Origin of the sequence: Stenotrophomonas sp. ATs4, from assembly GCF_051861585.1 — a bacterium.
GTDB classification, from domain to species: Bacteria; Pseudomonadota; Gammaproteobacteria; order Xanthomonadales; family Xanthomonadaceae; genus Stenotrophomonas; species Stenotrophomonas maltophilia_AS.
In genome coordinates this window covers 393,438-507,882 of the sequence record NZ_JBLYPK010000001.1, presented here as the reverse complement: position 1 = coordinate 507,882, position 114,445 = coordinate 393,438, and the positions used below count along the sequence as shown (strand labels likewise).

Annotated in this window: 99 protein-coding genes, 1 other RNA gene, 1 pseudogene and 2 riboswitches (1 of these 103 running past the window's edge); of the genes and pseudogenes, 68 read left to right on the top strand and 33 right to left on the bottom strand. The window is 66.6% G+C overall.

Going from position 1 to position 114,445, the window contains the following annotated elements; translation table 11 throughout:
* The 14 genes from gspE to pncB all read left to right on the top strand — a co-directional run.
* Positions 1–937, top strand: the 3' portion of a protein-coding gene (gene gspE / locus ABR323_RS02490; protein WP_135272255.1) for a type II secretion system ATPase GspE. The gene continues 785 nt to the left of window position 1, outside the view; only the last 937 of its 1,722 coding nucleotides appear in the window; the start codon falls outside the window, past its left edge; the stop codon is at positions 935–937.
* Positions 938–961: 24 nt separating this feature from the next.
* On the top strand, positions 962–2,182 hold the full coding sequence (gene xpsF, locus ABR323_RS02485; RefSeq protein WP_004142828.1) for a type II secretion system protein XpsF: 1,221 nt from the start codon (positions 962–964) through the stop codon (positions 2,180–2,182).
* Positions 2,183–2,228: 46 nt separating this feature from the next.
* The gene (gene gspG, locus ABR323_RS02480; RefSeq protein ID WP_004142831.1) at positions 2,229–2,672 is read left to right on the top strand and encodes a type II secretion system major pseudopilin GspG; all 444 of its coding nucleotides are present in this window, start codon (positions 2,229–2,231) and stop codon (positions 2,670–2,672) included.
* A gap of 6 nt (positions 2,673–2,678) precedes the next feature.
* Positions 2,679–3,173: a type II secretion system protein XpsH gene (gene xpsH / locus ABR323_RS02475; protein WP_439448067.1), complete on the top strand. Its 495-nt coding sequence runs from the start codon at positions 2,679–2,681 to the stop codon at positions 3,171–3,173.
* On the top strand, positions 3,170–3,589 hold the full coding sequence (gene xpsI / locus ABR323_RS02470) for a type II secretion system protein XpsI (protein ID WP_135272258.1): 420 nt from the start codon (positions 3,170–3,172) through the stop codon (positions 3,587–3,589). Before xpsH ends, xpsI begins: the two co-directional genes overlap by 4 nt.
* Complete coding sequence (locus tag ABR323_RS02465; RefSeq protein ID WP_135272259.1) at positions 3,586–4,218, top strand: type II secretion system protein J; 633 nt, start codon at positions 3,586–3,588, stop codon at positions 4,216–4,218. The genes xpsI and ABR323_RS02465 overlap by 4 nt, the downstream gene beginning before the upstream one ends.
* A complete protein-coding gene (locus ABR323_RS02460) occupies positions 4,215–5,078 on the top strand; it encodes a general secretion pathway protein GspK (protein WP_439448066.1) in 864 nt (287 codons plus the stop codon). Before ABR323_RS02465 ends, ABR323_RS02460 begins: the two co-directional genes overlap by 4 nt.
* Positions 5,075–6,220 carry a PilN domain-containing protein gene (locus ABR323_RS02455; RefSeq protein WP_439448065.1) on the top strand — a complete coding sequence of 382 codons (1,146 nt, stop codon included), beginning with the start codon at positions 5,075–5,077 and terminating at the stop codon, positions 6,218–6,220. The genes ABR323_RS02460 and ABR323_RS02455 overlap by 4 nt, the downstream gene beginning before the upstream one ends.
* A complete protein-coding gene (gene gspM / locus ABR323_RS02450) occupies positions 6,195–6,920 on the top strand; it encodes a type II secretion system protein GspM (protein ID WP_439448064.1) in 726 nt (241 codons plus the stop codon). Before ABR323_RS02455 ends, gspM begins: the two co-directional genes overlap by 26 nt.
* Positions 6,910–7,704, top strand: coding sequence for a hypothetical protein (locus ABR323_RS02445; RefSeq protein ID WP_439448063.1), 795 nt, complete (start codon positions 6,910–6,912; stop codon positions 7,702–7,704). The genes gspM and ABR323_RS02445 overlap by 11 nt, the downstream gene beginning before the upstream one ends.
* Positions 7,705–7,713: 9 nt before the next feature.
* Entirely contained in the window at positions 7,714–9,921 is a 2,208-nt protein-coding gene (gene gspD, locus ABR323_RS02440; RefSeq protein WP_439448062.1) for a type II secretion system secretin GspD, read from the top strand.
* A gap of 675 nt (positions 9,922–10,596) precedes the next feature.
* On the top strand, positions 10,597–11,451 hold the full coding sequence (locus tag ABR323_RS02435) for a glycosyltransferase family 2 protein (RefSeq protein ID WP_439448061.1): 855 nt from the start codon (positions 10,597–10,599) through the stop codon (positions 11,449–11,451).
* A complete protein-coding gene (locus tag ABR323_RS02430; protein WP_135272267.1) occupies positions 11,448–12,287 on the top strand; it encodes a glycosyltransferase family 2 protein in 840 nt (279 codons plus the stop codon). Before ABR323_RS02435 ends, ABR323_RS02430 begins: the two co-directional genes overlap by 4 nt.
* 109 nt (positions 12,288–12,396) lie before the next feature.
* Entirely contained in the window at positions 12,397–13,578 is a 1,182-nt protein-coding gene (gene pncB / locus ABR323_RS02425) for a nicotinate phosphoribosyltransferase (protein WP_135272268.1), read from the top strand.
* 16 nt (positions 13,579–13,594) lie between these two features.
* Here pncB and ABR323_RS02420 read toward each other — a convergent pair whose 3' ends face one another.
* Entirely contained in the window at positions 13,595–13,960 is a 366-nt protein-coding gene (locus ABR323_RS02420; RefSeq protein WP_135272269.1) for a hypothetical protein, read from the bottom strand.
* Positions 13,961–14,419: 459 nt separating this feature from the next.
* On the opposite strand from ABR323_RS02420, the gene ABR323_RS02415 reads away from it, so the two are divergent.
* From ABR323_RS02415 to ABR323_RS02380, 8 genes are all read left to right on the top strand, one after another.
* Positions 14,420–14,959 (top strand): fimbrial protein, encoded by a 540-nt coding sequence (locus tag ABR323_RS02415; RefSeq protein ID WP_004143031.1) that lies wholly within the window; start codon positions 14,420–14,422, stop codon positions 14,957–14,959.
* Positions 14,960–15,044: 85 nt separating this feature from the next.
* On the top strand, positions 15,045–15,773 hold the full coding sequence (locus ABR323_RS02410) for a fimbrial biogenesis chaperone (protein WP_135272270.1): 729 nt from the start codon (positions 15,045–15,047) through the stop codon (positions 15,771–15,773).
* A 92-nt stretch (positions 15,774–15,865) separates the two neighbouring features.
* Positions 15,866–18,430, top strand: coding sequence for a fimbria/pilus outer membrane usher protein (locus ABR323_RS02405; RefSeq protein ID WP_439448171.1), 2,565 nt, complete (start codon positions 15,866–15,868; stop codon positions 18,428–18,430).
* Positions 18,421–19,458, top strand: a complete 1,038-nt coding sequence (locus ABR323_RS02400) for a fimbrial protein (protein ID WP_135272271.1) — start codon at positions 18,421–18,423, stop codon at positions 19,456–19,458. The genes ABR323_RS02405 and ABR323_RS02400 overlap by 10 nt, the downstream gene beginning before the upstream one ends.
* A gap of 267 nt (positions 19,459–19,725) precedes the next feature.
* Complete coding sequence (gene wecB, locus ABR323_RS02395; protein WP_439448060.1) at positions 19,726–20,910, top strand: non-hydrolyzing UDP-N-acetylglucosamine 2-epimerase; 1,185 nt, start codon at positions 19,726–19,728, stop codon at positions 20,908–20,910.
* Positions 20,907–23,108: a hypothetical protein gene (locus ABR323_RS02390; RefSeq protein ID WP_439448059.1), complete on the top strand. Its 2,202-nt coding sequence runs from the start codon at positions 20,907–20,909 to the stop codon at positions 23,106–23,108. Before wecB ends, ABR323_RS02390 begins: the two co-directional genes overlap by 4 nt.
* Positions 23,109–23,114: 6 nt before the next feature.
* Entirely contained in the window at positions 23,115–25,262 is a 2,148-nt protein-coding gene (locus tag ABR323_RS02385) for a glycosyl transferase family protein (protein WP_439448058.1), read from the top strand.
* Complete coding sequence (locus ABR323_RS02380) at positions 25,259–28,093, top strand: NfrA family protein (protein WP_439448057.1); 2,835 nt, start codon at positions 25,259–25,261, stop codon at positions 28,091–28,093. The genes ABR323_RS02385 and ABR323_RS02380 overlap by 4 nt, the downstream gene beginning before the upstream one ends.
* Here ABR323_RS02380 and ABR323_RS02375 read toward each other — a convergent pair.
* The 3 genes from ABR323_RS02375 to ettA form a co-directional block, all read right to left on the bottom strand.
* Positions 28,087–29,052, bottom strand: a complete 966-nt coding sequence (locus tag ABR323_RS02375) for a DUF4434 domain-containing protein (RefSeq protein WP_439448056.1) — start codon at positions 29,050–29,052, stop codon at positions 28,087–28,089. The two genes, ABR323_RS02380 and ABR323_RS02375, sit on opposite strands and share 7 nt — an antisense overlap.
* A gap of 152 nt (positions 29,053–29,204) precedes the next feature.
* Positions 29,205–30,521 carry an NCS2 family permease gene (locus ABR323_RS02370; RefSeq protein ID WP_439448055.1) on the bottom strand — a complete coding sequence of 439 codons (1,317 nt, stop codon included), beginning with the start codon at positions 30,519–30,521 and terminating at the stop codon, positions 29,205–29,207.
* A gap of 83 nt (positions 30,522–30,604) precedes the next feature.
* Positions 30,605–32,269: an energy-dependent translational throttle protein EttA gene (gene ettA / locus ABR323_RS02365; protein WP_135272279.1), complete on the bottom strand. Its 1,665-nt coding sequence runs from the start codon at positions 32,267–32,269 to the stop codon at positions 30,605–30,607.
* A gap of 252 nt (positions 32,270–32,521) precedes the next feature.
* Between ettA and ABR323_RS02360 the strand changes: the two genes are divergently transcribed.
* The 6 genes from ABR323_RS02360 to ribD all read left to right on the top strand — a co-directional run bounded on the left by ABR323_RS02360 (position 32,522) and on the right by ribD (position 37,296).
* Positions 32,522–32,995, top strand: coding sequence for an RcnB family protein (locus ABR323_RS02360; RefSeq protein WP_135272280.1), 474 nt, complete (start codon positions 32,522–32,524; stop codon positions 32,993–32,995).
* A gap of 183 nt (positions 32,996–33,178) precedes the next feature.
* Positions 33,179–34,432: a serine hydroxymethyltransferase gene (gene glyA, locus ABR323_RS02355; protein ID WP_439448054.1), complete on the top strand. Its 1,254-nt coding sequence runs from the start codon at positions 33,179–33,181 to the stop codon at positions 34,430–34,432.
* A gap of 66 nt (positions 34,433–34,498) precedes the next feature.
* Positions 34,499–34,918 carry a hypothetical protein gene (locus ABR323_RS02350; RefSeq protein ID WP_439448053.1) on the top strand — a complete coding sequence of 140 codons (420 nt, stop codon included), beginning with the start codon at positions 34,499–34,501 and terminating at the stop codon, positions 34,916–34,918.
* Between the two features lie 27 nt (positions 34,919–34,945).
* Positions 34,946–35,395 carry a hypothetical protein gene (locus ABR323_RS02345; RefSeq protein ID WP_439448052.1) on the top strand — a complete coding sequence of 150 codons (450 nt, stop codon included), beginning with the start codon at positions 34,946–34,948 and terminating at the stop codon, positions 35,393–35,395.
* Between the two features lie 149 nt (positions 35,396–35,544).
* Entirely contained in the window at positions 35,545–36,066 is a 522-nt protein-coding gene (gene nrdR / locus ABR323_RS02340; RefSeq protein ID WP_135272284.1) for a transcriptional regulator NrdR, read from the top strand.
* 144 nt (positions 36,067–36,210) lie between these two features.
* The gene (gene ribD / locus ABR323_RS02335; protein ID WP_439448051.1) at positions 36,211–37,296 is read left to right on the top strand and encodes a bifunctional diaminohydroxyphosphoribosylaminopyrimidine deaminase/5-amino-6-(5-phosphoribosylamino)uracil reductase RibD; all 1,086 of its coding nucleotides are present in this window, start codon (positions 36,211–36,213) and stop codon (positions 37,294–37,296) included.
* 21 nt (positions 37,297–37,317) lie between these two features.
* Here the strand turns inward: ribD and ABR323_RS02330 are convergent, their stop codons facing one another.
* From ABR323_RS02330 to ABR323_RS02305, 6 genes are all read right to left on the bottom strand, one after another.
* A complete protein-coding gene (locus ABR323_RS02330; protein WP_439448050.1) occupies positions 37,318–37,713 on the bottom strand; it encodes a hypothetical protein in 396 nt (131 codons plus the stop codon).
* A 191-nt stretch (positions 37,714–37,904) separates the two neighbouring features.
* Positions 37,905–38,594 (bottom strand): hypothetical protein, encoded by a 690-nt coding sequence (locus ABR323_RS02325; RefSeq protein WP_439448049.1) that lies wholly within the window; start codon positions 38,592–38,594, stop codon positions 37,905–37,907.
* A 290-nt stretch (positions 38,595–38,884) separates the two neighbouring features.
* Positions 38,885–40,141, bottom strand: coding sequence for a hypothetical protein (locus ABR323_RS02320; RefSeq protein WP_439448048.1), 1,257 nt, complete (start codon positions 40,139–40,141; stop codon positions 38,885–38,887).
* The gene (locus tag ABR323_RS02315; RefSeq protein WP_439448047.1) at positions 40,141–41,004 is read right to left on the bottom strand and encodes a hypothetical protein; all 864 of its coding nucleotides are present in this window, start codon (positions 41,002–41,004) and stop codon (positions 40,141–40,143) included. The genes ABR323_RS02320 and ABR323_RS02315 overlap by 1 nt, the downstream gene beginning before the upstream one ends.
* A 155-nt stretch (positions 41,005–41,159) precedes the next feature.
* Complete coding sequence (locus tag ABR323_RS02310) at positions 41,160–42,122, bottom strand: hypothetical protein (protein WP_439448046.1); 963 nt, start codon at positions 42,120–42,122, stop codon at positions 41,160–41,162.
* A gap of 12 nt (positions 42,123–42,134) precedes the next feature.
* The gene (locus ABR323_RS02305; protein WP_439448045.1) at positions 42,135–42,770 is read right to left on the bottom strand and encodes a hypothetical protein; all 636 of its coding nucleotides are present in this window, start codon (positions 42,768–42,770) and stop codon (positions 42,135–42,137) included.
* 103 nt (positions 42,771–42,873) lie between these two features.
* On the opposite strand from ABR323_RS02305, the gene ABR323_RS02300 reads away from it, so the two are divergent.
* Complete coding sequence (locus ABR323_RS02300) at positions 42,874–44,070, top strand: hypothetical protein (protein ID WP_439448044.1); 1,197 nt, start codon at positions 42,874–42,876, stop codon at positions 44,068–44,070.
* 48 nt (positions 44,071–44,118) lie between these two features.
* Here the strand turns inward: ABR323_RS02300 and ABR323_RS02295 are convergent, their stop codons facing one another.
* Positions 44,119–45,003 (bottom strand): hypothetical protein, encoded by an 885-nt coding sequence (locus tag ABR323_RS02295; RefSeq protein WP_439448043.1) that lies wholly within the window; start codon positions 45,001–45,003, stop codon positions 44,119–44,121.
* 149 nt (positions 45,004–45,152) lie between these two features.
* The gene (locus tag ABR323_RS02290; RefSeq protein WP_439448042.1) at positions 45,153–45,773 is read right to left on the bottom strand and encodes a hypothetical protein; all 621 of its coding nucleotides are present in this window, start codon (positions 45,771–45,773) and stop codon (positions 45,153–45,155) included.
* Between the two features lie 187 nt (positions 45,774–45,960).
* Positions 45,961–46,106: riboswitch (FMN riboswitch) on the top strand.
* A gap of 74 nt (positions 46,107–46,180) precedes the next feature.
* Here ABR323_RS02290 and ABR323_RS02285 point away from each other — a divergent pair.
* The 5 genes from ABR323_RS02285 to thiL all read left to right on the top strand — a co-directional run bounded on the left by ABR323_RS02285 (position 46,181) and on the right by thiL (position 50,130).
* Positions 46,181–46,807, top strand: coding sequence for a riboflavin synthase (locus ABR323_RS02285; protein ID WP_439448041.1), 627 nt, complete (start codon positions 46,181–46,183; stop codon positions 46,805–46,807).
* The gene (gene ribB, locus ABR323_RS02280) at positions 46,804–47,904 is read left to right on the top strand and encodes a 3,4-dihydroxy-2-butanone-4-phosphate synthase (protein ID WP_439448040.1); all 1,101 of its coding nucleotides are present in this window, start codon (positions 46,804–46,806) and stop codon (positions 47,902–47,904) included. Before ABR323_RS02285 ends, ribB begins: the two co-directional genes overlap by 4 nt.
* Before the next feature lie 199 nt (positions 47,905–48,103).
* Positions 48,104–48,571, top strand: a complete 468-nt coding sequence (ribH, locus tag ABR323_RS02275; RefSeq protein WP_439448039.1) for a 6,7-dimethyl-8-ribityllumazine synthase — start codon at positions 48,104–48,106, stop codon at positions 48,569–48,571.
* The gene (nusB, locus tag ABR323_RS02270; RefSeq protein ID WP_135272297.1) at positions 48,568–49,047 is read left to right on the top strand and encodes a transcription antitermination factor NusB; all 480 of its coding nucleotides are present in this window, start codon (positions 48,568–48,570) and stop codon (positions 49,045–49,047) included. Before ribH ends, nusB begins: the two co-directional genes overlap by 4 nt.
* Positions 49,048–49,167: 120 nt before the next feature.
* Positions 49,168–50,130, top strand: a complete 963-nt coding sequence (thiL, locus tag ABR323_RS02265; RefSeq protein ID WP_439448038.1) for a thiamine-phosphate kinase — start codon at positions 49,168–49,170, stop codon at positions 50,128–50,130.
* Positions 50,131–50,166: 36 nt separating this feature from the next.
* Here the strand turns inward: thiL and ABR323_RS02260 are convergent, their stop codons facing one another.
* The 3 genes from ABR323_RS02260 to ABR323_RS02250 all read right to left on the bottom strand — a co-directional run bounded on the left by ABR323_RS02260 (position 50,167) and on the right by ABR323_RS02250 (position 52,011).
* Entirely contained in the window at positions 50,167–50,538 is a 372-nt protein-coding gene (locus ABR323_RS02260; RefSeq protein ID WP_439448037.1) for a DUF805 domain-containing protein, read from the bottom strand.
* A gap of 175 nt (positions 50,539–50,713) precedes the next feature.
* The gene (locus tag ABR323_RS02255; protein WP_439448036.1) at positions 50,714–51,436 is read right to left on the bottom strand and encodes a fimbrial biogenesis chaperone; all 723 of its coding nucleotides are present in this window, start codon (positions 51,434–51,436) and stop codon (positions 50,714–50,716) included.
* Positions 51,437–51,495: 59 nt separating this feature from the next.
* Positions 51,496–52,011: a fimbrial protein gene (locus ABR323_RS02250; protein ID WP_439448035.1), complete on the bottom strand. Its 516-nt coding sequence runs from the start codon at positions 52,009–52,011 to the stop codon at positions 51,496–51,498.
* A gap of 268 nt (positions 52,012–52,279) precedes the next feature.
* Between ABR323_RS02250 and ABR323_RS02245 the strand changes: the two genes are divergently transcribed.
* The 3 genes from ABR323_RS02245 (at position 52,280) to ABR323_RS02235 (ending at position 56,440) form a co-directional block, all read left to right on the top strand.
* Positions 52,280–53,269 (top strand): fimbrial protein, encoded by a 990-nt coding sequence (locus tag ABR323_RS02245; protein WP_439448034.1) that lies wholly within the window; start codon positions 52,280–52,282, stop codon positions 53,267–53,269.
* A gap of 63 nt (positions 53,270–53,332) precedes the next feature.
* Complete coding sequence (locus ABR323_RS02240; protein WP_439448033.1) at positions 53,333–55,885, top strand: fimbria/pilus outer membrane usher protein; 2,553 nt, start codon at positions 53,333–53,335, stop codon at positions 55,883–55,885.
* Positions 55,886–55,936: 51 nt separating this feature from the next.
* Positions 55,937–56,440, top strand: coding sequence for a fimbrial protein (locus ABR323_RS02235; protein WP_439448032.1), 504 nt, complete (start codon positions 55,937–55,939; stop codon positions 56,438–56,440).
* Positions 56,441–56,533: 93 nt separating this feature from the next.
* Here the strand turns inward: ABR323_RS02235 and ABR323_RS02230 are convergent, their stop codons facing one another.
* Positions 56,534–56,809 (bottom strand): hypothetical protein, encoded by a 276-nt coding sequence (locus tag ABR323_RS02230; protein ID WP_439448031.1) that lies wholly within the window; start codon positions 56,807–56,809, stop codon positions 56,534–56,536.
* 349 nt (positions 56,810–57,158) lie between these two features.
* Here ABR323_RS02230 and ABR323_RS02225 point away from each other — a divergent pair, with 349 nt between their 5' ends.
* Complete coding sequence (locus ABR323_RS02225) at positions 57,159–59,180, top strand: acyltransferase family protein (protein WP_439448030.1); 2,022 nt, start codon at positions 57,159–57,161, stop codon at positions 59,178–59,180.
* Between the two features lie 23 nt (positions 59,181–59,203).
* Here the strand turns inward: ABR323_RS02225 and ABR323_RS02220 are convergent, their stop codons facing one another.
* From ABR323_RS02220 to ABR323_RS02210, 3 genes are all read right to left on the bottom strand, one after another.
* Complete coding sequence (locus ABR323_RS02220) at positions 59,204–60,589, bottom strand: FAD-binding oxidoreductase (protein ID WP_439448029.1); 1,386 nt, start codon at positions 60,587–60,589, stop codon at positions 59,204–59,206.
* A gap of 187 nt (positions 60,590–60,776) precedes the next feature.
* Positions 60,777–61,145: a YraN family protein gene (locus ABR323_RS02215; RefSeq protein ID WP_024957270.1), complete on the bottom strand. Its 369-nt coding sequence runs from the start codon at positions 61,143–61,145 to the stop codon at positions 60,777–60,779.
* Complete coding sequence (locus ABR323_RS02210) at positions 61,135–62,856, bottom strand: penicillin-binding protein activator (protein ID WP_439448028.1); 1,722 nt, start codon at positions 62,854–62,856, stop codon at positions 61,135–61,137. Before ABR323_RS02210 ends, ABR323_RS02215 begins: the two co-directional genes overlap by 11 nt.
* A gap of 81 nt (positions 62,857–62,937) precedes the next feature.
* Here ABR323_RS02210 and rsmI point away from each other — a divergent pair, with 81 nt between their 5' ends.
* Both rsmI and rnpB read left to right on the top strand, forming a co-directional pair.
* Positions 62,938–63,756, top strand: coding sequence for a 16S rRNA (cytidine(1402)-2'-O)-methyltransferase (rsmI, locus tag ABR323_RS02205; protein WP_439448027.1), 819 nt, complete (start codon positions 62,938–62,940; stop codon positions 63,754–63,756).
* A 238-nt stretch (positions 63,757–63,994) separates the two neighbouring features.
* An RNA gene (gene rnpB / locus ABR323_RS02200) (RNase P RNA component class A) lies at positions 63,995–64,346 on the top strand.
* An 85-nt stretch (positions 64,347–64,431) separates the two neighbouring features.
* Here the strand turns inward: rnpB and ABR323_RS02195 are convergent.
* Complete coding sequence (locus ABR323_RS02195) at positions 64,432–64,911, bottom strand: DM13 domain-containing protein (protein WP_439448026.1); 480 nt, start codon at positions 64,909–64,911, stop codon at positions 64,432–64,434.
* A gap of 371 nt (positions 64,912–65,282) precedes the next feature.
* On the bottom strand, positions 65,283–66,071 hold the full coding sequence (locus tag ABR323_RS02190; protein WP_439448025.1) for an NRDE family protein: 789 nt from the start codon (positions 66,069–66,071) through the stop codon (positions 65,283–65,285).
* A 323-nt stretch (positions 66,072–66,394) separates the two neighbouring features.
* Between ABR323_RS02190 and mraZ the strand changes: the two genes are divergently transcribed.
* The 15 genes and pseudogenes from mraZ to lpxC all read left to right on the top strand — a co-directional run bounded on the left by mraZ (position 66,395) and on the right by lpxC (position 83,221).
* The gene (mraZ, locus tag ABR323_RS02185; RefSeq protein ID WP_004143635.1) at positions 66,395–66,841 is read left to right on the top strand and encodes a division/cell wall cluster transcriptional repressor MraZ; all 447 of its coding nucleotides are present in this window, start codon (positions 66,395–66,397) and stop codon (positions 66,839–66,841) included.
* Between the two features lie 14 nt (positions 66,842–66,855).
* A complete protein-coding gene (gene rsmH, locus ABR323_RS02180) occupies positions 66,856–67,824 on the top strand; it encodes a 16S rRNA (cytosine(1402)-N(4))-methyltransferase RsmH (protein ID WP_046982696.1) in 969 nt (322 codons plus the stop codon).
* Positions 67,821–68,084 carry a cell division protein FtsL gene (ftsL, locus tag ABR323_RS02175; RefSeq protein ID WP_005412242.1) on the top strand — a complete coding sequence of 88 codons (264 nt, stop codon included), beginning with the start codon at positions 67,821–67,823 and terminating at the stop codon, positions 68,082–68,084. The genes rsmH and ftsL overlap by 4 nt, the downstream gene beginning before the upstream one ends.
* Positions 68,081–69,925, top strand: a complete 1,845-nt coding sequence (locus tag ABR323_RS02170) for a peptidoglycan D,D-transpeptidase FtsI family protein (RefSeq protein WP_439448024.1) — start codon at positions 68,081–68,083, stop codon at positions 69,923–69,925. The genes ftsL and ABR323_RS02170 overlap by 4 nt, the downstream gene beginning before the upstream one ends.
* On the top strand, positions 69,922–71,430 hold the full coding sequence (locus ABR323_RS02165; protein WP_439448023.1) for a UDP-N-acetylmuramoyl-L-alanyl-D-glutamate--2,6-diaminopimelate ligase: 1,509 nt from the start codon (positions 69,922–69,924) through the stop codon (positions 71,428–71,430). The genes ABR323_RS02170 and ABR323_RS02165 overlap by 4 nt, the downstream gene beginning before the upstream one ends.
* Positions 71,427–72,821 (top strand): UDP-N-acetylmuramoyl-tripeptide--D-alanyl-D-alanine ligase, encoded by a 1,395-nt coding sequence (locus ABR323_RS02160; protein WP_439448022.1) that lies wholly within the window; start codon positions 71,427–71,429, stop codon positions 72,819–72,821. The genes ABR323_RS02165 and ABR323_RS02160 overlap by 4 nt, the downstream gene beginning before the upstream one ends.
* On the top strand, positions 72,811–73,896 hold the full coding sequence (mraY, locus tag ABR323_RS02155; protein WP_004143659.1) for a phospho-N-acetylmuramoyl-pentapeptide-transferase: 1,086 nt from the start codon (positions 72,811–72,813) through the stop codon (positions 73,894–73,896). The genes ABR323_RS02160 and mraY overlap by 11 nt, the downstream gene beginning before the upstream one ends.
* Before the next feature lies 1 nt (position 73,897).
* Positions 73,898–75,220: a putative lipid II flippase FtsW gene (gene ftsW / locus ABR323_RS02150; RefSeq protein ID WP_135272314.1), complete on the top strand. Its 1,323-nt coding sequence runs from the start codon at positions 73,898–73,900 to the stop codon at positions 75,218–75,220.
* Positions 75,217–76,305 (top strand): undecaprenyldiphospho-muramoylpentapeptide beta-N-acetylglucosaminyltransferase, encoded by a 1,089-nt coding sequence (murG, locus tag ABR323_RS02145; protein WP_439448021.1) that lies wholly within the window; start codon positions 75,217–75,219, stop codon positions 76,303–76,305. Before ftsW ends, murG begins: the two co-directional genes overlap by 4 nt.
* Positions 76,306–76,345: 40 nt before the next feature.
* The gene (murC, locus tag ABR323_RS02140) at positions 76,346–77,782 is read left to right on the top strand and encodes a UDP-N-acetylmuramate--L-alanine ligase (RefSeq protein WP_135272316.1); all 1,437 of its coding nucleotides are present in this window, start codon (positions 76,346–76,348) and stop codon (positions 77,780–77,782) included.
* Positions 77,779–78,741 carry a D-alanine--D-alanine ligase gene (locus ABR323_RS02135; protein ID WP_439448020.1) on the top strand — a complete coding sequence of 321 codons (963 nt, stop codon included), beginning with the start codon at positions 77,779–77,781 and terminating at the stop codon, positions 78,739–78,741. The genes murC and ABR323_RS02135 overlap by 4 nt, the downstream gene beginning before the upstream one ends.
* Positions 78,738–79,415 (top strand): annotated as a pseudogene (locus ABR323_RS02130) (cell division protein FtsQ/DivIB); the annotation flags it as partial. The gene ABR323_RS02135 and the pseudogene ABR323_RS02130, both read left to right, overlap by 4 nt.
* Before the next feature lie 68 nt (positions 79,416–79,483).
* On the top strand, positions 79,484–80,719 hold the full coding sequence (gene ftsA, locus ABR323_RS02125) for a cell division protein FtsA (protein ID WP_005408083.1): 1,236 nt from the start codon (positions 79,484–79,486) through the stop codon (positions 80,717–80,719).
* Between the two features lie 161 nt (positions 80,720–80,880).
* On the top strand, positions 80,881–82,116 hold the full coding sequence (gene ftsZ / locus ABR323_RS02120; RefSeq protein WP_439448019.1) for a cell division protein FtsZ: 1,236 nt from the start codon (positions 80,881–80,883) through the stop codon (positions 82,114–82,116).
* Between the two features lie 193 nt (positions 82,117–82,309).
* Positions 82,310–83,221 carry a UDP-3-O-acyl-N-acetylglucosamine deacetylase gene (gene lpxC, locus ABR323_RS02115; protein ID WP_135272320.1) on the top strand — a complete coding sequence of 304 codons (912 nt, stop codon included), beginning with the start codon at positions 82,310–82,312 and terminating at the stop codon, positions 83,219–83,221.
* Positions 83,222–83,503: 282 nt separating this feature from the next.
* Here lpxC and ABR323_RS02110 read toward each other — a convergent pair whose 3' ends face one another.
* Positions 83,504–83,953, bottom strand: a complete 450-nt coding sequence (locus tag ABR323_RS02110; RefSeq protein ID WP_439448018.1) for a DciA family protein — start codon at positions 83,951–83,953, stop codon at positions 83,504–83,506.
* Between the two features lie 12 nt (positions 83,954–83,965).
* Here ABR323_RS02110 and ABR323_RS02105 point away from each other — a divergent pair, with 12 nt between their 5' ends.
* From ABR323_RS02105 to ABR323_RS02095, 3 genes are all read left to right on the top strand, one after another.
* Entirely contained in the window at positions 83,966–84,922 is a 957-nt protein-coding gene (locus ABR323_RS02105) for a M23 family metallopeptidase (protein WP_012510051.1), read from the top strand.
* Positions 84,923–85,149: 227 nt separating this feature from the next.
* Entirely contained in the window at positions 85,150–87,882 is a 2,733-nt protein-coding gene (gene secA / locus ABR323_RS02100) for a preprotein translocase subunit SecA (RefSeq protein WP_135272322.1), read from the top strand.
* Between the two features lie 100 nt (positions 87,883–87,982).
* Positions 87,983–88,939 (top strand): Nudix family hydrolase, encoded by a 957-nt coding sequence (locus ABR323_RS02095; RefSeq protein ID WP_135272323.1) that lies wholly within the window; start codon positions 87,983–87,985, stop codon positions 88,937–88,939.
* Between the two features lie 87 nt (positions 88,940–89,026).
* Here the strand turns inward: ABR323_RS02095 and ABR323_RS02090 are convergent, their stop codons facing one another.
* Entirely contained in the window at positions 89,027–89,611 is a 585-nt protein-coding gene (locus ABR323_RS02090) for a DUF4124 domain-containing protein (RefSeq protein WP_439448017.1), read from the bottom strand.
* Positions 89,612–89,651: 40 nt separating this feature from the next.
* Positions 89,652–90,479, bottom strand: a complete 828-nt coding sequence (gene metF / locus ABR323_RS02085) for a methylenetetrahydrofolate reductase [NAD(P)H] (RefSeq protein ID WP_439448016.1) — start codon at positions 90,477–90,479, stop codon at positions 89,652–89,654.
* Between the two features lie 202 nt (positions 90,480–90,681).
* On the opposite strand from metF, the gene ABR323_RS02080 reads away from it, so the two are divergent.
* Genes ABR323_RS02080 through ABR323_RS02070 form a run of 3 tightly spaced genes read left to right on the top strand, consistent with a single transcriptional unit; the run spans position 90,682 to position 93,412 of the window.
* Positions 90,682–91,614: an alpha/beta fold hydrolase gene (locus ABR323_RS02080; protein ID WP_439448015.1), complete on the top strand. Its 933-nt coding sequence runs from the start codon at positions 90,682–90,684 to the stop codon at positions 91,612–91,614.
* A 26-nt stretch (positions 91,615–91,640) separates the two neighbouring features.
* Positions 91,641–92,684, top strand: coding sequence for a sensor histidine kinase (locus ABR323_RS02075; protein WP_439448014.1), 1,044 nt, complete (start codon positions 91,641–91,643; stop codon positions 92,682–92,684).
* The gene (locus ABR323_RS02070) at positions 92,681–93,412 is read left to right on the top strand and encodes a LytR/AlgR family response regulator transcription factor (protein ID WP_135272328.1); all 732 of its coding nucleotides are present in this window, start codon (positions 92,681–92,683) and stop codon (positions 93,410–93,412) included. Before ABR323_RS02075 ends, ABR323_RS02070 begins: the two co-directional genes overlap by 4 nt.
* A 6-nt stretch (positions 93,413–93,418) precedes the next feature.
* Here ABR323_RS02070 and ABR323_RS02065 read toward each other — a convergent pair whose 3' ends face one another.
* Genes ABR323_RS02065 through ABR323_RS02050 form a run of 4 tightly spaced genes read right to left on the bottom strand, consistent with a single transcriptional unit; the run spans position 93,419 to position 98,008 of the window.
* Positions 93,419–94,900, bottom strand: a complete 1,482-nt coding sequence (locus ABR323_RS02065; RefSeq protein WP_439448013.1) for an amidohydrolase family protein — start codon at positions 94,898–94,900, stop codon at positions 93,419–93,421.
* The gene (locus ABR323_RS02060; protein WP_439448012.1) at positions 94,897–96,189 is read right to left on the bottom strand and encodes a sensor histidine kinase; all 1,293 of its coding nucleotides are present in this window, start codon (positions 96,187–96,189) and stop codon (positions 94,897–94,899) included. Before ABR323_RS02060 ends, ABR323_RS02065 begins: the two co-directional genes overlap by 4 nt.
* Complete coding sequence (locus tag ABR323_RS02055) at positions 96,186–96,875, bottom strand: response regulator transcription factor (protein WP_135272331.1); 690 nt, start codon at positions 96,873–96,875, stop codon at positions 96,186–96,188. Before ABR323_RS02055 ends, ABR323_RS02060 begins: the two co-directional genes overlap by 4 nt.
* 2 nt (positions 96,876–96,877) lie before the next feature.
* Positions 96,878–98,008: a DJ-1/PfpI family protein gene (locus ABR323_RS02050; protein WP_439448011.1), complete on the bottom strand. Its 1,131-nt coding sequence runs from the start codon at positions 98,006–98,008 to the stop codon at positions 96,878–96,880.
* Between the two features lie 105 nt (positions 98,009–98,113).
* Between ABR323_RS02050 and ABR323_RS02045 the strand changes: the two genes are divergently transcribed.
* A complete protein-coding gene (locus ABR323_RS02045) occupies positions 98,114–98,671 on the top strand; it encodes a DUF3228 family protein (protein ID WP_439448010.1) in 558 nt (185 codons plus the stop codon).
* Positions 98,672–98,771: 100 nt separating this feature from the next.
* Positions 98,772–99,392, top strand: coding sequence for an energy transducer TonB (locus tag ABR323_RS02040; protein WP_439448009.1), 621 nt, complete (start codon positions 98,772–98,774; stop codon positions 99,390–99,392).
* 137 nt (positions 99,393–99,529) lie between these two features.
* Here the strand turns inward: ABR323_RS02040 and ABR323_RS02035 are convergent, their stop codons facing one another.
* From ABR323_RS02035 to ahcY, 3 genes are all read right to left on the bottom strand, one after another.
* Positions 99,530–100,015, bottom strand: a complete 486-nt coding sequence (locus ABR323_RS02035; RefSeq protein ID WP_439448008.1) for a hypothetical protein — start codon at positions 100,013–100,015, stop codon at positions 99,530–99,532.
* The gene (ybaK, locus tag ABR323_RS02030) at positions 100,015–100,488 is read right to left on the bottom strand and encodes a Cys-tRNA(Pro) deacylase (protein WP_439448007.1); all 474 of its coding nucleotides are present in this window, start codon (positions 100,486–100,488) and stop codon (positions 100,015–100,017) included. The genes ABR323_RS02035 and ybaK overlap by 1 nt, the downstream gene beginning before the upstream one ends.
* A gap of 347 nt (positions 100,489–100,835) precedes the next feature.
* Positions 100,836–102,281, bottom strand: a complete 1,446-nt coding sequence (gene ahcY / locus ABR323_RS02025) for an adenosylhomocysteinase (protein WP_439448006.1) — start codon at positions 102,279–102,281, stop codon at positions 100,836–100,838.
* A 36-nt stretch (positions 102,282–102,317) separates the two neighbouring features.
* Positions 102,318–102,399, bottom strand: a riboswitch (S-adenosyl-L-homocysteine riboswitch).
* A 120-nt stretch (positions 102,400–102,519) separates the two neighbouring features.
* Between ahcY and ABR323_RS02020 the strand changes: the two genes are divergently transcribed.
* On the top strand, positions 102,520–105,036 hold the full coding sequence (locus ABR323_RS02020) for a S9 family peptidase (protein ID WP_439448005.1): 2,517 nt from the start codon (positions 102,520–102,522) through the stop codon (positions 105,034–105,036).
* A 172-nt stretch (positions 105,037–105,208) separates the two neighbouring features.
* Positions 105,209–107,920: a phosphoenolpyruvate carboxylase gene (ppc, locus tag ABR323_RS02015; RefSeq protein WP_439448170.1), complete on the top strand. Its 2,712-nt coding sequence runs from the start codon at positions 105,209–105,211 to the stop codon at positions 107,918–107,920.
* 119 nt (positions 107,921–108,039) lie between these two features.
* Here the strand turns inward: ppc and ABR323_RS02010 are convergent, their stop codons facing one another.
* Together ABR323_RS02010 and metK are read right to left on the bottom strand one after the other, a co-directional pair.
* Entirely contained in the window at positions 108,040–108,546 is a 507-nt protein-coding gene (locus ABR323_RS02010; RefSeq protein ID WP_439448004.1) for an acyl-CoA thioesterase, read from the bottom strand.
* A 138-nt stretch (positions 108,547–108,684) separates the two neighbouring features.
* On the bottom strand, positions 108,685–109,896 hold the full coding sequence (metK, locus tag ABR323_RS02005; protein ID WP_012510070.1) for a methionine adenosyltransferase: 1,212 nt from the start codon (positions 109,894–109,896) through the stop codon (positions 108,685–108,687).
* A 332-nt stretch (positions 109,897–110,228) separates the two neighbouring features.
* Between metK and ABR323_RS02000 the strand changes: the two genes are divergently transcribed.
* The 3 genes from ABR323_RS02000 (at position 110,229) to ABR323_RS01990 (ending at position 113,912) form a co-directional block, all read left to right on the top strand.
* Positions 110,229–111,944, top strand: a complete 1,716-nt coding sequence (locus tag ABR323_RS02000; RefSeq protein WP_439448003.1) for a lysophospholipid acyltransferase family protein — start codon at positions 110,229–110,231, stop codon at positions 111,942–111,944.
* Positions 111,941–112,741 (top strand): UDP-2,3-diacylglucosamine diphosphatase, encoded by an 801-nt coding sequence (locus tag ABR323_RS01995; protein ID WP_439448002.1) that lies wholly within the window; start codon positions 111,941–111,943, stop codon positions 112,739–112,741. Before ABR323_RS02000 ends, ABR323_RS01995 begins: the two co-directional genes overlap by 4 nt.
* A 124-nt stretch (positions 112,742–112,865) precedes the next feature.
* Positions 112,866–113,912, top strand: a complete 1,047-nt coding sequence (locus ABR323_RS01990) for a metal-dependent hydrolase (RefSeq protein ID WP_439448001.1) — start codon at positions 112,866–112,868, stop codon at positions 113,910–113,912.
* Positions 113,913–114,445 lie beyond the last annotated feature (533 nt).

Sequence of the window (114,445 nt, the reverse complement as noted above, 5' to 3'; positions counted from 1 at the left end):
TGGCCGCATCATGTTGCGCGTGCAGGGCAAGGAACTGGACCTGCGTGTCAGCACCGTGCCGACCGCGCACGGCGAAAGCGTGGTGATGCGATTGCTGGACCGCGAAACCGTGGTGTTCGATTTCCACCGGCTCGGCTTCACCGATGCGTTCCTGCCGCAGTTCCGCAAGGTGCTGGAGCAGCCGCACGGCATCCTGCTGGTGACCGGCCCGACCGGCTCGGGCAAGACCACCACGCTGTATACCGCGCTGAGCCAGCTCAACACGGCCGACGTCAAGATCATCACGGTCGAAGATCCGGTGGAATACCAGATCGAAGGCATCAACCAGATCCAGGCCAAGCCGCAGATCGGCCTCGACTTCGCCAACGCCCTGCGCAGCATCGTGCGCCAGGACCCGGACATCATCATGATCGGCGAAATGCGCGATCTGGAAACCGCGCGCATCGCGATCCAGTCGGCGCTGACCGGCCACCTGGTGCTGTCCACCCTGCATACCAACAATGCGGCCGGCGGCATCACCCGCCTGCTCGACATGGGCGTGGAAGACTACCTGCTCACCTCCACCATCAACGGCATCCTCGCCCAGCGCCTGGTGCGCCGCCTGGAACCGACCCACGCCGAGCGCTACGAAGCCTCGCCGGAAGAGATCGAACGCTTCGAGCTGCGCCGCCTGCAGCCGCAGGGAACGATCCACCTGTACCGCCCGAAGCCCTCGGCGCTGGCACCGACCGGGTACCTGGGGCGCACCACCATCATGGAATTCCTGGTGATGAACGATGCGCTGCGGCGTGCCGTGATGCGCCGTGATGGCATGGGCGAGATCGAGCGCATCGCCCGCGAGGCCGGCATGCGCACCATGTACGAGGATGGCCTGTGCAAGGCGCTGAGCGGGCAGACGACCCTCGAGGAAGTGCTGCGCGTGACCGAGGAAAGCTGATGCGCGCGGGACGCAGGGGCTGACATGCCGAACTACCGCTACAAGGCGCTCAACACGCACGGCGAGATCTTCGACGGGCAGATGGAAGCGGCCAGCGAGGCCGAGCTGGTCGCGCGGCTGCAGGACCAGGGTCACCTGCCGATGGAGACGCAGCTGGCTGACGGCGGCGCGATCGGCGGCAGCACCTGGCGCAACCTGTTCCGCCAGCGCCCGCTGCAGGGCGCGGCACTGCTGCAGTTCACCCAGCAGCTGGCGACCCTGCTCGGTGCCGGCCAGCCGCTGGACCGCGCGCTGTCGATCCTGCTCGGCCTGCCGGAAGACGAACGCTCGCGCCGCGCGATCACCGATATCCGCGACGTGGTGCGCGGTGGCGCACCACTGTCCACCGCACTGGAGCGCCAGCATGGGTTGTTCTCGCGCCTGTACGTGAACATGGTGCGCGCCGGCGAGGCCGGTGGCAGCCTGCACGACACGCTGCAGCGCCTGGCCGACTACCTTGAACGCAGCCGTGCGCTGCAGGGCAAGGTGATCAACGCGCTGGTCTATCCGGCCATCCTGCTGGTGGTGGTGGGCGGTGCACTGTTGTTCCTGCTCGGCTATGTGGTGCCGCAGTTCGCGCAGATGTACGAGAGCCTGGACGTGGCGCTGCCGTGGTTCACCAACGCGGTGCTGCAGCTGGGCCTGTTCGTGCGTGACTGGTGGGTGCTGTTGCTGGTGGTGCCCGCGGTGCTGGCATTGTTCTTCGAACGCAAGGCCCGGCAACCGGTGTTCCGGCTGGCGCTGGATGGCTGGCTGCTGCAGCGGCGCGGCATCGGCCGCCTGCTGGGCGAATTGGAAACCGCACGGCTGGCGCGCACGCTGGGTACGCTGCTGCGCAATGGCGTGCCACTGCTGGGCGCGCTGGGCATCGCCCGCAACGTACTGGGCAACCGTGCGTTGGCTGCCGACGTCGAGGCCGCCGCCGACGAAGTAAAGAACGGCACCGGCCTGTCGTTGGCACTGTCGCGCGGCAAGCGATTCCCGCGCCTGGCCCTGCAGATGATCCAGGTCGGCGAGGAGTCCGGCGCACTCGATACCATGCTGCTGAAGGCGGCCGATACCTTCGAACAGGACAGCGCGCGCCGCATCGACCGCCTTCTCGCTGCGATGGTGCCGGCGATCACCCTGGTGCTGGCCTCGGTGGTCGGTGCAGTCATCGTTGCCGTGCTGGTGCCGCTGTACGACCTGACCAATGCCATCGGTTGACGATGGATCCCGCAACCCCGAAACCCCGTTACTGAAAGGACCGACCATGATTGCTTCCCGTCGACCGATCCGCCTTTCCTTCACCGCCGCGCGCAACCAGTCGGGCATGAGCCTGCTGGAAATCATCATCGTCATCGTGCTGATCGGTGCGGTGCTGACCCTGGTCGCCAGCCGCGTGCTGGGCGGTGCAGATCGCGGCAAGGCCAACATCGCCAAGGCGCAGGTGCAGACCGTTGCGTCCAAGGTCGACAACTACCAGATCGATACCGGCAAGCTGCCCGGCTCGCTCAACGATCTGGTGACCGCACCGGCGGGCGTCGGTGGCTGGCTGGGCCCGTATGCCAAGCCGGCTGACCTGAACGACCCGTGGGGCCACGCGCTGGAATACCGTGCGCCGGGTGAGGGCCAGCCCTACGAGCTGATCAGCCTCGGCAAGGATGGCAAGGCCGGCGGCAGCAGCGTCGACGCCGACATCCGTTACCAGCCGTAATCCTGCATGACGCATTTCCTGCCGCGCCGGCTGCCTCGCCCGCGCCTGCACGGCAGGCGCGCAGCAGGCTTGTCGCTGCTGGAGATGCTGCTGGTGATCGCGCTGATCGCAGCGATCGGCCTGATCACCGCTGCCGGCCTGTCACGTGGTTTTGCCGGCATACAATTGCGCAGCGCTGGCAAGGACATTGCCAACCAGCTGCGCGTGGTGCGGGCGCAGGCGATCGCCCGCGGCGAGCCGCAGCGCTTCGTGATCGAACCGGCGCGACGCCGCTGGGAAGGTGCCAATCAACGCCAGGGTGATGTGCCCGCGCAGCTGCAGGTGCAGTTCGAAGGCGCCGCGCAGCTGGCCACCGCACCGGGGCAGGGCGTGATCGAGTTCCATCCCGATGGGGGTTCCAGCGGTGGCCGCATCCGCCTGCAGCGCGACGGTGCCGAGTGGCGCATCGATGTTGGCTGGTTGACCGGCGAAGTGCGCTCAGGCCCATGGCGGGCGCAATGAAGCGGCGTGCGCGTGGCTTCACCCTGCTGGAAGTGATCATCGCCTTCGCCCTGCTCGGGTTGGCGCTGACGCTGTTGCTGGGCAGCCTCTCCGGTGGGGCGAAACAGGTACGTGAGGCCGGGCTGCGCACGCGTGCGGTGCTGCATGCGCAGTCGCTGCTGGCCGAGGCCGGTGTCGCCGCGCCCCTGCAGGTCGGCCACCAGCAGGGCGACTGGGAGCAGGGCCGCTACCACTGGGAACTGCAGGTGCAGCCGTGGGTGGAGCCACGTGCCGGTAGCGTGGTCCAGTCACAGTCGCCGGGCGCGCCCTGGCTGGCCGAGCTGCAGCTGCAGGTGCGCTGGGGCGACAGCGAGCGTGAACAACTGCGCTGGCGCAGCCTGCGCCTGTTGCCGCCGGATCTGGAGAGCGCGCGATGAAGCGGCGCGCTGCGGGTTTCACCCTGATCGAGGTGATGCTGGCCACGGTGCTGCTGGCCGCTGGCCTGGCACTGGCATTTGCCAGCGTGCGTTCGGCGATGGCGGTCAGCCAGCGCGGCGAGCAGATCGCCGCCGAGAGCGAGCGCATGCGCGCGGTGCAGGCGCTGCTGCGGCGGCAGCTGGCCGGCGCGCTGCGCACGCCGCTGGAAGTGCCCGATCCGACCCGTGAGCCGATCTTCTTCCAGGGCGAGGAGCAGCGCATGCTGTTCGCCGCCGATCTGCCTGGCTATCTCGGCCGCGGCGGACCCTACCTGCATGCGTTGCAGGTGGACGGTCGCACGGGTCAGCAGCGCCTGCTGCTGGACCTGGTGCTGCTGCAGGAGGGCGAGCGCATCGCCGAGACGCCACCGCGTCCACCGGAAGTGCTGGTGGACGGCCTGAAGTCGGTGCAGCTGCGTTATCGAGGCATCGACGCCAGCACCGGCCAGGTGACCGAGTGGCTGCCGCGTTGGGACGATACCCGGCGCCTGCCGATGCTGGTGGAAGTACAGATCGTGCCGGCCAAGGGCGCGCCCTGGCCGGTATTGGTGGTGGCGCCGCGTGCCGGTGGCAGCGGAGGTGCGCGATGAGGCGGCAGGACGGTGCCGCGCTGGTGCTGGTGTTGTGGCTGATCGCGTTGATGACTGCGCTGGTCGGCGTCTTTGCACTGAGCGCGCGGGTCGAGCACCTTCAGCAGCGGGTGCTCGATGACGACGCGCGCGGCCAGGAACGTGCACGGGCGGGCCTGGAATATGCCTTGATGCGCCTGTCCGCCGATCCGCAGCGGGCGCCATGGCGGGCCGATGGCCGTATCTATCGCTGGACGTTCGATGACGCCAGCATCGAAATCAAAGTGCTGGACGAGAACGGCAAGATCAACCTGAATCTGGCCGACGTGGCCCTGCTGACGGGCTTTCTCAAGGCGTTGGGTGAAGAGGAAGGGGTCGCGCGGCAGCTGGCCGGTGCCATCGTCGACTGGCGCGACGAGGACAGTCTGCTGCAGCCTGGTGGCGGCGCTGAAGCACCCGACTATGCCGCAGCCGGGTTGCCGTATGGCCCGCGCAACAAGCGTTTCGAGACCCTGGGCGAACTGCAGCGGGTGCTTGGCCTGCCGGGACCGTTGTACCAGAAGATGCTGCCGCACCTGACCCTGTACAGCCGCCAGGCACGCCCGGATCCCCAGTTCGCCAGTGCGCCGGTGCTGACCGCGTTGGGGCTGGATGCCGACACCGTGCTGGCCCAGCGCGCACAGCAGGAGCGTGATGCCGATACCGCTGCGGGTGCGACAACGCTTGCCAGCAGCAGTGGCACCTATAGTATCGAGTCCCGTGTCATCGACGGCAGTGGACGCCGGTCGGTGTTGCAGGCAGTGGTACGCAATGGCTCGGGCGGGGTTCCCGGGCGGTCCTACACAGTGCTTCGCTGGGAGCAGGGAATGACAGCAAGATGACGGCTTGGCAGGACAGTGTGCGGCAGGTTCAGGGTCGGATCGGCCCGGGCGCTGGCCGCTTCCTGCGCTGGTGGCGGCAATCGCTGCTGGCGTGGGTGCCGGCACGTTGGCAGTGGGCGCTGGGTTGGGCGCAGGCGCGCCTGCTGCTGCAGCGCCAGGGTGACCACCTGCAGGTCTGGCGAGAGGCCGGTGAGCGCCGCGAAGCGGTAGCAACCTTGCCGTGGCCGCTGTCGCCGGCCGAACTGGACCGCGTGCTGGAGCCGCGCCTGCGCAGCCTGCCGCGGGTATGGCTGTTGCCGGCCAGTGAAGTGCTGCGCCGCCATCTTCGCCTGCCGGCTGCGGCCGGCGACCGCCTGCGCGCGGTGGTTGGTTTCGAGATCGACCGGCAGACACCGTTTGAATCCAGCCAGGTCAGCTATGACGTGCGCGAACTGGGCAGCGCCGCTGAAGGCCAGTTGCAGGTTGAACTGATCGCCTGGCCGCTGCGCCAGCTCGAGGCCTGGCGTGGCAGCGTCGGCGAATGGGCCGATACGTTGGCCGCCGTCGATGCGATCGATGTGCAGGGCGATCCGCTGCACGTGAATCTGCTGCCGCCTGCGCAGCGCCAGCTGCGACCGGACCCGATGCGGCGCTGGAACCTGCTGTTGGCCCTGGCGGCACTGGTGATGCTGGTGCTGGCCGCCCTGCAGCTGCTGGACAACCGGCGTGCCGCCGCCGATGAACTGCGTGCCCAGGTTGAGCGCAGCGCGCGCAGTGCACGCGGCGTGGCCAGTGAGCGTGCACAGCTGCAGTCGCTGATCGACGGTGCCGCGTTCCTGGAAAAGCAACGCAGCCAACGTGCAGGCACGGTGGAAATCTGGAATGAACTGACCCGGCGCCTGCCGGAGGGCACCTACCTGGAAAAGCTGGCCATCGAGAACAACAACCTGCAGTTGATCGGGCTCAGCCGCGAGGCCTCGCAGCTGGTGCAGCTACTGCAGGATGCACCGCAATGGCGCAAGGTCAATCTGACCGGCGTGCTGCAGGCCGATGGTGCGGCCAGTGGCCGTGACCGCTTCACAATGACTGCCGAACTGCAGCCGTTGGCGGCCGTGGCTCCGACCCGGGAGGCGGCCGATGCCGATGCCAAGCGCACGCCGTGATCGCTGGCTGGCACTGGCACTGCTGCTGGCAGTGCTGGGCATGGCCTACCTGTTGCTGGTGCATCCCTGGTTCACCCAGCCGCTACGCGAAATCGATGCCGACGTGGCGGCCCTGCGCGAGCGCGAGCAGCGTGTGCAGGTGCAGCTGCAGCAGCAACCGCAGATCGAACAGCGGCTGCGTGCCACCCGTGAAGCCCTGCAGCAACGGCCGGGCTTCCTGCGTGAAGCCACCGCCGAAGCAGCGGCGGCCGCGCTTGGCGCGAAGCTGCAGGATGCCGTGGCGATGGCCAGTCCGGGCAACCGCAGCTGCACCATCAGCAACCGCACCCCGCTGACCGACAACCGCCGCGACGCCGAGTTCGTCCGCGTCGCCATGCAGGTACGGCTGCGTTGCGGTGTGGCCGAACTGGCCACGGTGCTGCACAGCCTGGAAACCGGCAGCCCGCGTCTGTTCGTCGACAACCTCAACCTGATCGCACAGCGTTTCCAGCAATCGCCGAACGAATCCGGGCTTGGCCTGGACGTGTCGTTCGAACTGGCCGGCTACCTGCTGCCCGGTGCTGCGGCCGATGGCGCTGCACCGGCACCTGCCGCCGAACCGGCCGTTACGCCGCAACCGCCCTCGGTCGTACCTGCACCCGCACCCGCCTCCGTACCGGCCGCGCCGGTAGAGGGTCAGGAGGTGGCCGATGAAACTTGAGCAGATCAGTCTGCGTACCGGCTTCCTGCTGGCATTGGCAGGCTGGGCGGCAGCGGTCTGGCTGGCTACCGGCTTCGGTCTGGGCAGCCAGTTGCCGGGCGGCGATGGCGGTGCCGACGCAGCGCCAACGCTGCCGGGCCTGCCGCCGCTGGCTGCCGAACGCATGGCCAGTGCTGAAAGCTACAGCGCGATCGGCGAGCGTCCGTTGTTCGCCGAGGACCGCAAGCCGAAGCCCTACCTGCTCGGTGGCAGCGAACCTGCCGCCAGCGCTGCATTGCGCTTGACCGGCGTGCTGCTGACCGGCGATTTCGGCATGGCCACCTTCACCACCGAACAGAACCGCTCACTGCGCCTGCGCCTCAATGGCGAAGCCGTGGATGGATGGCAGCTGGTGGCACTGCAGCCGCGCCAGGCCACCGTGATCGGTCCCGGTGGCAACCAGGTGCTGGAACTGGCGGTATTCAACGGGCAGGGCGGCGAGCCGCCGACCGTGCTGCGCGGCGCCAATGGAGCGCCGCCGGCAGGTGCGATCGTCGTGCCGCCTCCGGCAGGGGCTCCGCCGCCGCCACCGCCGGCCGCCGCAGCAACAGCACAGCAGGCGCCAGGTGGCGCTGCCGCCACCGTGGCTGCACCGGCTGCCGCCACGCCTCCCGCCAACACCAACGGCCCCAGCGAAGCGCAGATGCAGGCCATCCGCGAACGCATCCAGGCCCGCCGCCGCCAGCTGCAGCAACAGCAGCAGCAACAACCGTCGCCGCCCCCGGGCGATGGCACCAACCGATAGAGTGAATGCATGAACCTGCGTTTCCTTCCCTGGTCCTTTGCCCTCGCGCTGCTGGTTGGCTGCAGCACGGTGTCCGCGCCGCACGTGCAACGCAAAGGCAACCTGTCGTCCACGACCGATGCCGGCCAAGCGACGGAAGTGGCTGCCGATGCCGCCCGTGACGCTCAAGGCGCGCCTCAGGCGGTGATCCGCCGCGGCACCGGCACCATGATCAACCGCGAAGCAGCGCGTGCGCCGGCGCCGGCACTGCACAGCGCCAGCACCGGCGAGGCGACCTTCAACTTCGAGGGCGAATCGGTGCATGCGGTGGTCAAGGCCATCCTCGGCGACATGCTCGGGCAGAACTACGTGATCGCACCGGGCGTGCAGGGCACGGTCACTCTGGCCACGCCGAAGCCGGTATCGCCGGCGCAGGCACTGAATCTGCTGGAAATGGTGCTGGGCTGGAACAACGCACGCATGGTGTACAGCGGTGGTCGCTACAACATCGTCGCTGCCGACCAGGCATTGGCGGGTACGGTCGCACCGAGCACGGCCCCGGCCGCCAGTGCGCGTGGCTTCGAAGTGCGGGTGATCCCGCTGCAGTTCATCTCCGCCACCGAGATGAAGAAGGTGCTGGAGCCGTATGCGCGGCCCAATGCCATCGTCAACGTCGACAGCGGCCGCAATGTGATCACCCTGGGTGGCACCCGCGCGGAGCTGGAAAACTACATGCGCACCGTCGAGATCTTCGACGTCGACTGGCTGTCGGGCATGTCGGTGGGCGTGTTCCCGATCCAGTCGGGCAAGGCCGAGCAGGTCGCGGCCGATCTGGAGAAGGTGTTCGGCGAGGAGAGCAAGACCCCCAGCGCCGGCATGTTCCGCTTCCTGCCGCTGGAGAACGCCAACGCGGTGCTGGTGATTACCCCGCAGGTGCGTTACCTGGACCAGATCCAGCAATGGCTGGACCGCATCGACACTGCGGGTGGCAGCGCCCGGTTGTTCTCCCACGAGCTGCGCTACATCAAGGCACGCGACCTCGCCGAGCGACTCAGCGAAGCCTTCGCCAGCAGCGGCAACCGCGGTGGCTCCAGCCCCGGCTCATTGGCGCCGGGTGCGATCCCGTCGCAGCTGGGCAGCGATGGCGACCGCGGCATGGACGGCAACAACAGCAGCAGTTTTGGTTCGACCCCGGGCAGCAGCTCAAGCGGCAGTGGCAGCGGTGGTGGCGGCATGAACCTGCCGCAGCGCCAGTCGGGCAACGTCAGCGTCAGCCTCGAAGTGGAGGGCGACCGCGTCGGCGTGTCGGCGGTGGAGGAGACCAACACCCTGCTGGTGCGCTCGACCCCGCAGGCGTGGCGTTCGATCCGCGAAGTGATCGAGAAGCTGGACGTGATGCCGCTGCAGGTGCACATCGAAGCGCAGGTGGCCGAAGTCTCGCTCACCGGCGACCTGAAGTACGGCGTGAACTGGTTCTTCGACAATGCGGTGCTGGGGCAGAAGCTGACCAGCGCCCTGGGGGGAGCGACCCTGCCGGCCGCCGCTGGCGGTTCCTGGAGCAGCTTCGCTGGTGCCGTGACCGGTAGCGAAGGCCTTGGCTGGGCGTTCACCGGCCACAACGGTGCGGCAGTGGTGAGCGCGCTGGACAAGGTCACCGATGTTCGCCTGCTGCAGACCCCTTCGGTATTCGTGCGCAACAACGCCGAGGCCACCCTCAACGTGGGCGACAAGGTGCCGATCAACACCACCACGGTGAACACCGGCATTGGCACCAGCAGCTACAGCTCGGTGCAGTACATCGACACCGGCGTGATCCTGAAGGTGCGCCCGCGCGTGACCCGCGACGGCACGGTGTTCCTCGACATCGTGCAGGAAGTGAGCAGCGCCTCGGATGTGCCCGAGAACTGCAACCCGACCGAGCGCAACTGCAACCCGCGCATCTCCACCAAGAAGCTGTCGACTGAAGCGGCGGTTCAGAGCGGCGATACCATCATGCTGGCGGGCCTGATCACCGACTCGGCCACCGACGGCAGCAGCGGCATTCCAGGCCTGAGCCGGATTCCGGTGGTCGGTGCGCTGTTCGGGCAGAAGAGCCGCAACAGCCGTCGTTCGGAGGTGATCGTGCTGTTGACGCCGAGCATCGTGCGCAACAGCCAGGAAGCACGCAATCTGACCGACGAGTACAGCCAGCGTTTCCGCGCGATGGAACCGCTGAACCAGCCGCGCGCAAAGAAGTAAGGGGTTTTCGGCCGGGCTGCGCCCGGCACCCGCAGAGGCCAGAGCTGGAGCAACAGCAACAGCAACAGCAACAGCAACAGCGGGTTTACTGAGGGGGGGCGGGGCGGTGTGGGTTGGCAGGACACGCCGTAAACCCGTCCTTGGGGGCTCGATGGCGCCATCCATGGCGCCAACGGTCCTGCCAACCCACACCGCCCCACCTCTGACAGATTCCTGCGGCTGTTGGTAGGTGTCGACCTTGGTCGACACGGTAGATCCACGCCATGCGTGGATGAATCTCCATCGAAATCGAATATTTCGACAATGGAACGAAGAGCATCCACGCATGGCGTGGATCTACTGCAGGTCGCGAGAAACTGTCGAAGGCGGGGTGGGTCCGGTTGCGGGGGTGTCCGCGGCATGGATGCCGCGGCCAAGCCCCCATGGGTGAGGGCGCTTTGCTTGCGAAGCACTGCTTCGCAAGCGCCCGAACGCACAGCCGCCAGCGGCCGGGCCGGCCTGGGGGTTTACGGCGTCCCCCGCAACCGGACCCACCCCGCCATCCCCAGAAATCCAGCTTCTGCTTCGGCTGTTGCCGTTGCCGGCCAGCGGCCGGCACTACCGCGGGTGCCGGGTGCAACCCGGCCGATACCCTCCCAGTGCTAGGCTGTTGCCACCGACAACCACGGAGGCGGGATGGGGGCGATCGTGTTGTTGCCGCTGTGCGTGGACGATGCCGCGCTCGACCGCTGCCTGGCCGCGCTGGACGCCGGCACCGCGCCGGGAACCGCGGTCTGGCTGGCCGACGATGCGCAGACCGGCCCGCGCGCGCAGGCGGTGGTGGAACACTGGTTGGCGCATACGCCGTTGCAGGCCGAGTACACCCGGCGCGCGCGGCCATTGGGCGAGGTGGCCCATCTGGATGAGATGTTGCGTGCCTGCGAGGGCCTGGACGTGGCCGTGCTCGCGCCGGACAGCGTGCCCGCACCCGGCTGGTTGCAGCAGCTGCAGGCCGCCTTCGCCCGCGATGCCGCCATCGCCACCGCAACCCCATGGTGCAATGCCGGCGAAACTGCCGCGTGGCCGCGGCTGGGCGAGATCAATCCCGAGCCCGAGGATCCTGCGCTGCTGGCGCAGACCTGTGCCAGCCTGCCAACGTTGCATCCGGAACTGCCGTCAGCGGTGACCCACGCGGTGCTGGTGCGCGGCAACGCGCGCCGTCGTGCCGGCGGTCTCGACGTGGACAGCTACGCCGGCTGGAATGCGGCGCTGGTCGACCTGAGCCTGCGCATGGCCGGCCTCGGTTGGCGCAACGTGCTGTGCGAGACCGCCTTCGTCAGCCGGGCAGGGGAGGCGATCAGCCGTGATGGCGATCTCGAGGCCCTGGCCGCGCGCTGGCCGGCCTGGGTGCCGCGGCTGGCCGACTTCCTGATGCACGATCCGCTGCACGGGCTGCGCGCCGATCTGCAGCAGCGCATGCGGCAGGCGATAATGCCGGCCGAGCAGGGTGACCTGTTCGTCCCGTCATCTGCGCCGGAGCCTCCCGCTTGAATGTTGCCATTGCCGCCATCGTCGTCACGTACCAGAGCGGCAGCACCATCGATGCCTGTCTCTCGCGGCTGCGCCAAGCGCAGGACGTGGCCGAGATCCGGGTGATCGACAATGGCTCGGTGGATGGCACGTTGGAAATCGTGCAGCGGCATGCCAGTCATGACCCACGCGTACGCTTCATCGGCAACCCGGACAATCCCGGCTTCGCCGCCGCCAACAACCAGGGCGTGGCCGACTCGCACAGCCCATGGCTGGCCTTCATCAACCCGGACCTGATGGTCGAGCCAGAAACATTGGCCGCACTGCGCAGCCGCGCGGAAATACTGGGCGATTGCCTGCTGGGTGTCGAACAGGTGGATGAGCAGGGACATGCCGATGAGGCGGTGCGCCGCCGCGACCCGGATTTCCTGTTGATGCTGCGCTCGCCCGGCACGGGCGCGAAGCTGGCCGTTCCACGAGACCCGCAGCAGGCCTTGCAGCGGGTACCCGTGCTGTCCGGTGCCCTGCTGATGATGCAGCGCGCGCTGTTCGACCGTATCGGCGGCTGGGACGCCGGGTATCGCCTGCACGCCGAAGACCTGGACCTGTGCAGGCGCGCCCGCGAGGCCGGCGCGGTAGTCGCCATTGCCAACGATCTGCAGGTCACCCACGTGCGCGGCGTCTCAAGCCGCTCACGGCCGTTCTTCGTTGAATGGCACAAGCACAAGGGGCTGTGGCGCTACTTCCAGAAGTTCGAGGCGAACCAGCGTTCGCTGCCGGTGCGGGTAGCCGTGTGGGGCGCGATCTGGGCGCATGCTCTGATGCTGGTGCCGAGGTTGCTGCGCAGATCCTTGTAGCGCTGAAAGGGCATCCACGCATGGCGTGGATCTACTCCTGTTGTTGCCCGTAGAGCCGAGCGTGGCCGCAGGCACCCCGGTTCACTCTGCCGGGCGCATAATCCGCCCCATGCCTATCATCCAGTCCCTGCTCGACACCGACCTGTACAAGTTCACCATGATGCAGGCGGTGCTCCACCAGCATCCCGGCGCCCAGGTGCAGTACCGGTTCAAGTGCCGCACCCCCGGCATCGACCTGGCCCATTACATCGACCAGATCGACGAAGAGATCGACCACCTGTGCAGCCTGCGCTTCAGCGACGCGGAGCTGGACTACATGCGTGGCCTGCGCTTCGTGAAGCCGGACTTCGCCGACTTCCTCGGCCTGTTCCATCTGGATCGCAAGTACATCCAGCTGCGCGCGTCGAAGACCGTGCCCGGCGAGATTGAACTGGACATCACCGGCCCGTGGCTGCATACCATTCTGTTTGAAGTGCCGCTGCTGGCGATCATCAACGAGGTCTGGTTCCGCAACACCACCACCGCCGACTTCGCCGAAGGCGAGCGCCGCCTGCAGGCCAAGGCCGCGCTGCTGCGCGATACTCCTGGCTTCGAGCAGTGCCGCATTGCCGACTACGGCAGCCGCCGCCGTTACTCGCGTGACTGGCATGCCCGCCTGCTGCCGTTGCTGCGTGATGCGCTCGGGCCGCAGCTGGTCGGCACCAGCAACGTGCACTTTGCCCGTCTGTACGGCATGACCCCGCACGGCACCATGGCCCACGAATACCTGCAGGCATTCCAGGCGCTGGGCCCTCGACTGCGTGATTCGCAGGTGGCGGCACTGGAATCATGGGCGCGCGAGTACCGCGGTGACCTCGGCATCGCGCTGTCCGATGTGGTTGGCCTGGACGCGTTCCTGCGCGACTTCGACATGTACTTCTGCAAGCTGTTCGACGGGGTGCGCCACGACTCGGGCGACCCGTTCGACTGGGGTGACCGCATGCTGGCGCATTTCCAGCAGCGCCGGGTCGATCCACGCAGCAAGGTGCTGGTCTTCAGCGATGGCCTCGACATCGTCAAGGTGATGCGCCTGTACGACTACTTCCGTGGTCGCTGCCAGGTCGCCTTCGGCGTCGGCACCCATCTGACCAATGATCTGGGTCCGACGCCGCTCAACATCGTCATCAAGATGGTCCGCTGCAACGGCCAGCCCGTCGCCAAGCTCAGCGACTCGCCGGGCAAGAGCATGTGCGACGACCCGGGTTACCTGGCCTATCTGCGCCAGGTCTTCGAGCTGCCGCAGCCGGAATGACGCCGGCCTGCAGGTCTTACAGGTAGTCGACCACCACCAGGTAGGCACCCTGCAGCGGCTGCTGCTTCGAGGCCTGCACGCTGTAGCGCTCGGAGAAGGCGATATCGCCGGCGCGCAATGCGCTGGCCGACACCGACAGCTTCTGGCCCTGGCGCTTGCCGTCGCGCAGCGTCGCGGCCTGGCCATCGGCGAGAGCCGTCACGGCCACCGTCGAGCCCTTGGCCGACGGCGGGCAGGCCGCCAGGCTCAGTTCGCCCTGGGAAAGGTTCGTCGTGCAGCCCGGCTCAGCGATGCGACCGCTGAAACGGATGCTGCCGCTGCTGGCCTGGGCCAGCGCACTGATGGACATCAGGGCCACACACAGCAGGATGGAGTTCCTCATGACACGTTCTCTGGTTCGGTGTGTCCTAGTTAGCGACAGCTTCGATCCGCCTTTAATAGGACGATTTCGAATCTGCTAGGGCCATCACCAAGAAAGAGTGATGCGCATCAAATAAGGCGATTTCCAGCTGAAAAAAGCCCGCTTCCGCGCATGCCGAACGCGCCACCTGATGCGTCATCTACGGTCGTTTGTGACCAGTTCGGTCCACCGTCAACTCTCCCACGCTCCCTGGAAGGCAATTTCGCCTATCACGTCACATTTAGGGCGTCAATAAACCGTCGTTCAGAAAAATAATGTGACTTTCATCACAGTTGTGCCTATACTTGCGTCACGGATTCAGGGGAAGGTATGTCCGAGTCCGGCCACAGGTGAGACGCAAGGATGGGTCTTGATAGCCCGGCAGTGCTCCTTGCTTCCTCCTCTACTTCTCATCTCTTCAGTAGGGTTAGGTAAAAGCGAATGCACAAGATCAATCTCATCGCCGCTGTGATGCTGGCCGCCGCTCCGCTGGCCGCCAACGCCGCCGACGGCACCATCACCTTCAATGGCAAGGTGACCGACAAGACCTGCACCATCTCGACCCCGGGCGGCAAGGACTTCGCCGTCAACCTGCCGACCGTGTCCAAGAACACCCTGGCCAACGCCGGTGCCGTTGCGGGCCGTACCCCGTTCGCGATCAACCTGACCAAGTGCAGCGCCGGCAACGTCGCGACCTACTTCGAGCCGGGTTCGACCGTTGACTTCAACACCGGCCGCCTGCTGAACCAGGCTTCGGCCAACGCTGCCACCAACGTGCAGCTGCAGCTGCTGGGTTCCAACAACCAGGTCCTGCCGATCAAGGCAGCCGGCGCTGGCCTGGCCCAGACCAACTCGCAGTGGGTCACCGTCGGCACCGACGGCTCGGCCGACCTGAGCTACTACGCTGAGTACTACGCCACTGCCGCCGCCACCCCGGGCGACGTCACCAGCAGCGTCAAGTACACGATCATCTACAACTGATCGTAGCCGTACCTGCATTGGCCGGCGTACGCGCCGGCCAATGCTCCGCGGCCTCTGGCCACACACCTCGAGCGTAGTATTTCCGATGAAAGCACTCTTTCCCCGGGCGCTGCTGCTGGCAGCGTTCACGCTGCCCTTCTGCCAGGACGCACTGGCTGGCGTGGTGGTCAATGGCACGCGAGTGATCTACCCGGCGCAGGCGCGCGAAGTCACCGTGCAGGTCGACAACGTGGGCGATTCGCCGGCGCTGGTGCAGGCCTGGATCGACAGTGGCGACGCCAACCAGACTGCCGATACCAGCGATGCCCCGTTCGTGCTGACGCCGCCCATCGCGCGCGTCGAACCGGGCCGCAGCCAGGCGCTGCGACTGATTTTCTCTGGCGCGCAGCTGCCGGCCGACCGCGAGTCGGTGTTCTGGCTCAACGTGCTGGATGTGCCGCCGTCGCCGGACAGCGCCGACAGTGGCGAACAGAATTACCTGCAGGTCGCGTTTCGTTCGCGCCTGAAGCTTTTCTACCGGCCGCAGGGCCTGAAGGGCGTCGCCAACGACGCACCGGCAGCACTGCGCTGGACCCGCAATGGCGACCGCCTGCGGGTGGAGAACCCCAGCCCCTTCCACGTCACCCTGGCTGAAGTGCATGCCGTGACCGGCAGCAGTGAAAAGGCCGTCGAGGACAAGGGCGCGATGGTCGCGCCGAAGCAGAGCCTGGAGTACGCCGTACCGGCGGGCACCAACCAGGTCCGCTTCATCACCATCAACGACTACGGCGGCCGGGTGGAACACACCATCCGCCTCGGCAGCACCGGGGGCTGAACGCGCCGCGCCGGCCCATGGCCTGCGCATCCCGCCACCGCCGCCGTGCGGCGAATTGAAGGAATGTCAGTGTGATCGGAAACAGATTGACATTGTCGATCCATCAGGCGCTTTGCCTGTTGGTTGCTGGCGTAGCCTGCCCAGGATGGGCGCTGGCTGCCCCGGCCAATCTCGGCGAACAGGCGCTGATGGCGCAGAGTGGTGCGGCCAATGCGCGTGCACCGGAGTCGGCCCAGTTCAACTCCAGCTTCCTGTCTGGCCAGGCCAAGCAGGTCGATCTGGCGGCCTTCAGCAACGGCAACCCGATGGTGGCTGGCAACTACCGTGTCGACGTCTACGTCAACGGTGCCTGGCAGGGCCGTCGCGATCTGCAGTTCAAGGCCGATGCGCAGGGCCGCGTCGACGCCTGCCTGCCGCTGCCGATGCTGGAAGAAATGGGCGTGGACAGCGAGGCCGTGCTGCTGCAGCAGGACCCGTCGGTTCCGGCCGACAAGACCACCTGCGTGCCGGTCCAGCAGCGCATGACCAACGCCTATGGTGTCTACGACAGTGGTAATCTGCGCTACGACCTCAGCATTCCGCAGGTGTTCCTGCGTCGCGAGGCGCGCGGCTACGTCAACCCGGCGCTGTGGGACCGCGGTATCAATGCCGGCTTCGTTGGCTACAGCTTCAATGCGATCAACAGCGACAGCCGTGTCGAAGGTGGCCAGCGCAACCGCAGTGCCTACCTCGGCCTGAATGCCGGCCTGAACCTGGGTGGCTGGCAGTTCCGCCACGATTCGAACCTGACCTGGTCCGAGGGTGACGGCCGCCATTGGCAGAGCATCGCCACCTATGCGCAGCGCGGCATTCCGCAGGTGCGCGGCATGCTCACCATCGGTGAGGCCTACACCACCGGTGAACTGTTTGATTCGATCGGCTATCGCGGTGCCAGCCTGGCCAGCGACGACCGCATGCTGCCCGACTCGCTGCGCGGTTACGCACCGATCGTGCGCGGCATCGCCGAAACCAATGCGCGCGTGGAAGTGCGCCAGAACCAGCAGTTGATCTACTCCTCGACCGTGTCGCCGGGCAGCTTCGTCATCGACGACCTGTACCCGACCGGCTACGGTGGCGATCTGGAAGTGAGCGTGATCGAGGCCGATGGCCGCCGCCGCGAATTCAAGGTGCCGTTCGGTTCGGTGCCGCAGATGCTGCGCGAAGGCGTGTCGCGCTACGCGCTGACCGCCGGCCAGGTGCGCAACAAGCTGCTGGCCGATGAGCCGTGGCTGGTGCAGGGCACCTACCAGCGTGGTATCGGCAACCAGCTGACCCTGTACGGCGGCAGTGCACTGAGCGACGGCTACCTGTCGCTGCTGTACGGCGTTGGCCTGTCCACGCCGGTCGGCGCGTTCGCTGCCGACGTCACCCACGCTCGTACGACGTTCGACCACTACGGCAACCACACCGGTGCCAGCGTGCGCTTGAGCTACAGCAACATGATCGGCGAGACCGGGACCAACCTGACCCTGGCCGCCTACCGCTATTCGACCGAAGGCTTCTACAGCCTGCAGGACGCGCTGTATGGCCGTGACTCGGACAAGCGCGGCATCGATCCGACCACCCGCGGCCGCCAGCGCAGCCAGTTCCAGGTAACCCTGAACCAGCCGCTGGGCCGTCGCGGCGGCGCACTGTACGTGACCGGCTCGGTGCGTGACTTCTACGATCGCCCGGGCACCTCCAAGCAGTACCAGGTGGGCTACAACAACGCCTGGCGTTCGGTGAACTACGGCTTCTCGGCGCTGCGTACCGAAGAGGGCGTGCTCGGCCGTTCCGACACCCAGTACCTGCTGTCGATGAGCGTGCCGCTGGGCCGTGGTACCCACCCGGTGTCGTTCAGCGCCGATGTCGGCGTGCGCGATCGCGGTGGCTACGACAACAGCCGCGTCGGCATCACCGGTTCGGCCGGCGTCGACAACAACTTCAGCTACGGTGCTGCGCTGTCCGATTCCCGCGAGGGTGGTACCACCGCGGTCGGCAACGCCGAATACCGCAGCCGCTACACAGCGTTGAATGCCACCTACAGCCACTCGCGCGATTTCCGCCAGGCTTCGGTCGGCGCCAACGGCAGCGTGGTGGTGCATCCGGGCGGCTTCACCTTCACCCCGCAGCGTGGCGACACCATGGTGCTGGTGGAAGCACCGGGCGCACGCGATGCGATCGTCAGCAACGCCCCGGGCCTGCGTGTCGATGGCCGCGGCTATGCGGTGGTCCCGTACGTGTCGCCGTACCGCCTCAACACCGTCACCCTCGACCCGCAGGGCATGGCCCACGACGTCGAGCTGGAAAGCACCAGCCAGTCGGTGGCGCCGTTTGCCGGTGCGATCAGCTACCTGCGCTTCGATACCCGCAAGGGTAACGCGCTGCTGATCCAGGTCCGCAACACCGATGGCCGCACCCTGCCGTTCGGTGCGCAGGTCAAGGATGAGCAGGGCCAGCCGGTGGGCATGGTCAGCCAGGGTGGTCGCCTGTACGTGCGCAGTGAAAAGAACCAGGGCCAGTTGCAGGTCGAGTGGGGCGCCGGTGCCGACCAGCGCTGTACCATTGATTACCAGGTACCGGCGGGCGCCGATGCGTCCAAGACCGGCTTCATCCCGCTGGAGGCAGCATGCCGATGATTTCTTCCCGTGGCCGCAAGGTGCTGGCCGCGATGGCCATGCTCGGTGGCGTGCTGCTGGCGCAGCAGGCCAGTGCGGCGTGCCGTATCCAGATCAACGGATTCGTTGCGCAGGACGTGCAGATGGACATGGGTCAGATCGTGATCCTGCCCAGCACGCCGGTAGGTGGCGTGATCAAGGAAATCAGCGTGCCGATCAACCAGCAGAACAGCGTTGCGCGCTGTGACTACTGGTACGGCGGCTACTCCACCGGTGAGTACGTCAACGCACCGCAGAAGCGACCGGTGGCCGGGTTTGCCAACGTCTACGAGACCGGCGTCGCCGGTGTGGGCATCCGCCTGTTCCGCGACTCCGGCGCGATCCAGACCTATTACCCGCACTCCATCAATTTCGCCGCCAACGCGACCATCTCGCTGATCGGCGGCCAGTTCCGCATCCAGCTGATCAAGACCGCGGCGCAGACCGGTTCGGGTGTGATCGCACCCAATGGCCGCTTCACCACCTACTACTTCGATGGTGATGGCCCCAGCCGCCCGGTGTTGACCTCGACGTTCAGGGGCTCGGGTACCACCGTGGTCAGCCCGACCTGCGAAGTGCAGGCCGGCAGCCGCAACATCGCCGTCGATTTCGGCAGCGTGCCCAACACCACCTTCACCGGCGTTGGTTCGCGTGCGGTCGACCGTGACTTCGAGATCCGCCTGAACTGCCAGGGCAGCAACGTTGCCGCCTACCAGAGCAAGATCGGCATCCGCCTCGACGCCGACCAGGACAGCTCGAACATGCCGGGCGTGCTGAAGCTCAGCGCGGCCACCAACAGTGCCACCCGCATCGGCATCCAGATGGTCCAGCGTGATGGCAGCACCGAGCGTGAAGTGCGTTTCGGCCAGACCGTCAACGTGGGCACCACCGCTCCGGGCACCAGTGTCATGGCCCTGCCGCTGCGCGCCCGCTATGTGCAGACCCAGGCCGGTACCGTAGGTGCCGGTGTCGCAAATGGCCAGGCGACGTTCACCATCCAGTACGAGTAAGGCGGCCCCAGGCCGTCGCCATCGCTAGGTTCCGCCGCAATGTCGCCTGTTCCGCAGGCGGCGTTGACTGCGTCTTGATCTTCCAACGATGAAGATCAGTGCCACGACGCACGTACAACCACATGAATGTGATGTATGTCGCGAATTTGGAGTTTCCTCATGAGGTGACCGTCTCCTGCCTGCGGGTGCTGGACGGGAACGCCGAAAGGATCCAGACGTGGCTACAGCTGCCTGCATTCCCCCGCGCCGGCCCTCGGGAGCGCTGCGGTGAAGGTCCTGTCGGTGTTCGGCACGCGGCCGGAAGCGATCAAGATGGGGCCGCTGGTGCGGGCCCTGGCAGAGGCTGCGGACATCGAATCGGTGGTCTGCATCACCGGCCAGCACCGGGCGATGCTGGACCAGGTGATGTCGCTGTTCGAGATCACCGCCGACCACGACCTCGATGTCATGGTGCCCAACCAGACCCTCAATGGCCTGTGCTCCAAGTTGTTCGAACGGCTTGATGCGCTGTACACGCAGGTCCGTCCGGACCGGGTACTGGTGCATGGCGACACCACCACGGCGATGACCGCCGCGCTGGCCGCGTTCCACCACCGCATTCCGATCGGTCATGTCGAGGCCGGACTGCGCACCGGCGACATCAACCGGCCGTGGCCGGAGGAAATGAACCGGCGGGTGATCGATGTGGTCGGCCACCAGCTGTACGCGCCCACGCCCAGCTCGCGTGCCAACCTGGCCGGTGAACACCTGGGCGGGCAGATCCTGGTCACCGGCAACACCGTCATTGATGCCCTGCAGCAGACCGTAGAGCGGCTGGATGCCGATCCGGCGCTGCGCGCGCGGGCTGACGAACCCTTCCACATGCTTGACCCGCAGCGGCGCCTGCTGCTGGTCACCGGCCATCGCCGGGAGAGCTTCGGCCAGGGCTTCGAGGACATCTGCCGGGCACTGGCCGAGTTGGCCCGGCGGCCGGACCTGCAGGTGCTGTACCCGGTGCATCTCAACCCGAACGTGCAGGGCCCGGTCAACGCCCACCTTGGTCATCTCGACAACGTGCACCTGGTGCCGCCGCAGGACTACCTGCGCTTCGTGCGCCTGATGCAGCGCGCCGACGTCATCCTCACCGATTCGGGCGGCGTGCAGGAAGAAGCGCCCGCGCTGGCCAAGCCCGTTCTTGTCATGCGCGATGTCACCGAACGTCCAGAGGCGGTCGAGGCCGGGGTGGTGACCCTGGTCGGCACCACGCCCTCGCGCATTGTCGAGGCGGTCAACGCGGCACTGGCACAACCACCGCACCCGACCCGCTTCGATCCCGACGCCAGCCCCTACGGCGATGGCCGCGCCAGCGCGCGCATTGTCGCGGCCCTGCACGGCACGCCCCTTCCCGAATTCTCGCCCGGTCTCCGCAGCGGCGGTACCGCCCACCCCCATCCACGCGAAGTGACGCCATGACCCAGACCGGCTGCTCTCCCCTGTTTACATCCGCCGTCGCGTTCGTCCTGTCGGGCGTGGTTGGCAGTGCCCATGCCGCCGACAGCGTCGCCGGCCAGTTCGCCGAATGGAGTGGCGACAGCACGGTCAGCCGGCAGATGACCCTGCGCGAACTTGGCTTCCGCCAGCCACTGGTGCTGAGCGGGCAGGAAAGCCAGCGCGAGATCTACCTGCCGGTGCCGGCCGGCGTCGCCACCCGCGACGCACAGCTGCAGCTGGATGGGCGCTATGTGCGCGGCCATGCTGGGCGCACGTCCGGGTTGTGGTCGGTCGATGGCGATCCGATCGCCGCGCGCTCGATCACCGATGCACAGGGTGACGCCAGCCAGCTGCTGGCCATTGATGGCGAACCCCGCCAGAACGGCTTCGTGCGGGTCGGCGTCGGCTGGTGGTCGATCGTTTCCGATTACCAGTGCGCCGACCAGAGTGCGCCGGCCAACGTGCTGCGGCTGTCGCCGGACTCGCGCTTCAGCTACCGCTTCGACGGCCGCGCCGTGGATACCGTGGCCAAGGCCTGGGGCGCGCTGCCACCGCAGGTGCGCCTGCTGGTGGACGGCAAGGCCCTGCAGGTGCCCGCCTACGACGCGGCCTGGCGCATCGGCACCGCGCTGCAGGCCGGGGGCAAGCAGGTGCAGGTGGTGGCGTTGCCGAAGGTCGGTGACAGTGTCGACCTGACCGGTATCAATGTGCCGGCCAGCCTGCAGGGCGTGCCGGCCTATGCTGCGCTGGCTTCAGGGGAGCGGGCATACGCGATCAAGGATCTGGCCGAAGTCGGTGCGCTGCTGTCGCTGCGAGACAGCGGGCCCTTGGCCGCCGATGTGATGATCGGCAGCGATGCGCTGCGGGCCGGCGTGCGCGCGGCACTGGATGCGCTGGCCGCACAGGTTGCCACCGCTGGCGCCGACGCGGGCACGGCGTTCACCGCGTGGCGCGGTACCGACATGGGCGGCCTGGAAAAGCCCGCGGCCACCGCCTCGGTCAGCGTGGTGGTCGTTGCCGGCCGTCCGACGCTGGTGGTCGACCCGGCGGCGGCGGGCAAGGTTGCCGGACTCTTCGCCGAACAGTGGCGCAGCTACGCGCTCGGCCGCAGCCTGCAGGTCAGCGCAGCGGGCACGCCGAAGCTGGACGGTGACCAGGTGCTGCTGAGCCGGCTCGGCAACATCGCCGGCACGATGGATGTCGTCACCCGCGCCGACCGCAGCGCCACCTTCGATCTCGGCGCACTGTCGGCTGATGGGCGCCTGCCGGAGGAGGTAGTGATCGATGTCTCGGCGGCCCCCAATGCGGCCGGGCAGGGCGCGGTGGCCACGATCCACTTCAATGACTACCTGCTGGGCGGCAAGGTGCTGTCGACCAACGCCCAGCCGCAGCGGCTGGTGGCCAAGGTGCCGGCCTACGCGCTGTCGGCGCGCAACGAGATCCGCGTCAGCTTCCTCCGCCAGCCGGCACGCCCCTATTGCCACGATCCGGCCACCGCCTATCCGGTCTCGATCCTGCCCAGCAGCCACCTGACGCTGGCCAAGCGTTCGCTGGGCAGTGATTTCGTCGGCGCCAGCAGCCAGCTGTCGCGCGGCAACCAGGTGTTCGTGCCCGCCACGTGGCTGCAGGATGCGCCGGCATCGCTGCGCAAGGTGATCGCGGTGGCCAGTGCAGTGGGCGCCTCGCCGGAGGCGTCGGAACTGAAGGTGGTCGATGCCGGTGCGACGGTCAGCCCGGGTGCGCCGTGGCTGGCCTTCGGTGTGGCGCCGTCGGGAGTCGATGTGGCCGGCCTGAAGGACGGCCACCTGCTGATCGGCGGCAAGCCGCAGCCGCTGCTGGATGTCAGCGGCCTGGACCGCGCCGCAGTGGTGCAGGTCGGCACCTCCGGCGGCCAGCTCGGCGTGCTGTACAGCGACCTGGGCGCACAGGCACCGTCATTCGGCGCAGCGTTCCGGCTGCTGCGCGGTGATCTTGCGGTGCTCGACGGCAGTGATGCCGTGCGTGAGTTCGATCGCCAGGATCCTTACGGGAGCCGCGTTGCCCAGGATGGCAATCCGCAATCGAAGTGGGAACGGCACATGGTCTGGTTGCTGCTGCTGGTCGGCGTGATCGTGTTCGCGCTGCTGGCCGCCCGCGTCACCCAGGTGCGCCGCCGCAAGTCCGCCAACACAGGGCACTGATCCACCGTGGACGGTCTGTTCTGGAACATCCAGCTGGCCAACTACTACGCCGCCCTTGAAACCACGGCGGCGGCGGTGGCCGTGCTGATCCTGATCTCCAGCCTCGATGACCTGTTCATCGATGTCTGGTACTGGGTGCGCGAGGGCTGGCGCGCGCTGACCATCAAGCGTCGCGAAGCGTACCGGCCACTGACCCAGGAAGACCTGATGCAGCGGCCGCAACAGCCGCTGGCGATCATGGTGCCGGCGTGGATGGAGTACGACGTCATCGCACAGATGGTGGAGAACATGATCAACGTGCTCGACTACCGCGAGTACGTCGTGTTCGTCGGCACCTATCCCAACGACCCGCAGACCATCGATGAAGTCGAGCGCATGCGCCGCCGCTACAAGCGCCTGCGCCGCGTGGAGGTGCCGCACGACGGGCCGACCAGCAAGGCCGACTGCCTGAACTGGCTGATCCTGGCGATCTTCGATTATGAGAAGCGCCACGACGTCGAGTTCGCCGGCGTGATCCTGCACGACAGCGAGGACGTGCTGCACCCGATGGAACTGCGCTTCTACAACTACCTGCTGCCGCGCAAGGACATGATCCAGTTGCCGGTCACTTCGCTGGACCGCGAGTGGTACGAACTGGTGGCCGGCGTCTACATGGACGAATTCGCCGAATGGCACGCCAAGGATCTGGTGGTACGCGAGAGCGTGTCCGGCATGGTGCCCTCCGCAGGCGTCGGTACCTGCTTCTCGCGGCGCGCGCTGCTGGCGCTGAGCGCGCAGACCGACAACCAGCCCTTCAACACCGACAGCCTCACCGAGGATTACGACGTTGGTGCGCGACTGGCGGCGATGGGCATGCAGTCGATCTTCGCCCGCTTCCCGGTGCAGTTCCGCGTGCGTCGGCCGTCGTGGTTCGGCTGGGGACCGGTGCGTGAGCGCACTCAACAGATGGCGCTGTGCGTGCGCGAGTACTTCCCCGACAACTTCCGCGCGTCGTACCGGCAGAAGGCGCGCTGGGTGCTGGGCATCGGCCTGCAGAGCTGGGAATCGCTGGGCTGGCGTGGCTCGCTGGCCACCAAGTACCTGCTGGCACGTGACCGCAAGGGCATCATCACCTCGTTCGTCAGCATCATCGCGTACCTCATCTTCCTGCAGCTGCTGCTGTTCTGGCTGTTGAAGATGACCGGGCTGTGGACGATGCAGTTCCCCAGCGTGTTCCAGGCCGGCACCTGGCAGATGAACGTGGCGCTGCTGACCACTGCGGCGTTGGCGACCCGCGTCGTGCAGCGTTTCTACTTCGTCAACCGCCTGTATGGCTGGGAACATGCGCTGATGTCGATCCCACGCATGGTGGTCGGCAACATGATCAATTTCATGGCCACCGCGCGTGCATGGAAAGTGTTCCTGGCCTACCTGCTGTTCGGCAAGCGCATGGTCTGGGACAAGACCATGCACGATTTCCCCGATGCGGCGCAGCTGGTGCAGACCCGCAAGCAGCTGGGTGAACTGCTGAGCACCTGGCAGGCGGTCGAACCCGAACACCTGCAGCAGGCACTGCAACAGCAGCACGAAGGTCGACAGCAACCCCTGGGTCGCATCCTGCTCACCCAGGGCTGGCTGGATGATGAAACCCTGGCCGAGGCCATTGCCTTCCAGGGTGACCTGCAGCGCGCCGTGATCGATGTGGATTACCTGCGTGCCTGCCAGTTCCCGGTCAGTGCCGAAGCCTGCGTGCAATGGCGCATGCTGCCGCTGCCGCCGCGCCAGCAAGGAACGTTGCGGCTGGCCGTAGCCAGTCCGTTGCCCGAAGACGCCTTGGCACTGCTGAAGCAGGAAACCCGCAGCGAGCACATCGAACAGAGCATTGCCCGCGAAAGCGAAATCAACGCCGGTCTGCGCCTGATCGGCGGCGACCAGCACTGGCACCTGGACAACGTGCCCCTGCTGGGCGACCTGTTGGTGGAAATGCGCCTGATCGATCACGCACGCTTCGAGATCGCACTGGACGACTACATGCCGCAGCGCGACGGCCGCATCGGCGATTACCTGGTCAAGCAGGGCATCACCACTGAAGACGCCGTGGCCCAGGCCATGCAGGAGCAGCGCCGGCGAGCGGCCGCGCTGCAGTCGCCGCCTCCCGGAGCCTTGCCGGCATGAAGACCACGCTGCTGTCCACCGTCATTGCCGTGGCACTGGCCACGGCGGCCGCGCCGGTGCTGGCGCAGGCCGATGTGGCACTGCCGCTGTCCGGTGCGGCCTACCGCATCGCCGAGCAGGCGTTTGCCGCCTATGAGCGCGGTGATTACCGTGCGGCCTACCAGCAGTCCAGCGAAGCGATCCGGTTGCGACCGGATGTGGTGCGGCTGCGCCTGCTGCAGATCTATGCGCTGCAGAAGCTTGGTCGTGGCGCAGAAGCGCAGCAGCAGGCGCGCCGTGCGCTGGACGCGGGGATGAAGGATCCGGCCTTGCCGGCGCTGGCGGCGGCCACCGCTGCACGCAGCACCTCCACGGACCGTACCGGCGCGCGTGCTGCATCGCCATCGCGTCCGGTTGGCAGCGCCGCAGACCGCAGCAGGCAGCAGGCCTACGCGCTGGCCACCGAGGCCTACGCCGCCTATGACGGCGGACGCATGGGAGAAGCAGCCAGCAAGGCCGAGCAGGCGTTCCGGCAGCAACCGGAACAGGGCGCATGGGCCCTGCTGTGGGTGGCGGCGCTGGAGGCACAGCAACAGCCCGAACAGGCCGACGCCGCCATCGGCACCGCGCTGCAGTTGGGCGCACCGAATGTCGAAGAACTGCGCGCGCGACGCGTGACACTGAACCGCCAACGCGCGCTGCTGCAGGCCCAGCTGGCCTACCAATCGCTGTCCGCAGGCGAGGATGCTGCCGCAACTGAGCAGGCGCACGCCGCCGTGGAACTGGCACCCGACGTTGCTTCGTACCGGCTGCTGCTGATCACCGCGCAGCTGCAGGGTGGGCAGTTGGTCGACGCCGAGCGTAGGGCCGACCAGGCGCTGAAGATCGACGGCAGCGATCTCAACGCCCGGGTGATGCGCGGCTACCTGCGCCAGCGCCAGGGCAATAGCGTGCTCGCCAATGAGGACTTCGACGCCGCGCTTGCCACGCCGGGATCAACCGCGCAGCAGCGCAACGTGCGACTGCTGGCAGTGGATGCGGCACTGGCCGCAGGTGATCGGGTACGCGCAGCTGCACTGCTGGCACCGTTGCAGGCGGCGGTACCGGCAGGTGAAGGCGATGCACGGTCACGGCAGCTGCTGCAGCAGGGCATCGAGCAACGCAGCCGGGCGATCCGTTCCAGTCGCGACCTTCCCCGCATCAGCGCCGAAGCCTACCCGGCACCGGTCCAGCACTGCCAGTCCGGTGACAGCGGCAACATCTGCGAACTGGTGCCGGCCGACCTGCAGGGCGATGGCGGTGCCGCACAGCGTGCCTACGCTGCCTACGCGCGCCAGGATTACGCCGATGCCATCGGTGAGGCACGGCAGGCCGTGCAGCTCGCACCGGACGACGCGAACCTGCAAGGCCTGCTGACCACCACACTGGCGTCGGGCAACCGTACCCAGCAGGACGAAGCGCGGCAGCGCCTGGATGCGGCGCTGGCACAGCACCCTGATGACGCGGGGGCGCTGATGCAACGCGGCTACCTCAACCAGAAGGCCCATGAACCGGCGCGCGCACTGGCCGACTTCCGTGCCGCCGAGGCCACCGGCAAGGCACCGAAAAGCGTCGTGCTCGACCAGGCCTACGCCAGCGCAGCCAACGGCGACCATCCACAGGCGGTGACGCTGCTGCGTAGCGCCATTGATCGTGCCGATGCCGGTGAGCTGCCACTGGATGAGCGCCAGCGCTACAACGTGCGCAATGCCATCGCCAATTACTCGCGCGAGTGGGGCGTGATCGCCTCGGCGGGTTTCCGTGGTGCGCGCCAGGCGGCGACCAATGTCGGCGGTGCGGCGATCAGCACACCCGGCGATTCGGTGTTCAGCACGCTGGAGGCGTTCTGGCGGCCCCCGGCTTTCAACGACCAGCACGGCACGCTCGAACTCTACGCACGCCTGCTCAACACGCTGTACGACCAGGGCGGCACCTACGAATCGATCCGCGCAGTGGATCCGTGCACCGGCGAATCGACACCGGATGCACGCGCACGCGCCGAACGTCTCAGCCATTCGCGTTCCACCACTGGCTGGCCGTCCACCATCGCCTCGTTCGGCATGCGCTACGCCTTCGGCCAGACCGGCCTGAGCGCCGGCATCGAGCGCCGCCAGTTCCTCGGCAGCGCCACCCGCGCGGGCGATGTCTATCCCGCATCGGCGGCCGTGCAATGCCGCCTGCAGCTGGCGCTGAACCCACCGCTGGAAGCCAGCACGCTGGCCCGCTACCGCTTGGCCAGCGGTTCCGGTGGCTGGATGTCCTACCTGACCTACGGCTATTACCACGGCACCGATCTGCGCACTGATGTGAACCAGTGGTGGATGGTCAGCGGCTATGCGCAGGGGGGCTACAGCTGGGACGACAACAGCGCCAGCTTCACCCTCGATGCACTCGATGCCAATGGCACGCCGGTGCGGCGGATCGGCGATGCCAACGGGCGCCTGCATCGCGAACAGTGGTTCGCTGCCGGTGAACTGCGCGCCGGGCGCAGCTTCCGTTTCGGTGCCGGACAGACGCATTGGGTGATCACACCCTATGTGGTGGTGGGCGCCGATTGGCTGGACCAGCGCTCGCGCGTGCGCGATATCCGTTACCCGTCGTTCCCTGCGCAGTCGTTCGCGCTCAACGATACGCAGCGCAGCTGGTCACTGGGCGCAGGGCCGGGCGTGGGCGTGCGCTACTGGTTCCGCGAGGACCACTACAACACCCCGCGTTCCTACCTGGACCTGACCGTGCAGTACCGCTTCGCCATCGGCGGCGGTGATACGCAGCGCGCCAAGGGCCTGTTCGCCACCGCCATCCTCTACTACTGAGGCAGGCCCCAGCGTCGCCGCAGCGCTGCGGCCTGCGGTGTGTCCTGGGTCAGCCATGGCTCCAGCGCATAGACCAGCACGTGCTGTGCGCCGCTGTTGCGTGCCCATGCCAGCTGCCGCTGGATGCGCGCGGCATCGGCGGTTTCGCCCTTGAATCCGCTGCCGTCGGCAGGGTCGCCGGGCAGTTCGCGGAACAGTTCAACGATCGCATCGAAACCGATGCCATGTGCGTGGAAATGATCGAGCAACGGCTGAAGCTGCTGCACGTTGCCGGCGCCGGCAACCCCCACGCCGTCCTGCACCATCGGCCGCAGCGTGGCCAGTGCCAGCACCGCCTGCCACAGCGTGACCAGGTTGCCATCGGTCTGCAGGCGGCTGAAATAACAGGAGATCGCACAGTCACCGCCGCGCGTGCTGGCGGCCTGCACCAGCCCATGCAGCCACTGCGCCAGCCATTGCTGGCGGGCCGGATCGGCCCAGTGGTACTGCTCCAGTTCGTAGGGCAGGTACCAGCCCCCGAAGGCCGGCTGCTGCGCCCAGGGCGCCTGTGCCAACCAGCTGCGTGCGTGCGCCAGGCTCTCGGCCAGGAAGGCCTGCAGCGTGGCGTCGTCTGCGCCGATCGCCTGCCACCAGCGTTGCTGGAAGGGCAGGCCGACGCGGATGCGGATGTCGTTCTCGCTGGCGGCGGTGAACAGTCGCTGCAGGCTGCCGTCGGGCAGTGACCAGTCGCCGTCGCTGCCACCGACGATGCCGGTCCATTGCAGCACCAGCTGCCGGCAGCCCAGCGTATGTGCCAGCTTCAACGAACGCTGCCAGTCGGCCAGGCCCCACTGCAGGTGGCTGCGCCAGGGCTGCAGGAAGGTGCCATCCACCTGCACCGGCAGCGAGCAGCCGGGCAGGGTGGTCAGCGCACCGGCCAGCGGTGCCAGCACTGCCGCGCGCAGCAGACGCCTGCGCAACGGCGAACACGGATCCGTAGGAAGGTCAGGCCGAACCATGCCCGCATCATCCCAAAGCCCCGTGCGTGGCGGGTGAACCCCGCCCGGTTGTGCCGGCTGCTGGCCGAAGCGTGCCCCGGTAGTGCCGGCCGCTGACCGGCATCGCCTACCGCTTATTCCAGCGCGTAGCGCAGGGTAAACAGCACCGCCACCAGCCACACGGCCGGATGCACTTCGCGCCAGCGCCCGGTACCGGCCTTCAGCGCGGCATAGGCGATGAAGCCGAACGCCAGACCATTGGCAATCGAGTAGGTGAACGGCATCGCCAGCGCACACAGCGCGGCCGGCACCGATTCGGTCAGGTCGCTCCAGTCCACTTCCACCAGCTCACGCAGCATCAGGCCAGCCACGAACAGCAGTGCTGGCGCGGTGGCATAGCCAGGCACCATCGCCGCAAGCGGCGAGAACAGCAGTGCGGCCAGGAACAGCGCTGAGACCACCAGCGCAGTCAGGCCGGTACGGCCGCCCACCTGCACGCCCGAGGCGCTTTCGGCAAAGGCCGTGGTGCTGCTGGTGCCGAGCATCGAACCGGCCACGATCGCGGTGCTGTCGGCCAGCAGCGCGCGGCCGAAACGCTTCTGCGCGCCCGGCAGCTTCAGCAGGCCGGCGCGGCCGACCACGCCATACAGCGTGCCGGTGGCATCGAAGACTTCCACCAGTACGAACACCAGCACCACCTGCAGCAGTACTGCGATCGGTGCGCCGCCGTCATGGTGCAGCAGGCCTGGCAGGTCCAGCTGCAGGAAAGTCGGCGCCAGGCTCGGCGGCAGCGAGACCAGGCCCTGGTACTGCACATCGCCCAATGCCCAGCCCGCACCCGTCACCGCCAGGATGCCGATCAGGATCGCACCGCGAATGCGGCGTGCTTCCAGAATCGCGATCAGCAGGAAGCCGCCCAGTGCCAGCAGCGGCGGCGCCGTATTGAGCGGACCCAGTGCTACAAGCGTGTCTTCATTGCCGACGATCACGCCGGATTTCTGCAGCGCGATGATCGCCAGGAACAGGCCGATGCCAGCCACGATGGCCGAGCGTAGCGACGACGGAATGCCCGACACCAGCCACGCGCGTACACCGGTCAGCGACAGCACCAGGAACACCAGGCCGGAAATGAACACCGCACCCAGCGCCTGCTGCCACGGCAGGCCGGCGGCACCGACCACGGTGAAGGCGAAGAACGCGTTCAGGCCCATGCCCGGTGCCATGCCGACCGGGAAGTTGGCGGCCAGCGCCATCACCGCCGAACCCAGCGCAGCGGCCAGGCAGGTGGCCACGAACACCGCACCTGCGTCCATGCCGGTGGTGCCGAGGATCTCGGGGTTGACGAAGACGATGTAGGACATCGTCAGGAAAGTGGTGACACCGGCCAGCAGCTCGGTACGCACGGTGGTGCCGTGCTGCTGCAGCTGGAACAGGCGTTCGAGCAGGGACATGGGGCTTCTCGCGAAGGTGTCGCCAGCAAGCGGGCGACCCACAGAAGGAGAAAGGCCGCGCGAGCGCGGCCTTTCCTGTTGCCTTACTTCAGCGCCTTGAAGCGCAGGCGCTTCGGCGCAGCGTCGTCGCCCATGCGGCGGCGCTTGTCTTCTTCGTACTCGCGGTAGTTGCCCTGGAAGAACTCCACGTGCGAATCGCCTTCGAACGCCAGGATGTGGGTCGCGATGCGGTCCAGGAACCAGCGGTCATGCGAAATGACGAAGGTGTTGCCCGGGAACTCCAGCAGCGCATCTTCCAGTGCACGCAGGGTTTCGATGTCCAGGTCGTTGGACGGTTCGTCCAGCAGCAGCACGTTGCCACCCTGCAGCAGGGTCTTGGCCATGTGCAGGCGGCCACGCTCACCACCGGACAGCGAACCGACCATCTTCTGCTGGTCCTGGCCCTTGAAGTTGAAGCGGCCGATGTAGGCGCGCGACTGGATCTCGATGCCGTTGATGTTGAGGATGTCCAGGCCGCCAGCGATTTCCTGGAACACGCTGTGGTTGCCTTCCAGCGCGTCACGGCTCTGGTCCACATAGGAAAGCTGCACGGTCGGGCCAACCACGATCTCGCCGGTGTCCGGCTTTTCCTGGCCGGTGATCATCTTGAACAGGGTCGACTTACCGGCACCGTTCGGGCCGATGATGCCGACGATGGCGCCACCGGGCACCAGGAAGTTCAGGTTGTCGAACAGCAGGCGGTCGCCGAACTTCTTGGAGACGTTCTTGAACTCCATCACCGCGTTGCCCAGGCGCTCGCCCGGCGGGATGAAGATTTCATTGGTCTCGTTGCGCTTCTGGTAATCGACCGACTGCAGCTCTTCCAGGCGGGCCAGACGGGCCTTGCCCTTGGTGCGGCCACCCTTGGCGTTCTGGCGCGACCACTCCAGTTCCTTCTGGATTGCCTTCTGGCGAGCCTTTTCCTGGTTGTCTTCCTGCTTCAGGCGCTCATCCTTCTGGGTCAGCCAGTCGGTGTAGTTGCCCTTCCACGGAATGCCGCGGCCGCGGTCCAGTTCCAGGATCCACTCGGCGGCGTTGTCCAGGAAGTAGCGATCATGGGTGACCGCCACGACGGTACCGGTGTAGCGCGCCAGGAACTGTTCCAGCCATTCCACCGACTCGGCGTCGAGGTGGTTGGTCGGTTCGTCGAGCAGCAGCATGTCCGGCTTCTGCAGCAGCAGGCGGCACAGTGCGACGCGGCGCTTCTCACCACCGGAGAGCTTGCCGACAACGGCGTCCCACGGCGGCAGGCGCAGCGCATCGGCGGCCACGTCCAGCTGGTTTTCCAGGGTGTGCGCATCGCCAGCGGCAAGGATCGCCTCCAGGCGCTCCTGTTCCTTGGCCAGCGCGTCGAAATCGGCGCCTTCCTCGGCATAGGCGGCATACACCGCATCCAGCGCAGCCTGGGCCTGCAGCACTTCGCCTACGCCTTCTTCCACCGCTTCACGCACGGTCTTGGTCGGGTCCAGCTCCGGTTCCTGCGCCAGGTAACCGACCTTGATGCCGGCCTGCGGGCGGGCTTCGCCCTCGAAATCGGTGTCCACGCCGGCCATGATCTTCAGCACGGTGGACTTGCCGGCGCCGTTCAGGCCCAGCAGGCCGATCTTCGCGCCCGGGAAGAAGGACAGCGAGATGTCCTTGATGATCTGCCGCTTCGGCGGGACCACCTTGGACACGCGGTTCATGGTGTAGATGTATTGCGAGGACATGAGGTCTCCGTAGGCGCGGCCCTGCGCCCGACCCGTCACGGGAACATCCCGTTGCGGCAGCGGGCACAGACTGAAAAGGAATACCGCCAATTATAGCCGGAACCGGTTCCGGGCCGCGCCTGGGCGGGGCCGCCGGCTGGCTACGGCCTGAATACTCCGTCACAGTCCCGCAGCGGGAAGCGTTTCCAGCCGGAAACGGTTCAGATCCGGTGCGCAATATGGGCTCACCACCCACCCAAGCAGAGGTCTGACATGCGCATCAATCGAGTAATGGCCGGCGCCGTGGCCTCTGTGCTGGCGCTCGGCGCGGTGGCGCCGGCCTTCGCCGACAACGACCATCGCCGCGACCATGACCGCCGCGAGTGGCGGGAGGATCGCCGCGAGTGGCGCCAGGACCGCCGTGACTGGGAGCGCGACCGCCGCGAGGCCCGGCGCGACTATCGCGAGGATCGCCGTGACTGGCATCGCGACCACGACCGCTACTACCGCCCGGCGCCGCCGCGCGTGGTCTACCGTCCGGCCTATGGCCCGGGCTACGGCTGGAAGGTCGGGCATCGCTACCGCGACTACTACCGCGGACCGGTGTATGTGGTGAACGACTACCCGCGCTACCAGCTGCGGCGCCCGCCGTATGGCCACCAGTGGATCCGCGATGACCGCGGCAACATGCTGCTGGTTGCCATCGCTACCGGTGTGATCGCTCAGTACGTGCTCAACAGCCGCTGAGTTGGCGGCCACATCCACGCATGGCGTGGATCTACCGGTACGCCGGGGCAGCGCAATCGAAACCATACGGAGCCGGATTCCTTCGGGGATGCCGGCCCCGTCCGTTTCGGCCCCAGCAGCCCGGCGCGGGGCTACAATCAAGGGCTGAGTCGTACCCCTTTTCCCTGCCTGCTGGAGTACCCGATGTTCCCGCGTGACGTCCGCATCGAATCCTACGATCCCGAACTGGCCAAGGCCATCGCCGCTGAAACCCAGCGCCAGGAAGACCACGTCGAGCTGATTGCCAGCGAGAACTACACCAGCCCGGCGGTGATGGAAGCCCAGGGCAGCCAGCTGACCAACAAGTACGCCGAAGGCTACCCGGGCAAGCGCTACTACGGTGGCTGCGAGTACGTGGATATCGCCGAACAGCTGGCCATCGACCGCCTGAAGACCCTGTTCGGTGCGGACTACGCCAACGTGCAGCCGCACAGTGGTTCGCAGGCCAACCAGGCCGTCTACTTCGCGCTGCTGCAGCCGGGTGACACCATCCTGGGCATGAGCCTGGCCCACGGTGGCCACCTCACCCACGGTGCCAAGGTGAATGCCTCGGGCAAGCTGTTCAACGCCGTGCAGTACGGTGTGAACGATCAGGGCCTGATCGATTACGACGAAGTCGAGCGTCTGGCCCTGGAACACAAGCCGAAGATGGTCGTGGCCGGTTTTTCGGCCTATTCGCAGGTGATCGACTGGGCGCGCTTCCGCGCCATCGCCGACAAGGTCGGTGCGTACCTGTTTGTGGACATGGCGCACGTTGCCGGTCTGGTGGCAGCAGGCGTCTACCCCAGCCCGCTGGAACACGCCCACGTGGTCACCTCCACCACCCACAAGACCCTGCGCGGCCCGCGCGGCGGCATCATCGTTGCCAAGGGCGCGGCTGAAGACCTGGTCAAGAAGCTGCAGTCCATCGTGTTCCCGGGCATCCAGGGCGGTCCGCTGATGCACGTCATCGCCGGCAAGGCCGTGGCCTTCAAGGAAGCGCTGGAACCGGGCTTCAAGGCCTACCAGCAGCAGGTGGTGAAGAACGCCCAGGCGATGGCCAACACGCTGATCGCACGCGGTTACAAGATCGTCTCCGGCGGCACCCAGAACCACCTGATGCTGGTCGACATGATCGGCAAGGACGTGTCCGGCAAGGACGCGGAAGCCGCGCTGGGCAAGGCCCACATCACCGTCAACAAGAACTCGGTGCCGAACGACCCGCGTTCGCCGTTCGTGACCTCGGGCCTGCGCCTGGGTACCCCGGCGGTGACCACCCGCGGTTACGTCGAACAGGACTGCGTGGATCTGGCCAACTGGATCGCCGATGTGCTCGACGCGCCGAGCGATGACGCCGTCATCGCCCGCGTGCGCGATGCCGTCAGCGCGCAGTGCCGCAAGTACCCGGTCTACGGCTGATCGACGCAGGGGTCGGATCCGTTCCCGCAGGGAAGGGCTCTGACCCCGGCATTGGAGCAACCGCGCATGGATGAGCGCCACCTCAAGTACCTGTACACCGCGCTGGCGGTGCTGTTTGGCCTGCCCAGCCTGGCGATGGGCGGCGCGGCGGCGACGATGCTGCTGCTGATGGGGCTGGGCCAGTTCGGTCATGGCACGCTGGCCTCGATGACGGTGATGCCGCTGTGGGGCCTGGCCGGCATTGCCGGCTGCCTGGCTTGGTTGTGGCTCAGCGCGGGTTTTCTGCTGCAGGGGCGTGCCGGGCTGCACGTGCACCGCCTCTGGTGGTGGATGCTGCTGGCGGGCGGTCTCGCCGCCTTGCCCCCGCTGGGGCTGGCGCTGTGGTGGGGCATCGCCGTGAACGGCGAAGGCATCGGCTTGTTGCTGTTGGGCCCGTCGATGATGGTGCCGGCTGCGATGCTGGTGTGGATCAAACGCCGCGCATGACGTGGCCCATGGAAGGAAATCGAACGCATGGATGAGCGTCTGCACAAACGCTGGATGGCGATCGCCGGCCTGCTGGTGGGCCTGCCCACCGTGGCGGCAGGTGGCACGGGTGCCGTACTCGGGCTGATGGTCGTATGGGACGGCAAGTATCTGACGGGCGACGAGCACAGGCTGTTGCTGCTGTGGTCGTCGGCCGGAATCATCGGCCTGCTGTCGTGGTTGTGGCTGAGCGGCCTGTTCCTGTGGCGTGGTGTTACCGGCCTGCGCCAATCACCGGTTGTCGCCTGGGTGGGCCTGGCGCTGGGGGGGCTGGCCGCGTTGGGCGTGGTTGCCGCCACGCTGTACTTCACCTTCAAGCGCGGGGAGATCTCGACATTGGCCTTCCTTGGCTTTGGCCCGCCACTGCTGGTGATGGCAGGGCATCTGGTGTGGCTGCGCTGGGCACGCGCGGCCTCGGCGCCGCCGGCACCCGGTTGAGCGCACAGCCCTGACCGCGCCGGAGGCTCTGTTCGGCCAAAATGCAGGCACTTCCGCGCACACAGCATTTGCTGCATTGCCCCTTCTCAGGTACCTTTGCGACGCTGCCATGACCGTGGCAATTAGGTCTTCCCTGAGCCAGGCGTTCCATGCATTGCCCCTTCTGCCAACATGCCGATACCCGGGTCATCGACTCGCGCGTCTCTGAAGACGGCGCGACGATCCGTCGTCGGCGTGAATGCGAAGCCTGCGGCGAGCGCTTCAGTACCATGGAAACGGTTGAGCTGAAGCTGCCGGCCATCGTCAAGAGCGATGGCACCCGCGAGGCGTTCGACCAGCGCAAGGTGCGCGCTGGCTTCGACCGCGCGCTGCAGAAGCGTGCGGTGGCCGAAGACAAGATCGAAGCGGCGGTACGCGCCGTGGTCCACCAACTGCGCATCAGCGGCGAGCGCGAAGTGCCCTCCATCAAGGTCGGCGAGTTCGTCATGAACGAACTGCGCAAGCTCGACCATGTCGGCTATGTGCGCTTCGCTTCGGTCTACCGCAGCTTCGAGGACGTGGCCGATTTCCGCGAGGAGATCGAGAAGCTTGAACGCGACCTGCCCTCAAGCACCGAACAGCTGCAGCTGCTGGGCGATGTGATTGCCCTGAGCAAGAAGAAGAAGGGCTGACGGCCTCTGCCTTGGTGGGTGCCAACCTTGGTTGGCACAGCGGCGCCCATCCACGCATGGCGTGGATCTACTTTGCTTCGGTGGGTGCCAACCTTGGTTGGCACTGATGGCATGGATCAACACCGGCGGCGTTACCATGGCCGCATGACCACCCCGTTCTCCGTCCTCGACCACCTGCACATGGCCAACGCGCTGCGCTTGGCCGAGCGCGCCGCCTATACCACCCGTCCCAACCCGATGGTCGGCTGCGTGATCGCCCATGGCGAACGCGTGGTCGGGCAGGGCTGGCACCAGCGCGCCGGTGGACCGCACGCCGAAGTGTTCGCGCTGCGCGAGGCCGGAAGCGAGGCGCACGGTGCCACCGCCTACGTCACGCTGGAACCCTGCGCACACTACGGTCGTACGCCACCGTGTGCGCTGGCACTGATCGAAGCGGGCGTGTCGCGCGTGGTTGCCGCGATGCGCGATCCGTTCCCGAAGGTCGATGGCGGTGGCTTTGACCTGCTGCGCAATGCCGGCATCGAGGTCGCCGAAGGACTGATGGCGATACAGGCGCGTGAGCTCAACAAGGGTTTCCTGTCGCGTGTGGAGCGCAACCGACCGTGGCTGCGGGTGAAGCTGGCCGCCAGCCTTGATGGCCGTACCGCGATGGCCGATGGCAGCTCGAAGTGGATCACCGAGCCGGCCGCGCGCGAAGACGTGCAGCACTGGCGGGCACGCGCCGGTGCGATCCTGACCGGCGCCGATACCGTGCTGGCCGACGACCCGATGCTGACCGTGCGCCTGGCTGATACCGAGGTGATGCCGCCACTGCGCGTGGTGCTCGATTCGCGCCTGCGTTCGCTCGAATGCAGCCGCGTGCGCGAGGGCGGGGCACCGACGCTGTACCTGCACGCTGCGGCGGTGAGCGCACCGGATGCGGCCGACGCAGAATTTGCCAGCGTGCCCAGCGCAGAGGGGCGGTTGGATCTGGGCGCGGTGCTGGCGCTGCTGGCCGAGCGCGGCATCAATGAAGTGCACACCGAAGCCGGCGCGACGCTGGCCGGTGCGCTGCTGCGCGGTGGCTGGGTGGACGAACTGCTGCTGTACCAGGCCCCCACGCTGCTGGGCGACAACGGACGCCCACTGCTGGCCGGTCTCGGCATCGATGCCATGGACCAGCAGCGTCGCCTGCGTGTGGTTGACCAGCGCCAGGTCGGCGACGACCTGCGGTTGCTGCTGCGGCCGTGAGGGAATGACGCAGAGCAGGCGCTACGCCCTTGGCGTCAAGGCCTCTTCGTCGTCTTCTTCGTCGCCGACGGGGCACTGGCCCTTCCACTGCTGCTTCCACAGCACATGCAGGTTGCGGCAGTACGCGCCCAGCGCCTTGCCCGGCAGTTGCCTCGCCTTCAACCGCAGCTGGTGCCGCGTGAAACCGTCGTCGTACTCATGGGGCAGTACCAGCACGGCACACTGATCGTGGTACATCAGGAAGGCGTGGCAGTCGTCGTCTTCGCTCATCCACGCATCCAGATGCCTGTCGCTCAGCTGGGTTGACTCGAAGGCGACCGAGGGTTGGACGACGAAAATCCTGGTGGCTTTGAACCTGGACGCTTCGGCCTGCCAGCACACCATCAGCGCCAGCACTATGATCACGGTCGACGTCATACGGTGTTTCATGCGGTTACCCCGGTGGAAGAGGGCAACAGCATTGACCATGCAGGCCGTGCAGGGCCATGCAACGGTTCTGAAAGTGCAGTCGCATGTATATGAGCCATGCGCCATGCGCCATGCGCCATGCGCCTGCCAGGCTGGCACGCGCATCTCAGGCGTGTCAGGTATGACCGTGCTTCGAGCCATCATCGCGCATGTGATCCTCCTTCGTCGGTAGAGGTTGCGGTGGACGAGCTGCCTGCCTCAGCCTCAATCAGGCGGTCCCAGTCCTGGACAGGCATCAGTCGCACCACCAGCTCGGCGCCGAGAAACCTCAGGTCAGAACTTGCCCACGGCCCGCCGCTGCCGGCTCGGAAGAATCTCGCCTTCCCTTCATATGTCAGATCCGGTGCATCGCGCAGGACGGCCGCGTAGCGATCGAGGAGCCCGTTAATCCGCGCTGGGGTGGCTGTACCTGTCCGAAGCTGCACATGATGTTCGCGGTAATCCTCAAAGTACGCTGAAACATCCGGAATCACACATCGATACTCCACAGTGCCCGGGTAGTAAACGTCGGCTTCGTCGGTGCTTACGTGGGCTGCTTGGCAGTGGACGGCCTTCAGCCTGGTCCGGACGATGGCGGCCGTCTGTTCGCCGAAGCTGGCTATGAACTGCCGAAAGGCGTAGATGTCATCGGCCATGCCGGGCACGGCGGGGAAAACGTCTGGATCGGCCATGCGCAGGCTGTTGGTCAATGTTGTTCTGGCCTGCGTGTCGTTCTGGGTGATGACCTGCATGTAGGCGTCGAACGTATCTTGCAGCGACATTGCTTCGGATGCTGCGGCAGGGGCTGCAAAGGGACCGCCCAGCAGCAGGGCAAGAACTGGCTTCAACATGGCAGGGAAGTGCGCGATAGGATGAATCTGGCAACATCCTGCCAGTTGTCCTCCATGTCCATACAACGAGTCCGAAATCCGATTTGCGGAGATGGTTTCGATGCCGCTGGGCGGAATGTTCCGCCAAGCAGCGGAGAATCGACGAGGTGCTGAGTGGTAGGGTTGATGCGTCGCGCAGCTACACGGCTGTTCGGGAAATCGTCATGTTGTCGTGCTCCGGTGACCCGATCATCTGGAACTGACCGGCGCGCGCTCGCCACTCTGCAGTGCAGGATGGAGCCCAGTTGATTTCAATCGCCATCACACAGCTCGTCTTCCTGCGGCAACAGTGGTTCATCGAACCACAGTGCGGTCGGCATCAGTCGCGACAGAATGGCCTGGTACAACTGCTGCATGCGCTCGGCATGCGCGAACGCATGGCGTGCCTGATACCCGCCGACTACCGGTGTGCAATGCGGTACGGCCGGCGCCTCGCGGAGTAGTGTGGCCCAGTGCTGGAACAGCGCATCGATACGCGCTTGGCGCTCGATTTCCGGCGCGGCGCGCATCGCCAGATAGGCCTGACGCAGCGGCTCTACGTCCGGATGCTGGCACACCAGCGTGTACATGCCGATCTCCGGCGAGCCCAATGGCACGAACTCCCGAGCAGCACAGGTGACCCTCGGCAGCCGCAAAGCCAGTGCCTCGGCAAAGGCTGCAGTGGCGTCGGGCGAGGGCGCTGCGAAGTCCTGGCGTGACAACCACGCCGGAACGTCTTCGATGATGGGGCGCCAGTCCATGGCTTCGCCAGGGTCGAGGCCCTCGCCCAGTGCCCGCAGCAACTGCCGCGCTTCGGCATCGTTCTGCAGCGGCACCCGCGCCTGCAGCGTGTACTCGGCCTGCGGCGAGAGATCGGCAGGCACACCTTCGCCTTCAATGCGCTCATCCCATGCCTGCATCGGCATCAACAGCCTGCGGATGTCGGCATCGAAATACAGCATCTCAATGCTGTCCCATGGTCCGTCGCCGTTCCTGATGAAGCGCATGCTTCCTTCATGCAGCCCATCGGGCGCACTACGCAGCGCCGTCGCGTACGCCGTACGGAAGGACGCGTCATCCATCGGGTCGCCCTTTCCGACCTTCATCCGTTCTCGGCTCCCACGATAGGCCTCGAAGTGCCCGGACATGTCTGGCAGCACGCACCGATAGGTCACGGCGCCAAAGCTGAGTGTTCCGATCTCTTCAACATCGCTGCCGGTTGCCCGGCAGTGAATGGTCTTCCGGCGTACCTGCAGGGCGTCGGCAATCGCCTCGCCGTGTACCTCCGCCAGGTTCTGGAAGGCGCGGCCCTCGACCTTCAGTTCGATGTCGGCCGGCGCCGGCGTGGCGGCGGTCTGCAGGCTGCTGCGAAGCCGCTCCTTGGCGTGCGCATCGTCCTGGAACCTGGCTTGCGCATACGCATCGAAGGTTGCTTCCAGCGAAAGCGCGGCAGGTTCAGCGGCTATTGCCCAGAGCGGCAGGCCCAGCAGCAGAATCACCAGATGCCGGATCGTGAGGGATCCCGACATCAGTCCGTCTTCTCTCTGTTCCACAGCTCCCGGTTGCGCTCATGGACGATCTGGCAGTCGCGCGTCGCCTCCGCGTCGCTCATTCCCTCCACACGCTTGAGCAGATTGCGTTGCAGTACGCCGTTGCCCAGGAAGGGACTCTGGGGATGATGCCGGGCAAAGAACCTCAGCTGGGCGGCCATCATCAGGTCGCAGGTGGGTACGCCGGTAACCACAGGCACGGCTTCCGCTTCGATCCGCGTATTCCATGCGTCGAAGGGCAGTACCTGTTGCAGCAGCGCCGTACCGAGCAGCGGCAAGTCGAGAGCCATCCAGTGGCCGCCGCCTGCGGACTGCAGGAACACAGTGCTGCTCTCATATGAATGATCCGGCGCTTCGCGCAGGGCATTGGCGAATGCCGCGAAGAGCGCCTTGGCGTGTTCGGGATCATCGCCGACGTCGGCGCGTCGCTTCTGCGCGTCCCGGTAGGTCGGAAAGAAGCCCGAGAGATCGGGGAAAGCACACCGATACGCCACGGTCGCCTGCGACGTTGAATGCACCGTCTCCTGGGTGATGTCGGTGATGGTGCAGGACATGGCCTTCTGCCGCATCTCCAGAGCGCTGGCAACCGGTTCCATCGCGGTACCGTTGAAGGCGGCCTTGGGCAGCTGAAGCGCATCGATGGCGTTGACGGTCACCTCAACGCTGTCGCTGTTCGCATATGCACGCAGATGGTGGCGCAGCTTTTCCTTCGACGGGGTGTCGCCGTGAACGATGACCTGCACATAGGTCTCGAAGGTCTCTTCCAGTGAGAGCGCTGCAGGGGGTGCGGCGGCAGCGGTGAGCGGGGCTCCCAGCAGCAGGATGGCGATGGATTTCAGCATGGCGGCACAGGGGCAGTCCGGGAGGGCCCTGAGGATCAGGGGCACCTCATGCAGGGGTCCATGCAACTTGTCTGAAAATGTGTGGCGTTGGGAAAGGCGCGCGCCTGACCCGGTGGCATAGGCTCACGCGAATCTGTCGGTCCGCATCATCGGTGTCATGGCTCGCGGAACCGGACCGAGGAGGCCATGACGTCAACCGCGTCTTCCACTTCTTTGGAACTGTCTGCCGGCAGGATGGCAACCAAACGGACGAAACGCTCATCCGGCCACAGGGCGAGATAGTGGCGGTAGTGGCGTCCGTCGGGTGTTGCTCCATCAACCCGGTGCCCGGCGATACCGCCGAACGGCACGTTCTCCCTTGAGGTGATCGTTCCGCCCTGAATCCTGACGGTCCCTGCAATCAACTGATCGGACACCTTCTCTGGATCGTCAGAGGCAAACGGGAGAGAAAGCTGGGACGCGACAATTACCAGGGGCTGCAGACCATCGGGATCAGTGTCCAGTTCACCGGCCGTAAGTGCCATGGCTGACCCGGACAGGGTGTCCAGCAGGCGGAAAGGGGACACCGGCTCGACGCTGAAAGGCATCGCGGCGATCTTCTGCTCAAGCGTGGCCTGCGGACGCAATGTTACGGTCGCCAAGGCCTGCATCGCCTGCCTGTGCGTCAGTGCATGGTCACGCGGGGCTTGAACTGTGATCATGACGGTGGGGGAGCCTCTGAAAAGCGCCATCCACTTTTCGAAGGTGTAACCGTGCGCGACCTGGCTGCCGATGACCACAGGGATCGTCCGCCCCTCGACGCTGAGCGACTCCAGACGATCGACCTGTACGCCCTGGCTGGCGAAGCGGCTACGCGCAGCGGGCTCATCCACGAACAGTCCGCTGACTGTGCGGCTGGCCTCGGCGGGCAGCTCGGCGACCAGGATGCTGGCACGGCCGTCATCACTGACAAACCCGGAGAAGTTGGGGGCGGGGGCGAACCCGGGTGGTGGCGACAGGCTGACGACGGAGCCGGGTACGGCCATTGACGGCTGTGACGCCTGTGAGCAACCTGCGAGCAGCAAGGCCTGCAGGAGAAGCAGAGTCGCGCGCACGAGACTGCGGAAGTGGGTGAGCATCTGGAATGCCTCTTATTCTGTCCGGACTTGATGAGTGTCTTTCTCTGCTTCAATGCGCTCGTCCCAAGCGGAAAACGGCATCAGCTCCTTCAGTAGATTCAAGCCGAGGAACAGCATGTCTGCACTGCTCCATGGACCATTGTTGCCAAGACGCGAGAACTCCGCCCTCGCTGTGTACGTGGTGTCAGGCGCGTCGCGCAGGGTTGCCGCATAGATGCCAAGGAACGTTCTGAAAGCATCGCCATCAGGGTCCCCGGCACGTGAGCGCGCCAGATTCTCCCGATAGGCGTCAAAGGCGCCAGATACATCGGGAAGCGCGCACTGGTAGTCCACAACGCCACGACGGGCGGAACTGTCCTCCTCGATTCTGACCGCACGGCAGTGAATGGTTTCCCGGCGCGCGTTGATCGCACTGGCGGTGGATTCTTCGAAACCAGCGGCAAGATTTCCGAATGCATAGAGTGCGTCAGCGACGTCTCCGATGTCCGGATAGCCGTCCGGGTCTGCCGTGCGCAGGCTGTTACGCAGCGCCGTCTTGGCATCCTCGTCATTCTGGGTGATGACGCGCGCATAGGCAGCGAAGGTGTCTTCCATTGAAAGCGCTGCAGCATTGGCGGCCAGCGGCGCGAATAGCAGCACGGCGGACAAGGGTCTCAACATGGCGTGGACGGAAGCGGGAGAAGTCCCTGAGGATCAGGGGCGCTCCATGCATTGGTCCATGCAACTTGTCTGAAAGTTACGGATTGCTCTCGTGGCAACAACGTCGGGGAAATTTGAAACTTTCTTCATAGCCGCCTTCGTGACGCGAATGCACAGTGCTGGGTTTCCCAGAGCGGTGATCATCGTGGCGCAGTCCTTCCGGATCCGTATGCTTCCAGCGCTCCTTGCGCTTGGGATGGTTGTTTCGCCTGCCGCCTTCGCAGATGGCGATGAACCCGATGCCGTGCGTACCGTCACAAGCGCGCAGGCATTGCAGGACCTGGCCGCCGTCATCGAGTGCCGGGCTCCCACCTCGGTACGTGAGCCGCTGTCGCGAAATGTGTGGGATGTCGTGCTGGGTAATGGCAAGCGTGCAAAGCCGCCATTCGATGCGTGGATCGTTGTCAAACAGCCCAATTCGTATCTGCATGAGGTCGAGCTGCCCAATCCGATCACTGTATTCGGCTACCCGACCCAGCGCATCGCAGTGCTTTCGGGAGGGACGATGGCCATTCTTGATGATGTCTCCTTTGAGACGATATCCAAGCAGCTGGATATGAGGCCGCTACATGCAACCGCCGCCCCTCACATCCATGTGCGGAACCTGTCCTTGCGCAATGTCAGCGAAATCGGCTTTTCGGTTCGTTCACTTACGGCGTCGCGCGTCTCTACCCACCCCGACTCTGTGCTGGTGGGGTGCGAGGAGCGCTACGACACGCGGATGGAGCAGTTGCGCAGGCGCGGCAAGGAACCTGACGTGGTGTTCGCGCCGGGTGTGGATATCGCCACTGAGCTCGATGACGTGCTGAGCTGCAGCGCCGACGCACTGCGCAATTACACGGCCGATTGGGCGCTGGGCATGTCGGCGTACACCACTGATGCGCGTTTCAAAGGTTGGAAGGATGGGGAGGACGACGAGGGTTATCGCTGGTGGACCCCGCCGGCGCCGGTCATGATCGCCGGCAGGCCCGTCTCGCGCTTGGTCCAGGTGGGTCAGACCTTGTACGCAGAGCTGGACGGGGATATCGCCGAAACGCTGGCCGAAGAATGGCTTCTGCCACCCTACGATGGCTGGAGCGACACTGCTTTCGTAGGCTTCTATGATACCGACACGGCGGCAGATGGCTGGCTGGAAGATCGCGCGCGCATCGTGCGTGCGTGGGCGCCCGGCAAGACCCTGCACGGTTGTGAGTACCAGCAGAATCGTCCGGAATTCGGTGAACATCCGGACGACCATGACAAAGGATGACGGCCGCGTGGTGTCGCCGGGCATGGCCCGGCGCTACCGCTTACCGGCTCACGCGCACGCGTCGGTCCACATCATCTCGGCGATCGGGCGCAGTGCCTTGCACTCCTGCGTCATCTCATCGGCCGACTTGACCTGCGCCTTGACCTTCAGTTCTTCGGCCATCGCATCCACGCCGCTGATCTGGTCCGGTGCGATCTTCGCCACGCAGCTGCGGTGCTGCTGCAGCAACAGGTCGCATCCCGGCACGCCGGTCACCTTCGGTGCGTTGACTGCCTGCGCGTCCTGCATCCAGTCCTCGAATGGCGCCAGTGCACCGGCCACGGTGCCGATCAGATCATCGAAATTGCCGCTGTACCAGTAGCCGTTGTCTTTGGCCGGGTACAGGGTGAAGGTGCCGCTGACCGGCACGCGCACGCCGCTCTGCAGCGCCTGGGTGTAGGCGTCGGTGAACTGCTTGCGCGACGCCGGGCTGGCATTGTCGGCCAGGCTGGCGGCGAACAACGGGCGGACCTTGCCCAGGTCGGGCACCCGACAGCTGAAGGTGATGCGTGCCAGCTTCTGGTCTTCGACGTATTCGTTGTCCTCGATCACGCTCTTGCTGGCGCGGCACTTCGAATCACGCAGGGCCTTGGCATACAGCGCTTCGGTGGCCGCAGCGTCGACCTTGGCGCCGGTGCTGGCCAGTACGGTCTGCCAGGGTTCGGCCAATGCCTTGGCCAGCGCACCCGGGGTCGGAGTCACCGCGTCCTGGCCCTCGAACGCCGGCTTCAATGCGTCGTTGAGGGCGCGGGTGGCGGCAGCGTCGTCCTCCAGCAGGGCCCGTGCATACAGGTCGAAGGCCTGCTCGGGCGTCAGTTGGGCCGGTGCGGCCGAGACGAAAAGAGGGGCACACAGCAGCGTGGTGGCCAGCAGGGTGCGGATCGGGGTCTTCATGACGGTGTTCCTGTTCCAGAGGCGGGCAAGCCTAGCGCACTTGCCATCACATTCGATGGCGCGCCACAGCCAGGCGCGTTGCACGCGACGGCCAACAAAAAACGGGCCCCTTGCGGGGCCCGTTCGATCGCACGACGAGGATCGGGCAATCAGAAGCTGGCGCGGACGCCGGCAGAGTACTGGGTGACATCGCGGTAGCCGGAGATCTCGCCCACCAGACCCCAGGTCTTGGTGAAGTTGATCTGGCCGCCGATGGTGCCGACCCAGGTGCCCTTGAAGTTGTTGCCGCCGTCCATGTAACCGGCCTTCACCCAACCTTCGGTCATGCGCGACGGCTTGCCACGGATGCCCATGGTGACGCGGCCCAGGTTGGTGTGATCCTTCTGGCTGAAACGCAGGCCGTCGTAGCGGACGGTGGCTTCGGCGTTCTGGCGCACCCACGCGGCATCGGCGGTGAAGTCCAGGCGGTCGGTCCACGGCATGTGGTAGCCGATGCCGAGCTCCGGCTGGTTCAGTTCCAGCTTCAGCGAATCATTGCCGTAGTGATTGGTCTTGCTGGTACGCGACCAGCCGCCGAACACGTAGACCTGTTCGGCCACGGCCACCGAGCCACGCAGGTAGCCACCGTCGACCTTCGGGTCGTCCAGTGCGTTGTCGTCAACCTTGACCTGGGTCCAGCCGCCTTCAACGTAGGTGTAGCTCAGGGCGTCGGCCGAAGCCGAGAACGGGGCGGCGGCCAGCAGGGCGGCCACGATCAGGATCTTGCGCATGGGAATTCCTGTGAATTTCAGTCCTTTGGCGGGCCAGCCCTCTCGGCTGCCCGTGGCGACCTCATGTCGTCCGGGGCAGGATTTTAATGAAAGTTTTACAAATTGCGAGCGACGGCCGTCACAGCTGTGGCATCCGACCCCGTTCAGCCCGGGCTGGTACACTAGCCATGCCGGTTCGCCGGTACACAAACGTCTTCAGGGCGGGGTGCAATTCCCCACCGGCGGTAGGTGCGCAAGCACGAGCCCGCGAGCGCTCCGGCCCACGGCCGGGGGTCAGCAGATCCGGTCCAATGCCGGAGCCGACGGTCATAGTCCGGATGAAAGAAGACGGTGCCACAGGGCTCATGCCCTGCGTGCGCCTGTTTGCCTTGCGGCGTTTTTCGCTCACTTTTCGCGGAGAACGTTACTTGTTTACTGGAATCATCGAAGGCGTCGGCCGTCTGGCCGCACGCGAATCCATCGGCGGCGATGTCCGCTTCACCTTCAATGTCGGGAATCTGCCGTTCGACAACGTGCAGATGGGCGAGAGCATTGCCATCAACGGCGTCTGCCTCACCGTCATCGCATTCGACGCGGCCAGCTTCCAGGCCGATGCCTCCACCGAGACGCTGGGCCTGACCACGCTGGGCCAGCTGGGCGAAGGCGCCGTCATCAACCTGGAGCGCGCAATGCGCCCGACCGACCGCCTCGGCGGCCATCTGGTCAGCGGCCACGTCGACGGCCTCGGCCAGGTGCTGTCCATCCACGAAGACGCGCGTGCCCAGCGCTGGCGTTTCGCCGCGCCGGCCTCGCTGCGCCGCTACATCGCCAAGAAGGGCTCGATCTGCGTGGACGGCGTCAGCCTCACCGTCAACGAAGTGGACGATGAAGGTTTTGAAGTCGCCCTGATCCCGCACACGGTGGCCAACACCGCCTTCTCCGCCGCAGGCGTGGGCAGCGCGGTCAATCTTGAAATCGATCTGGTCGCCCGCTATGTGGAGCGCCTGATCAGTGTGCCGGCCAACGGTCTGCACCCACAGGGAGATGCCGCATGAATTTCGCCCCGATTCCGGAAATCCTGGAAGACATCCGCCTGGGCCGAATGGTCGTCATCGTCGATGACGAAGACCGCGAGAACGAAGGCGACCTGATCATGGCCGCCGAGCTGGTCAAGGCCAGCGACATCAACTTCATGGTCACCCACGGCCGTGGCTTGGTGTGCCTGCCGCTCACCCGCACCCGCGCCGCCGATCTGGGCCTGGCGCCGATGGTGCAGGCCAATACCGCGCAGTTCCAGACCAACTTCACTGTCAGCATCGAAGCAGCGGAAGGTGTGACCACCGGTATTTCCGCCCACGACCGCGCACACACCATCCGCACCGCGGTGAAGCCGAACGCCAAGCCGTCGGACCTGCACCAGCCGGGCCACATCTTCCCGCTGATCGCCCAGCCGGGCGGCGTGCTGACCCGTGCCGGCCACACCGAAGCCGGCGTGGACCTGGCCATGCTGGCCGGGCTGGAACCGGCCGGCGTGCTGGTGGAGATCCTGAACCCGGATGGCAGCATGGCGCGCCGCCCGGAGCTGGAAGTGTTCGCCCGCGAGCACGGCCTGAAGATGGGCTCCATCGCCGACCTGATCGCCTACCGCCTGGCCACCGAAAAGACCGTCGAGCGCGTGGACGAGCGCGACATCGACACCGAGTTCGGCCCGTTCAAGCTGGTGACCTACCGCGACCGCATCGCCCACGACCTGCATTTCGCCCTGGTGCGTGGCACCCCGGATGCGGACACCCCCACCCTGGTGCGCGTGCAGGTGGAAAACCCGCTGGCCGACCTGTTGCACTGGCGCCGCGATGATTTCGGCGTGGCGGCCACCGACGCTCTGCGTGCGATCGATGCCAAGGGCAGCGGCGTGATGGTGGTGCTGTCGGCCCCGCGCGATGGCGAAGCCCTGCTGGCCCGTCTGCGCCAGCAGCCGGCGCCGGTGGTGCCGGGCAAGGACAAGGATGTGGGCCAGTGGCGCCGCAACGGCGCCGGCGCGCAGATCCTGTCCGATCTGGGCCTGGGCAAGCTGCGCGTGCTGGGCACCCCCCGCCGCCAGGTCGGCCTGGCCGGGTACGGCCTGGAAGTGGTGGAGACGGTGGGCTGCTGAGGCCCGCGCCCCGGCCATCAGGCCCCTGTAGAGCCGAGCCATGCTCGGCTTGCGCGCGCAGCGCGGGGGGTAGTCCGGCGGCAGAGAGCAGCCGAGCATGGCTCGGCTCTACAGAAAGCCCCTTGGAGGCCCCCGCCAGCCACGGCCTGGGCCCATCCACGGTAGAATCCCCTCCTTAATCGAATCCCCCAAGCCGCATATGAGCCACTTCGAAGGCGATCTTCGCACTCCCGAATCGGCGCGCTTCGCCATCCTGGCCAGCCGCTGGAATGCCCGCATCACCGACACGCTGGTCGCTGGCGCTCGCCAGAGCATGGCCGGCAACGGCATCACCGAAGCCAACATCGACGTGATCCGCGTGCCGGGTGCCTGGGAACTGCCGCTGGTGGCCGCGCGCCTGGCCGCCGCCCATGAGCACGCCGCCATCCTCACCCTGGGCTGCGTGATCCGTGGCGACACCCGTCACTACGAACACGTGGCCGACCGCTGCGCCGAGGGCCTGATGCGCGTGCAGCTGGACTTCGGCGTGCCGGTACTGAACGGCGTGCTGGCGGTGGAACGTGCTGAAGACGCCGAGGCCCGCGCAGGCGGCAGCCACGGCAACAAGGGCGAGGAAGTCGCACTCGCCGCATTGGAAATGGTCAATCTTCTGGAGCAGCTGCCATGAACAAGAACACCCAGGGCAAGCCCTCCGGTAAACCCGTCCGCCGCGATGGCGTCGATCCGGTGCTGCGCTCGCGCGCCCGCCGTCGTGCCGTGCAGGCTCTCTACGCCTGGCAGATCTCCGGTGGCAACGCACAGTCGCTGATCGCCCAGTTCGCCCACGAGCAGGCCCGCGAAATCGCCGACCTGGCGTACTTCGAAGCGCTGATGCATGGCGTGCTCGACAACCGTCGCGACATCGACGAAGCCCTCGGCCCGTACCTGGACCGTGGCATCGAAGAAGTGGACGCGATCGAACGCGCCGTGCTGCGCCTGGCCGCCTTCGAACTGCGCTACCGCCTGGACGTGCCGTACCGCGTGGTCATCAACGAAGCCATTGAATCGGCCAAGCGTTTCGGCTCCGAGCATGGTCATACCTACGTCAACGGCGTGCTGGATCGTGCCGCCGTGGAATGGCGCAAGGTCGAATCGGGTCACTGACCCACCTGTGGTAGTGCCGGCCGCGGGCCGGCAGCTGCAGGGATCCTGAGGTTGCCGGCCCGCGGCCGGCACTACCGCCCACCGCGCAATGCGCGGCACGTACAACAGCGGGAGCGCCCCATGTCCCTGGCCGAATTCGCCCTCATCGACCGCATCCGCGCCCGCACTGCCGAGCGCGACGATATCCTGCTCGGCATTGGTGACGATGCCGCGCTGCTGCAGCCGCGCGCCAACGAACAGCTGGTGGTCACCGCCGATACGCTCAACAGCGGCGTGCACTTCCCTGCTGAAACCGCACCGTTCGATATCGGCTGGAAGACCCTGGCGGTCAACCTGTCCGATCTGGCCGCGATGGGCGCGCGCCCGGCATGGTGCACGCTGGCGCTGTCACTGCCGGAAGCATCCGAAGAATGGATTGAATCCTTTGCCGATGGCTTCTTCGCGCTGGCCGACCAGCATGGCACCGCGCTGATCGGTGGAGACACCACGCGTGGACCGTTGTCGCTGTCGGTGACTGCGATGGGACAGGTTGCGCGCGGCCAGGCATTGCGTCGCGACCGCGCGCAGGTGGGCGATGACATCTGGGTCAGTGGCACGCTGGGCGATGCCGCCGGTGCGCTGCGCCTGTGGCAACAGGGCGCGTTGAACGTGGCCACCGCCACCCTGCTGGGCGATTACGAAGCACTGCGTCTGCGTCTGCTGCGTCCCACCCCACGCGTCACCCTGGGGCTGCGCCTGCGTGCGTTCGCACATGCGGCAGTGGATGTATCCGACGGCCTGCTGGCCGACCTGGGCCACATTGCCGCACACAGCGGTGTCGGCGCGCAGGTTGATTCTGACGCACTGCCGATTTCCTCGGCACTGCGTGAACTGCTTGGCCGCGATGATGCGCGCGATTGCGCGCTGCGCGGTGGTGATGATTACGAACTGTGCTTCACCGCCGCCGCCGACCAGCGCGACTCGCTGCATTACGTTGCCGAATCGCTGGAGCTGCCGCTTACCCGCATTGGCCGCATTGTCGAAGGGCAGGGCGTGCAGGTGGATGGTGAAGCCAGCGAAGGTGGCTACCAGCACTTCGCCTGACAAACGAGAACGCCGGGCAATGCCCGGCGCTCCAGATCAGACCTGCGGTGCCGACAGCCCGAACCGGTTGCTGCCCTGCGTGCTGGGCAGCAGCATGAACACCAATACGATCAGGCCTGCGAATGGCACCAGCAACAGCAGGTACCACCAGCCCGAACGGTCGGTGTCATGCAGGCGGCGCACCGTCACTGCAATCAACGGCACGATCATCGCCAGCCAGAGCATCACGCTCAGACCAGTCGATACCAGGGCCAGGCCCTGCGAACCGCTGTAACCGGCATAAAAGCTCAGCACATACAGCGGAATCGACACCAACACGATGAACAGCTGGAACCACCAGAATTCGCTGCGGCTGGCACGCCCGCTGAACTGCGCGTAGCGCTTCAGCGGCATCGTCAATTTCTGCATTTTCTACATCTCTCTCTACGGTTGGAAAACTGTCGGGCACTATCGATGTATGCGTGAAGATGCACCATCGGAATGCTTGCAAATGCGCGTACCGCGCGCACGAATTGGGCGCTTTTCCGCACTTCCATGCAGAACGCGCGCTCCAGCAAAAGGGGGCAGACCGCAGGTTCAGGCGTTACGGCTGCACCGTTGCCTGCGCGTCGCGCGCGGTGCCGTAGTCATCCAGCCACTGGAACTTCAGGCTGGCGGGCACGGATACATCGACTGGCAGTGGCAGTCGCACCTGTGCACCCGGCGCGATCATGTCCACGGGCACGTTGCTGCCATCGGGCAACGTCAGCGTGCTCAGCGTCACGTGGTAGGCGCTGGGGTTGCGTACCTGCAGCGCCGTGCCATCCAGCTGCCATTGCAATGCTGCGGCAGCATCGCGTGCCTGGCCCGGTAGACCGGCGGGACGGTGGAACAACTTCACCCGGCTGCGTACTGCAAACTGCAGCAGGTTGCTGCCTGCCGCATCGCCGGGCTTGGGCGGAATGTCCAGCAGGTTGAAATAGAACACCGACTCGCGATCGCTCGGCAGCGGTGCATCCGAGGGCCGTGGCGCATAGGTAATGCGATAAGCCTGCCCCTGCTGTGCCTGCAGCAGTCGCGGTTCGGCCGGCGTCAAACGAAACGGTGTGCGCACATCTTCCGGCCGTGCGTGGCTGTCGCCATCGTCAATCCAGACCTGGATCATGACCGGCTGGTCACCCACATTGCTGGCCTTGACCGTGACATCGCGGCCCTGGCGAACGTCGTGCACGATGCGCGTGCCCTGCAGTGTTACCGCCGCCGACGCCGGCAGCGCAATCGCCGCCAGCACAATGGCGTGCATCCACGTCGAAGCGCGCAGATTCATGGAATCACCTCGTTGAAAAGGTGGGCGGCCCGTACCTGGACGCGCCCACCAGAATCGACTTACTTGTAGAGCACCACGAAGTCACCGGATGCATTGGCCGTGCCTGCGGTGGCGTTCTGGGCGGGCGAGGCGTACCACGCGCTGTAATCCAGCTGGCCGCTGCCACCGGCGGCAATGGTCACCCACTGCATCGGGTCGTCACCAATCTTCTGGTGGTTGCCGGCCACGTCGTACAGCGCCACGGCCACATTGGTGGCCACCGACGCAGCCGTCAGCGCCAGATTGCCGGTGGCGCCATCGGTGGTGCCGCCAAAGCGCACGCCCACGTCCTGCGCCGCACCCGAGCCGGTGCAATCCAGGGCAATGCTGAAGTTCTTCTGGCCAGCACGGGTACCAGCATTGACCGAGGCCAGGTCCACCTTGCCCATCGGCACGGTGATGGCGCCACCGACAGCACCCACGGCACAGGTGGAGGTGGTCAGCTCACCGGTAATTTCCAGCTTTTCAGCGAAAGCGGCGGGCGCGGCGAACGCGGAAAGCACACACAGTGCCAGCAGATTCTTGTTGAAGGACATCGGGACATTCTCGTTTGATGGGAAGCGGGCTGCGGCGACGTGTCGCGGCGGAGGCAAGTCTTCCGAAGCGCTCGATCCACATCAATGCAACTTGTTGTAAACGATTTCATGAGCGCGAAATCTGCAACTTGTTGCATTGGTTGCGCATCGCCTTCCCCTTACTGTGCGCAGCCTGGAAAACACGCTGCGTGCTGCACATCAACGCATGCAGCGACACGTCATCGCGCAGTACCAGACACCGTGCTGCCCTCACGCCGAGAGACTTTCGATGCTTCGCAAACGCTTCCGCCTTTCGTGGGCACTGCCCGTACTGTTGCTGAGTGCAGCCACTGTGGAGGCACAGGCCGCCTGCCGGCAGGTCGGGGGCGACGCCTTCATCGACCATGTATTCGATGTGGCCTATACGCCAGTGCCGGATCAGCGACTCGGCGCCACCTCCGGCAGCGTTTTCATCGCGTGCGACAGCCCGGGTGAGACCTACGGCAGCATGCTTCCCACCCTGATGGGCATGACCTACGTGCGTGATGTGTGGCATTCAGACACAGATAGTCTTGCCCCTGCCTATGAATTCGCGCCTGGCTCTGCGCTGCTTGTATTCAATTTCGATTCAGAGCCGTATGACTGCCCTGTCGAATGCGCGATTGAGGAGATCGAACACAGCACGCTCGTGCTTCGCGACGGCGCAGTCTCGCCTCTGCAGCGGATGGGCTCGGAACCCAAGGCGAAAGTAGATGTGCGTATAACCGTCTTTTCCCGTGGCGGCCCGATGGAATCCACCGCCGCGCGCCCGGTAGGCCGTGCAACCACCACCATCAGTGGCGTAACGGCGAATCACCATCTCACCATCGGCACCCGGTTTGTCGCGCAGACCTGCGCTGTGACACCGCAGACCGTCACGCTGGATCCGGTGGACGCACGCACCCTGGAAGCGCAGCCCACCGCGGGCGATAAGACCTTCAACGTAGCGGTCAGCTGCGCCGCATCCGGGCGCCCGGTCGTGCTGGGCATGCAGGACGTTCACGACCCGGGCAGCACCGCCACCGCGCTGGCCCCCGCACCGGGCAGTACCGCCAGTGGCGTTGCCCTGCAGGTGCTGCACCAGGGGGCACCGGTACAGATGAGAAAGCCGTGGGACCACACCGCCACCAGCGGTGCGGCCATGTCCGTGCCGTTCAGTGCGCGCTACCTGCGCACGGCCGGTGCACTGAAAGGCGGCGCCATCCGCGGCGAAGTCACTCTGCTGGCCGACTACTACTGATCTTCCGTGCGCACGCTGCCTGCACCCGATGTCCGTCAACACGCTTTTCTGTTCGAGTCCACGATGAACCTGCGCACCCGTTGCATGCCTCTCCACAGCCTTAGTCACCGCAGCGCCTGCCTGGCATCGGCTATCGCGCTCGCCATCACAGCCCCGGCGGCGCATGCCCAGACAGCGCCGCAGGTCGAGTTCAGCGACGGCTTCCTGATCGGTGGCAAGGCCATCGACATGCGCCGGTATGTGCAGGGAAATCCCGTTGAAGCGGGCGATCACCGTGTGGACGTACGGGTGAACGGCCAGCTGCTGCAGACGCGCGATATCACTTTCGTGGCCGATGCCCACAGCGATGTGGCAGCCCCGTGCATTCCCCTTGAGCTGGCGCAGATGCTGGAACTGCAGCCGCAGTACGCCGCGCAACTGGCTGCAGCGCAAGGGCAGTGCGTGGATCTGCCGGGCGTGATCGACGGTGCTACGGTCAACTTCGACAGCAGCGCGCTGCAACTGCTGCTGACCGTGCCGCAGGCGGCGCAGGCGCGCCAGGCACGTGGCCTGGTAGCCACCGACCAGCGCGATCCGGGCATTTCCGCGTTGTTCTTCAATTACACCGCAAACCACTACCGCAGCAACGGCAACAGCAACAGCTATCTCGGCCTGCGCGCAGGGCTGAACCTGGGCGACTGGCGCCTGCGCCATCGTGCCTCGGTCAGCCATGGCAGGCAGGGCACGCGGCATACGCTCATCAGCAGCCATGCCCAGCGCGATCTTCCCGCCTGGAACAGCCAACTGCTGCTGGGCGAAGGCAACACCGGCGGTGAGCTGTTCGAAAGCGTGGCCTTCAGCGGGGCGCGTGTCTTCACTGATGAACGTATGCTGCCCGATTCCCTTCGCGGCTTCGCACCCACGGTGCAGGGCATCGCCGAGGGTAACGCGGTGGTCAGCGTGCGCCAGAATGGCATCGTCATCCACGAAACCACCGTGGCCCCCGGTCCGTTCGTCATCGACGATATGTACCCCACCAGCTTCGGTGGCGATCTGGAAGTTACCGTGACCGAAGCCGATGGCCGCAGCCAGCGCTTCAACGTCAATTTCTCGGCCGTGCCACAGGCACTGCGTGCAGGCGCATCGCGCTTCAGCGCCACCGCCGGTGTGCTGCGCGATGGCGGTGGGCAGATGGAGCACCTGCGCTTTGCCGAAGGCACCTACGTGCGCGGTATCAGCAATCGGCTGACCACCCTGGGCGGCGTGCAGCTGGCGCAGGGGTATCAGGCCGTACTCGGCGGTGCGGCAGTCAATACCGGCATCGGTGCCTTCGGCGCCGACATCACCCGCTCTCGCGCTCGTACAGGCGCCGGTCCGGCCGTGGCCGGCAACAGCTTCCGGGTGAACTATCAACGCTACGTTGCCCGTACCGGCACCAACTTCGGCCTGGCCGCCTACCGGTACAGCACTCGCGGCTTTCTTTCCCTCAACGACACCGCCCGCGCGCACAACGAAGCATGGGGCTACGGCGGCCGTGCACGCCAGCGCTACCAGCTCAATTTCTCGCAGCGGCTGGGCGAGCGCGGCAATCTGTATCTCACCGGTGGCCACGTTGCCTACTGGGACAGCACTCGCCGGCAGAACGATTTCCAGCTGGGTTACCAGGGCGTGGCCGGGCGTGTGAACTACGGCGTTTCCGCCCTGCGCTACCGGCTGGGCGATGGCCGGCTGGATACCCGCTATGCCATCAATCTGGCAGTGCCATTGGGCCGCAGCAGCAACGCACCCCGGGCCAGTACCCAGGTCAGCCACGCCGCCGGGGGCCAGCAGGTGCAGCTGGGCCTGAATGGCAGCCTGGGCGAGCGACGTGCGCTCACCTACACCCTGTCCACCACCCGTGATGACCGCAGCGGGAGCAGCAGCAATGCCTACGCCAGCTACCTGGGCAGCCACGCCAATCTCAGTGCCAGCTATACCCGCAATGCCGGCAGCAGCAGCCAGACGTTCGGCGCGGCAGGCAGCCTGGTGCTGCATCGCGGCGGCATCAACTTCGGCCAGACAGTGGGCGAGGGCTTCGCGTTGGTACACGCACCCGGTGCACAGGGCGCCAGCGTGGGCTCGGGCAGCGACATCCGCGTGGCGCGCAACGGTTTTGCGTTGCTGCCGCATATCAGCCCGTATCGCTGGAACCGCATCGATCTGGATCCGTCCGGGCTGCCGCTGGAAGTGGAGTTGCTGCAGACCTCGCAACGGGTGGCGCCCACTGCCGGCAGCATCGTGCACGTGCCATTCGAGGTGCGCCGCGAGCGCACCCTCTTCATTGATGCCACCGACCGCCACGGTCAGCCATTGCCCTTTGCCGCACGCGTGCAGGACCAACAGGGCCGCACGTTGGGCGCGGTAGGCCAGGGTGGGGTTATCCAACTGCGCGGCGCACAGGACGAAGGCATTTTGATCGTCGACCCGGACGGCCCGCAGCGCTGCCAGCTGTACTACCAGATGCCCGCCGAGCCCGATGTCCAGGGGCTTTCGTGGAGCGAGGCCGTCTGCGCACCGCCGCCCCTGCCCGGGCTGCAGGCAGACGCAGCCGGCAGCGAACACCCCGCCGGTACGCCAGTGCCGACCGCGCCACGCTGAGCGCGCCCTCGTTCCGCCCCATCCCTTCATTTCCTACTGCAGGAGTTACCCATGTCATACCGCTTCATCCGCACAGTCGCGCTGCTGGTCTGCACTTGCGCTGCACCGCATGCGCTCAGCGCCACGCTCACCATCAACGGTCGCGTGCTTCCCGGCACCTGCACGTTGGCCACGCCGGCCATCACCCTGGACAACGTCAAAGCAGATGAGCTGGTACAGGGCGACAACAAGCTCAAGCAGAGCACCCTGAATTTCACCGGGTGCGTAGGCGTGGCCAAGGCAAAGCTGTCTTTTGATGGCACCGCAGCCGATGGTGATGCCCAGCGCTGGAAGAACACCGCGGCGACCGGCCCCGCCAGTGGCGTATCGGTTTCGCTGCTGGCCGGCGCCACCGGCACGACTTATCTGAAAAAGGGCGATACCGGCATTGAGGTGCCAGTAACCGGCAACACCGCCAACTATGTGCTGCGGGCCGGCTACTACCTGCCGGTGGCGGCAGGGGTGAATGCTGGTGCCGTGCAGACGGCCATCACCATTACCGCCTTGTACGAGTAACCCCACGCGCGCCGGGCAATCCCCGGCGCGGCGCCGCAGTCCATGGGGTGCAAGACAGCGCGTTGTATGGGCGGTGCATCGGGTGGATGCAGGTCACGCGAACTTCAACTGCACATCCACATACTCGGCCAGCCCACGGCAGGCCAGCAGCAGCCCTTCGCGCGCGTCGTCGCCCACCTGCTGATCTTCATCGCCATCCGCGCGCAAGCGTTCGGTCGCATGCAGCAGTTCCAGCAGCAACGTCAGGCCGGCATTGGCGCGGTCGGCGCGGGCCATGGCCACGCGTTGTCCGGATGTGCAGGCCTTGCCGGGCCAGGGCTGGCCGTCGGCGGCGTCCACTTGGCGGATGCGCTGCAGGCATGCTGACAACGTACTGTTGCAGGGCGCGCCGCTGCCGTGCGTGGTACTGAGAGTGGTTTCCAGTGCGCGGGCGATGGCCTCGGGCAGTTCGTTGGCAGCCTCGCCGAGGGTGGCGAACAGGTAGGGGGGGTGTGGCAGTCATGGTGGCTTCCATGTGCGTGCGACGAAGGAGCCACGCTGCCAATGAGAATTGTTGGAAAGTTCGAAAGCGTAGGAATTTCGTCGCTGGCAGGTGGCACAGGGAGCTGCCTGCCGAATGCGACATTCCCTGCAGAGTCGGGCCATGCTCGACTCTGCAACCGCGTCGGGCTACGACTGGACCTGAACGATGTCCTTGCCTGTCGCGATCATCCATTGAATGACTGTGGCAGCGGTGGCGATGCTGTCGGATCGATTTCCACCCGTTGCCTGCATGTCCCCTCCCGAACGTTCCCACAACGCCGCCATCGATGGCCTGCGCGCACTGGCGGTGCTGGCCGTCGTCGTCTTCCACACCAACGCCACGTGGCTGCCCGGGGGCTTCACCGGCGTGGACCTGTTCTTCGTCGTGTCCGGCTTCGTGATCAGCCAGTCGCTGGCCTCCCGCACCCATGCGTCGCTGGGCGCGATGCTGCTCGACTTCTACCGGCGCCGCGTGCTGCGCCTGTTGCCGGCGCTGCTGGTGATGTTGATGGCCACCTTCGTGCTGTCGGCACTGTTCATTCCCCGCGCGTGGCGCAATGAGCAGTTCGACCAGAGCGGCTGGGCCGCGCTGGTCGGCTTCAGCAACATCGTGCTGGCTGGTCAGCAGGACGATTATTTCTCACCCGGCGCGGAACTGAACCCTTTCCTGCATACGTGGACGCTGGGCGTGGAGGAGCAGTTCTATCTGGTCTTCCCGCTGCTGTTCTTCGTGTGGCTGCGCGGGCGTGAGCGCTGGCCGTGGTCGCGTTGGTTGTTGCCGGTGCTCACCCTGCTGTCGCTGGCGTGGGCAGGCTGGCAGGCGCAGACGGCACCGGCGGCAGCGTTCTACCTGCTGCCGGCGCGGTTCTGGGAGCTGGCCGCGGGCGCGCTGCTCTACCAGTGGATGCGCACGCGTACGCCGGGCCAGAACGGTGATGCGGTTGCAGTGATCGGTCTGGTGCTGCTGGGTGCAGGCGTGGTGATCGCACCGCAGCTGGCGATGCCGGTTCCGGGCGTGCTGGCCACCGTGGCCGGTACGTTGATGCTGTTGGCGAGCGTGGCGGCACCGGGTACATCGCGCATTGGGCGCGCGCTGGGCTGCGCACCGTTGGCCTACCTGGGCCGGCTGTCCTATTCGCTTTACCTGTGGCATTGGCCACTGCTGGTGCTGCTGCGCTGGACGTATGGCCTGCATGGCGTCGCGCTGTTGCTGTATCCGGTGCTGCTGCTGGCGGTATCTGCTGTGTCGTATCACTTCATCGAGCGTCCACTGCGGAGTGCGGCGCCACTGCTGCGCCTGGCGCCGGCCAATGTGCTGGCGATGGCGCTGCCGCTGGTGGCGCTCTGTGGTGCGGGTGCCTGGGCCGCCGTGGAGTACCACGAGGAGGTCTCGCTGAGCGTTACCCGCGACGGCTATGCATGGCAGGCACGCCGCTACCCGGCGTGGCGCCCGCTGGAGCCGGTGAGTGCGCCGGCGCTTGAAGGGCGGCGCCTGTTCGTGGCTGGCGATTCGCACGCGGCGGCGTATCGCACCATGACCAGCATGGTCGCGCGCCAGACCGGCATGGAGGTGCGCCAGCAGGATCGTGGTGGCTGCAGCTTCGTCAACCTGCTGCGGGCCAGCCCGGCCGACTGCCAGGACTTCATTGAAGACGCGTTGTCGACCATCGAGCACGAGGCGCGCCCGGGTGACATCGTGCTTCTGGCGGCCTTGCGCATGCCGGAGCTGCGCGGATTCGACTGGCAGCGGCAGGATGCACAGGAAATCTATCGGCAGCTGCTGGCCGAACGCACGCCGGCCCATGCGCAGGCTGCACGCGATGAGGCTGATCGAGTATTGGCGCGGCTGCAGCGGTTGGGGGTGCACGTGGTTGTGGATGCTCCGCTGCCGTTGTTCAAGGCCGGGGCTTACCGTTGTTCGGACTGGTTCAACCGCCACAATCCGGCTTGTGCCGGTGGTCTGAGCATGCCGCGTGCGGATCTGGAAATGCTGCGCGTGCCGCAGATGGCATTGCTGGCCGAGCTGGCAGCGCGCTATCCATCGCTGACGGTGTGGGACCCGCTGCCGCTGCTGTGCGGGCCGCAGACCTGTTCGGCGGTGGAAGAGGGTGAACCGCTGTTCTTCGACAACGATCACCTGAGTGGCCATGGCAACCGCGTGTTGCTGCCGAGCTTCCGGCAGACCCTCATCGACAGCGTAGGCAGCGCGTCCCGGTAGCGCCGGGCCATGCCCGGCGGCGTTCACACCGGCGGCAGCACCTTGCCCGGGTTGAGAATCCCATCAGGGTCCAATGCGGCCTTGATCGCGCGCATCGTCGCCAACGTAGCCGGTGTGAACGCCTGCGCCATGAAATCGCGCTTGGCCAAGCCAATGCCATGCTCGCCGGAGAGCGTGCCCCCCAGCGACAGCGTCAGTTCGAAGATCTTCGGCAGCGCGGCGTGCGCGCGCGCGTTCTCGTCGGCGTCATCCGGGTGATAGAGAATGTTGACGTGCAGGTTGCCGTTGCCGGCATGACCGAAGGTGACGATGGTCAGCGTGTAGTCGCGTGCCAGAGCCTGCACGCCGGCCACCAGTTCCGGAATGCGCGACACCGGCACCACCACGTCTTCATTGATCTTGCCGGGCGCGACGGTACGCAGTGCCGGCGACAGTGCCTTGCGCGCGGCCCACAGCTGGTCGCGTGCGCGTCCTTCCATCGCCACATCCAGTTCGATCATGCCGTCGCCTTCGGCGGCGCTGGCCAGTGCCTGCAGCAGATAGGGCAGGGTGTCGTGGTCACCATCGGCCTCGACCAGCAGCATCGCACCGGCCTCTGGAACATCGGCCCCATTGAGCCGCAGCAGCTCCAGACTGCGGGCATCCATGAATTCCAGGCGCGTGGGCACCACCGGCTGCGACATCAGGCGTGACACCGCGGCGGCGGCGGCATCGGCATCGCGATACAGCACGCGCAGGCCGGCCTGGCTGACCGGCAGCGGGGTCAGCTTCAGTGTGGCTTCCACGATCAGTGCAAGCGTGCCTTCGCTGCCCACCAGCAGGTGGGTGAGGTCGTAGCCGGTGGAATCCTTGGTGTAGGCACCACCGCAGCGGATCACATCGCCGGCGCCGGTCACGGCCACCAGGCCCAGCACGTTGTCGCGGCTGGTGCCGTACTTCACCGCGCGCGGGCCACCGGCGTTGCAGGCCAGGTTGCCACCCACGCTGCAGATCTCCGCGCTGGACGGGTCCGGTGCCCAGAACAGGCCGTGCGGCGCCAGCGCCTGCTGCAGGGTACCGTTCAATACGCCCGGCTGCACCACGGCGCAGCGGTCGCCCGCGCGGATCTCGACGATGCGGTCCATGCGGGTGAACGACAGCACGATGCTGCCCGGCAGTGGCACCGCGGCGCCGGTGGTGCCGGTGCCGGCACCCCGCGCGACCAGCGCCACGCCATGCGTGCGGCAGGCACGCACCAGCGCCTGCACCTGTTCGATGTCGGCCGGTAGCGCCACTGCCGCCGGGCGTTGATGACGCCATGAGTTGTCCTGCGCGTTGGCCTCCAGCGCGCTGTCATCCATGCGCCAGCCCTGCGCGCCCAGCAGGGCGGACAGTTCGGCAACCAACGCGGCAGGCAGTGCGGTACTCATGACGGATCTCGTGGGGAAACCGGGGTATCAACGGGCAGGCGCGTTTGGGTAGGTGCCAACCTTGGTTGGCACGGAAGCACCGACCAAGCTCGGCCGCTAGCGGGGTGCACGCGTCTGGTAGGTGCCAACCTTGGTTGGCACAGAAGCGCCGACCAAGGTCGGCCTCTACCAGAGCAGGCGGTACCCATCAGCAGTCATCCAGCCGGAACGCATCACGCAGCCATCGCAGCTGCGGCGGCTCGCCCGTGGCGTCGACTACATCAAAACGGCAGGGTGCATTGGCCAGCGCCGGGTTGTCCTGCAGGTACAGCTGCGCGGCGTGCGCCAGGCGTCGGCACTTGCGCACATCCACCGAAGCGGCGCCGCCACCGAAATCCGATCGCGCGCGATAACGCACTTCAACAAACACCACGGTGCCGGCATCGTCCATCACCAGGTCCAGTTCACCGCCGCGATAGCGCACGTTGCGCGCACGCGGCTGTAGTCCGGCCTGTTGCAGATGCTGCTCGGCGGCGGCTTCCACCGCCGAGCCACGTTGGCTGCGCTCAGCGACCACCGACGATCGGCATCGGCCGGCCGCCATTGAAGGTGGACCACGCCGGCTGGCGCAGGATATTGCCGTTGCTGTCCAGGAACAGGGTGCCGGTGGCACCGTCCAGGCCGCCCTCGTTGGACAGCTTGTCCAGATAGGCGGTGATCTTCCAGGCATCGGCGCCGAAGGCGAACAGACGGCCGGCCGCACCGCGTGCGCTGGGCAGGGTGCTGGCCACCTGGCTGGCCGACGGCAGGCCGGACACGCTGCGTACGTTCCAGGCTTCGTTCGGGTAGACGATGCCGTCCAGCGCCACGTCTTCTTCCACCTTGCCGCTGCCGACAGTCAGCTGCGAGGTGCCGACGCGGGTCGCGCCACCGGCACCGGCCAGCGCCAGTTGCGGCGCCAGCAGTCGAGCCTGCGGTGCACGCACGGCGAGGAACACGGCATCAACCTGGCCGGCATTGCGCACCTGCGCGCCGACATCGCCGACGGCTTCGCTGACATTGACCGTGGCCACCACCTGGCCGCCGCGCTGGGCGAAGCGCTGGGCGAAGGCGGCAGCGGCGCGGCGGCCGGTGTCGTCGCTGCTGTTGATCACCAGCGCCTTGCTGCGCTCGCGGCCACGCAGGTATTCGGCGGCAACGATGCCGTCGTCTTCCGGTGCCAGCGAGAAACCGGCGCTGCCGGCCGGCGGCGCATCCTTGCCACGGTTCAGTGCGAGCACCGGTACCTGCAGCTGCTGGCGGCCGTAGACCGCGTCCACTTCGTCGCGGCCCAGCGGGCCAACCACGAAGTCGGCACCGGAGGCGACGGCCTTGTCGTAGGCGGACAGGGCCCCGGCCGGGGTGCCGGCGGTGTCGATGAAATTGATGTCCGGGCGGCGGCGGCTTTCACCGTAGTAGGCGCTCAACAGGCCATCGCGCACCGGCTGTGCGGCGGTGGCCAGGCGGCCACTGAGCGGCAGCAGTACGGCCAGCTTGGCCGGCGGACGGTAGCCATCGCTCATGGCCGGCGGGCGCTTGCTGGTGTCGAACTGGGCGGCGCCATCACGATCGAACGGGCGCGGCAGCGGCAGGCCGCGCGCGATCAGTGCACGGCCGGCGAAGTTGTACAGCGGATCGTTGGCCGGCAGTGCGGCGGCACGGCTGCGCAGGGTGGCATCGTCGAGGGTGCCGAGCAGGCCGGCGATGGCGGCCTGGTTTTCGCTGCGTGCGCTGCCGGTCAGGCCGGCATGGGCACGGGCGCGTTCGGTGGCTGCGCCGAAGGCATCGCCGGTGGCCTGCAGAGCATTGGCGCGGGCAACGTACCAGCGTGTGCGCAGGCTCGGGTGCACGTTGTCGCCATGATCCTTCAGCAGGGCCAGCGCCTGCGCCGGCTGCTTGTCGGCCAGTGCCAGCTCGGCGCCGGTCAGCTGGTAACGCTGCAGGCTGGCGCCGTTCACCTGGCGGGCGGTCATCTGGCCCAGCAGGCTGCGCGCGCGTGCGCTGTCGCCGGCCAGATGCCAGGCCCAGGCGGCATCGGCCAGGGCGTTGCTGCGGGCGCCACCTTTCAGGGTTGCGGCCAGCGCTTCCAGCTGCAGTGCGGCGTCGCGCGGCTTGCCCTGTTCGATCAGCGCCAGCGCCTGGCTCTGGGCCGGCGAATCGGGCGTGCTGGTCAGGCTGGTGGTGGCACAACCGGCCAGCAGCATCAGCGACAACGACAGGGCGGAGATCCGTGCGGCGGGCTTGTTCATGATCAGGTCCATGCGATGAGGGCAGCGGCCTTGGCCGGGTACACGCTACGATTCTACCCTTGCCCCGTGAGTACCGCTGAAATGAGTGTCCCAACCCTGTACGTCGTCGCCACCCCGATCGGCAACTTGGCCGATCTGAGCCCGCGCGCGCAGGAGGTGCTGCGTTCGGTGGCGGCCATCTGTGCCGAAGACACCCGCCGCAGCGGCCAGTTGCTGTCCCATTTCGGCATCCAGCAGCCGCTGGTGGCCCTCCACGAACACAATGAAGAGGCCCTGGCCCAGCGCCTGGTCTCGCGCCTGCAGGCCGGCGAATCACTGGCGCTGGTCAGCGATGCCGGCACCCCGCTGGTCAGTGACCCCGGTTTCCGCCTGGTGCGTGCCGCGCGCGCGGCCGGCATCAAGGTCAGCCCGATTCCCGGCGCCTGTGCCGCCATCGCCGCGTTGAGCGTGGCGGGCCTGCCCAGCGACCGCTTCAGCTTCGAGGGCTTTCTGCCAGCCAAGGCCAGCGGCCGCCGCGACCGCCTGCAGGCGCTGGCCGGTGAAGTGCGCACGATGGTGTTCTACGAATCCTCGCACCGCATCACCGAGTCGCTGGCCGACATGGCGGCGATCTTCGGCGGCGAGCGCCCGGCGGTGCTGGCCCGCGAGCTGACCAAACTGTTCGAGACCGTGCTCGATGGCGACCTTGCCGGCCTGCTGGCGAAGGTGGAAGCCGACGACAACCAGCGCAAGGGCGAGTTCGTGGTGATGGTGCAGGGCGCCGGTGATGATGAGGAAGCGCAGCTGGCGCATGGCCGCCAGGTCTACGCGAAGTTGAGCGAGCACCTGCCGCCGTCGACCGCGGCCAAGCTGGCTGCCGAGCTGACCGGCGCACCGCGCAAGGCGTTGTACGGCGGGTAGCGCCGGGCCATGCCCGGCGAGCGCGTAACGCGGCGGATGGATCGTGCGGACCAAGGTCCGCACCCACCAAAGCGGTATGGTTTTCGCCGGCACTGTCCAGTGAATCGGTAGATCCACGCCATGCGTGGATGAAGACGTTCCGAAATGCAGGTAGATCCACGCCATGCGTGGATGGATGAACCGGACGCCGCGATCAGCACGGCAGGAAGGGCGTGCGTAGGCTAGAATATGCGCTGGCGGAGCCGGCCAGACAGTCGCGTCATCCCTTCGGGGGTGCCGAGGAAAGTCCGGGCTCCATAGGGCAAGGTGCCAGGTAACGCCTGGGCGGCGCAAGCCGACGGAAAGTGCAACAGAAAGATACCGCCTACGTCTTCTTCGGAAGGCCGGTAAGGGTGAAATGGTGCGGTAAGAGCGCACCGCGAGTCTGGCAACAGACCGGCACGGCAAACCCCACCTGGAGCAAGACCAAATAGGGATCCTTTGGCGCGGCCCGCGTTGGATCCGGGTAGGTTGCTTGAGCGTTGCGGTGACGTAACGCCTAGAGGAATGACTGTCCACGACAGAACCCGGCTTATCGGCCGGCTCCGCCCCTTCATTCCATCGACAGCCATCCACGCATGGCGTGGATCTACTGTTGCCGGCCAGCGGCCGGCACTACCCGGATGACGGCCGGGCTCAGCCCGGCGTGCGGTACTGCCCGGCGGAAATGAACTGCGAGAAGCGCTCGCACCACACCACCACGGTGGTGAACTCGTCCACGTCCACATCGGCCGGCACATCCACGAGGAAGCGGTTGAAGGTCTTGACCTCGCCGATACGCTGGGCCTTGTCCTTGATCTTCAGGAAGTCGGCCTTGTTGTCGACGAAGTCGTGGACCAGGTAGACCTTGTAGTCCGGGCCCGGGCCCATCTTCCCGTCGAAGGCGACCTGGCGGGCGCTGACGCTGACCTTGCCTTCGGCCCAATGCACCGCGTCACTGCCCTTCAGGTCGCGACGGAACGTGGTGCGGTAGGTGGCGTCGTTCATGGCAGCCTGCACCTGCGCGACCGGCGGGTCATCGGGGGCGATCAGGATCGGCAGGAAGTACACCCCCAGGCCGAAGCCAAGGCCAAGGGCGAGCAAGTGGGTGGCGGCAAGTACGAGAACGCGGCGCATGGGGCCTCCATGTGGATGTGGATCGCGCGGCATGGTGCCGGGCACGACCACCTTGGGAGGTTGCAGGCGGCATTTATAGACACAGTGCCAAACGCAAAAAGGGCACAGTGGGGTGACCGCAGCGGCGCAGGCCCTGTGGTGCGGGCGGAAAGGCGCCGCGTCGGAAAGCTGAATGAAGCTGTTGGCGGCCTTGGATCGCGGCAACGTGCTGCGGGTAGTGCCGGCCGCTGGCCGGCAGCTGCGTGACCCGCCCGAAGATCCGGAGGTTGCCGGCCAGCGGCCGGCACTACCCCACTGGGAAGGGATTCCGGCCAGCGGCCGGTATTACCCCGCTGGCGAGGGATTCCGGCCAATTGGCCGGCATGGCCGGGTCAGAAAATGACGTGACTCTGTCCGCTGGCTGCGCCCTGCGGGCCAAAGCGGCGCTCGTGGATCTGTCCGTGGCCATCGGCGTCGATCAGCAGCACGGTGCTGGCGCGGGTGCCGTAGTCGTCGCCGCGGATGAAGGCCGGGCTCAGCCAGCGCTCGCGTTCCAGGCCGATGCCGGTGTCGGGCAGGTCGCTGTCGGCGGGGCGATGTTCGTCGGCCAGGGCATTCCAGAGTGGGGTCAGCTCTGGGGTCAGATCCGTTTCGCTTTGCGAAAGGGATCTGACCCCGTCTTCCTGCAGCCAGGCTTCAAGGGCCGCCATCAGCCTGCGGGTCTTCGGCCACGGCGCATCCAGCGCACCGTTGGACATGCCGTGCACGCCCGGGCCCAGGCTCTGTCGCTCGGCGGGATGGTTGCCCAGGTACTCCAAGCTGTGGCCGTCGGACAGCAGCAGGTTGAACGGGGCGTAGGCACCGGCCACCCCCGCCAGCCGGTCGATATGCACGGCGGCCGGGTCGCGGCCGCGCAGGAAGTCGGCCACCAGTGCGCCGCGCGAGGGGCCGGTCTGTGCGGCCAGCGGATCGCGGACATTGGTGACCACGGCCATCCGGCCACTGGCACCCACGCCGGCCCAGCCACCGCCGGAGCGCAGGTCGCGCCCGCCGATGACGGAAGTCTCATCTTGCCAGGGGGCCAGCGCGGCCGTCGGGCGGGCGTGGAACTCATCACGGTTGCCGGTCATCACCAGCCGCCAGCGCGGGTGGTGCATCCAGCCAAGAGCGAGCAGGCACATGGCCTCATTGTGCACGGTTTGCGCAGTGTGGCGCCGCTTCCGGCCGGTTTTGGATGAATGCGCGGCCGATGTTTCACGCGCTGTCCACACCCCTGAACTTCCGTTCAATCTCAAAAAATGAGACGGATCAGCAACTTGTGGATAAGCCTTGAACAATTCTCTAAAGGTTGTTGCAAGCCATTGATGCGGCTGGCGATTTCCCCGCTGAAAAGTTGTTGACAACCTTCCGGCCGCTGCTAAGGTGGGCATCAGAGGGAAATCCGGGTGTTTTGTGGGTTTTCGTGGTTCAATGTTTCACCGGGCGAAGGATAGGTGCACGCGTCGTGTTCCAGGGCGAGACGGCCATCACAGTTGACGACAAAGGGCGCATGGCGGTTCCCACCGCTTACCGCGACCTCGTCGCGCGCGCCAGCAACAACCGTCTCGTGCTGACCTACAACCCGTTCGAAGCCGGCTGCCTGTGGCTGTACGCCGAGTCGGAATGGGAACGGGTCCGCGACGATGTGATGTCCAAGCCCAACACCCAGCGCGTCGTGCGCCTGTTGCAGCAGAAGCTGGTCGGTTCGGCCGCCCACCTCGAGCTGGACGGCAACGGTCGCATCAGCATCCCCGCCAGCCACCGCGGTGCGGTGGGCATTGAGAAGAAGGCGGTATTGCTCGGTATGGGCGACAAGTTCGAATTGTGGAGCGAGCAGGCGCATCGGGCCCTGATCCAGCAGACGTTGTCTGATGAGGATCTGGGTGATGGGTTGCTCGACCTGAAGTTGTGAGCCGGGGTGCCCGGATGCGCCCAGAAGCGCAGGCCGGTCACCTTCCGGTGTCGCAGTCGCCGGCGGTGCATCTGCCGGTCCTGTACACCCAGGTCCTTGAAGGCCTGAGGGTGATCGAAAACGGACGTTATCTGGATGGCACGTTCGGTCGTGGCGGTCATGCACGTGGCGTGCTCACCCAGCTCGGTCCCGAGGGGCGCCTGCTGGTCATGGACAAGGATCCAGAAGCCATCGCCGTAGCCGAGCGCGATTTCGCGCCGGACCCGCGCGTGTCCATCTTCCGCGGCAGCTTCGCCCAGCTGCTGCAGTGGGATGCGACGGCTGAAGGCCTGGACGGCGTGCTGTTCGACCTTGGCGTGTCGTCGCCGCAGCTGGACGTGGCCGAACGTGGCTTCAGCTTCGGCAAGGACGGCCCGCTGGACATGCGCATGGACCCGGACAGCGGTGAAAGTGCTGCGCAGTGGATCAACCGCGTCGAAGACCGCGAGATTGCCGATGTGCTGTGGACCTACGGCGAAGAGCGGCAGAGCCGGCGCATCGCCCGCGCCATCGTGGCCCGCCGCGAGAAGCAGCCGTTCACCCGCACCGCCGAGCTGGCCGAGCTGATCGCCTCGGTGATGCCGCGTGGCAAAGACAAGATCCATCCGGCCACGCGCAGCTTCCAGGCCATCCGCATCCACATCAACCGCGAGCTGGCCGATCTGGAAGCCGGGCTGGATGCGGCGGTGGAACGGCTCAAGCCCGGTGGTCGCCTGGCGGTGATCAGCTTCCACTCGCTGGAAGACCGCATCGTCAAGCAGTACATGAACCGTCTGGCCAAGGCGCCGCCGGCCAACCGCCGCCTGCCCGAGGCGGAGGTGTTCGTGCCGACGCTGGACCTGATCGGCGGCGCCATCAAGGCCACCGACGAAGAACTGGCTGCCAACCCGCGCGCCCGCAGCGCGGTGCTGCGTGTGGCCCAGAAGCGGGAGGCCGATGCATGAGCCGGCTGCTGCTGATCATCCTGTTGGCCTCCACCGTGGCCTCGGCGATCGGCGTCGTGTTCGTGCGTCACCGTCACCGGCAGACGTTCATCGAGCTGTCGCGCGCCGAGCGCAAGCGCGATGACATCAATCTGGAATTCGGTCGCCTGCAGCTGGAGCAGGCCACGCTGGCCGAAGCCAACCGCGTCGACCGCATCGCCCGCGAGAAGCTCGGCATGAAGTTCCCCGAGGCCGCCGACATCGTGGTGGTACGCCCATGAGCAAGACCGGCCGCAACCGCCCGCGCAACGCCTTCAACCTGCGCCAGCGCCTGCGCTGGGTCGCGTTGGCGCTTGGCCTGTGCTCGGTGTCGCTGGTCGGTCGCGCGGCCTACGTGCAGATCATCAACAGCGACTTCTACCAGCGCCAGGGCGAAGCTCGTTACCTGCGCGAGCTGCCGATCAAGACCTCGCGCGGCATGATCACCGACCGCAACGGCGAGCCGCTGGCGGTGTCCACCCCGGTTGCCTCGATCTGGGTCAATCCGCAGGACCTGCTGCGTTCGCCGGAGCGCATTCCAGAGCTGGCCCAGGCGGTCGGCATGTCGGTGGACGAGCTGAGCAGCCGCCTGTCGCAGAAGTCCGACAAAGAATTCATGTACCTGCGTCGCCGGATCAATCCGGATGAGGCAGAGAAGGTGGTCGCGCTGAAGATTCCGGGCGTGGCCGCGCAGCGCGAGTTCCGCCGCTTCTACCCGCAGGGTGAGGCGATGGCGCACGTGCTGGGCTTCACCAACATCGACGACCGTGGCCAGGAAGGCCTGGAGCTGGCGTTCGACGAGTGGCTGCGCGGCAAGGCCGGCGCCAAGCGCGTGATCCGCAACCGCAAGGGCGAGACCGTCGAGAGCGATCTGCTGCGTGCCGCCGAGCCGGGCAAGGACCTGACCCTCAGCATCGACCGCCGCATCCAGTACCTGGCCTTCAAGGAACTGCGCAACGCGCTGGTGGCCAACAAGGCGGCCGGCGGTTCGATGGTGATCATGGACGTGACCACCGGCGAGATCCTGGCGATGGTCAACCTGCCCACCTATAACCCGAATTCGGTGGGTGGTGCTGCCCCGGATACCCGCCGCAACCGTGCGGTGACCGACCTGGTCGAGCCGGGTTCGACGATGAAGCCGTTGACCATCGCCACCGCGCTGCAGTCCGGTGCGGTGACCAAGGACACCGTCATCGACACCAACCCGGGTTACATGACCCTGGGCCGTTTCACCATCCGCGACGTGCCGCGCAACAACGGCGTGTTGAACGTGACCGGCGTGATCACCCGCAGTTCGAACGTGGGCGCGGCCAAGGTCGCGGCGAAGATGCCGGACCAGGTGTTCTACGACGGCGTGCGCCGCTTCGGCTATGGCTCGGTACCGCACAGCGGTTTCCCGGGTGAGTCCGGTGGCGTGGTGTTGCGCCCGGCACGCTGGTCGGGCACCACCAAGACCACCATGTCCTACGGCTACGGCCTGAACGTCACCCCGCTGCAGATCGCTACTGCCTATTCGGCGCTGGCCAATGGCGGCAAGTTGATCGCACCGACCTTCGTCAAGGGCCAGCGCAACGAAGGCCAACAGATCATCGACGAGAACGTCGCCAAGCAGGTGGTGGCGATGATGGAAACCGTGGTCACCCAGGGCGGCGCCAAGCAGGCGGCGGTGCTGGGCTACCGCGTGGCCGGCAAGACCGGTACTGCGCGCAAGGCCGGCCCGGGTGGTTACGAGCGTGGCCACTACAACGCGCTGTTTGCCGGCGTGGTGCCCGCCACCAACCCGCGCTTCGCCACCGTCATCGTCATCAACGACCCACAGGCCGGCAAGTTCTACGGCGGCCTGGTGTCGGCGCCGGTCTATCACAACGTGATGGAAGGCACCCTGCGCCTGATGGACGTGCCGCTGGACGACCTGCAGTCGTGGTTGGCCGCACAGCAGTCCGGCAAGGTCGGCCATTCGGCCTCGATCCTGCCCGCGCCGCCGGCCGAGGCCGCGCTGCCGGTCGACGCCGCCGCTGAATTCGATGCCGCGCTGCCCAGCGCGCATGCCCAGACGCCACCCGCTACGGGAGGCACGCAATGAGTCCTTCGATGTTGCTTTCGCAGTTGCTTCCGGACGTTGCTCTTGCAGGGCACGACCCCGTTCTGACCGGCCTGGTGCTGGACAGCCGCGCCGTGCGCCCCGGCAATGCCTTCGTCGCCATCGCCGGTTTCGGCGCGCATGGCCTGGGCTTTGTCGAGCAGGCCCGTGCGGCGGGCGCCGGTGCCATCCTGTTCGAACCGCCGGCACCTGCCGAACTGCCGGCACCGGGCGATGCGATCGCCGTGCCGGGGCTGCGCGCGCGCATGGGTGCGATGGCCGACCAGTTCCATGGCGCACCGTCGCGGGCGATGGCGATGGTGGGCGTGACCGGCACCAACGGCAAGACCTCCACCGTGCAGCTGCTGGCCCAGGCCTGGCACCTGCTCGGAACGCCCAGTGGCAGTATCGGCACGTTGGGCGCCGGACTTTATGGTTCGGTTGAGCCGACCGGTTTCACCACGCCGCTGGTGCTGCAGATGCATGCGCTGCTGGCGCAGCTGCGCGACGCCGGTGCGCGCGCGGTGGCGATGGAAGTCAGCTCGCACGCGCTGGACCAGGGCCGCGTGGATGCCGTGCACTACGACGTGGCGGTGTTCACCAACCTCACCCGCGACCATCTGGATTACCACGGCGACATGGCCAGCTACGGCGCGGCCAAGGCGCGGTTGTTCCATCGTCCGGGCCTGAAGGCCGCGGTGATCAATCTTGACGACGCCTTCGGTCGCCAGCTGTTCGCCGGCTTGCCGGCGGGCGTGCAGGCCATCGGCCTGAGCTCGCGCGGTGCCACCGACGCCAGCGTGCGTGCCGAAGCGCTGCAGCTGGACGGGCGTGGCATTGCCTTCGAGCTGGTCATCGACGGCCAGCGCGCGGCGGTGCAGTCACCGCTGCTGGGCCGCTTCAACGTGGACAACCTGCTGGCCGTGGCCGGCACCCTGCACGCGCAGGGCCAGCCGCTGCCGCGCATCGCCGAAGTGCTGTCGGCACTGCAGCCGATCCGTGGCCGCATGAACCGCCTGGGCGGCGAAGACGGCCTGCCGACCGTGGTGGTCGATTACGCACACACCCCGGACGCGCTGGAACAGGCGCTGGACAGCCTGCATGGCCACCTGCACGGCGCGCTGTTCTGCGTGTTCGGCTGCGGTGGCGAGCGCGATACCGGCAAGCGCCCGCAGATGGCAGCGATCGCCGAGCGCCTGGCCAACCAGGTCATCGTCACCGACGACAACCCGCGTGGCGAGGATGGCGACGTGATCGTGGCCGACATCCTGGCCGGATTCACCGATGCTTCCGCCGTGACCGTGCAGCGCAGCCGCGCGCGTGCGATCGGCCTGGCGGTGAAGCGTGCCGGTGCCGGCGACATCATCCTGATTGCTGGCAAGGGTCACGAGCCGTACCAGGAAGTGAATGGTGTGCGCCATGACTTTGACGACACCGAAGTGGCCGCCGCTGCACTGGCGGCCAAGGCCGGTGTGTTGGCCGCGCAGGCCGGGGAGGGCGCGGCATGAAGCGCACCCTGCTTTCGCTGATCGCACACTGGGCCGGCGGTGAGATCCACGGCGACGACGTGGCCATCGATGCGGTCAGCAATGACACCCGCAACCTCGGCCCGGGCAGCCTGTATGTGGCGCTGCGCGGCGAGCGTTTCGACGGGCATGACTTCGCCGCCGACGCGCAGGCGCGCGGTGCCAGTGCGCTGCTGGTCGAGCGCCTGCTGCCGATCGACCTGCCGCAGGTGCTGGTGGCCGACAGCGAGCTGGCACTGGCGAAGATCGCCACCGGCATGCAGCGCGACCGCGGCACCGAGGTGTTCGCGATCACCGGCAGCAACGGCAAGACCAGCGTGAAGAGCCTGCTGCTGTCGATCCTGCAGCAAGTGGCCCAGCACGCGCACAAGGTGGTCTACGCCAACCCGGGCAACCGCAACAACGAGATCGGCCTGCCGCTGGCAGTGATCGATGCGCCGGAAGATGCCGACTACGCCGTCTATGAGATGGGCGCGGGCAAGCCGGGCGACATCGCCTACCTGACCGACATCGCCCGCCCGCACTATGCGCTGGTCAACAACATCGCCCCGGCGCACCTGGAACGCATGGGCAGCCTGCTCGGCGTGGCGGTGACCAAGGGCGCGATCTATGCCGCGCTGCCGGCCGATGGCGTGGCCGTGATCAATGTGGACGATGCCTACGGCCGCTGGTTCGAACAGCACTTCGTCGGCACCCCGGCACGCTGCCGCGTACTGCGCTATGGCCTGGAACATACGGCGGACGTGACCGCGCGCGACATCCGTGCCGGCGCGCAGGGCAGCCAGTTCACCCTGGTTGCCCCGACCGGCGAAGCCCGCGTGGTGCTGGGCCTGCCCGGCCGCCACAACGTCAGCAATGCGCTGGCTGCGGCCAGCCTGGCGCTGGCTGCCGGTGTCGATCTGGCGCTGATCGCGGCTGGCCTGGCCGAGGCGCAGCCGGTGCCGGGTCGCCAGATCGCCCATCAGCTGCGCAATGGCGCGGTGCTGGTGGACGACAGCTACAACGCCAACCCCGGTTCGCTGGCTGCGGCCATCGAGGCATTGGCCGCTGCGCCGGAAGACGGCTGGCTGGTGCTGGGCGACATGCGCGAGCTGGGTCCGGACGCCGAAGCGCTGCATGCGCAGGCCGGCATCCGCGCGCGCGCCGCCGGCCTCAAGCGCCTGTATGCACTGGGTCCGCTCAGCGCCGCTGCCGCCACCGCCTTCGGCGAAGGCGGCCGTCATTTCGCCACCCATGACGCGCTGTCGCAGGCGCTGAAGGACGAGCTGCACGCCGGCGTGCGCTGCCTGGTCAAGGGTTCCCGTGGCAGCGCCATGGACACGATTGTCAAAGCGCTGCTGGCGCAAGGAGAGGAATCCCCGCATGTTGTATGAACTGGCTCGATGGTTGCAGCAGTTGGAGAGCCTGTTCGGGCTGTTCAACTACCAGACGTTCCGCGCCATCCTTGCCGCGTTGACGGCCCTGTTCCTGTCGCTGTGGCTTGGCCCGGCGATGATCCGCAAGCTCGCCCAGTTCAAGGGCGGCCAGCCGATCCGCAAGGACGGTCCGCAGACCCATTTCTCCAAGGCCGGCACGCCGACCATGGGCGGTTCGCTGATCCTGCTCACCATCACCCTGTCGGTGCTGATGTGGGCCGACCTGCGCAACCGCTACGTGTGGCTGGTGCTGGCGGTGATGCTGTGCTTCGGCGCCATCGGCTGGTACGACGACTGGATCAAGATCGTCCGCCGCGACCCGAACGGCCTGAAGTCGCGCTGGAAGTACCTGCTGCAGTCGATCTTCGGCCTGGCTGCGGGCCTGTTCCTGTTCTACACCGCCGACGTACCGGCGGCGCTGACCTTCTACATTCCGATGTTCAAGTCGGTGGCGCTGCCGCTGGCCGGCATTGGCTTTGTAACCATCGCCTACTTCTGGATCGTCGGCTTCTCCAACGCGGTGAACCTGACCGACGGCCTGGATGGCCTGGCGATCATGCCAACGGTGTTGGTGGCCTGCGCGCTGGGCGTGTTTGCATATGCCTCGGGCAACGTGGTGTTCGCCAACTACCTGCAGATCCCGCAGATTCCGGGCGCCGGTGAGCTGGTCATCATCTGCGCGGCCATTGCCGGTGCGGGCCTGGGCTTCCTCTGGTTCAACACCTATCCGGCCATGGTCTTCATGGGCGATATCGGTGCACTGGCGCTGGGTGCGGTGCTGGGCACGATCGCGGTGATCACCCGCCAGGAGCTGGTGCTGGTGATCATGGGTGGCGTGTTCGTCATCGAAACGCTGTCGGTGATGATCCAGGTCGCTTCGTTCAAGCTGACCGGCAAGCGTGTGTTCCGCATGGCGCCGATCCACCACCATTTCGAACTGAAGGGCTGGCCGGAGCCGCGCGTGATCGTGCGCTTCTGGATCATCTCCGTCGTGCTCGTGCTGATCGGCCTGGCCACGTTGAAGGTGCGCTGAGATGAACGACCTGTCCCGCCAGGCAACACGCCTTGAAGCCATCGAAGGCAGCTACGACAAGTGGCTGCTGGGCGCGATCATCGCGCTCACGGGCATCGGCGTGGTGATGGTGGCGTCCAGTTCGATCGCTCTGATGAGCAGCCCGTTCTACTACCTCAACCGCCACCTGATCTTCCTGGCGGTGGGCATCGTACTGGCGGTCCTTGCCGCCCGCACCGAGCTGAAGTCCATCGAGCAGTACAACCAGATGCTGCTGCTGGGTTGCTTCGTGCTGCTGCTGGCGGTGTTCGCACCGGGCCTGGGCAGCACGGTCAACGGCGCGCGCCGCTGGATCAACCTCGGCATCTCCAAGTTCCAGACGGTGGAGGCGGTGAAGGTGCTGTACATCGTCTGGCTGTCCAGCTACCTGGTGCGCTTCCGCGACGAAGTCAACGCCACCTGGCCGGCAATGCTCAAGCCGTTGGGCGTGGCCGGTGCGCTGGTGCTGCTGCTGCTGCTGCAGCCGGACTTCGGCTCGTCGACGCTGCTGCTGGCGATCACCGCCGGCATGCTGGTGCTGGGCGGGGTGAACATGCCGCGCATGTCGATGCCGGTGATCATCGGCCTGGTCGGCATGAGCGCGCTGGCGATCATCGAGCCGTACCGCATGCGCCGCATCACCTCCTTCCTGGACCCGTGGGCCGACCAGCAGGGCGACGGCTACCAGCTGTCCAACGCGCTGATGGCGGTGGGTCGTGGCGAATGGACCGGCGTCGGCCTGGGCAACTCGGTGCAGAAGCTGTACTACCTGCCCGAAGCGCACACCGACTTCATCTTCTCGGTTACCGCCGAGGAATTCGGCTTCCTGGGTACCTGCGTGATCGTGGCGCTGTACGCGCTGCTGGTCGGTCGCACCTTTTGGCTGGGCATGCGCTGCGTGGAAATGAAGCGCCACTTCTCCGGCTATATCGCCTTCGGCATCGGCCTGTGGATCAGCATGCAGACCTTCGTCTCGATCGGCGTGAACCTGGGCATCCTGCCGACCAAGGGCCTGACCCTGCCGCTGATCTCCTCCGGCGGTTCGTCGGTGCTGATGACCTGCGTGGCGATGGGCCTGCTGCTGCGCGTGTCCTATGAACTCAAGCGTGCCGAGCGCCGCCAGGCAGTGCGCATCGGCGGTGGCGACGAGGCCGTGGCCGATGCACCTGTGGACGCGCCGGCCGCACCGGCTGCGGCCAGCGTGCCGATGAGTGCCGAGCCAGTGGCCGCCGCAGGTCCGGCCGCCGCACGCGGTACCAGCCGCCTGCAGTCACGCATCGAACCGACCTTCGGGAGGCTGTCATGAGCGCAGCCACCGATAACGTGCGCCCGGTGATGATCCTGGCTGGTGGTACCGGCGGGCACATCTTCCCCGGCCTGGCCGTTGCCCGCGTGCTGCGCGAGCGTGGCGTGCCGGTCACCTGGATGGGCGCCGACGGCGCGATGGAAACCCGCCTGGTGCCGCAGCACGATATCGCCATCGACACCCTGGCCATCACCGGCCTGCGCGGCAAGGGCAAGCTGGCCCTGCTGGGCGCGCCGTGGCGGTTGATGCGTGCGCTGCGTGCGGCCGGCATGATCATCCGCAAGCGCCAGCCGTGTGCGGTGGTCGCCTTCGGTGGATTCGCTTCCGGCCCCGGTGGCATGGCCACGCGCCTGCATGGCCTGCCGTTGATCGTGCACGAGCAGAACCGTGCGCCGGGCATGACCAACCGCATCCTGTCGCGCTATGCGCGCCGGCTGCTGACCGGCTTCCCGGGCACCTTCGCCAAGGGCGAGGAGTTCGTCGGCAATCCGGTGCGTGCGGAAATCGCTGCAATCGCGCCGCCGGAGCAGCGTTTCGCCGAACGCCAGGGGCCGCTGCGTGTGCTGGTGGTCGGTGGCAGCCAGGGTGCACGTGCACTCAATACCGGCATGCCTCAGGCCATTGCCGCGCTGGGCGCCGACGTACCCGTGCAGGTGCGCCACCAGAGTGGCGAGAAGATGCATGCCGAAGCGGTCGAGGCCTATGCCAAGGCCGGTGTGCAGGCTGAAATCACCCCGTTCATCGCCAACATGGCCGAGGCCTTCGCCTGGGCCGATCTGGTGGTGTGCCGCGCGGGCGCTTCGACGCTGGCCGAGCTGTGCGCGGTCGGTGTCGGCAGTGTGCTGGTGCCATTCCCCGCTGCCGTCGACGATCACCAGACCCGCAATGCGGAATACCTGGTCGAGCGCGGCGCGGCGGTTTTGCTGAAGCAGGACGGAACGCTGGCCGACGGCATTGCCGCACTGCTGCGCGATCTGTCCGAAAATCCCGCCCGCCGCATGCAGATGGCGCAAGCCGCGCGTGCCCTGGCCAAGGTCGATGCCGCCGAACGCATCGCCGATATCATTCTCGAGGAAGCTGTATGAAGAAGGCATGCCACCGCGCCTGCCCTGCGCGAGGCCGCGCATGATCCGTCGCCTGCACGACACCAACGACCTGGTGCGCGCGTTCCCGCGCGTGCATTTCGTCGGCATCGGCGGCACCGGCATGAGCGGTATCGCCGAAGTAATGCTGACGCTGGGTTACGAGGTGTCCGGCTCGGACAACGCCGACAACGTGGCGACCCGCCGCCTTGCCAGCCTGGGTGCGCGCATCATGCGCGGCCACTCGGCGGCCAATGTGCTGGGCACCGACTGCGTGGTGGTCTCCAGCGCCATCCGCGAAGACAACCCGGAACTGATGGAAGCGCGCAGCCAGCGCATTCCGATCATGCCGCGTGCGGCGATGCTGGCCGAGCTGATGCGCTTCCGCCGCGGCATCGCCGTGGCCGGTACCCATGGCAAGACCACCACCACCAGCCTGACCGCCGCGGTGCTGAGCGAAGGTGGCCTGGACCCGACGTTCGTGATCGGTGGCCAGCTGCTGGCTGCCGGTGCCAACGCCAAGCTGGGCGGTGGCCAGTGGCTGGTGGCCGAGGCCGACGAAAGCGATGGCAGCTTCCTGCGCCTGAACCCGCTGATGTCAATCATCACCAACATTGATGCCGACCACCTGGAAAACTACGGCAACGATTTTGCCCGCGTGCAGGCGGCGTTCGCCGAATTCCTGCAGCGCCTGCCGTTCTACGGCCTGGCGGTGCTGTGCATCGATGACCCGGAAGTGGCTGCACTGGCCGCCAAGACCCCGCGCCACGTGATGAGTTACGGCATGAGCCCGCAGGCCGATGTGCGTGCCGAGAACGTGGTGCAGGAAGGTTCGCGCATGCGCTTCACCCTGCGCCTGCCGCAGGGCACCAGCCAGGAAGTGGTGCTGGCACTGCCGGGCAAGCACAACGTGCTCAATGCACTGGCCGCCGCTGCAGTGGGCTGGCAGCTGGGCGTGGCACCGGATGCGATCGCACGTGCGCTGGAAGCCTTCGCAGGTGTCGGCCGTCGCTTCAATGATCTGGGCGAAGTGACCACTGCCAGCGGTGCCAAGGTGCGCATCATCGATGACTACGGTCATCACCCGAGCGAACTTGAGGCGGTGTTTGCCGCCGCCCGTGGTGGCTGGGCCGACAAGCGTCTGGTCGTGGCCTTCCAGCCGCACCGCTACAGCCGTACCCGGGACCAGTTCGACAAGTTCGCCGCCGTGCTGTCCAGCGTCGATGCGCTGGTGCTGAGCGAGGTCTATCCGGCCGGTGAAGAACCGATCGCCGGTGCCGACTCGCATGCGCTGGCGCGGGCCATCCGTGCGCGCGGCCGTAGCGAGCCGGTGGTGGTAGGCAAGGCTGCCGAGCTGGCCAGCGTGCTGCCGGACGTGCTGCAGGATGGTGACCTGCTGCTGATGATGGGTGCCGGTGACATCGGTGCCGTCGCAAGCCACATTGCGGTGGAAGGTTTCAAGGCGGAGGGCGAGGCGTGAGCACGCTGACCTTCCCGCCGCTGCGCGTGACCGACCCGGCCGTGTTCGGTCGCGTCGCCGTGCTGCTGGGCGGAAGCTCCAGCGAACGCGAGGTGTCGCTGGACTCCGGCCGCAACGTGCTCGAAGCGCTGCAGTCGCGCGGCATCGATGCGTTCGCGGTGGATGGCATTCCGGCGCTTGCCAAGGCGCTGGCTGCCGGTGGCATCGACCGCGTGTTCAACATCCTGCACGGCCACAACGGTGGTGGTGAGGACGGCATCGTGCAGGGCCTGATGGACGCCTTCGGTGTGCCGTACACCGGCTCCAACGTGCTGGGCTCGGCGCTGAGCATGGACAAGATCCGCACCAAGCAGGTGTGGCTGTCGCTGGGCCTGCCGACCCCGCAGTACCGAAAGGTCACCGCCGAGGACGTGCACGCCAATGCCGCCGAACTGGGCCTGCCGGTGGTGGTCAAGCCGGCCAACGAAGGCTCCAGTGTAGGTATCAGCCGGGTGACCGACGATGCCGGTCTGGACGAGGCCGTGGCGCTGGCCGCGCGCTACGACGGCCAACTGCTGATGGAGCAGATGGTGGTGGGCGATGAGCTGACCGTGGCCATCCTCGGTGATGTTGCGCTGCCGTCGATCCGCATCGTGCCCAAGGGCCAGTGGTACGACTACAACGCCAAGTACATCGCCGAAGACACGCAGTATCTGTGCCCGGGCCTGGAGGGTGACGACGAGGAGGAGATCCGGCGCATCGCGCTGGCCGCATTCCGCGCCGCCGGCTGCCGTGGCTGGGGCCGCGTGGACGTGATGCGCGACCGTGACAGCGGACGCTTCTTCCTGCTGGAAGTGAACACCGCGCCGGGCATGACCAGCCATTCGCTGGTGCCCAAGGCTGCAGGCCAGGCCGGCATCCGCTTCGAAGAGCTGGTGTGGCGCGTGCTGGAACAGACCCTGGAGGCCTCGCACGCATGAACGCGGTGCTGCGCATCTTCGTCTGGCTGCTGGCCCTGTCGGTGGTTGCACTGCCGGTGGTGGCCGTGGTCAATGGCTGGGTCGGCGCCGAGCGCTGGCCGCTGGCGAAGCTGCGCGTGCACGGTGAGTTCAAGCGGGTACCGGCCGAGCAGCTGCAGCAGGTGCTGCTGCCGTATGCGCATGCGGGCTTCTTCGCGGTCAAGCTTCAGGATGCGCAGGACGCGCTGGAAAAGCTGCCGTGGGTGGAAAGCGCGCGGGTGCGCAAGCAGTGGCCGGATGTACTCGAAGTAACCCTGGTCGAGCACAAGCCGTTCGCGCGCTGGGGCAATGACCGCCTGGTTTCCGAGCAGGGCAAGCTGTTCCCCACGCCGAAGAAGCTGGCTGACCTGGCGCTGCCCGAACTGGACGGTCCGGACAGCCAGACCGAAGAAGTGATGAAGCTGTACAGCGACTCGCGTGCATTGTTCGCACCGGCCGGCGTGGACGTGCGCCGGGTGACGATGGATGCGCGGGGCAGCTGGTCGCTGGTGCTCAGCAATGGCACCGAAGTGGTGGTCGGCCGCGACGACGCGCGCTCGCGCATGCAGCGCTTCGTCAAAGTGCTGCCGCAGCTCAACCGTCAGGACGCGCCGATCGAACGCGCCGACCTCCGTTACACCAATGGTTTCACGCTGAGCTGGGGTACCCCGGCCACGTCGGCGAAAACGCCGGCGACCCCGGCCAGAAGCACGCAGGAAAGAACATGAATCGCAAGGGTGACAAATCGCTGATCGTTGGCCTGGACATCGGCACCTCCAAGGTGGTGGCGCTGGTGGGCGAGTATTCGCCGGGCAACCCGATCGAAGTGATCGGCATCGGCTCGCACGAATCGCGCGGGCTCAAGCGTGGCGTGGTGGTGGACATCGAATCGACCGTGCAGTCGATCCAGCGTGCGGTGGAAGAAGCCGAGCTGATGGCCGGCTGCGAGATCCGCTCGGTGTATGCCTCCATTTCCGGCAACCACGTGCAGTGCAAGAACTCGCCCGGCATCGTGCCGATCCGCGACGGCGAAGTGACCTGGGGTGACCTGGATCGCGTGCTTGATGCGGCCAAGGCGGTGGCGATTCCGGCCGACCAGAAGATCCTGCACGCGATCCCGCGCGAGTACGTGCTGGACGATTCGCAGGAAGGTATCCGCAACCCGGTCGGCATGACTGGCGTACGCCTGGAAGTGCATGCACACCTGGTGGTGTGCGCGCAGTCGGCCGCGGCCAACATCAGCAAGTGCGTGCAGCGCTGCGGCCTGCAGGTGGACGATCTGGTGCTGTCCTCGCTGGCCTCCAGCGTGGCGGTGCTGACCGCCGACGAGCGCGAGCTGGGCGTGGTGCTGGTCGACATGGGCGCCGGCACCACCGACATCGCGGTGTTCGTGCAGGGCGCGATCTGCCACACCGCTTCGCTGCCGATCGCCGGCGACCACGTGACCAACGACATCGCGCACATGCTGCGCACGCCGACTCCGGAAGCCGAGCAGATCAAGGTGCGCTACGCCTGCGCGCTGGCCCAGCTGGCCACTGCCGAAGAAAGCATCCAGGTGCCGTCGGTGGGCGACCGTCCGCCGCGCCGCATGCCGCGCCATTCGCTGGCGCAGGCGGTGCAGGGCCGTTACGAGGAAATTTTCGAGATGGTGCAGGCCGAACTGCGTCGCTCCGGCTTCGAGGAACTGGTGCGCGCCGGCATGGTGCTGACCGGTGGCGCTTCGAAGATGGAAGGCGTGGTCGAACTGGCTGAGGAAATGCTGCAGATGCCGGTGCGCGTGGGCATCCCGCAGCACGTTACCGGCCTGGGCGAAGTGGTGGGCAACCCGGTGCACGCCACCGGTGTGGGCCTGCTGCTGATGGGCAGCCAGATCGAGCACCCGCGCCGGCCGTCGCTGCCGACCGGGCGCGCGGGAAGCATGTTCAAGAAACTCAAGACCTGGTTCCGCGGCGAGTTCTGACGCGGAACCTGCACTACCCGGGCTCGCCCGGTTGCAATACCAGCAACACGACGCAACACCGGCAACACATAACCCACACAGCCGCAACGACGGCATGCAGCACGAAGGCAGGACGCCCGAATGCCCATGCAATCGAAAGCGGATACAACGAGGACACGGACATGGCGCATTTTGAACTGATCGAAAAGATGGCACCCAATGCGGTGATCAAGGTTGTTGGCGTGGGCGGCGGCGGCGGCAATGCCGTGGCGCACATGGTCAACTCGGCAGTGGATGGCGTGGAATTCATCACCGCCAACACCGACTCGCAGGCCATCAAGAATTGTGGTGCCAAGCTGCAGCTGCAGCTGGGTACCAACGTGACCAAGGGCCTGGGCGCAGGCGCGAACCCGGAAGTCGGCCGTCAGGCCGCTCTGGAAGATCGTGAGCGCATCATGGACGCGCTGCAGGGTGCGGACATGGTGTTCATCACCGCCGGCATGGGCGGTGGCACCGGCACCGGCGCTGCACCGGTGGTGGCACAGCTGGCCAAGGAAATGGGCATCCTGACCGTGGCCGTGGTCACCAAGCCGTTCCCGTTCGAAGGCCGTCGCCGCATGCAGGTCGCGCTGAAGGGCATCGAAGAACTGAGCCAGCACTGCGACTCGCTGATCACCATCCCGAACGAGAAGCTGATCACCGTGCTGGGTCGCAACGCGACCATGATCCAGGCCTTCCGTGCCGCCAACGACGTGCTGCAGGGCGCCGTGCAGGGCATCGCCGACCTGATCGTGCGTCCGGGCCTGATCAACGTCGACTTCGCCGACGTGCGCACCGTCATGTCCGAAATGGGCCTGGCGATGATGGGTACCGGCACCGCCCGTGGCGATGACCGCGCGCAGGCCGCTGCCGAATCGGCCATCCAGAACCCGCTGCTGGATGACGTGAACCTGGCCGGTGCCAACGGCATCCTGGTCAACATCACCGCAGGTGCCGACTTCACCATGGCCGAGTTCGACGAGATTGGCCGCACCATCGATGGCTTCGCCTCCGAAGACGCCACCGTGGTGGTGGGTACCGTGCTCGACCCGGACATGCAGGACGAAGTGCGCGTGACCGTGGTCGCCACCGGCCTGAACCGCGTGTCGGCCAGCAAGTCCCAGCGTCCGGGCGAGCGTGCGCCGATCAAGCTGGTCCGCAACGCCACCACCGGCCAGCCGGAATTCGGCGACTTCGACAATGGCGGCGACGCCGTGTCCAAGGCTGTGGGCGGCATGGGCCTGGGTCTGCGTCGTGCCAGCAGCGACACTGCGGCCGCTTCCACCCCGTCGGCCCCGGTGGCTTCGGCCCCGGCGGCGGCGGAACTGCCGAACGATTACCTGGACATCCCGGCCTTCCTGCGCCGCCAGGCGGACTAAGCGGGGCGGCCCGGGGCTTGTCCTCCCCGGGTTGCGCCACCATGTCCTGAAAACGCGGGCGCCGGGCCAGGATGGGCCCGGCCGCCCTGCTTCACGCGCGTCCCATTGGCGCGCCGGTGTGTCCTGCCGGCGTTTCAGCAAGGGTAGGGGACCCTGCGTGTTAATCTAATGTGTCACTTCCGGTCCATCCCCCATGATCCAGCAACGCACCCTCAAGAACACGATCCGCGCCACCGGCGTTGGCCTGCACAGCGGTGACAAGGTCTACATGACCCTGCGCCCGGCACCGGTCAACCATGGCATCGTGTTCCGCCGCGTGGACCTGGACCCGGTCGTGGAAGTGCCGGCCAAGGCCGAACTGGTCACCGAAGTGACCCTGTGCACCGGCCTGACCTGCAACGACGCGAAGATCCAGACCGTCGAACACCTGATGTCGGCATTGGCCGGCCTGGGTGTGGACAACATCATCGTCGAACTGTCCTCGGCCGAGCTGCCGATCATGGACGGTTCGGCCGGCCCGTTCGTGTTCCTGCTGCAGTCGGCAGGCATCGTGGAACAGGAGGCGCCGAAGCGCTTCATCCGCGTGCTGAAGACCGTGGAAGTGACCGAGGGCGACAAGGTCGCCAGCTTCACCCCGTACGAAGGCTACAAGCTGGGCTTCACCATCCAGTTCGACCACCCGATGATCCCGGCCAAGCAGTCGCGCCAGGAAATCGAGTTCTCGACGCTGGCCTACACCAAGGAAATCTCCCGCGCGCGCACCTTCGGCTTCATGCGCGACCTGGAGTACATGCGCGAACGCAACCTGGGCCTGGGTGGCTCGATGGACAATGCCATCGTGCTGGACGAGTTCCGCGTGCTCAACGAAGACGGCCTGCGCTATGCCGACGAATTCGTGCGCCACAAGATCCTCGATGCGATCGGCGACCTTTATCTGGCCGGCGGCCAGGTGCTGGGCGCCTACGAGGGCTTCAAATCCGGTCACGCGCTCAACAACAAGCTGGTGCGGGCGCTGATGGCCGACGCCACCGCCTGGGAATGGGTCAGCTTCGACTCGCCGGCCACCCCGGATCCGGTCGAGTACGCGACTCCGGCGTACGCCTGACCTTTATAGGTTGTTGAATTGAAAGACAAAAGCGCCGCCTTCAAGGGCGGCGTTGTCGTTTCAGGCGCTCGCCGCGCATTCAGTGCGCTTGAGGAGCGTCAAGGCGGGTTCGAGATCACGGTTTTGTGAACCTGTTGGATCGGAAGCCTGAATTTAACGTAGTTTTAACACCAATCTAACGACAGGGCCCCGGATGGCAGCTAGGATGCGACCCGGCCCCCGAAATGTTTCACGCCGTGGTGACACGCGCGACGGGGAGCGGAGCCGGATGCTCCGTTGTCATCAGGACCGCTTCTTCGGCTTTGAAGGAGCGTCCTGCAGGCAAGCCAAGGCGTCGCGTAGCCCTTTGTGCGTGGCGGCTGAAACTGCGTGGGGTCCATTCCGGTTGTCGAGCGCTGGGGAGCGCGTGGGAGTGGGAGACGCAGTCTTGATGGTCACCTTGGTGGCCTTCAGCCCGATGGAACGGGCCGCGTCGAGCAACTGGGCTTCGGCAAGCCGCAACTTGGCATGCCAGACCGGGGACTCGACGAGAAAAACGAGGTGTTCCCCGTCCACATTGGCAAGCCGGCAACGGCTGCGAAGAGGGGGCGGCAACTGGGGGCGCAACTGACGGTCCAGCGCGTCGAGCCACAAGGCACGCCGCAGCGGGTTCCCGCTTTTGTCAGCCATCACCGCATCCAGCGCCGGTTTCGGCATGGAGGCGGGGCGAACGCTGGATTTCGGCTCAGACATGAAAACTCACTGATGGCATTCAAAAAGATCGTAATCAAAACGCGTGAAGGACAGGCCAAATCGTCGCCCATCGCGCGTTTGCGGTTCTATTTCGAGGACCGCCCCCGCGCCCTGCTGGGCAGCGTGCTCGGGGTAGGCTGCATTATCGGCCTTGCCGGCGGCATTGGCGCGAGCGCGCTGAATGATTCGCGCCTGCAGGCCAAGGTCGAGCGACAGGACGCGGAGCTGGCCAAGGTCCGGCGCGACGCGCAGACCCAGGTCAACGCGCTGGCGGCCCGCCTCGGCGAGCTGCAGGCCCAGGCTACCCGCCTGAACGCCCTCGGCGAACGGCTGACCCAGATGGGCAAGCTGGAAGACGGCGAATTCGACTTCAACGAGACCCCCGGCCTGGGTGACGGCGATGCTGGTGGCCCGACCACCGACATCCCGGTCAAGGACGTCAACGCCGACTTACAGGTGCTGGAGCAGCGCTTCGCTGCTTCAGGCCGCCAGTTGTCGGTGATGGAATCGCTGATGTTCGACCACCAGCTGCAGCAGAACGCCGTGCCGTCGCGCATGCCGATCCGCAACAGCTATGTGACCTCCGGCTTCGGTACCCGTGCCGACCCGTTCGGCCGCGGTGCCGCCACCCACAAGGGCATGGATTTTCACGCCAGGGTCGGTGACCCGGTGATGGCCGTGGCCGAAGGCGTGGTCAGCTTCTCCGGCGTGAAGGGCGGCTACGGCAACGTGGTCGACGTCGACCACGGTAACGGCTACGTCACCCGCTACGCGCACAATTCGCGCCTGGTGGTGAAGGTGGGCGACCTGGTCCGTGCAGGGCAGGAAGTGGCCAAGGCCGGTTCCACCGGCCGTTCGACCGGCGCCCACGTGCACTTCGAGGTGTGGGAAAACGGCAACGTGGTCAACCCGCGCAAGTTCCTGGGCGACGGCGGCAACACGCCGGTCGGTCGCATCAGCCGCGGTTGATCCCTGCTTGGTAGTGCCGGCCGCTGGCCGGCAATGCCTGTGGATGACCTAACGAGGTTTCCGGCCAGCGGCCGGCACTACCCCCTACGGGGTTGAAACCCCTCGCGCCCGTCCCAAGCTACAATGGGTGTTGCCATCGACAGGGCGCCAGGCGCCCTGTTTCGTTTGCGGCGGACGGATCCCAAGGGGGAGGCCGGGCGTCGTGTCCATCCAACCCGGTTCCTTCAATGATCAACAGCCTGCTTACCCGCGTATTTGGCAGTCGTAACGAACGACAGCTGCGCCAGCTCAACCGCATCGTCGCCAAGATCAATGCGCTGGAGCCGGAGATCGAGAAGCTTTCCGACGAGCAGCTTCAGGCCAAGACGCCGGAGTTCAAGCAGCGCATCGCCGATGGTGAAGCCCTGGACAAGGTGCTGCCGGAAGCGTTCGCGGTCTGCCGCGAGGCCGGTCGCCGCGTGCTGGGCATGCGCCACTACGACGTGCAGCTGATCGGCGGCATGGTGCTTCACCTGGGCAAGATCGCAGAAATGCGCACCGGTGAAGGCAAGACCCTGGTGGCGACCCTGCCGGTGTACCTCAACGCGCTGGAAGGCAAGGGCGTGCATGTGGTCACCGTGAACGACTACCTGGCCCGCCGCGATGCCGCGCAGATGGGCAAGCTGTACAACTGGCTGGGCCTGAGCGTGGGCGTGGTGTACCCGGGCATGCCGCACAGCGACAAGCGCGAAGCCTATGCCTCGGACATCACCTACGGCACCAACAACGAATTCGGTTTCGACTACCTGCGCGACAACATGGCGCTGTCCAAGGCCGACCGCTACCAGCGCGGCCTGCACTACGCCATCGTCGACGAAGTCGACTCCATCCTGATCGATGAAGCACGCACCCCGCTGATCATCTCCGGCCCGGCCGATGACTCCCCGGAGCTGTACATCCGGGTCAACCGCGTCGTGCCGAACCTGGTCAAGCAGGACGTGGAAGACGGCGAAGGCGACTTCTGGGTCGACGAAAAGGGCAAGCAGGTGCACCTGTCCGAAGCGGGCATGGAGCACGCCGAGCAGCTGCTGGTCGAGGCCGGCATCCTCAATGCCGAGACCGAAGGCCTGTACGCACCGCAGAACCTGACGGTGGTCCACCACCTCAACGCCGCGCTGCGCGCGCACGCGATCTACCAGCGTGACGTGGACTACATCGTGCGCGACGGCGAAGTGGTCATCGTCGATGAGTTCACCGGCCGCACCCTGTCCGGCCGTCGCTGGTCCGATGGCCTGCACCAGGCGGTGGAAGCGAAAGAAGGCGTGCCGGTCCAGCGCGAGAACCAGACGCTGGCCAGCATCACCTTCCAGAACCTGTTCCGCATGTACAAGAAGCTGTCCGGCATGACCGGTACGGCCGATACCGAAGCGTTCGAGTTCCAGAGCATCTACGGCCTGGAAGTGGTGGTGATCCCGACCAACCGCCCGACCATCCGCAAGGACAGCCCGGACCAGGTGTTCCTCAACCGCAAGGGCAAGTTCAATGCGGTGCTGGCCGACATCGAAGAGTGCGCCAAGCGCGGCCAGCCGGTGCTGGTGGGTACCACCTCGATCGAAACCTCGGAAATGCTGTCCGAGCACCTGAGCAAGGCGGGCGTGAAGCACGAAGTGCTCAACGCCAAGCAGCATGACCGCGAAGCGACCATCGTCGCCAATGCCGGTCGTCCGGCCGCGGTCACCATCGCCACCAACATGGCCGGCCGTGGTACCGACATCGTGCTGGGTGGTTCGCTGGAAGCGGAAATCCACGAACTGGGCGAAGACGCAACCGACGCGCAGAAGGCCGCGGTCAAGGCCGAATGGCAGAAGCGCCATGACGCGGTGAAGGCTGCGGGCGGCCTGCATATCGTCGGCACCGAGCGCCACGAGTCGCGTCGTATCGACAACCAGTTGCGTGGCCGTTCCGGTCGCCAGGGTGACCCGGGCTCGTCCCGTTTCTACCTGTCGCTGGAAGACAACCTGATGCGCATCTTCGCCTCCGACTGGGTGCAGAAGGCCATGCGCATGATGGGCATGAAGGAAGACGACGTCATCGAAGACCGCCTGGTCAGCCGCCAGATCGAAAAGGCGCAGCGCAAGGTCGAAGCCCACAACTTCGACATCCGCAAGAACCTGCTGGACTTCGACGACGTCAACAACGACCAGCGCAAGGTGATCTACGCCCAGCGCGACGAACTGCTGGACGCCGAGTCGGTGAAGGACAACGTCGACGGCATCCGCGACGACGTGATCTTCGACATCGTCGCGCGCTTCGTGCCGCCGAACTCGATCGACGAGCAGTGGGACCTGCGTGGCCTGGAAGCGACCCTGGAGTCGGACTTCGGCCTGCAGATGTCCTTGACCGACCTGGTCAAATCGCACGAAGAACTGGATGCCGAAGCCATCACCGCCAAGGTGCAGGAACGCGTCAACCAGCACTTCGCCGAGAAGGAAGCCGGCGTGGGTGAAGAGACCATGCGCGCGCTGGAGAAGCACGTGATGCTGACCGTGCTGGACCAGAGCTGGAAGGAGCACCTGGCCCGCATGGATTACCTGCGCCAGGGCATCTACCTGCGCGGTTATGCGCAGAAGCAGCCGAAGCAGGAGTACAAGAAGGAAGCCTTCGAGCTGTTCTCGGACATGCTGGAGAACGTCAAGCGCGAAGTGGTGACCCTGCTGTCGCGCGTGCGCATCCGCAGCGACGAGGAAGTGCAGGCCCTGGAAGCGGCCGAGCGCCAGCAGGTCGAAGCCCGCCTGAGCCAGTCGCAGTTCCAGCACCAGGACGTTGGCAGCTACAGCGCCGACGAGGAAGCTGCGCAGGTGCAGGCCGCCCAGCAGGGCATCGCACAGGTGCAGCGCGACGAGCCGAAGATCGGCCGCAACGATCCATGCCCCTGCGGCAGTGGCAAGAAGTACAAGCACTGCCACGGCCAGCTGAGCTGACCTCGAAGAACCCCGCGAAAGCGGGGTTTTTCTTTGGCCGCGGAGGATCCCGCCGGTACCGTGATTGCGCCGGTCGCCCTGTTCTGGGCATTCTTCCCCCATGCCTTCCCCCACCCGATCGATCCACGTTGTGGCCGCCGTCATCACCGACGCCCGTGGCCGCGTGCTGCTCAACCGCCGTACCGAGAACCGCGACATGGCCGGCCTGTGGGAATTCCCCGGTGGCAAACGCGAATCCGGCGAAACCTCCGAACAGGCGCTGGTGCGTGAACTGCGCGAGGAACTGGGTATCGAGGCCGATGTCGGCGAGTGGCTGATGGACGTGCCGCAGCGTTACCCGGACAAGCACCTGACCCTGGAAGTGCGCCATGTGCGCAGCTGGAAGGGCACCCCCCGTGGGCGCGAAGGCCAGGCGATCACCTGGGTGGCACCGGACAAGCTGGGCCGCTACTCGATGCCGCCGGCCGACCTGCCGGTGGTGGCTGCGTTGCGCCAGCCCGACAGCTACCTGATCACGCCGGCGCCGGCCGACGATGGCAGTGGCGTGCAGCATTGGCATGAGCAGCTGCAGCGCGCAGTGGGCGCGGGCCAGCAGCGCATCCAGCTGCGCTTGCCACCGGCACATCCACAGCGGCAGGCGATGCTGGAACAGGCCCTGCGCACGCATCGGCGCAGCGGCGTGCAGTGGCTGCTCAATCGCGATATTGAACTGGCGCGCGCACTGGGCGTGGGCGTGCACCTGGGCAGCGAACAACTGTTGGAGCTGGACAAACGCCCGCTTCCCGAGGGGCAGCTGGTTGCCGCGTCCTGTCATGACCTGCAGCAGCTGCAGGCCGCGCAGCGGCTGGGTTGTGATTTTGCGGTGCTGGGCCCGGTACAGGCCACGGCCAGCCATCCCGATGCCGTGCCGCTGGGCTGGGATGCCTTTGCCGAGCTGCGTGCGCAGGTGTCATTGCCGATCTACGCGCTGGGCGGCATGGGCAGCGGCCACATCGCCGAGGCGCGCCGCCACGGCGGGCAGGGCATCGCCGCGATTCGCGCGCTGTGGCCGGAGTAAGGCTGCTTCGCTCGCCGGGCATGGCCCGGCGCTACCGTGTGGAACGAAGGCAGTAGATCCACGCCATGCGTGGATGGATGTTCGCGATCACAGCGTGATCCAGAAACACCCATATTGCCGCCGCAGCCCCAGCACCGTGGACGCACGCGCCGCGCTGCCGGGCAGCGTCTGCTCCAGGCGCAGGCCGATCGGATGCCGCGCCACAGAGGCCACGGGGTCGGATCCCTGCGCACCAGGGCTCTGGCCCTCATCCTGCGATTGCGGCAGCGCCTGCGAGGGATACACCGGTGCCACGTCCACCAACGGCCGTCGCGCCAACGATTCCAGTTGGCCCAGGATGCGCTGCGCGCCGGCGTCGGAGACCGCGCCCCACAGGTACAGCGAGGACAGCCGGTTCACATCATTGCCGGAAATACCGTTGCGCAAAGCCTCCACCAGCTCGCTCAGCCGGCGCGGGCAGCGCGCGCCCAGCGTGTCGCGTGGCAGGGTGTTGCCGGTGGCTGCGGGCGGTGGCAACCGGGACCGCGCACCCAGGCTGTCGCAGGGCCGGTCGGTATACACGCTCTGGCCCTGGGCATCGGCGCAGCGGTTCAGGCGCGTGGACTGCGCATGGACAGTGCTCGACAGCGACCACAGCAGCAACAGCATCAGCAGGAAGAAAAACCGGTTCATCGACGCAGGGTAGCGCCGTTGAAGGCTGCGTGGCGTGCTTTCAGCCCTGCAGCAGTTTCAGCACCGAGGTGGTCGGCTTGGCCAGGTTCAACGTGTAGAAGTGCAGGCCGGGCGCGCCGCCTTCGATCAGGCGCTGGCACAGCCTGGCCACTACTTCAGCGCCGAAGGCGCGCACCGATTCGGTGTCATCACCGTAGGCCTGCATCTTGCGGCCGATCCAGCGCGGAATTTCCGCACCGCACTGCTCGGAGAAGCGACGCAGCTGGCTGAAGTTGGCGATGGGCATGATGCCGGGAGTGATCGGCACCTGCACGCCGAGCCGCCGCACTTCGTCGACGAAGTGGAAGTAGGCATCGGGGTTGAAGAAGTACTGGGTGATCGCGGCGTCGGCGCCGGCATCGATCTTGGCCTTGAAGTGCTTCAGGTCGGCCAGCGCATCGGAGGCCTGCGGATGCGTTTCCGGGTAGGCGCCGACCTCGATGCGGAACGCGTCGCCATGTTCGGCGCGGATGAAGGCGATCAACTCGGCCGCATAGCGCATGTCGCCAGGGAAACCCATGCCGGAGGGCAGGTCGCCACGCAACGCGACCAGGCGGCGGCAGCCGATGGCGCGGTAGAGCTTGAGCAGCTCGCGGATCTCCTGGCGGGTGCCGCCGACGCAGGACAGGTGGGGGGCCGCGTCGAAGCCATGGTGCTGGTTGAGATGGCGCACGGTCTCGGAGGTGTAGCTCAGGGTCGAGCCACCGGCGCCGAAGGTACACGACACGTACTCGGGGCCGTAGTCCTTCAGCTTGGCCGCGGCGCGGTCCAGTTGGCTGCGCTGCTCGTCGGTCTTGGGGGGATAGAACTCGAAGCTGATGGCAGTCATGGCATGGGCGGCAGCGGCGGGTACGGGTGAGTATATCGCTCCATCAAGATGGATGTGCAAATGACGCGCAAGCGGCGCCGTCCGCAGCACGCAACCGTTCGCCCCGGCGACCGGCCGCTGCTCCGAAATCGCAACCGGGGGTACTGGGCCGGCAGCACGCTGTTCCCATTCCGGCACCACCCACCCGACGAAGGAGTAGACGATGAAGATCTTCCTGGCACTGTGGTACGCAATGAAGGCGCTGGCCCGGCTGGCGATGATCGGCATGGCGATGGCCGTGCTCGGTTCCGGCTCGGCGCATGCCGCCCCTGCCAGCGCCCCGGCCGCTGGCCAGGTGCAGGTCGAGGTGGTCGGCAAGGGCCGGCCGCTGCTGATGATTCCCGGACTGAACAGCAGCGCCGAGGTCTGGCGCGAGACCTGCCTGGCGTTGAAGGACGTGCAGTGCCACCTGGTGCAGTTGCCCGGCTTTGCCGGTGCCAGCGCCGCCACGCCGCGCCCGGCGGATTTCCTGTCGACCATGCGCGACCAGCTGCTGGCCTATGTACAGGGCCAGCAGCTGGACCATCCGGCGGTGATCGGCCACAGCCTGGGGGGCGTGCTGACCCTGCAGATGGCGCTGAAGGAGCCGGATGCGCTGGGGTTGTTGGTCATCGTTGATGCGTTGCCCTTCTACGCGGGCATGCAGAACCCGCAGGCCACCGCGCAGAGCGTGCAGCCGTTGGCCGAGCAGATGCGCACGGCCATGCTGGCCGCGGACACGGCCAGTTACCAGGCACAGGCCGAAGCCGCGCTGGGCCCCTTGACCGCCACCACTGCGCGCCTGCCTGAACTGAAGCGCTGGGGCCGCGACAGCGATCGCACCACCACCGCCGATGCGATGTACTCCCTGCTGGTGCACGACCTGCGCAGCGAAGTGGCCGGTATCCGTTCGCCCACGCTGGTGCTGGGCGCATGGGCGTCCTACAAGGCCTTCGGAGCGACCGAGGCCTCTGCCCGTTCGATCTTCCAGGCGCAGTACGCAGCGCTGCCCGGTGTGCGCATCGAACTGAGCGCGGCCGGCCACCACTTCCTGATGTGGGATGATCCGCAATGGCTGCGTGGGCAGGTGCAGGCGTTCCTCGACAGCCACCGCTGAACCTCCCGTCCGCACCGGTCACTGCCATGCCCGAATCGACGTCCACGCTGCGCTTCTGGTTGATCAACACCCTCGGCTGGGCGCTGTTCTGCGTAACCAGCCTGGCCATGACCGGCGCGTTCGGTGGCGGCAGCAGTGGTGGCACACTGATCAGCGTCGGCCTCGGCGTGCTGCTGTATGGCATCAGCGGCGGCGTGCGTGCGCTGGCATTGCGGGGCCGCTGGTGGCGGCTGGAACTGGGCGCGCTGGTGCTGCGGCTGGCACTGGCGGTGCTGCTGGGCGCAGCACTGGCGCAACTGCTGCTGACGGCGGTGCTGCAGCCGGCGCTGGCGATGGGGTGGGTGGATTTTGGTGGCCGATCGGGTGATTTCCGCCCGGTCGCACGCCTGCTCTACTGGCTCAACACCGTGCTGATGCTGGGGCTGTGGACCGCGTTGTGGGCTGGCCTGCACGGCGTGCGCAGTGCGCGCCAGGCCGAACTGGCCCGACTGCGTGCCGAAGCCGAACGCAGCGCCCTGGAGCGTGACGCGCTGCGTGCACGGCTCAATCCGCACTTCATGTTCAACGCACTGAACAACCTGCGCGCGCTGATCCTGGAAGATCCTGAGCGTGCGCGCGACATGGTCACCCGCCTGTCGCGCACGCTGCGCCAGGCGTTGGCGCACAACCGCAGCGAGCAGGTCATGCTGGTCGAGGAACTGGCGGTAGTGGACGATTACCTGGCCATCGAAGCGATCCACTTCGAACAGCGCCTGCAGGTAAGCCAGCACATCGATGCCGATGCCATGCAGGCGCAGTTGCCGGCGATGGCGCTGCAGCTGCTGGTGGAAAATGCGATCAAGCACGGCATCGGCAGCCGCCCGGGCGGCGGTGAGGTGCAGATCCGCGCCACGCTGGACAATGCTGTGCTGCGTCTGCAGGTGGACAACCCGCTGGGCACGGGCAATGAACCCAGCCATGGCCACGGCGTCGGCCTGGCCTATCTGCGCACGCAGCTGGGCACGTGCGGTCGTTTCACGCTGCAGCCGGTCGGCGACCGCATGCAGGCCCTGCTGGAGATTCCACAATGAGTGCCATGCTGCGTGTGTTGATCGTTGATGATGCGCGGCTGGCGCGGCAGGAACTGCGTACGCTGTTGTCGGCGTTGCCGTGGGTGCAGTGCGTGGGCGAGGCCGACGATGTGCCCGCCGCGCGCGAGGCGATCGCCACACTGGCGCCGGACCTGGTGCTGCTGGATGTGCAGATGCCCTCGGGCAGTGGCTTCGATGTGCTGGACGGGCTGGAGACGGTGCCGGCGGTGGTCTTCGTCACAGCCTACGACACCTACGCGGTACGCGCGTTCCAGGCCAACGCGCTGGACTATCTGGTGAAGCCGGTCGAGGCACCGCGCTTGCTGGAAGCATTGCAGCGGGCGCGCCAGCGCGAGGTGGTGGCGGGCGAAACGCCGGAGACGCGCAGCACGCTGGGCGCGCAGGACCAGGTGTTCGTGCGCGAGGGCGAACGCTGCTGGTTCGTCGCGGTGTCCGAGATCCGCCGGTTGGTGGTGGATGGCAACTACACGCGGTTGTGGTTCCGCGACCAGAATGCGCTGCTGACCCGCAGCCTGAGTGCGCTGGAAGCACGCCTGCCGCCGGAGCTGTTCTTTCGCGCCAACCGCAACACGCTGGTCAACCTGCGCCGTATTCGTGGCGTGACGCCCAGCGTCGCTGATGGCTACGACCTGTCGCTCGATGATGGCAGCGAGGTGGAGGTGTCGCGGCGGCAGGCGCGTGAACTGCGCGAGCGGATGGCGTTGTAGCCGCCGCTACAGCTCGGCACTGACCGGGCTGGTGATGAAGCCCCACAGCAGGCGTGCCATCACCGCCGGCGAGCGTGCCTGCGCACGGGCATAGGCAAGCAGTGCATCCAGCCGTGGGCGGTCGTAAAGATGACCCGCCAGCAGCACCGCATGCACGCGCCGGGTATTGGCGGTGTCGTGGAGCGGGTTGCCATCAAGCAGCACCAGGTCTGCGGCTTTGCCGACCTCGACGCTGCCATGCGATGCCTGCAGCTGCAGATGACGCGCGGCCTGCAGCGTTGCCGCGCGCAGCACGTCCGCCTGGTTCAGGCCTGCCTGTCGCAGCCACTGCAGTTCATCGTGATAGCGGAAGCCGCCCAGCGCGGTATCGGTTCCCACCAGCACGGTGACACCTGCACGATGTGCGGCACCGGTGAGCGCCAGCCCATGATCGAAGTACACCTTCAGCGCATCTTCGCCGCGCTGGCCTGGGTAGCGATCGGCGGTGGCCGTCAGATCATCGCGCCATGCCCAGCGCGAAAGCGGATCCAGATAGACCAAGCGCGCATCATCGACGAACGCCGGATCGCGTGCTCGTGCATCCTCTTCGCGGGTGACATGGGTCGGCACGAACGCGGCACCGCTTGCCTGCATCAAGCCGAATGCGTGGTTGCACACCGAAGGCTGGTAGCCACCGACCATGCGTTCGGCCAGTGCGGTCGGGTCTTCGCCATCCAGCATGCCGCCACGCCATGCGGCGGCGTTGTCGAAGCAATGGCGCACGAACAGGTGCGCATGTTCGAAGCTGCGTTGACCCGCCTGCAGGGCGTCTTCCAGCGGCACCGCCCTGGGCAGATGGCCGACCAGCGGACGACGCAGCTGCCGCGCCTCGATGGCCAGCCGCTGGTAGGTATCCGCGCGCAGGCGGTTGTAGACCTTCAAGGTATCGACACCGCGCGCGCTGTACACGCGTGCACGCTGTGCCGCGGTGTCCGGCGCCAATGCTGGATCTTCGAAATAGAAGCTGGCGATCTGCACGAAGCGCGGTGCGACCTGCTGGCCGGCAACGGCCTGTGCGGTCCAGCGGCGCTTGTCGGCTACGCAGGCGATCAGCGGATCGGTGGCCTGCGGGCAGTCCATCATGTCGCGGGTGCCAGTGATGCCGTTGGCCAGCATCAGCGGGAACTGCAGCTGCGGCGACAACTGCAGTGCATGGGTGTGCATGTCCCAGAAACCGGGCAGCAGCCAACGGCCACCGGCATCGAGCACCGGCAGGTTGGTGTCCCGTGGCGTTTCGCCCATGGCGGTGATCGTGCCGTTGCGCACCGTCACCGTGGTGGGTTCGCTGACCTGGCCGCGCGCGACGTCCACCACCCGCGCGTTGACGATCACGCGGCTGTTGCCTGGCTCGGGCAACGGTGGTGCCGACAGCGGCCAGAGCAGAGCGGCGGTGAACAGCACTGCGGGCACCAACACGAGGGCAGCGAGTACTTTCAGTAGACGCTTCATGGGCCGCACTGCTGGCTGCGAAGCTGCGCGTGAACGCCACCGTCATTGGCCTGTATGTCCAGATGCAAGCCGTGGTGGTCGCAAAGCCGGCGCATGATCTCCAACCCCAATCCGCTGCCGCTGCTGTCTGCGCGCTTCTGGAAGGGGCGGGGCGTGGGCCAGCTGCCCAGCGAAGGTGTGGCGGAAGCGGTGTTGTGGACCTGCAGAACGCCTGCTTCGAACGTGATCAGCACCGTGCCCTGCGGGGTGTGCGCGAAGGCGTTGCCGATCAGGTTGGCCAGCACCACCTGCAGCGCAGCTTCTGGCGCGTGCAGTGCTGCGTCGTGGGGCACCGAGAGTTGCACGTCCACCGGCCGCGAGGCCAGCAGTGGGGACTGTTCAACGATCACCCGCTCAAGCAGCGGAACGAGCCTGACCGGCCCGCAACGTGTGCCTGCAGGTTCTTCGCGAGCCAGCGCCAGCAATGCGGTCATGGCTTGCTGCAGCTGCAGCGCCGACAGGCGGATGTGCTGCAGATGCTGTTGCCCGCGTGCGGACAGCCCCGCCTCGCCGAGCAACTGGCTGGCCGCGCTGGAGATGACGCTCAACGGTGTACGCAGTTCGTGGCTGGCATCACGGGTGAAGGCATGCTCCCGTTCGATGAACGCGGCGACCCGCTCCGACAAGCCATCCAGCGCGCGCGCAAGTACCCCGATTTCGTCATTGCCGAAACGGTCTGCCAGGTGTGTGCGCTGTCCAGACGGTGGTTGCAGTGATTCAACCTCATGGACCAGCGCATACAGGGGGCGTGTGGCGCGGCGTGCCAGCCACAGGCCGAGCAGGATCGCGACCAGGATCATGGCCAGCGCCGTACCTCCCAGCAGAAGCACCACTCTATCGCGGATCGGACGCACCACCAGCTGTTCGCTGACTTCGTACACCAGCCATGCGGGAGGCGCGGACGGGGAAGCCTGCAAGCGCTTGACGTGGTAGTGGCGGCCCTGCTCGCCGCCGAACTCCGAGCGCCAAGGCTCCTCGGCGAAATCTGCCCGCAGGTCGGCGGGAAATGTGGCAGATGAGTCATGCAGCTGGACTGCTGCATCGGCGGGCAGGCGCCAGCGCCCCGTGCGGGCTTGGTAGGCACGCTGCACCGCCGCTTCGCGGTCCAGCTGGGCGTTGAAGATGCTGTCCTCCACTGCATACATGAAGACCAGCGAATACACTCCAAAGACCGAGGCAACCAGCAGTGCGAAAACGGTGAACGCCACCACCAGACGCCGGCGTAGACGATGGACCGGGCGTGGCCTCATGGCGATGCTTCCAGACGGAAGCCGACACCATGCACGGTGCGCAGCATCTCGCTGTCGAACGGCCTGTCCAGGACCTGCCGCAACAGGTACAGATGCGAGCGTAGCGGGTCCGACGGTGGCGCTTCATCACCCCACAAGCGCTGCACCAGTTCACTGCGGGTCACCGTGCATGGCCACGCTTCGGCCAGTTCGAGCAGGATGCGCTGGGCCAGCTGTGGCATCTCCAGCGCAACGCCATCACGCCACGCCTGACCCGTGCGGCGATCGATGCACAGTGGGCCGATCTGCAACCGGTGGGGCTGGTTGAGACGATGGCGGCGCGCCAGCGCCAGACAGCGTGCCAGCAGTTCGGCATCGTCGAACGGCTTGACCAGGTAATCATCGGCGCCGGCGGCGAAGCCCTGCAGTTTGTCGACCAGTGCGTCGCGTGCGGTCAGCATCAACACAGGCACGTGGCGGTCGCAGCCATCGCGCAGGCGACGGCACACCGTGGTCCCATCGATTCCCGGAAGGCCCAGGTCGAGCAGCACGACGTCCGGCGGATTGGCCAGGACCATCCGCAGGCCGAGCTCGCCGTCGGCGGCGAAATCCACCTGGTGGCCCTGCGCCTGCAGCATGTCGACGATGGCCGAGGCCAAGGGCAGGTTGTCTTCGATCAACAGCAGGCGCAGGCGTTCGGCGTCCATGGTCAAGGCTGCATGCGGGCTAGAAGTGCCTTAGCTTCTTCCAGTGCAGGCTGCTTTTCCAGCACGGCCCGCAGTTGGGTGCGGGCGCGCGTGGCATCGCCCAGCCGCCAGTGCGCTTCGGCCATCGCCACGTCCAGCCGCGGTTCGTCCATGTGTGGACGGGCCAGCTGCATGATTGCCAGCGCATCGGCGATCGCTACAGGCGTCTGCGCAGCCTGCAGCTGGTAGAAGCCAAGGATGCCGATCAGTTCGACGTGGTAATCCGCAGGGCGCCGCGCCAGCTGCTGGACGGCCTGCGTGTCGCGTAGTTGCAGGTGCCGCTCCACCAGCGCCATGCTGCGCTCGTCGCGCCAGGGTTCACGGGCCACCGGTACCTGCCCGCTGGCACGCACGAATGCCTCGGCCAGCGCAGGGGTTGAATACGGGTTCTGCCCGGTCACGAGGCGTCCATCCACCACCACCTTGGGCATCATCAGGGGCGCTTCCTGCCAGCGGGCCCCGAGTTCACGCATGCGCGGCTCCAGCTGGAAGGCAAATTCCTTCGCCCAGCGCTTGCCGAACAGCAGCTCCTCCTCCTCGCTGAAACCGGTCATGGAGCGGCCTTCCACCAGCGCGCGGCCATTGCCGAGGCGGACGCCTGCCAGCGCCGCCGGGCCATGACAGACCGCTGCGACGATGCCGCCTTGTTCCCATATGGCGGCAATCGTGCGTTGCAGCGCGCTGTCAGCCGGCAGATCGAACATGGCGCCCTTGCCGCCGATCACCAGCACGCCGCGATAGTCGCCTGCCCGCAGTTGCGCCGTTGGCAGGGTACCGGCCAGCGCGCGGACGGCCAGGGGATCAGCCAGAGCCGCAGCGTTGAAGGATTCCGTGGCGTTGTACTTGTCGGCCTCCACGGCGCCGCCGCGTGGGCTGGCCACATCGATCTCGAAACCGTTGCGGCGAAGTATCAGCCAGGCCTGGGCGAACTCGTCCATCTCGAAGCCCGGTCGGGTGCGGCCCTGGTCGCGGCCTTCGCTGCTGACCACCAGCAGCACGCGCGGGGGCTGTGCGGGAGCGGCGGTCGAGGCGGCCACGGGACCGTGGAGGATGGCCATCGCGCAGGCCAGCAGCAGGGAAGGGAAGCGGTTCATGCAGAACTCTCCGGGAGATGTGCGGGCACTGTGACCGGCAAATGTGAAGCAGACTTCAAGCGCATCGACCGTTACCCTGAGGGCCTGTTCCCGTTCGTGCATGCCATGTCCATCGTCCTCACCGATTTCGCCCGTCCCCGTCTGTTCCCACGCGTGCCGCGCGGCAACACCATCCAGGACTGCACTGCCGAGCAGTTCCAGGTACACCTCAATGCGCATGCACCGTTGAAGGTGCTGGACGGCTACGCCCCGTTCTGCAAGCTGTTCGTCTATGAGAACTGGACGAGCACGCGCTGCCTGACGGTGCCGGTCACCGACACCAACCGCCACCAGCTGCGGAGTAGCTACGAGGCGCGCAACCGCGAGGAACTGCCGGTACTGGTGCGCTGGTTCGAGGGTGTGGAGTCGCCGCGCGCGAACTATCTGGTGGTGATCCTGTACAGCGCCGAGCAGCTGGCGAAGGAAGGTTCAGCGATCGAGGCCGACTGGGGCATCGTCGGCTGCATCTACACCGCCGCGCCGGAAGAGGTGCCGATGGCACCGATCACGATGATGCGCAACGCGCTGGGCGTGGAAGAAGGCGGTTCCGGTGTTCCGCTGGATCGCGAAGCCTACCGGCGTTCCGTTGAGTTCTGGGAGAACAACGCCAACTGGAGGCCGTAGGCGGCCCGGGTCAGATCCCCGCACCGAGGGGCTCTGACCCGATCATCCGGCCCCATGCGCCCGCTATGATCGGGCCAGGCAGACCCCAAAAGGACAGGGCATGGATACCTGGGCAAGGATGATTCCGGTGTTGCTGGCAGGCGTGTTGCTGGCGGCCAAGCCCGCTGCTGACACCGCGTGCGCGCCATTGGCGGCCCTGTCCGGGCTGCGCGATGCGGGGGTGACTGCACTGTCGATGCAGCCCAGCGACGGTCGTTGCCTGGTCGAGGTGACGGCGACCAATGGCAAGGCGCTGCTTCGGCAGCAGCAGATGCTGGCCGCACTCACGCAGCATGCCTGCGCGGCGCCCGCGGAGGTGACGGTAGACAACCTGCGGCCATCACTGTTGCTGCGCACACCGAAGCGATGTGCTGCGCGTAGCAGCCAGGACCTGTTCGTCGGCGAAGGTGTTCCCTGGATGCAACCGCGCGGAAAGTTGCCGCGCTATCCACGCGAAGCCATGGAGCAGGGGCTTTCCGGGCGCAGCCTGCTCAAGGCGCTGATCGACTCGCACGGCGTAGTGGCTGCGGTGATCGTGGAGACCTCCAGTGGCCATGCGGTGCTGGACGAGGCGGCTGTGGATGAGCTGCATGGTTGGCATTTCGTGCGTGGCGATGCAAAAAGCACGGTGCCCGCGCTGACCATCGTGCGTGTACCCATGCGGTACGAGTTGGTGGAGTGACCGCCATCCACGCATGGCGTGGATCTACTGGGCAATGCCGTCCACGTGTGGCGTGAATGTACCGGGGCAATGCCGTCCACGTGTGGCGTGGCTGTACGGACCGCAGTAGAGCCACGCCATGCGTGGCTGCATCACGGTCAGAGGGCACTCCACTCCCACCACGGGTAGTGGTACTCGCGGTCGATCGCCTGCCAATGCTGGCCGCAGTGCGTGCAGGCAACGGTATGGCAATCACCCCAACTCCCTTCGGCCTCCTGCAACGAGAGCAGCTGTACCTGCCCTTGTTCGATCAGGCGACGCGGATCGAAGAACGGGTAGCGGGGATTGAGTGCGCACAGGCAGCCTTCATGCGCCTGCCAGTAGCGCAGTCGTTGCAGCGCAGCTTTGAGGTGCGCCTGGTTGCTGATCAGCATGCCGCCAAGGGCGATGCCCTGGCAGCCGCATTCGATCAGATCCACATGCGCGGCCAACGCGTCCAGCGATGAGGCACTGAACAGGCGCGCGACCGTACGGGCGGCATCGGTAATGCGCGAGGCGTCGCGCGACAGCAGGTCCTGCAGCAGCACATCGGCCTGCGCATCGTCGAGCCGGGGTATCGGCGCTGCGGACCACGGCCAGCGCATCAGCGTGACCTGCCGACGGCAGCGTAGTGGCCGGCGGTGAGGCGCAGCAGATCGACCGGCGCCAGTTCCACTTCCAGGCCGCGGCGTCCGGCGCTGACATGCAGGCTGGGCAGCGCTTCGGCGCTGGCGTCCAGGAAGGTGCGCAGGCGCTTTTTCTGCCCGAGCGGGCTGATGCCACCGACCAGATAGCCGGTCGCGCGCTGTGCGGCATCCGCAGCGGCCATCTCGCATTTTTTGCAGCCGGCCGCTTCGGCCAGCGCCTTCAGGTCCAGCTGGCCGGCCACCGGCACGATCGCCACCAGCAGTTCATGTGATTCCGTGCTGGCGAGCAGGGTCTTGAACACCTGGGCGGGATCGAGGCCGAGCTTGTCGACGGCTTCGCCGCCATACGATTCGGCGTGGGCGTCATGCACGTAGCTGCGCACGGTGTGGGCGATCTTCTCGCGCTTGAGCAGGTTGATGGCCGGAGTCATGTGGGCATCGTAGCGCGCGCTGGTCGCGTTGCCTTGACCGAGGCTATTGTCCTCGGCTCCGGTGGGGAACATCCACGCATGGCGTGGATCTACTTCGGGTTGGCAGGGGAACATCCACGCATGGCGTCCGTTTTGAAGGGGCCAGATCAGATCTACCTTGGAACGGATGGACGACATCCACGCATGGCGTGGACACAGCAGGTCAGGCGATGTATGCAGTAGATCCACGCCATGCGTGGATGCGTGGTGTACGGCCACACGCAAACGCAGAACGGGCGCCCGAAGGCGCCCGTTCCGTGTGTTGCATGCACCAGTAGTGCCGGCCGCTGGCCGGCACCCCGCAGGCATCAGTAGCGGTAGTGGTCCGGCTTGAACGGGCCTTCCACCGGCACGCCGATGTAGTCGGCCTGTTCCTGGCTCAGGGTGGTCAGCTTCACGCCGATCTTTTCCAGGTGCAGGCGCGCCACTTCTTCGTCCAGCTTCTTCGGCAGCAGGTACACCTTGTTCTCGTAGCTGTCCTTGTTGGCCCACAGGTCGATCTGGGCCAGGGTCTGGTTGGCGAACGAGTTGGACATCACGAAGCTCGGGTGGCCGGTGGCGCAGCCCAGGTTCACCAGGCGGCCTTCGGCCAGCAGGAAGATCGCATTGCCGTTCGGGAAGATGTACTTGTCCACCTGCGGCTTGATGTTGACGTGCTTGACGCCGGCGAACGACACCAGCGCATCGACCTGGATCTCGTTGTCGAAGTGGCCGATGTTGCAGACGATGGCCTGGTCCTTCATCGCGCTCAGGTGCTCGATGCGGATGATGTCCTTGTTGCCGGTGGTGGTGACGTACAGGTCGGCACGGCCCAGGGTCGATTCGATGGTGTTGACTTCATAGCCTTCCATCGCCGCCTGCAGCGCGCAGATCGGATCGATTTCGGTGACCACCACGCGCGCGCCGTAGGCACGCAGCGACGCGGCGCAGCCCTTGCCGACGTCGCCGTAGCCGCAGACCACGGCAACCTTGCCGGCCAGCATCACGTCCATCGCGCGCTTCAGGCCATCGGCCAGCGACTCGCGGCAGCCGTACAGGTTGTCGAACTTGCTCTTGGTGACCGAGTCGTTGACGTTGATCGCCGGGATCAGCAGGGTGCCGGCCTGAGCCAGCTGGTACAGGCGGTGCACGCCGGTGGTGGTCTCTTCGGAGACGCCCTTCCAGTCCTTGACCACGCGGCCCCAGTAACCCGGACGCTCCTTGGCAACGCGCTTGAGCAGGTTCTTGATGACCTGTTCTTCGTGCGAGGCGGCCTTTTCGTCAACCCAGGTGCTGCCGTTTTCCAGCTCGTAGCCCTTGTGGATCAGCAGGGTCACGTCACCGCCGTCGTCGACCACCAGTTCCGGGCCGGTCAGGGTGCCGTCGGCCAGGGTGAAGGTCAGCGCGTCCAGGGTGCAGTCCCAGTACTCTTCCAGCGACTCGCCCTTCCAGGCGAACACCGGGGTGCCGGTGGCGGCGATGGCGGCAGCAGCGTGGTCCTGGGTGGAGAAGATGTTGCACGAGGCCCAGCGCACGTCGGCGCCGATGTCCTTCAGGGTCTCGATCAGCACCGCGGTCTGGATGGTCATGTGCAGCGAACCGGTCACGCGCACACCCTTCAGCGGCAGGCTGGCGGCGTGCTTGCGGCGGATCGACATCAGGCCCGGCATCTCGTGCTCGGCGATGTCCAGTTCCTTGCGGCCCCAGTCGGCCAGGGTGATGTCGCGGATCTTGTAGTCGCCTTCGGTGGAGAAGGACTTGGCAACAGCATTCATGCAGTAGCTCCGGTTGTGGGCGAGCGGGTGCTCGCATCTGGCCGGGCGCCGTTGTTGCAATACCGCCTGCCGAGCCTGGCCGGTCTCAGGGGATCCGGTCGCAGCGCCCCTCGGCAGGGGAGGACGGCCATTATATCGCGCCCCCGGTGTGACACGCCGATGACCCAACCATCGGCAGGTGGGCAGGCGCGCATGGCCTGCTAAGGTCGGTGGTTTCACGCATCACACAGGTTGAAGAATGAACATGCACGCGCGCCGCGCACGGCGCTGGACCGGTCTGGTCCTGTCGATGGGACTGCTGGCGGTGGCCCCGCTGGCGTGGGCGGCAGCCCCGCAGCCCGCTGCGGTACAGGTCCAGGGCGTCGGCGGCTACGAGCTGCCCTCGGCGGCGCTGCAGGCGGTGGTCGACGCCCCGCGCGCGCCGTCGCTGTACCTGTCGCCGCGCCGCGACGTGGCCGCGCTGATGCAGATGCCGTCGCTGCCGTCGATCCAGGTGGTGGCGCAGCCGGAACTGAAACTGGCCGGCCTGCGCATCAACCCGCGCACGTTCTCCGACAGCCGCTTCAGCTTCGGCGAGAAGCTGTGGCTGATGAACGTGGCCGACGGCAGGGAGCGGCAGATCAGCGGTCTGCCGGCCACGCTGTCGATCGCCAGCCTGATGTGGTCGCCGGACCAGAAGTGGCTGGCCTTCAACCAGGTCGATGCGGGTACCGGCGCCAATGAACTGTGGCTGGTGGATGTGGCCGCTGGCAGTGCGCGCCGCCTCGTCGCGGGCCTGAACACGGTGATCGGCAGCGGCTACCAGTGGCTGCCGGACAGCCGCGGTCTGGTGGCGTTCACCCGCCCGGCCAACCTCGGTGCAGCCCCGGCCGCCGACGGCATTCCGACCGGCCCGGCCGTGCAGCAGACCAGCCAGGGCGGCGGCGTGGTGTCGATCCGTACCTACCAGGACCTGCTGAAGAACGAAGCCGACGCGCGCCAGTTCGATTACTACGCCACCACCCAACCGATGGAAGTCAGCCTGGATGGCAACACCCGCGCGATCGGCGCGGCCGGCATCTTCATGGGCTTCTCGGTGTCGCCGGATGGCCGCTTCGTGCTGCGCCAGCCGGTGCAGCGACCGTACTCCTACGTGGTGCCGGTGAGCAGTTTCCCGCGCCGCATTGAAGTGATCGACCGTGCCAGCGGCAAGCTGGTGCACACCGTGGCCGTGCGCCCGCTGGTGGAAGGCCTGCCGACCGGCAACGACGCTGAAGTGACCGGCGTGCGCGACATCAGCTGGCGCGGTGATGCCGATGCCACCCTGGTCTGGGCCGAAGCGCAGGACGGCGGCGACCCGAACAGGGAGGCCAAGGTGCGCGATGCGGTGCTGATGCAGGCCGCGCCGTTCGACACGCCGCCGGTGACGCTGGCCCAGCTTGGCAGCCGCCTGGCCGGCATCAGCTGGGGCCGCGGTGACCTGGCCCTGTTGACCGAATCGTGGTGGAAGACCCGCAAGACCAAGACCTGGCTGATCGCCCCGGACAACGCCGGTACCGAGCCGCGCCTGCTGTGGGATCGCGATGCACAGGACCGCTATGCCGATCCGGGCCGCGCGTTGCTGGCCAGCGACGAACGTGGTCGCTCGCTGCTGCAGACCAGCGCTGATGGCAGCAGCCTGTATCTGGCCGGTGCCGGTGCTTCGCCGGAAGGTGACCGTCCGTTCGTGGACCGCTTCGACATCGCCAGCGGCAAGGCCACCCGCCTGTTCCACTCGCAGGCGCCGAGCTATTCGCTGCCGGTGGCACTGCTGGACAACCAGGGCAGCTCGCTGCTGCTGAGCCGCGAGAGCCCGGACGAGCCGGCCAATTTCTACGTGCAGTCGCTGGCCGATGCGGGTACCGCAGCGCGCGCGCTGACCCACTTCGCCCATCCGCTGCCGCAATTGAAGGGCGTGCAGAAGGAGCAGATCCGCTACAAGCGCAAGGATGGCGTGGACCTGACCGCGACCCTGCTGCTGCCGCCGGGGTACGACCCGAAGCGCGACGGCCCGCGGCCGCTGCTGATGTGGGCCTACCCGGGTGAGTTCAAGAGTGCCGCTGCGGCCAGCCAGGTGACCGATTCGCCGTACCGCTTCAATGCGGTCAGTTACTGGGGCCCGCAGGCATTCCTGGCCAAGGGCTATGTGGTGCTGGCCAGCCCGTCGATGCCGATCATCGGTGAGGGCGACAAGGAGCCGAACGACACCTACATCGAACAGCTGGTGGCCAACGCGCAGGCAGCGGTGGATGAAGTGGTGCGCCGTGGCGTGACCGATCGCGATCACATTGCCATCGGTGGCCATTCCTACGGTGCGTTCATGACCGCCAACCTGCTGGCGCACACCCGCCTGTTCAAGGCCGGCATCGCCCGCAGCGGCGCCTACAACCGCACGCTCACCCCGTTCGGCTTCCAGGCCGAGGAGCGCAACTACTGGCAGGCGCAGGACGTCTACCAGAAGATGGCGCCGTTCAACTACGCCGACAAGATCAAGGATCCGATCCTCTTCATCCACGGCGTGGATGACAACAACTCCGGCACGTTCCCGATGCAGAGCGAGCGTATGTTCGCGGCGGTGAAGGGCCTGGGTGGCACCGCGCGGCTGGTGATGCTGCCGAACGAATCGCACGCCTATCGCGCGCGCGAATCGATCATGACGATGTTGGCCGAGAGTGAGCGCTGGCTGGAGCAGACCATCGGCCCGGCCGCGCAGGGCAAGGCGAAGAAAAAGCGCTGACCGGACCCGGTAGTGCCGGCCGCTGGCCGGCAACCTCATGGAGCCATGCAACCTGAGGTTGCCGGCCAGCGGCCGGCACTACCAGATGAAACCATTTTTGCATCGCAGCACGACGCCCGTTCTGGTTTAGGCTTGGGGTCTGGATCCGTTGACCGAGGCCTGTGCGTCGCCGATGAACGAGTACCGCAGCAGCATCGAGTTTGCTTCTCCCGATCTTCCGCTTCGCGATGACGTGCGCCGGCTCGGCGCGCTGGTCGGCGACCTGCTGGTTGAACAGGTTTCAGCCGCTTTCCTCGACGATGTCGAGGATGTGCGCACCCGCGCCATCGCCCGCCGCGAGAACCAGGCACCGCTGTCGGAGCTGGCCGAAGGGCTGGCCGGGCGCACGCCGCAGCAGGCCGAGACCATGGTGCGGGCCTTCAGCACCTACTTCCAGGTGGTCAACATCGCCGAGCGCGTGCATCGCATCCGCCGCCGCCGTGACTACCAGCGTGCCGGTACCGCAGGTGCGCAGCCTGATGGCCTGCAGGATGCGCTGCAGCACCTGAAGGCACAGGGCGTGGGCCTGGACGAACTGGCGCAGTGGCTGCCACGCATCGATATCGAACCGGTGTTCACCGCGCACCCGACCGAGGCCGTGCGCCGCGCGCTGCTGGAAAAAGAGCAGCTGATGGTGGCCAGCCTGGTCGACAACCTCGACGGCCAGCGCACGCCGGGTGAGGCCGCTGCCGATGCCGCGCGCTTCCGCATGGCGCTGACCGCTTCGTGGCAGACCACCGATTCCTCGCCGGTACGGCCTACCGTGGATGACGAGCGCGAGCACGTCGGCTTCTACCTGGTACAGGTGCTGTATCGCGTGATCCCGGTGCTGTACGAATCGCTGCAGCAGGCGCTGCGCGATACCTACGGCGAAGAGCTGCCGCTGCCACGCCTGCTGCGTTTTGGCACCTGGGTGGGCGGAGACATGGACGGCAACCCGAACGTGGATGCCCACACCATCCGCAATACGCTGGATGCGCAGCGGCAGGCGGTGCTCGCGCGCTACCAGAAGGAGCTGCTGCAGCTGGCCAGCCTGCTCAGCCAGTCCACCGAACGGGTGGGCGTAAGCGATGCGCTGCAGGCGCGCGTGGCGCACTACCAGCAGTTGCTGCCGCAGGTGCAGTCGCGCCCCCGCCATGCCGACATGCCCTACCGCCTGCTCAACGACCGCATGCGCGCACGTCTGCAGGCGACGCTGGATGATGGCGAGGGCGCCTACGCCGGCCCCACTGAACTGATCGACGACCTGCAGCTGATCCTGGACAGCCTGCACGCCCATCGCGGCGAGCATGCCGGCGGCTTTGCCGTGCAGCGCCTGCTGTGGCGGGTGAAGACCTTCGGCTTCCATCTGGCGCGGCTGGATGTGCGCCAGGAGTCGAGCGTGCATGCGCGCGCTCTGGCCGCCGTACTGGGCGGCGAAGAAACCTGGCAGGCGCTGGACGCGCTGGGTCGTGCACGCCTGCTGGGCCCGCACGCCAGCGGCGAAGACGCGCTGCCGAAGGCCGACGACGAGGGCAACCAGCGGCTGGATGCGGTGTTCGCCGCGCTGGCCGATGCACGCGCGCGGCATGGCAGCGATGCGCTGGGCAGCTACATCATCTCGATGGCGCACGACCGCAGCGATGTGCTGGCAGTGCTGGCGCTGGCGCGTCGTGGCGGCCTGGTGGAAGAGGGCGGAGCGGTGCCACTGGATATCGCCCCCCTGTTCGAGACCGTGGATGACCTCAAGCGCGGCACCGCGACCCTGCGTGACCTGCTGGACGACCCGATCTATCGTGCGCACCTGCAAGCACGCGACAACGTGCAGATGGTGATGCTGGGCTATTCGGACAGCAGCAAGGATGGCGGCATCGCCGCTTCGCGCTGGGGCCTGCAGCGTGCGCAGGTGGAACTGCTGGAGGTGGCGGCCGAAGCCGGCATCCGCCTGACCTTCTTCCATGGTCGTGGCGGTTCGATCAGCCGTGGTGGCGGCAAGACCACCCACGCGGTCGATGCGTCGCCGCGCGGCAGTATCGACGGCCGACTGCGGGTGACCGAGCAGGGCGAGGTGATCCATCGCAAATACGGCATCCGCGCGCTGGCCCTGCGCTCGCTGGAACAGGCCACGGGTGCGGTGCTGCGCGCCAGCTTGCGCCCGCGTGCGCCCGAGCCGCGCGAGGATGACTGGCGGCCGGTGATGGAAGCCGTTTCATCTTCCAGCAGCGAGGTGTATCGCGGCTTCGTTGGCCAGGCCGGTTTCATGGATTACTTCCGCACCGCCACACCGATCGACGTGATCGAGCGGATGACGCTGGGCTCGCGGCCTTCGCGCCGGCTCGGCCAGGACGCGGCACTGGGCAACCTGCGTGCGATTCCCTGGGTGTTCGCCTGGAGCCAGGCGCGTGCCGTCATTCCCGGCTGGTACGGCGTAGGCAGCGGCCTGCAGGCGGCGGTCGATGCCGGCCACGAACAGACCCTGCGCGAAATGGCGCGTGACTGGCCGTTCTTCCGCACGTTCCTGGACGACATCGCAATGGTGCTGTCCAAGGGCGATATCACCATCGCCGAGCAGTTCTCACTGTTGTCGGGCGCCCTGCACGGGCGCTTCTTCCCGCAGGTGCAGCGCGAACTGGAGCTCACCCGACACTGGCTGCTGGCATTGATGGACCAGCAGACGCTGCTGGACCACGATGCGCGGCAGGCGCTGTCGATCCGCCTGCGCAATCCCTACGTCGATCCGATCAGCGTGCTGCAGGTGGATCTGCTGCAGCGCTGGCGCGAAAGCGGGCGCGAGGACGATGACCTGTTGCGCGCGCTGGTGGCCTGCGTGAACGGTGTTTCGCAGGGCGTGCAGAACACCGGTTGACCTTCTGCATCCGCCGGGCGTGGCCCGGCGAATTCGAAATGGTAGTGCCGGCCGCTGGCCGGCAACCTCATGATGTTCGGCAGCACGCGCGAGGTTGCCGGCCAGCGGCCGGCACTACCTCATTCTTCCGGCGACGGCGGATTCGATGCCAGCAGTTCCAGATGCCGCTGCTCCATTTCCTGGCGCAGCTGGCGGCGGATCAGCGCGGCCGCCTGGCGACGCTTTTCGTCTGACGTGACCGGCTGCAATGACGGCACCGGCGTCGGCCGGCCTTCCTCGTCCACCGCCACCATGGTGAAGAAGCAGCTGTTGGCGTGGCGCACGCTGCGTTTGAGGATGTCCTCGGCCACCACCTTGATGCCGATCTCCATCGACGAGGTGCCGGTGTGGTTCACCGAGGCCAGGAAGGTGACCAGCTCGCCCACCGCGATCGGCTGGCGGAACATCACCTGGTCCACGGACAGGGTGACCACGTAGCTGCCGGCGTAACGGCTGGCGCAGGCGTAGGCAACCTGGTCAAGCAGGCGCAGGACCGCACCGCCGTGGACCTTGCCGGAGAAATTGGCCATTTCCGGCGACATCAGCACGGTCATGGACAGCTGGTGGGTTTTGAGTTCGGTCGACATGGGGCGATTGTATCGGCAACCGGTAGTGCCGGCCGCTGGCCGGCAACCACGCGATTGTTTCCGGAGGCCATGAAAAAGCCGGCCAGCGGCCGGCTCTACCGAAAGCAGAAGGGCCGCGTGAGCGGCCCTTCGTGTTTCTTACTTCAGCTTCGCATCGGCGCGCAGGGCGGCGGCGCGGTCGGTCTTCTCCCAGGAGAAGGCCGTGGCGTTGACGGTCTCGCCTTCGCCGTTGAGGTAGCTGAACTCCTTCGGCTTGCGGCCGAAGTGGCCGTAGGCCGCAGTCTGCTGGTACATCGGGTGCACCAGGTCCAGCATCTTGATGATGCCGTACGGGCGCAGGTCGAAGTGCTTGCGGATCAGCTTCTCGATCTTGTCGTCGCTGATCTTGCCGGTGCCGAAGGTGGTGACCGAGATCGAGGTCGGCTCAGCCACGCCGATGGCGTAGGAGACCTGCACTTCGCAACGGTCGGCCAGGCCGGCGGCAACCACGTTCTTGGCGACGTAGCGGGCCGCATAGGCCGCCGAACGGTCGACCTTGGACGGGTCCTTGCCGGAGAAGGCACCACCACCGTGACGGGCCCAGCCGCCGTAGGTGTCGACGATGATCTTGCGGCCGGTCAGGCCACAGTCGCCCACCGGGCCGCCGATCTCGAACTTGCCGGTCGGGTTGATGTGGAACTTGGTGCCCTTGTGCAGCCACTTGGCCGGCAGCACCGGCTTGATGATCTCTTCGCGGACGGCCTCGATGAGGTCCTTCTGCTTGATGCCCGGGGCGTGCTGGGTCGACAGGACCACCGCGTCGATGGCCGAGACCACGCCGTTTTCATAGCGCAGGGTGACCTGGCTCTTGGCGTCCGGGCGCAGCCACGACAGCGGCGAGTTCTTCTTCTTGCGGATCTTGGCCTGCTGCTCGACCAGGCGGTGCGACAGGTGGATCGCGGCCGGCATGTAGCTGTCGGTTTCGTTGGTGGCGTAGCCGAACATCAGGCCCTGGTCGCCAGCACCCATTTCTTCGGGCTTCTTGCGATCCACGCCCTGGGCGATGTGCGGCGACTGCTTGCCGATCAGGTTCAGCACGCCACAGGTGGCGCCGTCGAAGCCGACGTCGGAGCTGTCATAGCCGATGTCCACGATGACCTTGCGGGTCAGCGCTTCCAGGTCGATCCAGGCGCTGGTGGTGATCTCACCGGCCACGATGGCAACGCCGGTCTTGACCATGGTCTCGCAGGCCACGCGGGCGCGCTGGTCCTGGGTCAGGATCGCGTCCAGCACCGCATCGGAGATCTGGTCGGCAACCTTGTCCGGATGGCCTTCAGAGACCGACTCGGAGGTGAAGAGGTAGCTGGACATCAGGCTTAATATCCTTTGATTCGGATGGAAAGATGGGCGCGAATGATACACGGGGTGCGCCGCCTGTGCATTGTGAACCTGTACCGGTTGCCGGTGGTTAAGCCCATGTCGGTCCGCAGGGCCCGCTGCTGCGGGATTGAGGCCCAGACTCGGCGCCCAGTGTTCCACCAGCGTGACAACGGTGCGGGTCCCGCCCGGCCCCGGCCGCGCAGCCCGCGCTCACGCTCCTGGGGGAGGGCCGTCATCGTTCTGCCCCGAAACCGCCATCTGGTTGCCGCCTGCCCGGCGCAGGCTGTCGGCCAATCCGGCCGCCGGGCACGAGCGAACTCGCCATGCAGGAACTCGAACAGCGTCTCCAGCAACGCTTCCCCGATTGGTTCCACGGTCGCCGAGGCCAACTGGCGCGGCCGCTGCTGCGCAGCGTCGGCCGCTGGTCACGGTTGGACCAGATCGAAGCGTTCCTGAAGCGCAGCGCGGGATTGCGCGGATTCGGCTTCGTCGCCGCCGGCCTGGAATTCATCGATGGCCAGTACCAGGTGGATCCGGCCGCGCTGGCGAAGATCCCGGCCACGGGCCGCCTGCTGATCGTCGCCAACCACCCCTCCGGGGCGCTGGATGCCCTCGCATTGCTGGACGCGGTCGGCCGCATCCGTCGTGACGTGCGGATCGTGGCCAATGATCTGTTGGGGGCGATCGCGCCACTGCAGGACCTGCTGCTGCCGGTGCGCATCCTGGGTGGCAAGGCCCAGCGTGGCAGCCTGCACGCCGTCGAGGAGGCGTTGAACGCCGAGCAGTGCGTGATTGTGTTCCCGGCGGGTGAGGTCTCGCGCCTGTCGCTGCGCGGTATCCGCGATGGCCGCTGGCAGCGCGGGTTCGTCCGCTTCGCCCGTGCCGCCGGCGCGCCGGTGCTGCCGGTGCGGGTGGAAGCGCGCAACTCGGCGCTGTTCTACGGCGCCTCGACCCTGTTCAAGCCGGCCGGCACCGCGCTGCTGGCGCGCGAGATGTTCACCCGCCGCGGGCGCCCGCTGCGGCTGAGCATCGGTGAGCCGATGCAGCTGGGCAAGGGCGGCGACCCGGGGGCACAGCTGCTGGCGGTGCGCCGCGCGCTGTACGCACTGGGCCGCAATGGCGTGGCCGGCAATGCCGCTGCCCTTCACGGTCCCGAGCCGCTGGCCGCGCCGGTGCCGCCCTCACAGGTGGCCGCGGGTATCGCGGTGGCCACGCAGTTGGGCCAGACCGCCGATGGCAAGCAGATCCTGCTGGCGACCTGTAGCGCCGATTCGCCGCTGCTGTTGGAACTGGGCCGCCTGCGCGAACTGACCTTCCGCCAGGTGGGCGAGGGCACCGGGCGCAGCCGTGACCTGGACGATTACGACCCGCAGTACGAGCACATCGTGATCTGGGACGCTGCCGCGCAGCGCATCGCCGGCGCGTACCGGATCATGCGCGGCGCCCATGCGCTGGCCCGGCACGGACTGTCCGGGCTCTACAGCGCGTCGCTGTTCCGCTATTCCGACGATGCCATCACCCATATCGCCGAGGGCCTGGAACTGGGCCGCAGCTTCGTGGTGCCCGACTATTGGGGCAGCCGCAGCCTGGATTACCTGTGGCAGGGCATCGGTGCCTACCTGCAGTGCCGGCCGGGCATCCGCTACCTGTTCGGCGCGGTATCGATCAGCGCGGCACTGCCACGTGATGCACGCGAGCAGCTGGTGGCGTACTACCAGCGCTACTACAGCGGTAGTGCGGGTCTGGCCGAATCGAACCGGCCGTTCCAGTACTTCGCCGCGCCGCCGAGTTTCGGCGAGCTGGATGCAGGCGCCGCGTTCGATGTGCTCAAGGCCAACCTGGCCGCACTCGGCACCGGGGTACCGACGCTGTACCGCCAGTACACCGATCTCTGCGAACCCGGTGGCGCCCGCTTCCTTGCCTTCGGTGTCGACCCGGATTTCAGCGATTCGATCGATGGCCTGATCGAAGTGGACCTGTGTGCGATCCGTCCGAACAAGCGCAAACGCTACCTGCGCGACGCGGGGACGCCGGCATGAGCGCGCTGGCGAACCTGTCGCCGCACCGGCGCGCAGTGTTCGTCTCCGATGTACACCTGGGCTCACGCCACTGCCACGCCGCCGAGCTGGCCCGGTTCCTCTCACAGTTGCGCTGCGAACGGCTGTACCTGGTCGGTGACATCATCGACCTGTGGTGGATGGCCCACCGCCGCGCCAACTGGCGGCAGTCGCACAGCGAAGTCATCCAGGCCCTGCATGCGCTGCGCCGTGCAGGCACCGAGATCATCTACATTCCCGGCAACCATGACGCCTCGCTGCGGCAGGTGTGCGGGCTGATGCTGCCGGCGATGCAGGTGCGCCGCCGTGCCATCCACGTGACCGCCGATGGCCGCAGGCTGCTGGTCGCACACGGCGACGAGTACGACGGCGTGACCCACTTCGGTGGCCTGCAGGAGAAATTCGGCGACTGGCTGTACTACCGCATCCTGACCGGCAACCAGGCGCTGAACGCGGTGCGGCGCCTGCTGGGAATGCGCTACTGGTCGTTGTCTGAATTCCTGAAGAAGCGCAGCGGTGCCGCCGAACGCTACATCGAGCGCTTCGTGCAGGCCGGGCTGGACGATGTCCGCCGTCGCGGACTGGATGGCATCGTCTGCGGCCACATCCACCGCGCCGCGTTGATTGAACGCGATGGCCTGGTCTACGCCAATGATGGCGACTGGGTGGAGAGCCTGACCGCACTGGCTGAGGATCACGACGGCGCGCTGCGCCTGCTCGACCACAACGGGCAGACCCTGGTGGAGCTGCCCGGCGCGCGGATGTCGCAGGCGGCGTAGCCTGCCTTTTGTAGAGCCGAGCCCACGCTCGGCTTGCTGTTACACGCAACGAAGAGCAGCCGAGCATGGGCTCGGCTCTACGAAGAACCCCACAAACGTGTGGTCATCGCGCTAGCATCGGCCGATGGATTCCCTGACCCAGATCGTGCTCGGCGGCGCCGTCGCCGCTGCCATCGCTCCGCCCGGCCATCGCCGCGCGGCTCTGCTCGCTGGTGCGGCGCTCGGCACCCTGCCGGACCTCGATGCGCTATGGCTCGGCTTCACCGCTGCCGACCCGGTGGCGAACATGATCGAGCACCGCAGCTTCAGCCATTCGCTGCTGGTGCTGCCGTGGGTGGCTGCACTGATCTGGTGGTTGTTCAAGCGCTTCGGCAACGGCCGCGTCGCGCAGTCACCGGTGCGCTGGTTCTGGGCGATCCAGCTGGCGCTGGTTACCCATCCGCTGCTGGATGCGTTCACCGTCTACGGCACCCAGCTGTGGTGGCCGTTGCGGCCACACCCGACCATGGGCTCCAGCGTCTTCATCATCGATCTCGGCTACACGGTGTGGCTGCTGCTGGGCTGTGTGCTGGCCTGGTTCGGCCGCGCTCGGCCCTGGGCAGGCAAGGTGCTGGGTGTGGCGTTGCTGGTCAGCAGCGGTTACCTGGGCTGGGGCTTGATCGCAAAGGCGCAGGTCGACCGTGCTGCCCAGCAGAGCCTGGCGGCGATGGGCCTGGGCGATGCGCCGCGCTTCTCGGTGCCGATGCCGTTCAACACCCTGCTGTGGCGCGTGGTGGCGATGACGCCGAACGGCTACGTGGTGGGGGATCGCTCACTGGTGGCCGACCACGGGCCGATGCAGTTCGAAGGCCACGCGTCCAACGTGCAGGCCTTGCGCGAAGCAGGGGGCATCCCGGCGGTGCAGCAGTTGACGTGGTTCAACCGTGGCTTCATGCGTGCACAGGTGGTGGACGGCCGGCTGGTGCTGAGCGACCTGCGCATGGGCCTGGAGCCAGACTACACCTTCAACTTCGCCGTGGCCGAGCAGGTCGATGGGCAGTGGCGACCGATTACGCCCGAACAGGTGCGGGCGGATTACAGCAGTCCCGCCGCGCGTGCTGATGCCGGGCGCCGGCTGGCGGCGATGTGGCAGCGGATCTGGCACGCGCCCATAGCCGGCGCCGTTGAGTAGATCCGCGCCGTGCGTGGATGGCGGGAACATCGGCACCGCAGCGTCGCATCAGTAGATCCACGCCATGCGTGGATTGCGGGAACATCGGCGCTGGCAGCCACGCATGGCGTGGCTCTACTGGCAGTGCCGCGTCGGCTCAGTACACCGTGGCGCGAGCCGGTGCCGTCGAGTAGTTCCACGCCATGCGTGGATTGCGGGAACATCGGCGCTGGCAGCCACGCATGGCGTGGCTCTACTTGCAGTGCCGCGTCGGCTCAGTACACCGTGGCGCGAGCCAGTGCCGCCGAGTAGATCCACGCCATGCGTGGATAGCGGGAACATCGGCGTTGGCAGCCACGCATGGCGTGGCTCTACTTGCAGTGCCGCGTCGGCTCAATACACCGTGGCGCGAGCCGGTGCCGCCGAGTAGATCCACGCCGTGCGTGGATAGCGGGAACATCGGCGCTGGCAGCCACGCATGGCGTGGCTCTACTAGCAGTGCCGTGTCGGCTCAGTACACCGTGGCGCGAGCCCATGCCGCCGAGGAGATCCGC

What these genes read in the sequence shown, in the direction of transcription:
- ABR323_RS02330 (WP_439448050.1), bottom strand. Translation starts at nt 37,713, where the DNA reads ATGACGTCGACCGTGATCATAGTGCTGGCGCTGATGGTGTGCTGGCAG.
- ahcY (WP_439448006.1), bottom strand. Translation starts at nt 102,281, where the DNA reads ATGAATGCTGTTGCCAAGTCCTTCTCCACCGAAGGCGACTACAAGATC.
- ABR323_RS02190 (WP_439448025.1), bottom strand. Translation starts at nt 66,071, where the DNA reads ATGTGCCTGCTCGCTCTTGGCTGGATGCACCACCCGCGCTGGCGGCTG.
- ABR323_RS02210 (WP_439448028.1), bottom strand. Translation starts at nt 62,856, where the DNA reads ATGAACAAGCCCGCCGCACGGATCTCCGCCCTGTCGTTGTCGCTGATG.
- secA (WP_135272322.1), top strand. Translation starts at nt 85,150, where the DNA reads ATGATCAACAGCCTGCTTACCCGCGTATTTGGCAGTCGTAACGAACGA.
- nusB (WP_135272297.1), top strand. Translation starts at nt 48,568, where the DNA reads ATGAACAAGAACACCCAGGGCAAGCCCTCCGGTAAACCCGTCCGCCGC.
- metF (WP_439448016.1), bottom strand. Translation starts at nt 90,479, where the DNA reads ATGACTGCCATCAGCTTCGAGTTCTATCCCCCCAAGACCGACGAGCAG.
- ABR323_RS02380 (WP_439448057.1), top strand. Translation starts at nt 25,259, where the DNA reads ATGAAGACCACGCTGCTGTCCACCGTCATTGCCGTGGCACTGGCCACG.
- rsmI (WP_439448027.1), top strand. Translation starts at nt 62,938, where the DNA reads ATGAGTGTCCCAACCCTGTACGTCGTCGCCACCCCGATCGGCAACTTG.
- ABR323_RS02255 (WP_439448036.1), bottom strand. Translation starts at nt 51,436, where the DNA reads ATGAATCTGCGCGCTTCGACGTGGATGCACGCCATTGTGCTGGCGGCG.
- ABR323_RS02225 (WP_439448030.1), top strand. Translation starts at nt 57,159, where the DNA reads ATGACTGTGGCAGCGGTGGCGATGCTGTCGGATCGATTTCCACCCGTT.
- lpxC (WP_135272320.1), top strand. Translation starts at nt 82,310, where the DNA reads ATGATCCAGCAACGCACCCTCAAGAACACGATCCGCGCCACCGGCGTT.
- ABR323_RS02080 (WP_439448015.1), top strand. Translation starts at nt 90,682, where the DNA reads ATGAAGATCTTCCTGGCACTGTGGTACGCAATGAAGGCGCTGGCCCGG.
- ABR323_RS02035 (WP_439448008.1), bottom strand. Translation starts at nt 100,015, where the DNA reads ATGCGCTGGCCGTGGTCCGCAGCGCCGATACCCCGGCTCGACGATGCG.
- ABR323_RS02075 (WP_439448014.1), top strand. Translation starts at nt 91,641, where the DNA reads ATGCCCGAATCGACGTCCACGCTGCGCTTCTGGTTGATCAACACCCTC.
- ABR323_RS02310 (WP_439448046.1), bottom strand. Translation starts at nt 42,122, where the DNA reads ATGCTCACCCACTTCCGCAGTCTCGTGCGCGCGACTCTGCTTCTCCTG.
- ABR323_RS02160 (WP_439448022.1), top strand. Translation starts at nt 71,427, where the DNA reads ATGAAGCGCACCCTGCTTTCGCTGATCGCACACTGGGCCGGCGGTGAG.
- ABR323_RS02315 (WP_439448047.1), bottom strand. Translation starts at nt 41,004, where the DNA reads ATGCTGAAATCCATCGCCATCCTGCTGCTGGGAGCCCCGCTCACCGCT.
- ABR323_RS01995 (WP_439448002.1), top strand. Translation starts at nt 111,941, where the DNA reads ATGAGCGCGCTGGCGAACCTGTCGCCGCACCGGCGCGCAGTGTTCGTC.
- ABR323_RS02050 (WP_439448011.1), bottom strand. Translation starts at nt 98,008, where the DNA reads ATGAACCGCTTCCCTTCCCTGCTGCTGGCCTGCGCGATGGCCATCCTC.
- ABR323_RS02465 (WP_135272259.1), top strand. Translation starts at nt 3,586, where the DNA reads ATGAAGCGGCGCGCTGCGGGTTTCACCCTGATCGAGGTGATGCTGGCC.
- ABR323_RS02055 (WP_135272331.1), bottom strand. Translation starts at nt 96,875, where the DNA reads ATGGACGCCGAACGCCTGCGCCTGCTGTTGATCGAAGACAACCTGCCC.
- ABR323_RS02240 (WP_439448033.1), top strand. Translation starts at nt 53,333, where the DNA reads ATGAACCTGCGCACCCGTTGCATGCCTCTCCACAGCCTTAGTCACCGC.
- xpsI (WP_135272258.1), top strand. Translation starts at nt 3,170, where the DNA reads ATGAAGCGGCGTGCGCGTGGCTTCACCCTGCTGGAAGTGATCATCGCC.
- ABR323_RS02400 (WP_135272271.1), top strand. Translation starts at nt 18,421, where the DNA reads ATGCCGATGATTTCTTCCCGTGGCCGCAAGGTGCTGGCCGCGATGGCC.
- metK (WP_012510070.1), bottom strand. Translation starts at nt 109,896, where the DNA reads ATGTCCAGCTACCTCTTCACCTCCGAGTCGGTCTCTGAAGGCCATCCG.
- ftsL (WP_005412242.1), top strand. Translation starts at nt 67,821, where the DNA reads ATGAGCCGGCTGCTGCTGATCATCCTGTTGGCCTCCACCGTGGCCTCG.
- ppc (WP_439448170.1), top strand. Translation starts at nt 105,209, where the DNA reads ATGAACGAGTACCGCAGCAGCATCGAGTTTGCTTCTCCCGATCTTCCG.
- ABR323_RS02320 (WP_439448048.1), bottom strand. Translation starts at nt 40,141, where the DNA reads ATGTCGGGATCCCTCACGATCCGGCATCTGGTGATTCTGCTGCTGGGC.
- ABR323_RS02000 (WP_439448003.1), top strand. Translation starts at nt 110,229, where the DNA reads ATGCAGGAACTCGAACAGCGTCTCCAGCAACGCTTCCCCGATTGGTTC.
- ABR323_RS02095 (WP_135272323.1), top strand. Translation starts at nt 87,983, where the DNA reads ATGCCTTCCCCCACCCGATCGATCCACGTTGTGGCCGCCGTCATCACC.
- ABR323_RS02170 (WP_439448024.1), top strand. Translation starts at nt 68,081, where the DNA reads ATGAGCAAGACCGGCCGCAACCGCCCGCGCAACGCCTTCAACCTGCGC.
- gspD (WP_439448062.1), top strand. Translation starts at nt 7,714, where the DNA reads ATGAACCTGCGTTTCCTTCCCTGGTCCTTTGCCCTCGCGCTGCTGGTT.
- ABR323_RS02345 (WP_439448052.1), top strand. Translation starts at nt 34,946, where the DNA reads ATGGATGAGCGTCTGCACAAACGCTGGATGGCGATCGCCGGCCTGCTG.
- ABR323_RS02415 (WP_004143031.1), top strand. Translation starts at nt 14,420, where the DNA reads ATGCACAAGATCAATCTCATCGCCGCTGTGATGCTGGCCGCCGCTCCG.
- ABR323_RS02435 (WP_439448061.1), top strand. Translation starts at nt 10,597, where the DNA reads ATGGGGGCGATCGTGTTGTTGCCGCTGTGCGTGGACGATGCCGCGCTC.
- ABR323_RS02410 (WP_135272270.1), top strand. Translation starts at nt 15,045, where the DNA reads ATGAAAGCACTCTTTCCCCGGGCGCTGCTGCTGGCAGCGTTCACGCTG.
- pncB (WP_135272268.1), top strand. Translation starts at nt 12,397, where the DNA reads ATGCCTATCATCCAGTCCCTGCTCGACACCGACCTGTACAAGTTCACC.
- ABR323_RS02020 (WP_439448005.1), top strand. Translation starts at nt 102,520, where the DNA reads ATGAACATGCACGCGCGCCGCGCACGGCGCTGGACCGGTCTGGTCCTG.
- murG (WP_439448021.1), top strand. Translation starts at nt 75,217, where the DNA reads ATGAGCGCAGCCACCGATAACGTGCGCCCGGTGATGATCCTGGCTGGT.
- ettA (WP_135272279.1), bottom strand. Translation starts at nt 32,269, where the DNA reads ATGTCCTCGCAATACATCTACACCATGAACCGCGTGTCCAAGGTGGTC.
- ABR323_RS02105 (WP_012510051.1), top strand. Translation starts at nt 83,966, where the DNA reads ATGGCATTCAAAAAGATCGTAATCAAAACGCGTGAAGGACAGGCCAAA.
- xpsF (WP_004142828.1), top strand. Translation starts at nt 962, where the DNA reads ATGCCGAACTACCGCTACAAGGCGCTCAACACGCACGGCGAGATCTTC.
- ABR323_RS02065 (WP_439448013.1), bottom strand. Translation starts at nt 94,900, where the DNA reads ATGAAGCGTCTACTGAAAGTACTCGCTGCCCTCGTGTTGGTGCCCGCA.
- ABR323_RS01990 (WP_439448001.1), top strand. Translation starts at nt 112,866, where the DNA reads ATGGATTCCCTGACCCAGATCGTGCTCGGCGGCGCCGTCGCCGCTGCC.
- ABR323_RS02445 (WP_439448063.1), top strand. Translation starts at nt 6,910, where the DNA reads ATGAAACTTGAGCAGATCAGTCTGCGTACCGGCTTCCTGCTGGCATTG.
- ABR323_RS02360 (WP_135272280.1), top strand. Translation starts at nt 32,522, where the DNA reads ATGCGCATCAATCGAGTAATGGCCGGCGCCGTGGCCTCTGTGCTGGCG.
- ABR323_RS02010 (WP_439448004.1), bottom strand. Translation starts at nt 108,546, where the DNA reads ATGTCGACCGAACTCAAAACCCACCAGCTGTCCATGACCGTGCTGATG.
- murC (WP_135272316.1), top strand. Translation starts at nt 76,346, where the DNA reads ATGATCCGTCGCCTGCACGACACCAACGACCTGGTGCGCGCGTTCCCG.
- mraY (WP_004143659.1), top strand. Translation starts at nt 72,811, where the DNA reads ATGTTGTATGAACTGGCTCGATGGTTGCAGCAGTTGGAGAGCCTGTTC.
- ftsZ (WP_439448019.1), top strand. Translation starts at nt 80,881, where the DNA reads ATGGCGCATTTTGAACTGATCGAAAAGATGGCACCCAATGCGGTGATC.
- ribH (WP_439448039.1), top strand. Translation starts at nt 48,104, where the DNA reads ATGAGCCACTTCGAAGGCGATCTTCGCACTCCCGAATCGGCGCGCTTC.
- ABR323_RS02390 (WP_439448059.1), top strand. Translation starts at nt 20,907, where the DNA reads ATGACCCAGACCGGCTGCTCTCCCCTGTTTACATCCGCCGTCGCGTTC.
- nrdR (WP_135272284.1), top strand. Translation starts at nt 35,545, where the DNA reads ATGCATTGCCCCTTCTGCCAACATGCCGATACCCGGGTCATCGACTCG.
- ABR323_RS02110 (WP_439448018.1), bottom strand. Translation starts at nt 83,953, where the DNA reads ATGTCTGAGCCGAAATCCAGCGTTCGCCCCGCCTCCATGCCGAAACCG.
- ABR323_RS02245 (WP_439448034.1), top strand. Translation starts at nt 52,280, where the DNA reads ATGCTTCGCAAACGCTTCCGCCTTTCGTGGGCACTGCCCGTACTGTTG.
- thiL (WP_439448038.1), top strand. Translation starts at nt 49,168, where the DNA reads ATGTCCCTGGCCGAATTCGCCCTCATCGACCGCATCCGCGCCCGCACT.
- xpsH (WP_439448067.1), top strand. Translation starts at nt 2,679, where the DNA reads ATGACGCATTTCCTGCCGCGCCGGCTGCCTCGCCCGCGCCTGCACGGC.
- gspG (WP_004142831.1), top strand. Translation starts at nt 2,229, where the DNA reads ATGATTGCTTCCCGTCGACCGATCCGCCTTTCCTTCACCGCCGCGCGC.
- ABR323_RS02235 (WP_439448032.1), top strand. Translation starts at nt 55,937, where the DNA reads ATGTCATACCGCTTCATCCGCACAGTCGCGCTGCTGGTCTGCACTTGC.
- ABR323_RS02250 (WP_439448035.1), bottom strand. Translation starts at nt 52,011, where the DNA reads ATGTCCTTCAACAAGAATCTGCTGGCACTGTGTGTGCTTTCCGCGTTC.
- ABR323_RS02195 (WP_439448026.1), bottom strand. Translation starts at nt 64,911, where the DNA reads ATGCGCCGCGTTCTCGTACTTGCCGCCACCCACTTGCTCGCCCTTGGC.
- ftsA (WP_005408083.1), top strand. Translation starts at nt 79,484, where the DNA reads ATGAATCGCAAGGGTGACAAATCGCTGATCGTTGGCCTGGACATCGGC.
- rsmH (WP_046982696.1), top strand. Translation starts at nt 66,856, where the DNA reads ATGCGCCCAGAAGCGCAGGCCGGTCACCTTCCGGTGTCGCAGTCGCCG.
- ABR323_RS02260 (WP_439448037.1), bottom strand. Translation starts at nt 50,538, where the DNA reads ATGCAGAAATTGACGATGCCGCTGAAGCGCTACGCGCAGTTCAGCGGG.
- ABR323_RS02060 (WP_439448012.1), bottom strand. Translation starts at nt 96,189, where the DNA reads ATGAGGCCACGCCCGGTCCATCGTCTACGCCGGCGTCTGGTGGTGGCG.
- ABR323_RS02165 (WP_439448023.1), top strand. Translation starts at nt 69,922, where the DNA reads ATGAGTCCTTCGATGTTGCTTTCGCAGTTGCTTCCGGACGTTGCTCTT.
- glyA (WP_439448054.1), top strand. Translation starts at nt 33,179, where the DNA reads ATGTTCCCGCGTGACGTCCGCATCGAATCCTACGATCCCGAACTGGCC.
- ABR323_RS02070 (WP_135272328.1), top strand. Translation starts at nt 92,681, where the DNA reads ATGAGTGCCATGCTGCGTGTGTTGATCGTTGATGATGCGCGGCTGGCG.
- ftsW (WP_135272314.1), top strand. Translation starts at nt 73,898, where the DNA reads ATGAACGACCTGTCCCGCCAGGCAACACGCCTTGAAGCCATCGAAGGC.
- ABR323_RS02325 (WP_439448049.1), bottom strand. Translation starts at nt 38,594, where the DNA reads ATGTTGAAGCCAGTTCTTGCCCTGCTGCTGGGCGGTCCCTTTGCAGCC.
- ABR323_RS02090 (WP_439448017.1), bottom strand. Translation starts at nt 89,611, where the DNA reads ATGAACCGGTTTTTCTTCCTGCTGATGCTGTTGCTGCTGTGGTCGCTG.
- ABR323_RS02045 (WP_439448010.1), top strand. Translation starts at nt 98,114, where the DNA reads ATGTCCATCGTCCTCACCGATTTCGCCCGTCCCCGTCTGTTCCCACGC.
- ABR323_RS02455 (WP_439448065.1), top strand. Translation starts at nt 5,075, where the DNA reads ATGACGGCTTGGCAGGACAGTGTGCGGCAGGTTCAGGGTCGGATCGGC.
- ABR323_RS02370 (WP_439448055.1), bottom strand. Translation starts at nt 30,521, where the DNA reads ATGTCCCTGCTCGAACGCCTGTTCCAGCTGCAGCAGCACGGCACCACC.
- ABR323_RS02290 (WP_439448042.1), bottom strand. Translation starts at nt 45,773, where the DNA reads ATGCGCAAGATCCTGATCGTGGCCGCCCTGCTGGCCGCCGCCCCGTTC.
- ABR323_RS02220 (WP_439448029.1), bottom strand. Translation starts at nt 60,589, where the DNA reads ATGAGTACCGCACTGCCTGCCGCGTTGGTTGCCGAACTGTCCGCCCTG.
- ABR323_RS02460 (WP_439448066.1), top strand. Translation starts at nt 4,215, where the DNA reads ATGAGGCGGCAGGACGGTGCCGCGCTGGTGCTGGTGTTGTGGCTGATC.
- ybaK (WP_439448007.1), bottom strand. Translation starts at nt 100,488, where the DNA reads ATGACTCCGGCCATCAACCTGCTCAAGCGCGAGAAGATCGCCCACACC.
- gspM (WP_439448064.1), top strand. Translation starts at nt 6,195, where the DNA reads ATGCCGATGCCAAGCGCACGCCGTGATCGCTGGCTGGCACTGGCACTG.
- ribD (WP_439448051.1), top strand. Translation starts at nt 36,211, where the DNA reads ATGACCACCCCGTTCTCCGTCCTCGACCACCTGCACATGGCCAACGCG.
- ABR323_RS02040 (WP_439448009.1), top strand. Translation starts at nt 98,772, where the DNA reads ATGGATACCTGGGCAAGGATGATTCCGGTGTTGCTGGCAGGCGTGTTG.
- ABR323_RS02295 (WP_439448043.1), bottom strand. Translation starts at nt 45,003, where the DNA reads ATGAAGACCCCGATCCGCACCCTGCTGGCCACCACGCTGCTGTGTGCC.
- ribB (WP_439448040.1), top strand. Translation starts at nt 46,804, where the DNA reads ATGAATTTCGCCCCGATTCCGGAAATCCTGGAAGACATCCGCCTGGGC.
- ABR323_RS02420 (WP_135272269.1), bottom strand. Translation starts at nt 13,960, where the DNA reads ATGAGGAACTCCATCCTGCTGTGTGTGGCCCTGATGTCCATCAGTGCG.
- ABR323_RS02350 (WP_439448053.1), top strand. Translation starts at nt 34,499, where the DNA reads ATGGATGAGCGCCACCTCAAGTACCTGTACACCGCGCTGGCGGTGCTG.